We start from the raw sequence: 108,382 nt of genomic DNA, 5'->3' as shown, positions 1-108,382 counted from the left end.
TCGCCGCGCAGATGGCGCGGCTCTTGGCGCGCGGGGAAAGGAACGGCTGAGATGGCATTTCACGAGATCAGGTTCCCGGCGAACCTGTCCTTCGGCTCGGTCGGCGGGCCGGAGCGGCGCACGGAAATCGTCGCGCTGACCAACGGGCACGAGGAGCGGCGCACGCCCTGGGCGCATTCGCGGCGGCGCTATGACGCCGGGCTGGGCCTGCGCTCGCTGGACGACGTGGCGGCGCTGATCGCCTTTTTCGAGGCGCGGGCCGGGCAGATGCACGGGTTCCGCTGGAAGGACTGGGCGGATTGCAAGTCCTGCGCGCCAAGCGGGACGGTGAGCTTTCAGGACCAGGAGATCGGCATGGGCGACGGGGTGCGGCGCGAGTTTGCGCTGCGCAAGGCCTATGCCTCGGGTCCGGGGCGCTATTGGCGGCCGGTGGCCAAGCCGGTCGAGGGCACGGTGCTGGCCGGGGTGGGCCAGGTGGAACTGCGCGCCGGCGTGGATTTCGCCGTCGATTGGGCGACGGGCGTGATCCGTTTCGCCGCGCCGCCCGAGCCGGGGGCCCTGGTCACGGCCGGGTTCGAGTTCGACGTGCCGGTGCGCTTCGACACCGACCGGATCGCGGTCTCGGTCGCGTCCTTCCAGGCGGGCGACCTGCCGCAGGTGCCGGTGGTGGAGGTGCGGCTATGAGCGAGACGATCGCGCGGGCCTGGGCGGTCGAGCGCCGCGACGGGCTGGTGCTGGGATTTACCGATCACGATGGGGCGCTGGATTTTGACGGCATCGCCTTTCGCCCCGACAGCGGGCTGAGCGCGCGGGCGCTGGTGCAGGGCCTCGGCCTGTCGGTGGACAATAGCGAGGCGGTGGGGGCGCTGTCGGACAGCGCCATCACCGAGCGCGACCTGATGGCCGGGCGCTGGGACGGCGCCGAGGTGCGGCTGTGGGAGGTGGACTGGTCCGATACCGCGAACCGGCGGTTGCTTTTCCGCGGCCATCTGGGCGAGGTGCTGCGCAGCGGCGCGGCGTTCCGCGCCGAGCTGCGCGGGCTGTCGGAGCCCCTGGGCCGGGCGCAGGGGCGGGTCTATCACCCGCGCTGCTCGGCCGTGCTGGGGGACGGGCAGTGCCGGTTCGACCTGTCCCGGCCGGGCTATGCGGCCGAGGGGGTGGTCGAGGCCGAGGCCGAGGGCCGGCTGGCGCTGTCGGGCGTCGACGGCCATGACGCGGGCTGGTTCGAGCATGGGCAGCTTGTGGTGCTGTCGGGCGAGGCTTTGGGCCTGTCGGCGCGGGTCAAGGCGGATGCCGCCCTGCCGGGCGGGGGCCGCGAGGTCGAGCTTTGGACCGCGCTGGGCATCCGGCCCGCCGCGGGCGACCGGGTGCGGCTGGAGGCGGGCTGCGACAAGCGGGCCGAGACCTGCCGGATGAAGTTCCTGAACTACCTGAACTTTCGCGGCTTTCCGCATCTGCCGCCCGAGGACTGGCTGATCGCGCCCAAGGTGAACCGATGAGCGCGGTCGTTCAGGCGGCGCGGGGCTGGATCGGCACGCCCTATGTGCATCAGGGCTCGGCCAAGGGGGCGGGGACGGATTGCCTGGGGCTGGTGCGCGGGGTGTGGCGCGAATTGTGCGGCGCCGAGCCCGAGGCCATGCCGGCCTATACGCCCGACTGGGGCGAGGTCGGCGGGGCGGAGCTGCTGCTGGGCGGGGCGGGGCGGCTGCTGCTGCCTGCGCCCGACGAGCGGCCGGGCGATGTGCTGGTCTTTCGCATGCGGGCCGGGGCGCCGGCCAAGCATATGGGAATAGCGGCGGAAATCGGCGCGCGGGCCAGCTTCGTGCATGCCTATGACCGGCATGGCGTGGTGGAAAGCCCGCTGTCGGCGCCGTGGCGGGCGCGGATCGCCGGGCGGTTCCGGTTTCCGCCGCATTGAGGGAAAGGAAGGGGCGCAATGGCGACGATTCTGCTGGCGGCGGCGGGGGCCTCGCTGGGGGCGGGCTTTGGCGGCACGGTTCTGGGGCTTTCGGGCGCCGTCATCGGCCGGGCGGTGGGCGCGAGCCTGGGCCGGGTGATCGACCAGCGCCTGCTGGGTGGCGGCTCGAAGGCGGTCGAAACCGGCCGCGTGGACCGGATGCGCATCCAGACCGCGGGCGAGGGCACGCCGATCGCGCGGGTCTGGGGTCAGATGCGGGTGCCGGGCCATGCGATCTGGGCCGGCCCGCTGGTCGAGACCCGGCGCAGCCAGGGCGGCGGCAAGGGCTCGGGCCCGCGGGTGACGCAGATCGGCTATCGGCTGAGCCTGGCCCTGGCGCTGTGCGAGGGGCCGATCCTGGGCGTGGGCCGCATCTGGGCCGATGGCGAGGAGGTCTCGGCCGACGAACTGAACATGCGGGTCTATCCGGGCTGCGAGGAGCAGCTGCCTGACCCGGCCATCGCCGCCGAGGAGGGCGAGGCGGCGCCGGCCTATCGCGGCTTGGCCTATGTGGTGCTGGAGGATCTGGCGCTGGAGAAATGGGGCAACCGGGTGCCGCAGCTGTCCTTCGAGGTCACGCGGGCGGCCAGGCAGGGCGGGGGCCTTGCGCGCGAGGTGCAGGCGGTGGCGATGATCCCCGGCACCGGGGAATATGCGCTGGCGACCACGCCGGTCAGCTATGACATCGGCCTGGGCGAGATGCGGGTCGCCAATCGCAACAGCGCGCTGGGGGCGACGGATTTCCTGGCCTCGATGGCGACATTGGGGCGGGAATTGCCCAATGTCGGCTCGGTCTCGCTGGTGGTGTCCTGGTTCGGCGACGATCTGCGGGTCGGCGAATGCCGGCTGCGGCCCAAGGTCGAGGATCTGTCGCGCGATGGGCGGGGGATGGCCTGGCGCGCCGGCGGCATCGGGCGCGGCGAGGCGCAGGCGGTGGCGCGGGTCGATGGCCGGCCGATCTATGGCGGCACGCCGGCCGACGGCGCGGTGATCGAGGCGCTGCGGGCGATCGCGGAAAGCGGGCGCAAGGCGGTGTTCTATCCCTTCATCCTGATGGAGCAGCTGGCGGGGAACGGCCGGCCCGATCCCTGGAGCGGGGCCGCGGACCAGCCGGTCATGCCCTGGCGCGGGCGCATCACCACCAGCGTCGCGCCGGGACGCGAGGGCAGTCCCGTGGGCACCGCCGCGGCCGCGGCCGAGGTGGCGCGGTTCTTCGGCGCGGCCGAGGCGGGGGATTTCACCCGCAACGGTTCGGTGATCCGCTATCGCGGGCCGGAGGAGTGGTCCTATCGCCGGTTCATCCTGCATTACGCGCATCTTTGCGCCGCCGCGGGGGGCATCGACGCCTTTCTGATCGGCTCCGAGATGGTCGGGCTGACCACGATCATGGCGGCGGGGCATTCGTTCCCGGCCGTGCAGCAGTTGCGGCGGCTGGCGGCGGATGTGCGCGGGATTCTGGGCGAGGGGGTCAGGATCGGCTATGCCGCCGACTGGTCGGAATATTTCGGCCATCACCCCGGGGGTGGCGACGTGCATTTCCACCTGGACCCGCTTTGGGCGGACGAGAACATCGACTTTGTCGGCATCGACAATTACATGCCGCTGTCGGATTGGCGCGAGGGTGAGGATCATCTGGACGCGCATTGGCGGCGCATCGACGATCCGGCCTATCTGCTGGGCAATGTCGCCGGCGGCGAGGGTTACGACTGGTATTACGCCAGCGATGCCGACCGGCTGGCGCAGCGGCGCACCCCCATCCATGACGGCGCGCATCACGAGCATTGGATCTGGCGCTACAAGGACATCCGCGGCTGGTGGCAGAACGCGCATCACGACCGCATCGGCGGCGTGCGGCAGGCGCAGCCCTCGGCCTGGGTGCCGGGCCTGAAGCCGATATGGTTCACCGAGATGGGCTGCGCGGCGCTGGACAAGGGCACCAACCAGCCCAACAAGTTCCTGGACGCGATGAGTTCCGAGTCGATGCTGCCCTGGTTTTCGGACGGGCGGCGGGACGACCTGGTCCAGGCGGCCTATGTGCGGGCGATGACCGGGTTCTGGTCGGACCCGGCGAACAATCCGCCGCGCGGGGCATTCGGCAGGACCGGGGCGGGGCGGATGGTGGATATGGCGCGCGCGCATGTCTGGTGCTGGGATGCGCGGCCCTATCCGGCCTTTCCGGCGCGGACCGACCTGTGGTCGGACGGCCCGGCCTGGGAGCGCGGGCATTGGCTCAACGGCCGGGCCGGCGCGGTGCCGCTGGCCGATGTGGTGGCCGAAATCTGCCGCGATGCCGGGGTGCGGGCCTTCGACGCCGAGGGGCTGCGCGGGCTGGTGCGCGGCTATGCGCTGTCGGGCGCCGAGAGCGGGCGCGCGGCCTTGCAGCCCCTGATGCTGGCGCATGGTGTCGACGCGGTCGAGCGCGACGGCGTCCTGCGCTTCGTCATGCGGGGCGCGCGGGTCGATGCGGAACTGGGGCCCGGCGACATGGCGCTGGCCGAGGAGGTCGAGGCGCCCGAGGTCTCGCGCGCCGCCGATGCCGAGATGGTGGGCCGCATCCGGCTGACCCATGTCGAGGCGGGCGGCGATTATGCCGCGCGCACGGCCGAGACGATGATGCCGGGGGCCGAGTTCCTGGCGGTCTCGGACAGCGAGCTGGCCATGGCGCTGACGCGGGCCGAGGGGCGGGCGCTGGCGGAACGCTGGCTGTCCGAGGCGGCGGTGGCGCGGGACGCGGTGCGGTTCGCGCTGCCGCCTTCGCTGGGGCATCTGGGGCCGGGGGACGTGGTGCGGCTGGCCGAGCCGGGCACGCAGGCGAAACGCTGGCGCATCGACCGCATCGAGCGGGCGGGCGCGATCACGGTGGATGCGGTGCGGGTCGAGCCGGGGGTCTATCGCCCGGCCCGCCTGGTCGAGGAGGGGGCGGTGCTGCGCCCCTTCGTGCCGCCGATCCCGGTTTGGCCGGTGTTTCTGGACCTGCCGCTGTTGCGCGGCGACGAGGCGGCGCATGCGCCGCATCTGGCGGTGACGGCGACGCCCTGGCCGGGGGCAGCCGCCGCCTGGGTCTCGACCGAGGAGGCGGGGGGCTATGCGCTGAACGCGACGCTGGCCGAGCCTTCGGTCATGGGGGTGACGGAAGGGCCGCTGTCGGCGGCGCGGCCGGGGGTCTGGGATCGCGGGCCGGCGCTGCGGCTGCGGGTCAAGGGCGGCAACCTGCGCTCGGCCAGCGCCGAGGCGCTGCTGGCGGGGGCGAACCTGCTGGCGATCGGCGACGGATCGGCCGAGGGCTGGGAATTGCTGCAATTCGCCGAGGCGCGGCTGGTCTCGGCCGGGCTCTGGGAGATCTCGACGCGGCTGCGCGGGCAGGCGGGGACGGATGCCTTCATGCCGGAGGTGTGGCCGGCCGGCAGCGTGGTGGTGCTGCTGGACGGGGCGGCGGCGCAGGTCGACCTGCCGCCCTCGGCCCGCAACCAGCTGCGGCATTGGCGCATCGGGCCGGCCTCGCGCAGCCCGGACGATGCCAGCTATCGCCATATCGCCGCGGCGTTCCGCGGCGCCGGCCTGCGGCCGCTGTCGCCCTGCCACCTGGAGGTCCGCGGCCGGGTCGTGACCTGGATCCGGCGCACGCGGGTGCAGGGCGACGGCTGGGACGGGCCGGACGTGCCGCTGGGCGAGGCGCAGGAGCGTTACGCCGCCCGGCTGGTCCGGGACGGGCAGGTGCTGGCCGAGGCCGTGCTGGCCGAGCCGCGCTGGGCAGTGCCGGACGGCGCCTGGTCCCAGGCCGCCTCGGGTGGCGGCTTTGCCGTCGAGGTCGCCCAGCTTTCCGACACGTTCGGGGCCGGGCCCTATGCAAGGAGGATGATCCATGTCTGAGAACACGACCGCGAATTGCGCCCTGCCGCTGCTGATGCCGGCGCAGGCGCAGAAACATGTCACGGTGAACGAGGCGCTGATGCGGCTGGACGGGCAGGTCGATCTGGTGCTGCAAAGCCTGACCCGCATCACCCCGCCCGAGACGGTGGTGGACGGGCTGTGCTGGGCCGTGCCGCAGGGCGCCGTCAACGCCTGGGAGGGGCAGGGCGGCAAGATCGCCATCGGCGCGAATGGCGGCTGGGTCTTTGTCGAGCCGGGTTTCGGCCGGCGCGCGCTGGTCGCCGATCAGGGGGTGGTGGCGATCCATGGCGGCGGGGCCTGGGTGCCCGGCGCCATCACCCTGGGCCAGCACGGATCGGGCCTGCTGGCACGGCAGCTGCACGAGGATGTGACGCTGGGCGCGGGCGACTGGGCCGAGACGGCGATGGCGGTGCCGCCCGGCGCGCTGGTCATCGGCGCCACCGCGCGGGTGCTGGAGGCGATCACCGGCAGCGCGAGTTCGTGGTCCTTGGGCACGGCGGGCAGTTCGGATAGCCTGACGCGATTCGGTCACGGGCTGGGCAAGGCGCAGGGCTCCTGGGCGCGCGGGCTGGCTTCGCCGCCCGTGGTGTTCTGGGAGCCCGCGCCCCTGCGGCTGACGGCCGCGGGCGGGCAGTTCGCCGGCGGCAAGGTGCGCGTCGTGCTGCATTGGTGGGAATTGCGGCTGCCGGACTGAGCGGACTTTTCGCGCCCGCCGGTTTCCGCTAGACTCGGCGGGTGAAACTGACGGGCGCCCGTATGAACTTGCAGAAAGACATGATCGAGCCGCTGTCCGATGCGCGCGATGCCCCGCGCGATTCAGTCTGGGGCCGCATCCAGCGCGAGGCGCGGATCGCCGTGCGCGACGAACCCCTGCTGGGCGCGCTGATCCATGCCGGGCTGCTGCATCACGCCACGTTCGAGGCGGCGCTGGCCTATCGCTTTTCGCTGAAGCTGGCCTCGCGCGAGATGAGCGAGCAGATCCTGCGCGAGATCGCCGACGATGCCTTTGCCCGCGCGCCGGAACTGTCGGCGGCGGCGCAGGCCGACCTGCTGGCGGTCTATGAGCGCGACCCGGCGACGCATCGGCTGATGCAGCCGATCCTGTTCTTCAAGGGCTACCAGGCGCTGCAGGCCTATCGCATCGGGCATTGGCTGTGGCAGCAGGGCCGGCGCGACATGGCCTATTTCGTGCAGATGCGCTGCTCGGAAGTGTTCGGCGTCGATATTCACCCGGCGGCGAAGATCGGCACGGGCGTGATGATCGACCATGCCCATTCCATCGTCATCGGCGAGACGGCGGTGGTCGGCAACGACGTGTCGATGCTGCATTCGGTAACGCTGGGCGGCACCGGCAAGGAGGATGGCGACCGCCATCCCAAGATCGGCAACGGCGTGATGATCGGCGCCGGCGCCAAGGTGCTGGGCAATATTCGCGTGGGCCATCATTCGCGCATCGCCGCCGGCTCGGTGGTGCTGGCCGAGGTGCCGCCCTGCAAGACCGTGGCCGGGGTGCCGGCGCGGATCGTGGGCGATGCCGGCTGCTCGGACCCGTCGAACACCATGAACCAGCTTCTGGGTCACGAAGACCTGTTCTAGAGCCAGTCCGCGTTGCCGCTGCCGGTCAGTTCGGCCAGCGTGAGGTTTTCGCGCGCGAGCCGTTCGTCGAGGTCGCGTGCGATCCGGGCGGCGAGCGAGAAGCCCTGGTAGACCAGCGCGGAATAGATCTGCACGGCCGAGGCGCCGGCGCGCAGCTTTTGCCAGGCCTGCTCGGCCGAGCCGATGCCGCCGACGCCGATCAGCGGCACGCGGCCGCCGGTCTCGCGCCAGAGCCGGGCGAGGATGCGGGTCGAGCGGTCGAAAAGCGGCGCACCGGAAAGGCCGCCGGCCTCATTGGCCTGCGGCGAGGCGAGGCCGTCGCGCGAAAGCGTGGTGTTGGTGGCGATGATCGCATCGACCGGGGCGGCCAGCGCCACGGCGGCGATATCGGCCAGCGCGGCATCGTCGAGGTCGGGAGCGATCTTGATGAACACCGGCGGGCGGTTCGGCAGCGCGTCGCGCGCTGCCAGCACGCCTTGCAGCAGGGCTGACAGCGCCTCGGGCCCCTGGAGGTCGCGCAGCTTTTCGGTATTGGGCGAGGAGACGTTGACGGTCAGGAAATCGGCGTGCAGGCCGGCGATGCGCACCACCTGCGCGAAATCGGCGCTGCGGTCGGCGCTGTCCTTGTTGGCGCCGATGTTCAGCCCGACCGGGATACCTGCCGGGCGCTGCGCCAGCCGGTCGGCGATGGCCTGTGCGCCCTGGTTGTTGAAGCCGAAGCGGTTGATGATGGCGCGGTCCGGGGTCAGGCGGAACAGGCGCGGCTTGGGGTTGCCGGGCTGCGGGCGCGGGGTGGCGGCGCCGATCTCGACGAAGCCGAAGCCCGCGCGCATCAATGCGGGCAGGGCGCGGGCGTTCTTGTCGTAGCCGGCCGCCAGCCCCACTGGGTTCGGCAGCTCGAGCCCGGCGATGCGGGTGCGCAGCCGGTCCGAGGTGACGGGTTTGCCCGGCAGCGGCACCAGCCCGAGCCGCAGGGCGAGGATCGAGAGATCATGCGCGCGTTCCGGGTCCAGGCGATGCAGTGCGGCAAGGCCCAGCCGCTCGATGGGGGTCATGCGAGATCTCCGATGTCGTGGCCGGCGGGGCCGAGGGGCAGGGGGCGGCTCCAGAGCACGTCGCCCATGCGCAATTCGCGGTAGAGATGCGGAAAGAGATCGCCGCCGCGCGAGGGCTCCCAGCGCAGCTCGGGCAGGGCGTCGCCGTCCAGCGCCAGCAGGTGCAGCCCGTCCTCGGCCGCGAAATGGCGCGCGAGCGTGCCGGGCAGCTGCGCGGCGGTGGAGAGGTGGACATAGCCGTCCGCCAGGTCCACCGGCGCGCCGGCGCTGCGGCCCTGCCGTTGGAATGCCTGGAACTCGGCGGCGCGGAAGATCTTGTAAACCAGCATGGCGGGTTCATGCGTCGCGTGATGCGCTCCGTCAAGCGGCATCGCGTCGCCCCTGCAGCTTCGTCGATTGACGCCGCGGCCGGCATCCCGCAATCTGCCGTTCATTCGGACATTCGGGGTGAGAGGGATCGAGATGAAACGCTGGCTCATGGTTTCGGCGGCGATCGTCGCGCTGTCTTCTGGCGCGGCGCAGGCGGATTACACGCTGCATGTGCTGCATATCAACGATTTCCATAGCCGGATCGAGCCGATCAACGCCTATGACAGCACCTGCGACGCCGAGACCGAGGCGAAGGGCGAATGCTTCGGCGGCGTGGCGCGCCTGGCGACCAAGATCCGCGAGCTGCGCGACGGGCTGAAGGCCGAGGGCCAGAACGTCATCGTGCTGGATGCGGGCGACCAGTACCAGGGCAGCCTTTTCTATACGACCTACAAGGGCAAGGACACGGTCGAGTTCATGAACGCCATCGGCTTCGACGCCATGGCGGTCGGCAATCACGAATTCGACGACGGGCCGCAGGGCCTGCAAATCCTGGCCGAGGGCGCCAAGTTTCCGGTCGTCTCGGGCAACCTGGACCTGTCGCAATCGCCCGAGTTGAAGGACAAGGTCGGCGACGTTCTGGTGCTGGATGTCGGCGGGGAGCAGGTGGGCATCGTCTCGGCCCTGGCGATGGACACGCCCGAGACCGCCGCGCCCGGCGATAAGGTCATCTTCCTGGACGACATGGACAGCCTGAAGGCCGATGTCCAGGAATTGACCGAGCAGGGCGTGAACAAGATCATCGCCCTGACCCATTCCGGCTACAGGCGCGATCAGGAATTCGCGGCCGAGGTGGCCGGGATAGACGCGGTCATCGGCGGCCACAGCCATACGCTGCTGGGACAGTTCGAGGGTGCCGCCGGACCCTATCCGACCATGGTCAAGGGCGCGGACGGCACCGAGGTTCCGGTGGCGACCGCCTATGCCTATGGCAAATACCTGGGCCATCTGGTCCTGACCTGGGACGACGAGGGCAAGCTGGTCAAGGCCGAGGGGCAGCCGATCCTGCTGGACGGCTCGGTCGCGCCGGACGAGAAGCTGGCCGCGCGGGTCAAGGAGATGGCGGCGCCCATCGAGCAGCTCAAGCAGAAGCGCGTGGCCGAGATCGCGGCGCCGATCGACGGCAGCCGGGAATCGTGCCGGGCGCGGGAATGCGAGATGGGCAGCCTGGTGGCCGATGCCATGCTGGCGCGCGTCAAGGACCAGGGCATCACCATCGCGATCCAGAACGGCGGCGGCCTGCGCGCCTCGATCCCGGCGGGGGTGGTGACGATGGGCGACGTGCTGTCGGTGCTGCCGTTCCAGAACACGCTTTCCACCTTCCAGCTGAAGGGCGCGGACGTCATCGCGGCGCTGGAAAACGGCGCCAGCCAGATCGAGGAGGGCGCCGGGCGCTTCGCCCAGGTCGCGGGGCTGAAATACACGCTGGACCCCGAAGCCCCGGCCGGCAGCCGGATCAGCGAGGTGCTGGTGCGCGACGGCTCGGACTGGGTGCCCATCGACCGCGAGGCCGTCTATGGCGTGGTGTCGCAGAACTACATGCGCGCGGGCGGCGACGGCTATCGGGTCTTTGCCGAGAATGCGATGAACGCCTATGATTTCGGCCCGGACCTGGCGGATGTGCTGGCCGAATACCTGGCGCGGCAGGGGCCTGGCTTCGTGCCGAAGCTGGACGGCCGCATCACCGTGAAATGAGAGGCGCAAGGGCCGGGCATCTGCCCGGCCCTTTTTGCGTTCCAGGGCTGCGCGGCGCGGGCGTCAGGGGGGGGCATCTCCGTCCGTCAACGGCAGGGCTTCGCGCAGGAAGCGTTCGAAATCGTCCAGGTCCACCGGCTCGAACTGGCCGAAACCCTGCATCCAGACCGAGGCGTTGCGCAGCCCGTCGGGTTCCAGCTTGCACCAGATGATGCGGCCGCGCCGTTCCTGCCGGATCAGCCCGGCCGCCGCCAGCACCGCGAGATGCTTGGAGATCGCGGCCAGGCTCATCTCGAAGGGCGCCGCCACATCCGTCACCGCCATGTCGTCCTCGAGCAGCATGGCAAGGATCGCCCGCCGCGTCGGATCGGCGAGGGCGGAGAAAATGGCGTCGAGGCTGGGCTGCTGTGCGGGCATCGGCTTTGCTTAACTTGCCGGTTGAATATGGAGCGGATGCCCACCGGATCGCAAGGCCGGGTTTCCGCCATCGGCGTCTTTTGCAGAACCGTTGTTTTTCAATTGGTTGCGATTTCCGGTGCCTTGCTTGACTCGGGGGGCGCGAGTCCCTATCACCGCGCCAACCGATAACGGGGGTGTGAGCCGTGGCCGAGGACGACCATGATGCCGCGCGATCCCGAGACGCGGAGCGGCTGCGCGCGCTGGAGGCCCGGCTGGGCAAGAAGGCGGCGGGCAAGTCCCCCTCGCGCGGGGAAGAGCATTTCAGCCAGGCCAACATGGCCTGGCGCATGGTGACCGAGCTGGTGGCGGGATTGGCCCTGGGCTTCGGGATCGGATACGGGCTGGACTATCTGACCGGCCTGCGACCGGTCTTTATGGTGGTCTTCGTGCTGCTGGGACTGGCGGCCGGCATCAGGACCATGATGCGGACCGCGAACGAGATAGGCAAGACACCGGGGCGTCCCGGCGACGACAAGGGTGAATGACGATGGCAGAAGAAGAAGCAGGTGGTCTGGTTTTCCATCCGATGGACCAGTTCGTCGTCAAACCGCTGTTTGGCGAAGGGCCGGTGAACTGGTACACGCCGACCAATGCGACGCTGTGGATGGCGCTGGCGGCGCTGGCCATCACCGCGCTTCTGGTCTTTGGCACCCGCGGCCGGGCCATCGTGCCGAACCGCGTCCAGTCCATCGCCGAACTGCTTTACGGCATGGTCCACAAGATGGTCGAGGACGTGACCGGCAAGGACGGGCTGAAATACTTTCCCTATGTGATGACGCTGTTCTGCTTCATCCTGTTCGCGAACTTCCTGGGCCTGCTGCCGAAAAGCTTTTCGCCGACCTCGCATATCGCCGTGACGGCGGTGCTGGCCGTGCTGGTCTTTGCCGGCGTGACCGTGCTGGGCTTCGTCAAGAACGGCGCGCATTTCCTGGGCCTGTTCTGGGTCAGCTCGGCGCCGCTGGCGCTGCGCCCGGTGCTGGCGGTGATCGAGCTGATCTCGTATTTCGTGCGCCCGGTCAGCCATTCGATCCGACTTGCCGGCAACATCATGGCGGGGCACGCGGTGATCAAGGTCTTTGCCGCCTTCGCCGCCGTTGCCGCGATCGCCCCGGTCTCGGTCGTCGCCATCACCGCCATGTATGGGCTGGAGGTGCTGGTGTGCCTGATCCAGGCCTATGTCTTCACCATCCTGACCTGCGTCTATCTGAAGGACGCGCTGCATCCGGCGCACTGAGCCGGGCAGCCAAGGTCTGAAAACGAAAACCCTTTCCAAAGCCTCAAGGAGCATGAACATGGAAAATCTGGGTCAACTGGGACAGTATCTCGGCGCCGGTCTGGCTTGCGTCGGCATGGCGGGCGCCGCCATGGGGGTGGGCAATGTCGCCGGCAACTATCTGGCGGGTGCGCTGCGCAACCCGTCGGCCGCTGCCTCGCAGACCGCCACGCTGTTCATCGGCATGGCCTTCGCGGAAGCCCTGGGCATCTTCTCGTTCCTGGTCGCGCTGCTGCTGCTGTTCGCAGTCTGATCCTTTTGCCATCCTTGCGGTTGGGTGGGGGCATGATGCGCCCACCCGATTGTGAAACGACCGGCATGGGGTAGGATATGTTCAGCCTGTTGCAACAGACCGCGCCCGTCGTGGTCGAAGACTCTGAAACGGTGGTCATCACCGAATCCGCCGAAGCGGCGGGTCATGGCGCCGATGCGGCCCATGCCGTAGCCGGCGCGGCGGATGCAGCCCATGGCGCGGCTGGCCATGCCGCCAGCGCCCCCGGCATGCCGCAACTGGATTTCACCACCTTCGGCAACCAGATCTTCTGGCTGCTGGTCATCCTGGCGGTGATCTACTGGGTTCTGTCGCGGATCGCGCTGCCGCGCATCGGCGGCGTCATCTCGGACCGCCAGGGCGCCATCACCGGCGATCTGATGGCCGCCGAGGAATTCAAGCAGAAGGCCAAGGAAGCCGAAGCCGCCTATGACAAGGCGCTGGCCGATGCCCGCGCCGAGGCCGGCAAGATCGTGGCCGCCAACAAGGCCGAGATCCAGAAGGAACTGGACGCCGCCATCGCCCATGCCGATGCGGAAATCGCCGCGCGCGCGGCGGAATCCGAAAAGCGCATCGGCGAGATCCGCGCCTCGGCCATCGAGGATGCGCGCAATGTCGCCCGCGAGGTGACTGCGGCGCTGGTGGAGAATTTCGGCGGCAAGGTCGATCAGGCTCTGGTCGATGCGGCGGTCGACCAGCGACTGAAGGGGGCGCTGCAATGAAACGTCTGAGCGTTCTCTTTGCCCTGATGGCGAGCCCTGCGCTTGCCGCTTCGGGCCCGTTCTTCTCGCTGCGCAACACCGACTTCATCGTCACGCTGGCCTTCCTGCTGTTCGTCGGCATCCTGGTCTATTTCCGCGTGCCGCAGATCGTCGGCGGGTTGCTGGACAAGCGGGCCGAAGGCATCCGCAATGATCTGGCCGAGGCCCGTCGCCTGCGCGAGGAAGCGCAGGAGATCTATGCCAGCTACGAGCGCCGCCAGCGCGAGGTGAAGGGCCAGGCGGACGAGATCGTCGCCAATGCCAAGCGCGAGGCGGTTTCGGAAGCCGAGAAGGCCAAGAAGGCGCTGCAACTGTCGATCGAGCGCCGCCTGAAGGCCGCCGAGGAGCAGATCGCCAGCGCCGAGGCCGAGGCCGTGCGCGCCGTGCGCGACCGCGCCATCCAGACGGCGATCGGCGCCGCGACCGAGATCCTGGGCAAGCAGGCCAGCCCGGCCGAGCGCAGCGCCGGCATCGACAAGGCGATCGAGGAAGTAGGCCGGCGGCTGAACTGAGGCTGTGGATCGCCCAAGAGGGATGCGGCCACGCATCTTCATGGGACAAGGACCGGACCCCCGAGGCGGAGACGCTTCGGGGGTTTTTCCGTTTTCGCCCGTCCGGGATGCGGACGGAAAGGGCGCAAAAGCAGAGGGCCGGCCGCCTTTCGGCAGCCGGCCCGCGCCTGGCATCCCTGCTGCGATCAGCGGGTCGGAACGATCAGGATTTCCACGCGGCGGTTCTGCGCCCGGCCCGCGGCGGTGTTGTTCGAGGCGACCGGCTGGGTCGCGCCGCGGCCCAGGGTGGTGAGGCGCGATTGCGACACGCCGCCGGCGGCCAGGATGCCCGCAACCGAACGCGCCCGGCGTTCGGACAGATCCTGGTTGTAGGCGGCCGAGCCGGTGCTGTCGGTATGGCCGACGATCTGGATACGGCTGTTCGGATATTGGTTGAGGTTGCGGGCGATGGTGTAGAGATCGTTCTGCCCCTGCGCCCCCACCGCCGCGGAATCGGTGGCGAACAGCGTGGTTTCCGGCATCACCACCGACAGGTGGGTGCCGTGGTTCACGATCTGGATGTTCGGGTTGTTCAGCGATTGCTGCAACGCGCGCTGCTGCTGGTCCAGGATCGAGCCGCCGACGGCGCCCGCCGTGGCGCCGATGATCGCGCCCTTGACGGCGTTCGAGCGGCTTTCGCCGGCACCGATCAGGCCGCCCACCACCGCGCCGGCAATGGCACCCTGCTGGGTCCGGCTGGTCTGCTGGGGCTGGCCGTAGGGATCGGTCGGCGCGCAGGCGCTGATGGCGATCACGCCCGCCGAGGCGAGAAGCAGCGAAATACGGGTCTTCATTCTTTTACCTTTCTTTTCAGGGCGATCCGACGCCGCCTGTCCTTGCGACGCGGCCGGCCCCTGGCTTGCCGGGACCGGCGGCTGATGCCCAAACGCGGTCACATTGGCATGGGTTCCGGACCAACTCCACAGGAATAGACGGGAAATCGCCGCGCGCGGCTCACAAAGCGGCGATGGCGGGGGGTGCGATGCTCGCGCCTTCGCGCGCGAGCAGGGCGCGCTTGACCGCCTCGCCCCAATGATAGCCGCCGATGCGGCCGTTGGTGCGGATCACGCGATGGCAGGGGATCGCCCAGGAGACCGGGTTCTGCCCGACCGCCGTGCCCACCGCACGCAGGGCGTTGGGGCGGCCGATGCGCTCGGCCAGCATGGCATAGCTGATGACCTGGCCCGGCGGCACCTGGGCCAGGGCCCGCCAGACCTGCATCTGGAACGCGGTGCCCGTCAGGCGCACGGCAATCTCGCCCTCGCCGGCCAGCAGCGCCTGGACGGCCGGTGCCAGCGCCTCGGGCGCCTCGACCAGCCGGGCGCCGGGGAAGCGGGCGATGAGATCGGCCTCGACCCGGTCCTCGGGGATGGGGCCGGCAAAGCCCAGGCCCCAGAGCGCGCCGCCCGCCCCCAACGCGACCACGGTGCCGAGCGGCGTCGGAAAGCGCCCGCGACAAAGCACCGCGCCGGCATTCTGGTCCGGCTGGGTGGTGAGCGTAACCCGCAGACCCGGCTGGGGCTGGGCAAGGGAGAAAAGCGTTCCTGTCATGCCTGACTCGCTACTGTCGCCGGGGCAGACTAGCGCAACCGCGCCCCGAATCCATGCGCGAATGCTTGCGCATGGCACCGTGGCAGGGCATCTGGGGCGCATGGCACGCAGCACCCTTTCCCGCCTTCCGCCCGCCTTGCCCTATGCCGCCCAGGTCGCGATCTTTTCGCGCCTGCGCGAGGCCAATCCGCATCCCGTGACCGAACTGCAATATGTGAACGCCTTCACCCTGCTGGTGGCGGTGGCGCTGTCGGCGCAGGCGACCGATGTCGGGGTGAACAAGGCGACGAAATCGCTGTTCCAGCGCGTGACCACGCCGCAACAGATGCTGGAACTGGGCGTCGAGGCGCTGACCGAGGAGATCAAGACCATCGGGCTTTACCGCCAGAAAGCGAAGAATGTCATCGCCCTGTCGCGCCGGCTGGTCGAGGAATATGGCGGCGAGGTGCCGCAATCGCGCGCGGCGCTGATGACCCTGCCCGGCGTCGGGCGCAAGACCGCCAATGTGGTGCTGAACAGCGTGTTCAACTTTCCGGCCCAGGCGGTGGACACGCATATCTTCCGGGTCGGCAACCGCACCCGCATCGCGCCGGGCCGCGATGTCGAGGAGGTCGAGCGTGCCATCGAGGACAACGTCCCCGTCCCCTTCCAGCAGAACGCGCATCACTGGCTGATCCTGCACGGCCGCTATATCTGCCAGGCCCGGCGGCCGCGCTGCCGGATCTGCCCCATCGAAGATCTCTGCCCCTACGAGGAGAAGACCGAATGACCACCCCCTATGTGATCGGGATCGGCAATGCCGTGATGGACGTGATCGCGCCGACCTCGGACGCCACGCTGACGCGGCTGGAGGTGGAAAAGGGCATCATGCAGCTGATCGACCGCGAGCGGTCCGAGTTCCTGATGGCGGCGCAATCGGCCGACCCGCAGGCGGGCAAGGCGCGGCTGGTGCCGGGCGGCTCGGTTGCCAATACGCTGGCGGGGCTGGGGATGCTGGGGCTGCGCACCGCCTTCATCGGCAAGGTGGCGGGCGATCCCCTGGGGCTGAGCTATGCCGAGCAGACCGAGGCGCAGGGCACGGTCTTCGTCAACCCGCCGGTGGCGGGGGAGGTGGCGCCGACCTCGCGCTCGATCATCTTCGTGACGCCGGACGGCGAGCGGTCGATGAACACCTATCTGGGCATCTCGGCCGAGCTGGGGGCCGATGACGTGAACCCCGCGACCTTCAGCGGCGCCGGCTGGCTGTTCCTGGAAGGCTATCTGTTCGATAAGGATGCCGGCAAGGCGGCCTTCCTCAAGGCGGCCGAGGCCTGCCACAAGGCGGGCGGACAGGCGGGGATCGCGCTGTCGGACCCGTTCTGCGTCGACCGCCACCGCGCCGATTTCCGCCGGCTGGTGGCCGGGCCGATGGATTACGTCATCGGCAATGTCCACGAATGGCAATCGCTCTATCAGGTCGAGGATCTGGAGGAGGCGCTGCGCCTGGCCACGGGTGATTGCGGCACGGTGATCTGCACCCGCTCGGGCGAGGATGCGATCCTGATCCGCGGGGCCGAACGGGTGAGCGCGCCGGTGCATCGCGTGGTGCCGGTGGATGCGACCGGGGCGGGCGACCAGTTCGCGGCCGGGCTGATCTACGGCCTGGCCGTGGGCGCCGACCTGGCGGCGGCGGGGCGCATGGGCTGCATCGCGGCGGCCGAGGTCATCGGCCATGTCGGCGCCCGGCCCGAAAGCGACCTGCGCGTGGCGTTCCGGGCCGAAGGGCTGATCTGATCGCGCCTTGGGGCGCGGTTGCCGGGGTATTTGGGGAACAGAGAAGCGCCGGAGGGACAGCCCTTCGGCGCTTTTCGAGTATTTGGGAAACGGTGAGCCGCCCTGGTCGCGCCTTTTCTGCCGAGGTTTCGGCATTGGCCCGGCAGCGGCTTTCTCCGTTCTGAAAATACCCCGGCAACCGGGCGGACAAGGCCAGGCCGGCCCTGTCCGCCGCGAGATTTCAGGCAGCCTGCTTGCCGGCGCCGAAGCGGCCGTAGAAGCTTTCGCCCTTGGCGGCCATGTCCCTGAGCAGCTGCGGGGCGGCGAAGCGGCGGCCGGATTTTTCCGCCAGGCTGTCGGCGATCTCGACCGCGCGCGGGGCGCCCAGCATGTCGAGCCAGCCGAAGGGGCCGCCCGACCAGGGCGCGAAGCCCCAGCCGAGGATGGCCCCGACATCGCCTTCGCGGATGTCCTCGAGCACGCCTTCCTCGAGCGCCCGGACCGCTTCCAGTGATTGCGCGAACATCAGCCGGTGCTGGATCTCGGTCAATTCGGGCTGGGTCTCGGCTTCCGGCCATTCGGTCGCAAGGCCAGACCAGAAGCCCTGGCGCTTGGCCCCCTCGTCATAGTCGTAGAAACCGGCCTTGGTCTTGCGGCCCAGCCGGCCCTGGTCGGCGAGCTTGAAGATCACCGCATCCACCGCCCCGTCCGGATAGGCGTCGCCCATGGCCGCCTTCGTCGCCTTGGCGATCTTGACGCCGAGGTCGATCGAGGTCTCGTCCACCAGTTGCAGCGGTCCCAGCGGCATGCCCATCATCTTGGCGGCGTTCTCGATCAGCACCGGGCTGACCCCTTCGGCCACCATGCGGATGCCCTCGTTGATATAGGGGATGATGCAGCGGTTGGCGTAGAAGAAGCGCGCGTCGTTGACCACGATGGGGGTCTTGCGGATCTGGCGCACGAAATCCAGCGCCTTGGCCACCGCGCGCGGGCCGGTCTCGCGGCCCTTGATGATCTCGACCAGCAGCATCTTGTCCACGGGGCTGAAGAAATGGATGCCGATGAACTGGTCGGGCCGGGCGCTGGCCTTGGCCAGTTCGGTGATCGGCAGGGTCGAGGTGTTGGTGGCGAAGATCGCGTCCTGCGGGATCGCCGCCTCGGCCCGTTTCGTAACCTCGGCCTTGACGGCGGGATCTTCGAAGACCGCCTCGACCACCAGGTCGCAGCCTTGCAGGGCGGCGTAATCGGCGGTGGGCGTGATGCGGGAAAGCACTTCGGCCTTCTTCTCCTCGGTGGATTTGCGGCGGCTGATCGCCTTGTCGAGCAGGCCCGTGGAATAGGACTTGCCGCGCTCGGCCGCCTCTTGCGTCGAATCGATCAGCACCACCTCGATCCCGGCCATGGCCGAGACATAGGCGATGCCGGCGCCCATCATGCCGGCGCCGAGGATCCCGACTTTCCTCACGCTTTGATCGGGGGCTTCGGGGCGGTTCGCGCCCTTCTCCAGCGCCTCCTTGTTGATGAACAGGCTGCGGATCATCGCGGTCGAGCTGGGGTTCATCAGCACATTGGTAAACCAGCGCGCCTCGATCTTCAGCGCCGTGTCGAAGGGCACCATGGCGCCCTCGTAGACGGCGCTCAGCAGCGCCTTCGCCGCCGGATAGACGCCCAGCGTCTTGCCGTGCACCATGGCGCTGGCGCCGACGAAGGTCATGAAGCCGGCCGGGTGATAGGGCTCTCCGCCCGGCATCTTGTAGCCCTTGGCGTCCCAGGGCTTGACCAGGTCGGCGTCGCTGGCCTTCAGCACCCATTCGCGGGCCGCGGCGACCGGATCGGCCACCACCTCGTCGATCAGCCCGGCGGACTTGGCCCTGGCCGGGTCGTTGAGCTTGCCCTCCAGCAGGAAGGGCGCGGCGCCCATGGCGCCCAGTTTGCGCACCAGCCGGGTGGTGCCGCCGGCGCCGGGAAAGATGCCGACCATGATCTCGGGCAGGCCGATCTTGGCCTTGGGGTTCTCGGCGGCAAAGATGCGATGCGTGGCCAGCGGCAGTTCCAGCCCGATCCCCAGCGCGGTGCCGGGCAGGGCGGCCGCGACGGGCTTGCCGCCCTTCTTGGTCTTGGGGTCCATCCCCGCCAACTCGATCTTGCGCAGCAGGTGATGCAGCGTCATCACGCCGTCGAATACCGCCTGTGCGCCGCCCTGCTTCATGCCGGCGATGACGTTCAGGTCCATGCCGGCGGCGAAATCCTTCTTGCCGCTGGTGATGACCACGCCCTTCACGGCCGCGTCGGCCAGCGCATCGTCGATCAGCGCGTTCAGTTCGGCGGCGCCGTCCAGCGACAGCACGTTCATCGACTTGCCGGGCACGTCCCAGGTGATGATCGCGACGCCGTCGGCGCCCTTATCCATGGTGAAATCGGTCATCTTCCCCTCCCTCAGACGCGCTCGATGATGGTGGCCGCGCCCATGCCGGACGCGATGCAGAGCGTGGCAAGGCCCACGGTCTTGTCCTGCCGCTCCAACTCGTCGAGCAGCGTGCCGATGATGATGGCGCCGGTGGCGCCCAGCGGGTGGCCCAGGGCGATGGCGCCGCCATTGACGTTGACCACGCCGGGATCGACCTGGAAGGCCTGCATGAAGCGCAGCACGACCGAGGCGAAGGCCTCGTTCACCTCGAAGAGGTCGATGTCGCTGATCGCCATTCCCGAATCGCGCAGGATCTTTTCCGTCACCGGCACCGGGCCGGTCAGCATGATCGTCGGATCGGTGCCGATCTTGGCGGTGGCGCGGATGCGGGCGCGGGGCTTCAGCCCGTGGGCCTTGCCGAATTCCGCATTGCCGATCAGCACCGCGGCGGCGCCGTCGACGATGCCCGAGCTGTTGCCGGCATGGTGGATATGCTCGATATGGTCCAGATGCGGGTATTTCAGCATCGCCACCTTGTCGAAGCCGGGCATGGTCTCGCCCATCTCCTTGAAGCTGGCCTTCAGCTTGGCCAGATCCTCCAGCGTGGTGCCGGGCCGCATGTATTCGTCGTGGTCGAGGATGGTCAGCCCGTTCTGGTCCCTGACCGGCACGATGGACCTGGCGAAGCGACCCTCCTCCCAGGCGATGGCGGCGCGGCGCTGGCTCTCGACGGCCAGGGCATCGGCCTCCTCGCGGGAAAAGCCGTATTCGGTGGCGATGATGTCGGCGCTGATGCCCTGCGGCACGAAATAGGTCTTGAAGGTCAGGCTGGGATCGACCGCGATGGCGGCGCCGTCGCTGCCCATGGCGACGCGGCCCATCATCTCGACGCCCCCGGCGATATAGGCCTGGCCGGCGCCGCCCCGGACCTGGTTCGCGGCCAGGTTCACCGCCTCCATGCCCGAGGCGCAGAAGCGGTTGATGGCAAGGCCGGGGATCGACTCGTCCAGGTCGGATTCCAGCACCGCCGAGCGGGCAAGGCAGCCGCCCTGCTCCTTGACCTGGGTGACATTGCCCCAGATCACGTCCTCGACGGCATGGCCCTCGAGCCCGTTGCGCTCCTTGACGGCGTTCAGCAGCCGGGCGGAAAGCGCGACCGAGGTGACTTCGTGCAGGCTGCCGTCGGGACGGCCCTTGCCGCGCGGGGTGCGGGCGGCGTCATAGATATAGGCTTCGGTCATGCGTCCTCCTTCGCGGCCCGGTCCGCGGGATTGCCGGGCATCAGGTCATAGGGATGTTTCCAGCCGGGCAGCGCCGCGATACGCGTCAGCCAGGCGTCGATATGCGGCCATTCGGCGCGGGTGAAGCCGAAGGGCTCAGGGTAATAGAGATAGCTGCAACAGGACAGGTCGGCGATGCTGGGCGTCTCGCCCGCCAGCCAGGCGCGGCCGGCCAGGTGCCCGTCCAGCACCTTCAGCGCCGCCCTGCAGCGCCCCTGCAGCCAGGCGATGGCCTCGGCCGGGCGCTTCTCGGGCGGCAGGAAGTTCATCAGGAAGCGCAGCGCGCCGAATTGCGCCGAGCCCTTGTGGTTGTCCCAGAACAGCCAGCGCAGGATCTCGCTCCGGTCGCCCTCCATGAAGCGCCCGGTCCTCTCGGCCAGATGCATCAGGATCACGCCGGACTGGGTCAGCGTCAGGTCGTCCTCGACGAAGACCGGCGCCTCGGCCATCTCATTGAGCAGGCGATACTCTGCACCGCGCATGGCGCCGCCGAAGAAATCCACGAAGACCGGCTGCCAGGGATACCCGGTCAGCTGCATCATCAGCGCCACCTTGTAGGAATGGCCGGATTCCCCGAAGCAGTGAAGCTGGGCGGTCATGCTGTTTCCTTTCCTTCCGGCCTGGCGCCGGGCTTTCCGGTCGCATGGGTATTTGTGAAACGGTGAAGCGATTAACCTTTTCTCAATATTTCTGACCTAGGCTCGAGGGGCGGTACAGGCTGGGGAGCCGATGACCGCAAACGGTGAAAGCGCTCCGGACGACCCTGGCATTTTCGGAAAGCCCGGTCATCCGGGGCGCAGCATCGCCCTTTCACCGTTTTCCAAATACCCATGCGACCGTGCCACCCGGCGCCCCCCTCTCCCGTTTCAGAACCGATCCGCCGCCAGCGCCATCACCGGCGCGGCGCCCGAGCGGATGCGCGCCAGATGCGTCGCGGTCATCGGCAGCTGCCGCGCCATGTAATAGCGGCCTGTCGCCAGCTTGGTCTCGTGGAAGGCGGGATCCTCGGTGCCGGCCGCCAGCGCCGCCCTGGAAGCGGCGGCCATGCGCGTCCACATCAGCCCCAGCGCGACATGGCCGAACAGGTGCATGAAGTCGTAGGAGCCGGCCAGCGCCCCGTTCGGGTTCTTCATGCCCTGCTCCATGAAGAACATCGCCGCCGATTGCAGATCCTTCGAGGCCGCCTTCAGGGGATCGAGGAAATCGGCCTTCAGCGCCGCATCGCCCTCATGCGCCTTGATCTCGGACTTGACCAGCTCGAAGAAGGCCATGATCGGCCTGCCGCCCTCGGCCGCGAGCTTGCGGCCGACCAGGTCCAGCGCCTGCACGCCGTTCGCGCCCTCGTAGATCATGGCGATGCGGGCGTCGCGGACGAATTGCGACATGCCCTGCTCCTCGATATAGCCGTGGCCGCCGAAGACCTGCTGGGCCTGCACCGCCGTCTCGAAGCCCCTGTCGGTCAAAAAGCCCTTGATCACCGGCGTCAGCAGCGAGACGAGGTCGTGCGCCTGCTTGTCCCCGGCCAGCACGGCGCGGTCGATCAGATGCGCACCCCAGAAGGCCAACGCGCGGGCGCCCTCGAGGAAGCTTTTCTGGTCCATCAGGTTGCGGCGGATGTCGGGATGCACGATCAGCGGGTCGGCCGGTCCCGAGGGGTTTTCCTCGCCGGTCACGGCGCGGCCTTGCAGGCGCTCGCGGGCATAGGCCACTGCGTTCTGATAGGCGGCCTCGGCCACTGAATAGCCTTGCAGGCCGACGCCGATCCGGGCCTCGTTCATCATGGTGAACATGGCGCGCATGCCCTTGTGCAGATCTCCCAAGAGCCAGCCCTTGGCGCCATCGTAGTTCATTACGCAGGTGGCATTGCCGTGGATGCCCATCTTTTCCTCGAGATTGCCGACCGAGAGCGCGTTGCGCTCGCCCAGCGAGCCGTCCTCGTTGACCAGGAACTTCGGCACGATGAAGAGCGAGATGCCCTTGGTGCCCTCGCCGCCGCCCGGCGCCTTGGCCAGCACCAGGTGGATCACGTTCTGCGCCATGTCGTGGTCGCCGGCCGAGATGAAGATCTTCTGGCCGGTGATCCGGTAGCTGCCATCCTCCTGCGGCTCGGCCCTGGTGCGCAGCAGGCCCAGGTCGGTGCCGGCATGGGGTTCGGTCAGGTTCATGGTGCCGGTCCATTCGCAGCTGACCATCCGGGGCAGGTAGGTGGCCTTCTGCTGCTCGGTGCCATGGGCGTGGATGGCGGAATAGGCGCCGTGGGTCAGGCCCTGATACATGGTGAAGGCCATGTTCGAGGCCGAGAACATCTCGCCCGCCGCCAGGCCGATCACATAGGGCATGCCCTGGCCGCCGTATTCCGGGTCGCAGTCGAGCGCGGTCCAGCCGCCCTCGCGCATCTGCTCGAAGGCCTCGGCAAAGCCCTTGGGCGTGTGGACGACGCCGTTTTCCAGCCTGCAGCCCTCGCGGTCGCCGACGGGGTTCAGCGGCGCCAGCACCTCGGATGCGAGCTTGCCGGCCGCTTCCAGCACGGCCTGGGTGAAGTCGCGGTCAAGTTCGCCATAGCCCGGCAGATCTTGCTTCGAGATCTCGAGCACGTCATGCAGGACGAATTGCATGTCGCGGATGGGGGCGGAATAGGTGGTCATCGGTCCTCCCAGGGGATTTGCCGTCAGGCGTCGGATTTCAGGGCTTGCAGCGCAGTCTCGCCCTCGGCGATCTGCTGGCGCAGCTCGGCGATGGCCTCGCCCAGTTCGCGGTGCTGCCGCTCCATGTCGGCAAGCCGGTCGCGGGCGGTGGCGAGCGTGGCTTCGGTCTGGGTGATGTTGCGCTCGGCGGGGTCGTAAAGCTCCAGCAATTGCCGGATCTGTTCCAGAGAAAAGCCGAAACGCTTGCCGCGCAGGATCAGGGTCAGCCGGGCGCGGTCCGGGCGGCCGTAAAGCCGATGCTGGCCGCGGCGCTGCGGAAACAGCAATTCGCGGGCTTCGTAGAATCGCAGCGTGCGCGGCGTGACGTCGAAGGCGTCGCACATCTGGCGGATGGTCAACAGCTCGTCGCCCATGGCCGATCCTCTCCCCTTGGCCCATTCACTTGCCGGGAATATAGGGCGAGTTGACGTGCGCGTAAGGGGGGACGTGGCGTCAGCGCCGGGCTCAGCCCTTATTCGCCGTCCCGGAGCCGTTCTGGCCCATGCCGTCGAGGATCGCGATGGTCTCGTTGCGCAGCGCCAGCAATTCGGTCATCGAGGCTTCGAGTTCGTCGCGCTGCTGGCGCAGCACCTCGAGCTGGCGGTCGGCCAGCTCGATCCAGACCCGATACTGTTCCTGCGTGCCCTTTTCGCCATAGATCAGCAGCCATTGCCGGATGTCCTCCAGCGAGAAGCCGAAGCGGCGGCCGCGCAGGATCAGCTTCATCCGGGCGATCTCGCGCGGACCGTAGAAGCGCGAGCGGCCTTCCTTGCGGGGGCTCAGAAGCTCGATATATTCGTAATAGCGCAGCGTTCGGGGCGTCACGTCGAACCGTGCGCACATTTCCTTGAAGCCAATGTATTCGCTATCGGACATCGGATGAACTCTATGCTGCGGTTGCGGCGCAGCCTAGCGCGGGGGCGGATCAAACTCAACCATTGGTAGGGTGGGCTTGCCTGCGGGTCGCGGGCTGTTACCATTGCCGCCTGCAAGCCAAGCAAGAGGCCAGGGGCATGAGCGAAGCGTCGCCAGAGGACGAGCTTGAACAACGCCGGCGCATCGCGCGCCAGTTCATCGAGGTGATCCCCCATGCGCGGGCGCTTGGCATGCGGCTGGACCAGCTTTCCGCCGAGGGGGCCGAGATCTCGTTGCCCTGGCGCGAGGATCTGGTGGGCGACCCGCGCAGCGGGGTGATCCATGGCGGGGTGATCTCGGCGCTGATGGACACGTGCAGCGGCGCGGCGGTGATGGCGCATCCGGCCGGGGCGCGCTCGACCGCGACCATCGACCTGCGCATCGACTACATGCGCGCGGCGACCCCCGGCCAGACCATCCGGGCCCGGGCGAGCTGCTATCACATCACCCGCTCGGTCGCCTTCGTGCGCGCCTGGGCGATGGATGACGACGAATCCCGGCCCGTGGCCTCGGCCACCGGCGCCTTTACCGTCGAGAGGTGACATGGCCGGACGCAACGAACCCCTGGATGCCATCAAGTCGCGGCGCAACAACACGCTGAACGCGCTGGTCTCCAGCGTGCCCTATATCCGCTGGCTGGGCATCGGCTTCGACCGCCGCGGCGACGAGCTGACCGCGGTGCTGCCCTTCGACGAAAAGCTGATCGGCAATCCGATGCTGCCGGCGATCCATGGCGGGGTGACGGCCGCCTTCCTTGAGGTCACGGCCATCGTCGAGCTGACCTGGACCGCGATCTGGGAGGACATGGAGCAGGGCCGCATCGCCCCCGATGCCGCCGTGCCCGAAAGCCTGCCGCGGCTGCCCAAGACCATCGACTTCACCGTGGATTACCTGCGCTCGGGCCTGCCGCGCGACGCCTATGCGCGGGCGCGGGTGGTGCGGTCCGGGCGGCGCTATGCCAGCGTGCATGTCGAGGCCTGGCAGGACCAGCGCCAGAAGCTGTTCGCGCAGGCGACCGGGCATTTCCTGATGCCGCAGAATGGTTGAGGCGCTGCCCGGCCCGTCCGGGACGCGCGCGGCGGCCGAAATATCGAACCGCCGCGTCCTGGCCATCGCCCTGCCGGTGGTGCTGTCGAACGCGACGATCCCGATCCTGGGCGCGGTGGATACCGGCGTCATCGGCCAGCTGGGCGAGGCCGCGCCCATCGGCGCGGTGGGTCTGGGCGCGGTGATCCTGGCTTCGGTCTACTGGATCTTCGGCTTCCTGCGCATGGGCACCTCGGGGCTGGTGGCGCAGGCGCATGGCGCGGGGGACGAGGGCGAATCGGGCGCGCATCTGCTGCGGGCGCTAGGGATCGGGCTGACGGCGGGGCTGGTCTTCATCCTGTTGCAGGGGCTGCTTTTCGCCGCGGCCTTCCGGCTGGCGCCGGCCTCGGCCGAGGTCGAGACGCTGGCCCGGCAATACCTGGGGCTGCGCATCTGGGGGGCGCCGGCGGCCATCTCGCTTTATGCCATCACCGGCTGGCTGATCGCCATCGAGCGGACCCGTTCCGTGCTGGCGCTGCAACTGCTGATGAACGGGCTGAACATATTCTTGGACCTGTGGTTCGTGCTGGGGCTGGGCTGGGGCATCCGCGGCGTCGCGGGCGCGACGCTGATCGCGGAATGGTCCGGGCTGGCTTTGGGGCTGTGGTTCGCGCGCCATGCGCTGCATGCGGCAATTCAGCGCGCCGGGCTGCTGGCGCGCGAGCGGATCGAGGAACTGGCGCGGGTGAACGGCGACATCCTGATCCGCTCGGTGCTGCTGCAAGGTTCGTTCACCACCTTCATGTTCCTGGCGGCGGGGCAGGGCGACGTGACCCTGGCCGCCAATCAGGTGCTGCTGCAATTCCTGTCCATCGTCGCCTATGGGCTGGACGGTTTCGCCTTTGCCGCCGAATCGCTGGTCGGGCAGGCGGTGGGGGCGCGGCGGCCCGACCGGCTGCGGCGGGCGGCGGCGCTCAGTTCGGCCTGGGGCGTCGCGGGGGCCGGGCTGCTTTCGGCCGCCTTCCTGCTGGGCGGGCCGGCCATCATCGACCTGCTGACCACGGCGCCCGAGGTGCGCGCCCAGGCGCGGGAATTCCTGCCCTGGCTGATCGCGGCGCCGCTGATCGGCATCGCCTCGTGGATGCTGGACGGCATCTTCATCGGTGCCACCCGCACGCGCGAGATGCGCGACGCCATGCTGGTCGCGGTCGGGATCTATGCGGTGCTGGTGGCGGTGCTGCCGCCGGTTTTCGGCAACCACGGGCTGTGGGCGGCGCTGATGGCCCTGAACGCGCTGCGCGGCCTGACCATGTGGCGGCTTTATCCCAGGGTCGCGGCGGCCGCGGGCTGAGATGCGAAACGCCCCGGAATCCGGGGCGTCGGCATGTTGGGAAGGCTCAAAGCTCGCTGATGATCTGCTCGCGCGCGGTGACGCGCAACTCGGCCATCTTGGCGCGGATGGTTTCCTCGTCGGCCTGGCCGGCCAGGTCGGCCACCAGCTTGCGGAACACGTCCTCGTCGCCCGGCTCGTCGAAATCCGAGGTGACGACGGTCAGCGCATAGGCGCGGGCATCGTCGCCCGTCTTGCCCAGCAGGCCGGCCGCCCATTCGCCCAGCAGGCGGTTGCGCCGCGCCTCGGCCTTGAAGTTCAGTTCCGCATCATGGGCGAATTTCGCCTCATGCGCGCGCTCGCGGTCGTCAAAAGTGGTCATGGCGGCCTCCGGCTTGGGATTATCCCGTGGATATTGCGCAGGATATGCCCATGCGGGCGCGCCATCGCAAGCCCGTATTGCCCATGACCCCGTTTCTGGCCTATAGCCGCATAAAGATTGTCACCTTGCGGACGGGAGACGCGCAGCATGGCACCAAGGCGCAAGAAAATCTACGAAGGCAAGGCGAAGATCCTTTACGAAGGCACCGAGCCCGGCACGCTCATCCAGTATTTCAAGGATGACGCCACCGCCTTCAACGCCCAGAAGAAGGCCACGGTCGAGGGCAAGGGCGTGCTGAACAACCGCCTGTCCGAATTCTTCATGACCGGGCTGACCAATATCGGCGTGCCGAACCACTTCATCCGCCGCATCAACATGCGCGAGCAGCTGGTGCGCCAGGTCGAGATCATCCCGCTGGAGGTGATCGTGCGCAATTTCGCCGCGGGCTCGATCTCGAAGCGCCTGGGCATGGAGGAGGGCACGCCGCTGCCGCGCCCGATCGTCGAATACAGCTTCAAGAACGACGAGCTGGGCGACCCTTTCGTGTCCGAGGAATACATCATCGCCTTCGGCTGGGCCAGCCAGCAGGACCTGGACGACATCGTGTCGCTGGCGTTGCGGGTGAACGATTTCCTGTCGGGCGTGTTCTTCGGCGTCGGCATCAAGCTGATCGACTTCAAGATCGAGGTCGGCCGGATCTGGGACGGCGACTTCATGCGCCTGGTGGTCGCCGATGAGATCAGCCCGGATTCGTGCCGGCTCTGGGACGTCAAGACCGGGCAGAAGCTGGACAAGGACGTGTTCCGCCGCGACCTGGGCAGCCTGACCGATGCCTATACCGAGGTGGCGCGCCGGCTGGGCCTGATGCCCGCCAACACCACCTCGCTGACCAAACCCACCCTGATCAACTGAGAGGCCCGCAGATGAAAGCCCGTGTCACCATCATGCTGAAGGATGGCGTTCTGGACCCCCAGGGCGAGGCGATCCGGCACGCGCTCGGCGGGCTGGGCTTTGCCGGCGTCTCGGGCGTGCGCCAGGGCAAGGTGATCGAGCTGGACCTGGCGGCATCCGATGCCGAGGCGGCGAAGGCCGAGGTGGCGCGCATGTGCGAGGGCCTGCTGGCCAATACCGTGATCGAGAAATACGCGGTCGAGATCGTCTGATCCGCCGGATGATCCGCCGGGCCGGGGGCTTCGCGCCCCCGGACCCCCGTGGGGTATTTGGAAAACGGAGAAGGCCGGCCGGGCGGGGAGGGCGGGTCCGGTGATCGACAAGCTTTCCATGTTCATGGCCCTGGCGCGCGAGAAGCATTTCGGCCGCGCCGCCGAATCGCTGGGCATCACCCAGCCGACGCTGTCATCCGCCATCCGGGCGCTGGAGGAGCAGCTGGGCGTGCAGCTGGTGCGGCGCGGCTCGCGTTTTCAGGGGCTGACGCCCGAGGGCGAGCGCGTGCTGGGCTGGGCGCGGCGCATCGTCGCCGATGCCCGCGCCATGCAGGCCGAGATGCAGGCCAGCCGCAAGGGCGTGTCGGGGCGGCTGCGCATCGGCGTGATCCCCACCGCCATGCCGCGCATCGCCGAGCTGACCGGGCCCTTCCTGCGCCGCCATCCCAATGCCGGGGTCTCGATCCTGTCGCGCAGCTCGGACGAGATCCGCGACCAGATCGAGGCGCTGGAGCTGGATGCCGGCGTGACCTATCTGGACAGCGAGCCGCTGGGCCGGGTGCAGAGCCTGCCGCTGTATCGCGAGACCTATTGCCTGATCGACCGCGGCGCCTTGGCCGGGCCCGCGGATTGGGCCGAGACCGCCACCCGGCCGCTATGCCTGCTGACGCCGGACATGCAGAACCGCCGCATCGTCACCCGCCACCTGGTCGAGGCCGGGGCGGATGCGCTGCCGCGGGTCGAATCGACCTCGATGCTGGCGATCCTGTCGCATGTGGCGACCGGCGAATGGGCTGCCATCCTGCCGCGGGCGCTGGCGCGCGGCCTGCCTCTGCCCGAGGGGGTGCGGGCGCGCGACCTGACCGGCGACGGGCATATGGTCGGGCTGGTCGTCGCCCGGCGCGAGCCGCATCCGCCGCTGGTCGAGGCGCTGATCCGCATCGTTTCTTCGATTGATAGTTTCAATCAATAAACGATATATCACGATTGTATCGTCTATCACCGGTCTCTAGTCTGGACAAAACAGCAAAGCCCGGATCACCCAGCCATGACCTTGCCAGCGACCGACGCTGATTTCCTTTTGCGCCTTGACGACATCATCGCCGCCCACAAGGGCCGCGAGGGGCCGCTTCTGCCCATCCTGCACGACATCCAGGAGGAATGGGGCCATATCCCCGAAGCGGCGCAGCCGGTGCTGGCCGAGGCCCTGGGCATGACCCGCGCCGAGGTTCATGGCGTCGTCAGCTTCTATCACGACTTCCGCGACCATCCGCATGGCCGGCATGTGCTGCGGCTGTGCCGGGCCGAGGCCTGCCAGTCGATGGGGGCCGAGGCCCTGGCCGATGAGGTGCGCGCCGCGCTGGGAATCGACTGGCACGAGACCACGCCGGACGGGCGGCTGACGCTGGAGCCGGTGTTCTGCCTGGGGCTTTGCGCCTGCGCGCCCTCGGCGCAGATGGGCGACAGGCTGCTGGGCCGGGCGAATCTGGCCAAGGTGCAGAAACTGCTGGCGGAGGCGGGCGCATGAGGGTCTGGGTTCCCCTGGATGCCGCCGCCCGCGCCCTGGGCGCCGACGCGGTGGCCGAGGCGCTGGGGCGCGAGTTCACAGTCACCCGCAACGGCACCCGCGGCATGATCTGGCTGGAGCCGCTGGTCGAGGTCGAGCGCGACGGCGTGCGCCACGGCTATGGGCCGGTGGCGCCCGAGGACGCGGCCTCGGTCGCCGAGGCGATCCGCACCGGCGGCGAGCATCCGCTGGCGCTGGGGCCGGTCGAGGAATTGCCCTGGATGAAGGCGCAGACCCGGCTGACATTCGCCCGCGTCGGCGTGATCGACCCGCTGTCGGTCGCGGAATACGAGGCGCATGGTGGGCTGGCCGGCTTGCGCCGCGCCATCGGCATCGGGCCGGAGCGGATCGTCGAGGAGGTCACCGAATCGGGCTTGCGCGGCCGCGGCGGCGCCGGTTTCCCGACCGGGATCAAGTGGAAGACCGTGGCCGGCGCCAAGGCGGCGCGGAAATACATCGTCTGCAATGCCGACGAGGGCGATTCGGGCAGCTTTGCCGACCGCATGCTGATGGAGGGCGATCCGCTGGTGCTGATCGAGGGCATGGCCATCGCCGGCATCGCCACGGGCGCGGTGCAGGGCTATGTCTATATCCGCAGCGAATATCCCGACGCCATCCGGCTGATGGAGGCCGCCATCGGCAAGGCCCGGCAGGCCGGCATCCTGGGCCAGTCGGTGCTGGGATCAGACCATGCCTATGACATGGAGGTGCGGGTCGGCGCCGGCGCCTATGTCTGCGGCGAGGAAACCAGCCTGCTCAACAGCCTGGAGGGCAAGCGCGGCGTGGTCCGCGCCAAGCCGCCGATCCCGGCGCTGGAGGGCTTCCTGGGCCGGCCGACGGTGGTCAACAACGTGATCTCGCTGGCCTCGGTGCCCTGGATCCTGACCCATGGCGGGGCGGAATACGCCAAGCTGGGCATCGGGCGGTCCAAGGGCACGATCCCGATCCAGATCGCCGGCAACGTGAAATATGGCGGGCTGTTCGAGGCCGCCTTCGGCATGAGCCTGCGCCAGATCATCGAGGAGATCGGCGGCGGTACCGCCTCGGGCCGGCCGGTCAAGGCGGCGCAGGTGGGCGGGCCGCTTGGTTCCTATATCCCGCATTGGGATTTCGACGTGCCCTTCGGCTACGAGGAACTGGCGACGAAAGAGGGCCTCTTGGGCCATGCCGGCATCACCGTCTTCGACGACAGTGCCGACATGCTGAAGCTGGCGCGCTTCGCCATGGAGTTCTGCGCCGTGGAAAGCTGCGGCAAATGCACGCCCTGCCGCATCGGCTCGATCCGGGGGGTCGAGACCATCGACCGCATCGCCCAGGGCGACGAGACAGGGATCCCGATCCTGACCGATCTGTGCAACACGATGAAATGGGGCTCGCTTTGCGCGCTGGGGGGCTTTGCGCCCTTCCCGGTCATGTCGGCGCTGACCCATTTCCCCGAGGATTTCAGCGGGCGCCGCGAGCCCCGCAAGGAGGCCGCCGAATGAAGGATTTCATCATTCCCGATCGCGACATGGGCACGCCCGCGGTCAAGTCCGACGTCACCGTGAACCTGCTGGTGGACGGCATCCCGGTCAGCGTCCCGGCCGGGACATCGGTGATGCGGGCCGCGGCCGTGGCCGGGATCTCGGTGCCCAAGCTCTGCGCCACCGATCATCTGGAGGCCTTCGGCTCCTGCCGGCTTTGCGTGGTGCAGATCGAGGGGATGCGCGGCCTGCCGGCTTCCTGCACGACCCCGGTGGCCGAGGGCATGGTGGTCCATACCCAGACCGACGAGGTCGCCCAGGTCCGCAAGGGGGTAATGGAGCTTTACATCTCGGATCACCCGCTCGATTGCCTGACCTGCGCCGCCAATGGCGACTGCGAATTGCAGGACATGGCCGGGGCCGTCGGGCTGCGCGAGGTGCGCTATGAGCCGGGCGCGAACCATTTCGCCCGCCGCGACGCCGAGGGGCCGAACCCGGAATACCGACCCAAGGACCAGTCGAACCCCTATTTCACCTTCGACCCGGCGAAATGCATTGTCTGCTCGCGCTGCGTGCGCGCCTGCGAGGAGGTACAGGGCACCTTCGCGCTGACCATCGAAGGGCGGGGCTTCGACAGCCGCGTCTCGGCCGGGATGGCGTCGGACGATTTCCTGTCCTCGGACTGCGTCAGCTGCGGCGCCTGCGTGCAGGTCTGCCCGACCGCGACGCTGATCGAGAACAGCGTCATCCAGATCGGCACGCCCGAGCATATCGTCAAGACGACCTGCGCCTATTGCGGCGTCGGCTGCTCTTTCGACGCGCATATGCGCGGCGAGGAGGTGGTGCGCATGGTGCCCAGCAAGGACGGCAAGGCCAACCACGGCCACAGCTGCGTCAAGGGCCGCTTCGCCTGGGGCTATGCCACGCATCGCGAGCGCCAGACCCAGCCGATGGTGCGCGAGCGGATCACCGATCCCTGGCGCGTGGTCAGCTGGGACGAGGCGCTGGACTTCGCCGCCACCCGCCTGCGCCGGGCACAGGCGGATTTCGGGCGCGATTCCATCGGCGTCATCACCTCGTCGCGCTGCACCAACGAGGAAACCTACCTGGTGCAGAAGCTGGCCCGCGCCGTCTTTCACAACAACAACACCGACACCTGTGCCCGCGTCTGCCATTCGCCGACCGGCTACGGGCTGAAGACCACCTTCGGCACCTCGGCGGGCACGCATGACTTCGATTCGGTTGACGATACCGATCTGGCGCTGATCATCGGCGCCAACCCGACCGACGGCCATCCGGTCTTTGCCTCGCGGTTGCGCAAGCGGCTGCGCGAGGGGGCCGGGCTGATCGTCCTCGACCCGCGCCAGATCGACCTGCTCAAGTCCCCGCATATGGGCGAAGGGCTGCACCTGCCCCTGCGGCCCGGCACCAATGTCGCCGTGCTGACCGCCATGGCGCGCGTGATCGTGGCCGAGAAGCTTTATGACGAGGCCTTCATCCGCGAACGCTGCGACTGGGACGAGTTCCTGGCCTATGCCGAGTTCCTGATGGACCCGCGCCATGCGCCCGAGGAGGTCGAGAAACTGTCCAAGGTGCCGGCCGAAATGATCCGCAAGGCCGCCCGCGCCTATGCGGCGGCGCCGCGCGCCAGCATCTATTACGGGCTGGGCGTGACCGAGCATTCGCAGGGCTCGACCACGGTGATGGCGATCGCCAACCTGGCGATGCTGACCGGCAATATCGGCAAGCCCGGCACCGGCGTAAATCCGCTGCGCGGCCAGAACAACGTGCAGGGCTCCTGCGACATGGGCAGCTTTCCGCATGAATATCCGGGCTATCGCCATGTCTCGGATCCCGAGACGCGGGCGATCTACGAACGCGCCTGGGGGGTGGAGCTGTCGCCCGAGCCGGGCCTGCGCATCCCCAACATGTTCGACGAGGCGCTGGCCGGCCGCTTCAAGGGACTTTACTGTCAGGGCGAGGACATCGTGCAATCCGACCCCGACACGCGCCATGTCACCTCGGCGCTGTCGGCAATGGATATCGTCATCGTGCAGGATCTGTTCCTGAACGAGACCGCGAACTATGCGCATGTCTTCCTGCCCGGCTCCAGCTTCCTGGAAAAGAACGGCACCTTCACCAATGCCGAGCGGCGCATCAACATGGTCCGCCGCGCCATGACGCCCAAGAACGGCTATGAGGATTGGGAGGTCACGCAGCTGCTGGCCAACCGCATGGGCGCGGCCTGGTCCTATACCCACCCGCGCGAGATCATGGCCGAGATCGCGCTGACCACGCCCAGCTTCGCCGGCGTCAGCTACGATCTGCTGGACCGCGAGGGCTCGGTGCAATGGCCCTGCAACGACAAGGCGCCGCTGGGCACGCCGGTCATGCATATCGACGGCTTCGTGCGCGGCCGGGGCAAGTTCGTCCATACCGAATATGTCGCGACCGAGGAACGCACCGGGGCGCGCTTCCCGCTGTTGCTGACCACCGGGCGGATCCTGTCGCAATACAATGTCGGCGCCCAGACCCGGCGGACCGAGAACGTCGTCTGGCACCCCGAGGACATCCTGGAGATCCATCCCTCGGATGCCGAGAATCGCGGCGTGCGCCAGGGCGACTGGGTGCGGCTGGCCTCGCGCTCGGGCGAGACGACGCTGAGGGCGCATATCACCGAGCGGGTGGCGCCGGGCGTGGTCTATACCACCTTCCATCACCCGACGACTCAGGCCAATGTGGTGACGACGGACAATTCCGACTGGGCCACCAACTGTCCCGAGTTCAAGGTGACGGCCGTGCAGGTCAGCCCCTCGAACGGTCCGTCGGATTGGCAAGAGGAGTATCGCCATCATTCCGACCTCGCCCGCCGCATCTTGCCCACCGCTGCCGAGTGACGGCATGCGCGACGTGAAGGCCGGCGTGCTGCGCTGGGACGGCGATGGGGATGGGCCGGGCGGCTGGCGCCCGGTCGAACCGCCCCCCGCGCCGCAGGAATGCCCGGTGGCCATCGTCATCGACGGCATGAGCCAGGCGGTGCTGATGGCGACGCCGCATGACCTGCGCGATTTCGCCCTGGGCTTTGCCCTGACCGAGGGGCTGATCGCTGCGCCAGAGGATGTCGAGGGTTTCGAGGAGGCCGAGGTTTCCGCCGGCGGCTTCCCGGCGCGCGAGGCGCGGCTGTGGCTGCGCCCCGGCCTTGCCGCCCGGCTGGCCGAACGGCGGCGCAGCATGATCGGCCCGGTCGGTTGCGGGCTTTGCGGCGTGGACAGCATCGAGGCGGCGCTGCCCCGGATCGTGCCGGTCGCCTCGGACTGGGCCATGGCGCCCGAGGACGTTGCCCGCGCCATGGCCGCGCTGACCCAGGGCCAGGTCTTGCGGCATCGGACCCCGGCCATTCACGGTGCCGCCTTTTGGGACGGCGCCCGCGCCGTGACCCGCGAAGATGTCGGCCGCCACAATGCGCTGGACAAGCTGGCGGGCGCGCTGGCGCAGGCCGGGCGGTCGGCGGGGCAGGGCGCCGTGGTCATGTCCTCGCGCCTGTCCGTCGACCTGGTGCAAAAGGCCGCCCGCATCGGCGCGCCGATCCTGATCGGCGCCAGCGCGCCGACGGCCCTGGCGCTAGCCTGGGCCGAGCGCGCCGGCATCACCCTGATCGCGCGTGCGCGCCACGCAAGCTTCGATCTTTACACCCATCCCCGGCGCATCGCCGGAAGCTGAGGCGACATGTCCCACGACCATTCCAAACTGATCCGCATGGCCACGCAGATGGCGCAATTCTTCAGCAGCCAGCCCGACCGGCCGGCGCCCGAGGCGGTGGCCGCGCATATCAACGATTCCTGGTCGCCGCGGATGCGGCAGGATTTCGTGGAGCTGATCCGCGCCGGGGCCGAGGCCGATCCCGTCGTGCGCGAGGCGGCGGAGTTCGTCCGCCTGCCTACCGGCTGATTTTGCCCCTGCCACCCCGTCTGGCGCCGTGCTAGCGTGGCGGCATGGCACAGCTACCTTCCCGGCAAGAGATTCTCGACTGGGTGTCCGCCCATCCGGACGCCACCGCCAAGCGCGACATCGCGAAAGCCTTCGGCATCAAGGGTGCCGAACGCATCGAGCTGAAGCGGCTTCTGAAGGAGCTGGAGGCCGAGGGCCTGCTGGAACGCCGCCGCCGCCACTATCACGATGCCGAGCGGCTGCCGCCGGTCACCGTGCTGCAATTGCTGCCGCCCGACCGGGACGGCGACATCTTCGCCAAACCCTTGGAATGGCAGGGCGAAGGGCCGGTACCGCGGATTCTCTACGCGGCGCTGAAATCCGATCCCGCCGTGGCGCCGGGCGAGCGCATCCTGGCCCGGCTGATCGAGATCCGGGGCGAGGATCACGACTATCAGGCCCGGCTGATCCGCCGCATCGGCACGGTGCAGCACCGCGTGGTCGGCATCTTCCGCGCCGCGACCGGCGGGTCCGAGGCGGGCGGCCGCATCCTGCCCATCGACAAGGGCCAGGACAAGGAATGGCAGGTGCGCCCCGGCGACGCGCATGGCGCGAAAAGCGGCGAACTGGTCGAGGCCGAACAGGTCGGCCCGCGCGGCCGCATCGGCCTGCCGCTGGCGCGGATCGTCGAGCGGCTGGGCGACCCCTCGGCGCCCAGGGCGGTCAGCCTGATCGCCATCCACCAGCACGGCATCCCCGACGATTTCCCCGACGAGGTGATCGCCGAGGCCGATGCCGCCCGCCCCGCGACGATGAAGAACCGCGAGGATCTGCGCCACCTGCCCTTCATCACCATCGATCCCTCGGATGCGCGCGACCGCGACGATGCCGTCGCCGCCGAGACGCATGAGGACGGCGGCGCGACGATCTGGGTCGCCATCGCCGATGTGGCGCATTACGTCCGCCCCGGCTCGGCCCTGGACCGAGAGGCGAAGAACCGCGGCAATTCCACCTATTTCCCCGACCGGGTGGTGCCGATGCTGCCCGACATCCTGTCGAGCGACCTGTGCTCGCTGCATCAGGGCGTGGACCGGCCGGTGATCGCGGTCAGGATGCGGCTGGACGCGCAGGGCAACAAGACCGGCCACAGCTTCCACCGCGGCATGATCCGCTCGGCCGCGAGCCTGGCCTATGAACAGGCACAGGCGGCGGCGGACGGCAACCCGGACGAGCAGACGGCGCCGCTGCTCGACGCCGTGATCCACCCGCTCTGGCACGCCTACGGGTTGCTCAAGGCCGCGCGCCAGCGCCGCCAGCCGCTGGAACTGGACCTGCCCGAGCGCCGCATCGAACTGACCCCCGACGGGCGGGTGAAATCGGTGAATTTCCGCGAACGCCACGACGCGCACCGGCTGATCGAGGAATTCATGGTCCTGGCCAATGTCGCCGCCGCCGAGGAGCTGGAACGGCTGCGCCGGCCGCTGCTCTATCGCGTGCACGAGGAGCCGACGGTGGAAAAGCTCGACGCGCTGCGCGAGGTGGCCGAAGCCTCGGGCTTCACCCTGGCCAGGGGCCAGGTCTTGCAGACCCGGCACCTGAACCGGCTGCTGGAACAGGCCGAGGGCTCGGAATTCGACGAACTGATCAACATGACGGCGCTGCGCTCGATGCAGCAGGCCTATTACAACCCCGAGAATTTCGGCCATTTCGGGCTGGCCCTGCGCTCCTATGCGCATTTCACCTCGCCGATCCGGCGCTATTCCGACCTGATCGTGCACCGGGCGCTGGTCATGGGCCATAAGTGGGGCGATGATGGGCTGTCGGCGCAGGATATCGAGATGCTCTCGGAAACCGCGCAGCATATCTCGGAGACCGAGCGGCGCTCGATGGCGGCCGAGCGCGACACCACCGACCGCTATCTCGCCGCCTATCTGGCCGACCGGGTGGGGGCCGAGTTCGCCGGCCGCATCAGTGGCGTGCAGAAATTCGGCGCCTTCGTGCGGCTGGACGAGACCGGGGCCGACGGGCTTTTGCCGATCCGCGAGATCGGCCGGGAATATTTCCATTACGACCCGGATGCGCAGGTGCTGATGGGTTCGGAAACCGGACTCGAGATCGGCATCGGCCAGCGCGTGACCGTGCGGCTGACCGAGGCGGTGCCGCTGACGGGCGGGCTGATGCTGGAACTGCTGGAAGTCGAGGGCCGGCCGCTGCCGCAAGGCTCGGGCGGCAGGCGCGGCAAGGGGCCGATGCGCAAGCGCGCCACCCAGGCACGGCTGGCCGAGATCAAGCGCGCCCAGAAACGCCGGCGGGCGCGGCATCAGCGTTGAAGAAGGGGGCCTTGCCCCCGCGCGTTCCGCGCTCCCCCAGGGTATTTGGAAAACGGAGAAAGCCGCGAGGGGTGCAGGGCTTCTTTCTTGCCTAAATATCCTGCGGGGGAGTCGGCCGCAGGCCGGCGGGGGCGCAAAGCCCCCTTAGGCGGTGCCGAAAGCGAAAAGGGCGGCCCCATTGGACCGCCCCTCGCATCATCCCTCCGTCAGCCTTCAGCCAATGGCGGCAGCGCGGACGTCGTCGTCGATCTTGTCGGCATATTGCGCAAAATTGTCGCTGAACATGCCGACCAGCTTGCGGGCCTGGGCGTCATAGGCGGCGCCTTCTGCCCAGGTCTGGCGCGGGTCGAGCAGCTTGTCCTCGACGCCGGGAACCGAGACCGGAACCTCGAAGCCGAAATTCGGATCCTTGCGGAACTGGGCGTTGTTCAGCGAACCGTCCAGCGCCGCGGTCAAGAGCGCGCGGGTCGCCTTGATCGGCATGCGTTTGCCGGTGCCGAAGGCGCCGCCGGTCCAGCCGGTGTTGACCAGCCAGCAGGCCGCGCCCGTCTTGGCGATCTTTTCCTGCAGCAGCTTGCCATAGACTTCCGGGCGGCGCGGCATGAAGGGGGCGCCGAAGCAGGTCGAGAAGGTGGGCGTCGGCTCGGTCACGCCGACCTCGGTGCCGGGCGTCTTGGAGGTGAAGCCCGACAGGAAGTGATACATGGCCTGCGCCGGGGTCAGCCGCGCGATCGGCGGCAGCACGCCATAGGCGTCGCAGGTCAGCATGATGACGTTCTTCGGCTGGCCGCCCAGCGAGGTCGCGGACGCGTTCGAGATCTGCTCCAGCGGATAGGCGCAGCGCATGTTGTCGGTCAGCGAGTTGTCCTCGAAGTCCAGCTCCAGCGTGTCGGGGTCGTAGACCATGTTCTCGATCACGGTGCCGAACTTGAAGCAGGTGGCGTAGATCTCCGGCTCGGCCTCGGCCGAGAGATTGATGGTCTTGGCGTAGCAGCCGCCCTCGAAATTGAAGATGCCGTGGTCGGACCAGCCATGCTCGTCATCGCCGATCAGCACACGCGAGGGATCGGCCGAGAGCGTGGTCTTGCCGGTGCCCGACAGGCCGAAGAAGATCGCCGAATCGTCCGGGTTGCCGATGGCGTGGTTGGCCGAGCAATGCATGGGCATGACGCCCTTTTCCGGCAGGATGTAGTTCAGCAGCGTGAAGACCGATTTCTTGTTCTCGCCGGCATAGGCGGTGTTGCCGATCAGGATCAGCTTCTTTTCGAAATTGAGCGCGATCACCGTCTCCGAGCGGCAGCCGTGCTTGGCCGGGTCGGCCTTGAAGGACGGGCAGTTGATGATGGTGAAATCGGGCACGAAGCCGGCCAGTTCGGCTGCCTCGGGGCGGCGCAGCAGGTGGCGGATGAACAGCCCGTGCCAGGCCAGTTCGGTCACGACCCGGACGTCGAGGCGCAGGGCAGGATCCGCGCCGCCGTAGAGGTCTTGCACGAAATAGTCCTTGCCCTTCATGTGCTCCAGCATGTCGGCATGGAGCCGGTCGAAGGCTTCGGGCTCCATCGGGCGGTTGTTTTCCCACCAGATGCTGTCTTCCACCGAGGCCGTGCGCACCACATGCTTGTCCTTGGGCGAGCGGCCGGTATGCGCCCCGGTCGAGACCAGGAAGGTGCCGCCCAGACCCAGCTTGCCCTCGCCGCGCTGGATCGCCGCCTCGACCAGCGCCGGTTCGAGCAGGTTGTAGTGGACATTGCCGAGCCCCGTGATCCCCTGGTCTTCGAGACGGCAATTCGGATTGACGCGCGGTTCGGTCATGACACCTTTGCTCCTGCTGATAGTCCGGGCCGGCAGCGGCCGTTGCGCGTCCTATAACACGGCATTTCCCAGGCGAAAGCGCACATATGGACAGGGTTAGCGCAATCACACACGGTTAGCGCAATCATTTGGCGGATCGTGGCCTTGGCTTCAGGAAAACGCCACAAAGGCTCCTGATCCGGGGCCGGGCTCCGGGACGATTCGCGTCAAAAGGGGGAGAGCGCCATGATCCTGCATGCAAGCTGCATCGCCCATCGGGAACGGGGCCTGCTGATCCTGGGCCCTTCGGGCGCGGGCAAGTCCACGCTGGCGCTGCAGATGATGGCGCTTGGCGCCGTGCTGGTGGCGGATGACCGCACCGTGCTGCGCCGCGAGGGGGTGCGGATCCTCGCCGATGCGCCCGATTCGATCCGCGGCCGGATCGAGGCGCGGGGCGTCGGCATCCTGCATGCCTGGGCGCATGGGCCGGTGGAGGTGGCGCTGGCGGTCGATCTGGCGCGCCCCGAGCCCGACCGGCTGCCGCCCGACCGGCGGCTTGACCTAATGGGCAGGTCCGTGCCCCTTGTCCTTGGGGCCGGCCGCGTTCATCTTGCATCGATACTGTTGCAATATCTTGTCGCCGGCCGGGCGGATACGGATTTGCACGAAAGCTAGGATCGGACCATGCCGGAGGCGGCAAGCGCCATGGAGAGCCAGGAAGAACGCGCCCAGCGGCTGGTGCTGATCACCGGCCCGTCCGGGGCCGGGCGTTCGACGGCGATCAACGTGCTGGAGGATCTGGGCTACGAGGCGATCGACAACCTGCCCCTGTCGCTGATCCCGCGGCTGCTGGACGGGCCGGCGCGGCCGATGCCGCTGGCCTTGGGGTTGGACGTGCGCAACCGCGACTTCTCGGTCGCCAACCTGATCGAGCTGATCGACCGGCTGACCCGGCTGCCCGAATACGCACCCGAGGTGCTGTTCCTGGACTGCACGACCGAGCAGCTCTTGCGGCGGTTCAACGAAACCCGGCGCCGTCATCCGCTGCGCGCCGAAGGCTCGCCGCTCGACGCCATCATCGCCGAGCGCGACATGCTGGCCCCGATCCGCGCCCGCGCCGACGTGCTGGTCGATACGTCGGACCTGTCGCCGCATGACCTGAAGGCGGAACTGGCGCGCTGGTTCGACACCGAGTCGGGGCGGCGGCTGACCGTCTCGGTGCAGTCCTTTTCCTACAAGCGCGGCGTGCCGCGCGGGGTGGACATGATGTTCGATTGCCGCTTTCTGACCAATCCGCATTGGCGGCCGGACCTGCGGCCGCTGGACGGGCGCGATTCGCCGGTTCAGCATTATGTGATGGCCGATTCGCGATTCGACGAGTTCTTCCGCCGGGTGCAGGATCTTGTGCTTTTCACCCTGCCTGCCCATCTGGATGAAGGGAAGGCGCACCTGGCGATCGGCTTCGGCTGTACCGGGGGGCGACACCGTTCTGTCACAATGGCGGAAAAAATGGCAGATGCGCTTGCGAAAGCAGGCTGGCAAGTGTCAATTAGACATCGGGAACTTGAACGCCGTGAAAAGGCGCCGGCACCTGGGGATGATGGCCATATGCGGGCCTCTCGCACAGCTTTGGCGCAAGGTTGAACGGCTGGTGCGTGGTGGGGCGAATTGATCGGGATTGTCATCGTGGCGCATGGCGGGCTGGCCAGGGAATATCTCTCGGCCGTCGAGCATGTGGTGGGACCGCAGACCGGGATCAAGGCCGTGGCGATCGAGGAAAACCATGACCGGGGCGAGAAGCAGGCCGAAATCTGCGCCGCCGCGGATGCGGTGGATGCGGGCGACGGCGTGGTGGTGGTCACGGATCTGTTCGGGGGCTCGCCCTCGAACCTGTCGCTGCTGGCCTGCGCGACGCGGAACCGCTCGATCCTTTACGGGGCGAACCTGCCGATGCTGGTGAAACTGGCCAAATCGCGCAAATTGTCGGTGGCCGATGCGGTGACGCTGGCCAAGGATGCGGGACGCAAGTACATCAACAGCTATGATGTCCTGCCTGCCGATGTGCTTCCCATTCCCAAACGTGCCGCTTCATGAATGACATGACCAACGGGGCCGTCACCCGCGAATTGGCGATCATCAACGAAAAGGGCCTGCATGCGCGGGCCAGCGCCAAGTTCGTCGAGACGGTCGAACGTTTCGACGCCCAGGCCACCGTCGAAAAGGACGGCATCAGCGTCTCGGGCGATTCGATCATGGGCCTGCTGATGCTGGCCGCGCCGCGCGGCAGCGCGATTCGCGTCACCACCCGCGGGGCCGAGGCGCGGGAGCTGGCCGATGCGCTGACTGCCCTGGTCGAGGATTACTTCGGCGAAGGCATGTAAGGGCCGGACATGGCCCGCACCTCCTATCACCATGGCAACCTGCGCCAGGCCCTTGTCGAGGCCACGGTGCAGCTGATCGAGGAAAAGGGCCCGCAGGCCTTTACCCTGGCCGAGGCCGCGCGGCTGGCCGGGGTCAGCGCCGCCGCGCCCTATCGCCATTTCGCCGGGCGCGAGGATTTGCTGGAGGAGGTCGCACGCCAGGGTTTCGAGGAATTTGCCGACCGGCTGGAGGCCGCCTTCGACCAGGGCCGCCCGCGCCCGCTGACCGCCTTCCTGCGCATGGGCCAGGAATACCTGGCCTTTGCCGCCCAGCGGCGCGGCTTCTACATGGCCATGTTCGAATCGGGCCTGTCGATCGCCGGCAATGCCGGGCTGTCGCAGGCCTCGGAACGGGCGCGCGGCATCCTGGTGCGCGGGGCCGAGGCGCTGTTCGCGCAATTGCCCGACGGGCGCCGCCCGCCGCCGGGCATGGTCGCCGACCATGTCTGGGCGCTGAGCCATGGCGTGGTCGAGTTGTTCGGCCGCGGCAAGCCCGGCTCGCGCTCGCCCATCTCGGCCGCCGACATGCTGGAAAGTGGGGCCCTGATCTATCTGCGCGGGCTGGGCGTGATCCCCGACTGAATTTTTTCCATGAAAATTTTCGACGCTTCCCTTGAAGCCGGCCGGCCCTGCTCCATCTATGTAAATGTGATTAACATTCACATCGGAAAGGGACCGCAATGAACACTGACATCGCCCCGCGCCCCTCCGTCCTGGACCGGATCGGTGCCGTGCTGGCCGGCATCCGGGACTGGCTGGACGAACGCGGAAAGGGCGCCTGGATCGCCGCCATGATCCTGGCCTTCATCGCCTGCTGGCCCTTGGGCCTTGCCATCCTGGGTTACATGATCTGGAGCAAACGCATGTTTTCCTGCCGCCACCGCCATCATCATCACCGCCACGGCCACAGCCATGGCCGCGGATATGCGGCGCCGACCGGCAATACCGCCTTCGACGCCTATCGCGAGGAAACGCTGAAGCGGCTGGAGGACGAGCATCGCGAGTTCCTCGACTTCCTGCAAAAGCTGCGCGAGGCCAAGGACAAGGCCGAGTTCGACCAGTTCATGCAAAGCCGCAAGGAACCGGATCAGCCGCAGGCTGCAAGGATCGAGCCGCAGGCGTGATGCGAAAAGGGCCGGGGATCACCCGGCCCTGCTTCAATAGGAATATTCGGCATAGATCCGGTTCAGGTCGCCCGCCCATTCGCCGTGGTATTTCCCCAGCAGCTCGTCGGCCGGCACCCTGCCGGTCTCGACGCTTTCCTTCAGCGTGTTCAGGAAATGCGTCTCGTCCGGGACCAGCCCGCCCGAGCCGGTCCGCGCCCGCGCCTTGAGCCCGGCCTCGGAAATCGCCAGCACCTCGCGTGCCAGATCGCGCATCTTCATGCCGTCCACCTCGGCATCCAGCGCCCGCAGGCCCGCGCCCTGCCGCCAGGATTCGCGCGTCTCGGCGTCCCAGCCCTTGACCAGATCCCAAGCCGCATCCAGCGCCGAGGCGTCGTATAGCAGCCCGACCCACAGCGCCGGCAGGGCGCAGAGCCGTCGCCAGGGGCCGCCGTCGGCGCCGCGCATCTCGATGAATTTCTTGACCCGCGCCTCGGGGAAAACCGTGGTCAGGTGGTCGGCCCAATCCGACAGCGTCGGGATCTCGCCCGGCAGCGCCGGCAGGCGGCCGGCCAGGAAATCGCGGAAGCTCTGCCCCAGCGCGTCGATGTATTTGCCGTCGCGATAGACGAAATACATCGGCACATCGAGCACGTAATCGACCCAAGCCTTGTAGCCGAACCCGTCCTCGAAGGCAAAGGGCAGCATGCCGGTCCGCGCGGCGTCGAGGTTCTGCCAGATATGCGCGCGCCAGCTTTTCCAGCCGTTCGGCTTGCCGTCGAGGAAGGGCGAATTGGCGAAAAGCGCATTCGCCACCGGCTGCAGCGCCAGCGCCACGCGCAGCTTCTGCACCATGTCGGCTTCCGAGGCGAAGTCCAGGTTCACCTGCACCGTGCAGGTGCGATACATCATCTGCGTGCCCAGCGTGCCGACCCGGCCCATGTAATCGGTCATCAGCCGGTAGCGCCCCTTGGGCATCATCGGCATCTGCTCCTGTGTCCAGACCGGCGCGGCGCCCAGGCCGATGAAGCCTGCACCCAGATCGTCGGCGACGGCCCTGACCTCGGCCAGGTGCTGGTTCACCTCGTCGCAGGTCTGGTGGATGGTCTCCAGCGGCGCGCCGGACAGTTCCAGTTGTCCGCCCGGCTCCAGGCTGACATTGGCGCCGTCGCGTTCCAGCCCGATGATATGGCCGGCCTCCAGCACCGGGGTCCAGCCGAAGCGGGCCTGCAATCCCTCCAGCATGGCCTTGACCGAGGGTTGGCCGGGCGCGGCCTCGTAGGGCAGGGGCATCAGGTCGGCATGGCGATAGCCGAATTTCTCGTGCTCGGTGCCGATCCGCCAGCTTTCCCGCGGCTTTTCGCCCGAGGCGATGTATTCGACCAGTTGTTCGGGACGCTCGATCGGGCCGCCGCCCTGTTGGGGAATGGACATCGGTGGCCTTTCGTTTGCCTTTGCCCGTCACAGGTGGCAAGGCGGGCGGCTCAAGTCAAGCGGGCGCGGACCGGCCTCGTCCAAACGGTCTGGATCGTCGGCGCATCCGGCGCCAAGGCCGAGGCGAGGCGCCCCATCTCGATCCCCGGCAGCGTGGCGAAGGCGCCGGCCAGCCGCTCGGCCCCCGCCGCATCGACCGGGATCAGCAGCGCCTGGCCGTCGCCGCTTTTCAGCCGCCAGTGCCGGCGGCCGTTCAGTCGCATCAGCCGGATCTCGGCCAGCTCGCGCAGCGCGATCTCGCCGCCCAGCAGCCGGTTGGGCGACAGGTAGCGGATCGCGCCCTCGTCCAGCTCGACCATGCCGGGGCCGAGCGTGTCGTGGCGGAAGCGCATCCGCCGCCGTGCGTCCAGCGCCCAAAGCGCCGAGGCCGCGGCAATGACCGCGCCGATGGGCCACAGGATCCAGCCACCCAGCGAAAACACCCACAGCCCGAACCCGGTCGCGGCCAGCGCGGCGCCGGTTTCGGCCCAGGGGCGCAGCTTTTCGGCCAGTTCCGGGCGGATCATCAAAGCTCCAGCGCCATGTCCCGGTGCGGGATGCCGGCATCGTCGTATTCGGGGCCGTAGGCGGCAAAGCCCAGCCTTTCGTAAAAGCCGATGGCATGGGTCTGGGCGCCCAGCTTGGCGCGGGTGACGCCGGGCATGGCGCGCAATTCCTCAAGCGCCGCGCGGATCAGCGCCGCGCCGACCCCGGTGCCCCGCGCGGATTGCAGCACCGCGACGCGGCCGATCTTGCCGGTCGCGCCCTGGACCAGGATGCGGGCGGTGCCCAGGGCCCGGCCGCTGTCATCCCGCGCCAGCAGGTGGATCGCCTCGCCGTCGCGGCCGTCCCATTCCTCGGCCTCGGGGACGTTCTGCTCGACGATGAAAACTGCGCGGCGGATGGCGCGGCAGGTGTCGAGGTCGGTGGTCTTCTCGATCATGCGAAGTAACGCTCCAGGATGCGGCGATAGATCCGGGCGAGCTGGCGGACCTGATCGGCCGGCACGCGCTCGTCCACCTGATGCATGAAATGCCCCACCAGCCCGAATTCAAGCACCGGGCAATGATCCTTGACGAAACGCGCATCCGAAGTACCGCCCGAGGTGGACAGCACCGGGGTCAGTCCCGTCTCCTCGCGCACCACGCCGGCGACCAGGTCGACGAAGGGGCCGGGCCGGGTCAGGAAGCTTTCGCCCGACACGTCGGTCGAGATGGCGAAATCCACCTTGGTATCGGCCGAGATCGCCGCCGCGCGGGCGCGGATCATCCGGTCGAGGCTCTCCGAGCTATGGGCGTCGTTGAAGCGGATGTTGATCACCGCCCGCGCCTGTTCCGGGATCACGTTCGAGGCCGGGTTGCCGCAATCCACCGTCGTCACCTGCAGGCCCGAGGGGTCGAAATGCTCGGTCCCCTCGTCCAGCGGCGCCTCGGTCAACTCGTAGAGCAGCCGCAGCAGCGCATGCAGCGGGTTGCGGGCGCGATGCGGATAGGCGGCATGGCCCTGGATGCCATGCGCCTCGATCTGCAGGGTCATCGAGCCGCGGCGGCCGATCTTGATCATCTCGCCCATGCGGTCGGGATTCGAGGGCTCGCCGACGATGCAGACATCCATCCGCTCGCCATTGGCTGCCATCCAGTCGAGCAGTGCGCGGGTGCCGTGCTTGCCCGGCCCCTCCTCGTCGCCGGTGATGGCCAGGATCACCGCGCCGTCCGGCGGCGGCGTCTCGGTCACGAAGCCAATGGCGGCTGCGGCGAAGGCCGCTACGCCGGATTTCATGTCGGTGGCGCCGCGGCCCCAGATCCAGCCCTCGGCCTCGTGCCCGGAAAAGGGCGGATGCGTCCAGCTGACCGGATCGCCGGGCGGCACCACGTCGGTATGGCCGTTGAAGCCGAAGGTCCGTGCGCCCTTTGCCCCCCAGCGCGCGAACAGGTTCGGCACCCCCTCGCGGTCGACGCGGTGGCATTCGAAGCCCGCCGCGCCCAGCAGATCGGCCAGCAGCACCAGCGCGCCGCCCTCGTCGGGCGTGACCGAGGCGCAGCGGATCAGCCGGGCGGTCAGTTGGGCGGGATCGGGGATCGTGGTCATGGCGGGCCTTTCGCTTTTGGCTTTCTGGTTACACCGCCGGGCCTGCAAGCTCCAGCGCACGGCGCAGCAGGTTGGCGCCGGTCAGCGCCAGCAGGATCAGCGTCCAGCGCCGGAACCGCGCCGCGTCCAGCCGGTCATGCGCCAGATAGCCCAGCCCCATGCCGACCAGCGCCGGGACGACAAGGATCGCCGAAAACGGCAGGGTCCGGGCGTTCAGCAGCCCCGATTGCAGATGCGAAAGCGTCAGCACCGCCGCGCCGATGAAGAACACCACCCCCTGCACCCGCATCTGCTCCGCCTTGGGCACGTGCAGCGACAAGAGCAGCACCAGCAGCGGCGGCCCCCAGATGCCGGAAATGCCGCCGATCAGCCCGCCGGTCACGCCGGTCGCGATCTCCATGCGGCGGCGGTGATGCACCGGCAGGACCAGGCTGCGCCCCAGGATCTGCCACAGCGCGAAACCCGTGATCGGCAAGCCGATCAGCGCATACATCAGCCATTGCGGCACCCGTGTCGCGAAAAAGGCGCTGACCGGGATGAACAGCACCACCATGCCGACATGCCAGCGCCAGTCCCGCGTCGCCTGCCAGGCCGGGCGCCAGCCGCCGCGCAGGGCCTGGCGGATGTTCGTCACCAGCACCGGCAGGATCACCGCGGCGACCGCCTGCTGCGCGGGCAGAAAGGACCCCAGCGCCGCCAGCATGATCATCGGCATGGCAAAGCCGATGGCGCCCTTCACGAAGCCGGAAAACAGCGTGATCGTGATGGCGGTCCAGAAATGAAAGGGATCGAGGCCGAACATGGCCGCAGGTTGCTGCGCCGAGCCGCCCGCCGCAAGGGCCGTTCGCGCGCAATGAGCGAGACATTTTAGTTCGCATTGTGCCAATATTGCGCATGATAGTTGCGCTGCGGTTGCGAAGCCGTTAGTCATGCTGCAACGCCGCAAAGGAGTCTGCCATGAAGGACATGCCCGCGATGCCAGCCGATACGCCTTCCGCCCTGCTTGCGCTTGCAGGCGAGGCCCTGCCGGAACTCGAATCCCTGCAATCCCGCGCGACCGAGGCCTTGCGCACGCTGGTCGCGCCCTCGGGCAAGCCGCAGCCGGCGCTTCTGGAACAGCACCAGCACGCCGCCCATGCGCTGTCCTGGCTGGCGACCTATGTCGAATCGATTCGCCAACTGACCGGCTGGGCCGGGCGGCTGGCCGAAGCGGGCAAGCTGGGCCGGATCGAGGCGCTGATCCTGCAGATCGGCCTGGGCGAATACCTGAGCCAGATCGCCGGCGGCATCCCGATGAGCCAGACCGAGTTCGCGCGACTCTCGGACCTGGGCCTGGACTGGCAGCCCGGCCAGGCGGCGGCCCAGCTGATGCGCGGCAACACCGCCCCGGCGCGGGCCGAACTGGCGCGGCTGATGCAGGACAACCAGGGCCGCGCCACCTTTGGCGCCACCGGGCTCGACGAGGATCTGGAGATGATCCGCGACCAGTTCCGCCGCTATGCCGAGGAACGGGTGATCCCCAACGCTCATGAATGGCACCTGAAAGACCAGTTGATCCCGATGGAGATCATCGAGGAACTGGCCGAGCTGGGCGTCTTTGGCCTGACCATCCCCGAAGAATTCGGGGGCTTGGGCCTCTCGAAGGCGTCGATGGTGGTCGTGACCGAGGAGCTGTCGCGCGGCTATATCGGCGTGGGCTCGCTGGGCACGCGCAGCGAGATCGCGGCCGAGCTGATTCTGTGCGGCGGCACCGAGGAGCAGAAGACGAAATGGCTGCCGAAGCTCGCCTCGGGCGAGATCCTGTCGACGGCGGTCTTTACCGAGCCGAATACCGGCAGCGACCTGGGCAGCCTGCGCACGCGGGCGGTCAGGGACGGCGAGGATTGGGTCGTCACCGGCAACAAGACCTGGATCACCCATGCGCAGCGCACCCATGTCATGACGCTGCTGGCGCGCACCGATCCCGAGACGACGGATTGGCGCGGGCTGTCGATGTTCCTGGCCGAGAAGATCCCCGGCACCGACGACGATCCCTTCCCGACCCCCGGCATGACCGGCGGCGAGATCGAGGTCTTGGGCTATCGCGGCATGAAGGAATACGAGCTCGGCTTCGACGGTTTCCGGGTGAAGGCCGAGAATCTGCTGGGCGGCGAGCCGGGGCGCGGTTTCAAGCAGTTGATGGAGACCTTTGAATCGGCGCGCATCCAGACCGCCGCCCGTGCCGTGGGCGTGGCGCAATCGGCGGCCGAGATCGGCATGCGCTATGCCATCGACCGCAAGCAGTTTGGCAAGTCGCTGATTGAATTCCCGCGCGTCGCCGACAAGCTGGCGATGATGGCGGTCGAGATCATGATCGCCCGGCAGCTGACCTATTTCAGCGCCTGGGAAAAGGACCACGGCCGGCGCTGCGACCTCGAGGCCGGGATGGCCAAGCTGCTCGGCGCCCGCGTTGCCTGGGCGGCGGCGGACAATGCCTTGCAGATCCACGGCGGCAACGGCTTTGCGCTGGAATACGCCATCAGCCGCGTTCTGTGCGATGCACGCATCCTCAACATCTTCGAGGGCGCGGCCGAGATCCAGGCCCAGGTTATTGCACGCAGGCTACTGGACTAGGATGAAATTCCGGCCCCTGCTGGACAGCGGGGGCGGTTCGGGCATTATGGCAGCAACGCGACATAACGGAGCTGCCCATGACCCGCATCCCGATGATTTCCGTGGCCTTCGCCGCCACGCTCGGCCTTGCTGCCTGCGAGCCCGCCACGCCCGACGTGCCGGGCTCGACCATTCCGACCGGCCCCTATGTGCTGGTCGGCATCGGTTCCGACACCGTGCCGCAGCGCAATGTCGGCATGACCATCGAGGCGGATGGCTCGATCTCGGGGCAGGCGCCCTGCAACCATTACTCAGCCAAGCAGAACGCCGAGCCGCCGGCCTTTTCGCTGGGGCCGCTGACCACGACGGAAATGGCCTGCAGCGGGCTGGCCGGCCGGCTTGAGACGCGCTATTTCCAGGCGCTGTCGGCGGCCGATGGCATCACCTTCGAGGGCGGCGTGCTGACCATCAAGGGGCCGACCTACCTGACCTATGAGCCGGGCTATCGCAAGGAATGATCCCCAAGCCGGAAGGAGGCAAATCATGCGGAAACTGATGCTGGCGCTGTCCCTGGGATTGGCCGCCTGTGGTGCGGAACCGGACGCCGCCGCGCAGATCCCCGGCGAATATACGTTGATCGCGGTGGAGGGTGTCGAGGTTTCGGGCACGCCCACCCTGCGCATCGCCGAGGACGGCGCGGTCTCGGGGCAGGGGCCCTGCAACCTGTTCACCGGCCGCAACAACGCGACATTGCCGGCGCTGGACCTGGGCGCGTTGGCCACGACGCGCCGCGCCTGCCTGCAAGAAGGCGGCGAACATGCGTTCTTCCAGGCGCTCGGCGCGGTGCGCGAGGCCAGGCGCGAGGGCGAGGAACTGGTGATGACCGGCCCGGACGTCACGATCCGCTGGCGGGCCGCGGCGCAGTAAGCCGGGCGACCAGCCGGGCGCGTGCGGGCGGCAGGGGCTTGCCCGCATGGCTCTCGGCCAGCCGCGCTTGCAGGAAATGCCCGGTCAGGGCCAGCGCGTCCTCGATCCCGCCATTGCCGCGCCCGCCCAGCATGGCGGGCAGCGGCAAGAGCCGCGGTGCCCAATCCCCTGCCGCCTGGGCCGAAACCGCCCGGCCCGAGCGCGGGCTGACATAGGCCAGCCCCTCGCGCGATCCCGTCACCGCGCAGCGGGTCAGGTCCAGCCCGAAGCCCAGCTCGTCCAGAAGCCGCATCTCCCAGCGCAGATAGGCCTCGGCCCAGTCCCCGCCCGCGTCCATCAGGTCCAGGAGCGCCTCGGTCGCGGCGGCCAGGCGGGGATGGGGGTCGCGCTCGGGCAGGGCAAAGGTCAGAAGCGCGGTGACGGCGTTCACCCCGGCCAGCGCATCGGCCCCGGCCAGCAGGCCGGGCCGCGCCCGCGCCGGCTCGACGGCAAAGGTGCCCAGCTGATCCTCCAGCCGCGCCCGCCAGCGCAGGCTGACCCGGTTGCCCGGCTGCAGCATGGCGGCCCGCCTGGCGCTGGCCCCGCCCGGCACCAACCCGCGCAGCAACCCCGCCTCTTGTGTCAGCACGGTCAGGATCGCGGCGCTTTCGCCGTGCCTTTGCCGCGCCATCACGCTGGCCTCGCCGCTCCATTCCATCGCGCCGCCTTTCCTTTCGCGCCACCCTGCCGCAATCTGGGGGCAACGGACAAGGAGGCAGGCATGTTGAAACCGTGGATCGAGGCGCAGGCGCGGCTGGTCGAGGTGGCGGCGGGGCGGGCGCCCGCCGATCTGGTCATCCGGGGCGGGCAATGGGTCAATGTCCACAGCCGCGAGGTGATCCCCGGCATCGACGTGGCCGTGGCGGACGGCCGGGTGGCCTATGTCGGGCCGGATGCCGGGCCGTCCGTGGGGCCCGACACGCAGGTGATCGAGGCCGAGGGCCGCTACATGGTTCCCGGCCTGATCGACGCGCATATGCATGTCGAATCGGGGATGCTGACGCCCGCGGGCTTTGCCGCCGCAGTGATCCCGCATGGCACCACGACCATCTTCCACGACCCGCACGAGATCGCCAATGTGCTGGGCCTCGAAGGCGTGCGGCTGATGCGCGACGAATCGCTGCTCCAGCCGATCAGCATGTTCACGCAGATGCCCAGCTGCGCGCCCTCGGCGCCCGGTCTGGAAACCACCGGCCAGCCGATCACCGAGGGCGAGGTGGCGCAGGCCATGGGCTGGGAGGGCATCGTCGGCCTGGGCGAGATGATGAACTTTCCCGGCGTTGCCGCCGGCGACCGGCAGATGCTGGCCGAGATCGCCGCCACCCGCGCCGCCGGCAAGACGGTGGGTGGGCATTACGCCAGCCCCGACCTGGGCCGGCCCTTCCACGCCTATGTCGCCGGCGGCGCCAATGACGACCACGAGACCACGACCGAGGCGCAGGGCATCGCCCGCGTGCGCCAGGGCATGGGCTGCATGATGCGGCTGGGCTCGGCCTGGTATGACGTGGAAAGCCAGATCACCGCGATCACCGAAAAGGGGCTCGACCCGCGCTTCTTCATCCTGTGTACCGATGACAGCCATTCCGGCACGCTGGTCCATGACGGGCACATGAATCGGGTGGTGCGCCATGCCATCGACTGCGGCTGCGACCCGCTGGTGGCGATCCAGATGGCGACGATCAACGCGGCGCAGCATTTCGGGCTGGAGCGCGAGCTGGGCAGCATCACGCCGGGGCGGCGGGCGGACGTGATCCTGGCCTCGGACCTGCGCAGCCTGCCCATCGAGGCGGTGATCGCGCAGGGGCGGCTGGTCGCCGAAGGCGGCAAGCTGCTGGTCGATTGCCCGCGCATCGCCTGGCCCGATGAGGCGCGCAATTCGGTGCATCTGGGGCGCAGCCTTGCCGGGGCGGATTTCGCCCTGCGCGCCATGGGCGACAGCGCGCGGGTGCGGGTGATCGGCGTGGTCGAGAACCAGGCCCCGACCCGCGCGCTGACCGCCGATCTGCCGATCCGCGACGGCGTGATCGAGGCCGAGGGCGAGACCTGCCATATCGCGCTGGTCGAACGCCACCGGGCGACGGGCGGCGTGGTGAACGGCTTCGTCTCGGGCTTCGGCTATCGGGGCCGGATGGCGGTGGCCTCGACCGTGGCGCATGACAGCCATCACATGATCGTCGTCGGCACGGATCGCGACAGCATGGCGGCGGCGGCGAACCATCTGGGCCGGATCGGCGGCGGCGTCACCGTGTTCCGCGACGGTGCAGAACTGGCGACCGTGGCGCTGCCCATCGCCGGGCTGATGTCCGACCGCCCGGCCGAGGAGGTGGCCGAGGCCGCGCAGGGGATCGTCAGGGCGATGCAGGATTGCGGCTGCCGGCTCAACAACGCCTATATGCAGCATTCGCTGCTGGCGCTGGTGGTGATCCCCGAACTGCGCATCTCGGATCTGGGCATCGTCGACGTGACCCGGTTCGAACTGGTCGATCTGCTGGTCTAGCCGTCCGCCGCCAGGGCCGAGCGACCCGGGCTCCGGCCCGGAATCGCCGGCCCGCCCCGGTCCTGCACGGCGGCGCGGCGCCGGGCGCAGGATCGCCCCGTTTCCTTCGCGTCAGTCGCCGTCGTCGGGCACTTCGTCGTCATCGCCGAAACGGGCGTCGTCGTCATATTCGTCCTCGCCCTCGCCGACATATTTCGAGGACAGCTTGATCGAGTGATTGTCGTGGATCGGGTCCATGACGATGTCCGCGGGAATCTCGCCCGCCAGCCATTCGCGGATCTCGTCCTTGGTCTCGTCGACCTCCTGGCCGGTCACCTCGGCGATATAGGCGATGAAGGCGCGCTGGTCGCCGTCGATCTCCTCGAGGTCGCTTTCATCGGCCGCAGGCCATTTCTCGACGATGGCCTCGAAGAAGGCGGGCCAGTTGTCGCGGACGTGAACCCATTTCATCAGTAGCCTCCTCCGCCCAGGCCGCCCTGCACCAGGCGCGAGGCGCCGGTGATGTCCTCGCCCACGCCGGCCACGGTATTGCACGCGGCGAGCGCAAGGACGGCCAGGATGGCTGCGATCCGACTGAATTTCATTTTCTTTCCTCCTGCCACCAGGTTTCTGGCATGAAGCCGGGCCAGTCACCGTAAAGCGGCGTGTTTTCAGGATAATCCAGGTCGGCACGATGGGCCAAGCGGGAAATCCGTGAATAGCTGACCGGGATGACATAGCGTCCGGCGGTTAAGATTCGGTCAAGGGCCCTGACCGCTGCGACGAAATCCTCATGCGTGCGGGCATGACCCATCTCGGCGATCATCGTCTCGGCGGCGGGGCTGTCCATGCCCATCCAGTTGCGGCTGCCCGGCTTGGCCACGCCCTCGCGGCCCCAGTAGAGCCGCTGCTCGTTGCCGGGCGACAGCGACAGCCCGCGTTCATACCAGGTCATGTCGAACTGGTAATTGTTCGTCCGCTCGACATATTGCGCGGCATCGAGCTGCGTCACCGTGGGCCGGATGCCCAGGTTGCGCAGCGATTGCACGAAGATGTCGACGATCTGCCGCATCTCGGCGCTGGTGCGCATGGCGCTGCCGGACTGGTTCAGCAGGATCTCGAAGCTGAAGGGGCGGCCTTCCGCATCGCGCAGCTCGCCCTCCTGCACGGTCCAGCCGGCCTCGCCCAGCAGGTCCAGCGCGGCGCGGATGCCCTTGCGGTCGATGGCGCGCTCGCCGCCCTCGGGCAGGGCATAGCCCTCGATGGTGCCGGGCGGCAGCTGGTCGGCAAAGGGCGCCAGCAGTTCGGCCTCGCGCCCGGTGGCGGGGCCGGGCTGCATCGCCAGGTCGGAATTGGCGAAATAGCTGGTGATCCGCGGATCCTTGCCGCCGGTCAGCGTCATGTTGATGAAGCGATAGTTGAAGGCCTCGATCATCGCCTGCCGCACCCGCCAGTCGGCGAACAGCGGGTTGCGGGTGTTCATCACCAGCCCCATGATCCCCGAGGGGCGGCCATGCGCGATCTCGGATTTCACCATCCGGCCTTCGCGCATGGCGGGAAAGTCGAAATTGCGTTCCCAGCGTGCGGCGACCAGTTCGCGCCAGACGTCGATCTCGCCGGCCTTGAACGCCTCGAACATGGCCGAGGCATCGCCGAAATAGTCATAGCGGATCACGTCGAAATTATGCAGCCCGCGGCTGACCGCCAGGTCGCGGCCCCAATAGTCCGGGTTGCGGCGGAAGGTGATGGCGCGGCCCGGATCGACCTTGTCGATGACATAGGGGCCCGAGCCGATGGGCACCATCAGGCTGGACCGGCCGAAATCGCGCCCCTGCCATTGCGCCTTCTTCAGGATCGGCCGCATGCCCATCAGCATGGAAAGCTCGCGGTCGGCGGCGTTGAAGGTGAAGCGGACCGAGCGCGGGCCGGTCTGTTCCATGGTCTCGACCTTGGACCAGACGGCGGTATAGCGCGGATGCCCCTTGGTCCCCAGCACCTCATAGGACCACATCACGTCCTCGATGGTCACGGGCGTGCCGTCCGAGAAGCGCGCCTCGGGGCGCAGGGTGAATTCGACCCATGTCCGGTCGGCATCGGTCTCGACGCTTTCGGCCAGCAGGCCGTAGAGCGTGAAGGGCTCGTCGATCGAGCGCATCATCAGCGACTCGGCCACCAGACCCGGCTGGGTGAAGATCGGCCAGACCGGGTTGCCCATCAGGATCCAGGGGTTGAGCGAATCGAAGGTGCCCGTCTCGGCCAGGCGAATCGTGCCGCCCTTGGGCGCTTGCGGGTTGGCATAGGGCAGGTGGGTGAAGCCCGCCGGCAGCGCAGGTTCTCCATACATTGCAATGGCATGCCGGGGCTCGGCAAGGCTTGCCAGCGGCATGGATGCAACACACAGGCACAGGGCGATTCGCCGCCAGATCGCGGATTCGTTAGCAAACTTGAAGAATCGCATGCTCGATGGCCCTGTTTTCCGGGTCGTTGGTCCTGCCTCGGCGCAGATTAACCGTCCGTTCACCTTGAAGCAAACTTACGCCTTGGACTCATGGGGCGAAAAGCGTATAGATAAGGCACTGCTCGATAGGTTTCTTGCCTGTATGAAACCTGCCTCATGACTTGCGCCCGCCTCGTGCGGGCGCTTTTTTCTTGGGGATTCCGCGATCACGCCGCGGCTTTCGGGGCGCGTTTCTGGCGGATGAATCAGGCGCGCAAAAATGTGATCGAAAGCGCCCTTTGCCGGCTGGTTGCGGGCGGCCCCGCGCCTTGCCGGACCACCGGTCTCCGACCTTGTGCGGTGCGGGCTTTTTCCCCATGCTGCGGCGGCAACAGCAACGCAGGCGTGGAGGCAGCGATGTTCCAGAAATTCCTTGGCGGCAAGACGGCGGTGGTGACGGGCTCGAACTCCGGGATCGGGCTTGGCATCGCGCATGAGCTGGCGCGGGCCGGGGCGGATCTGGTGCTGAACAGCTTTACCGACGCGCCCGAGGATCACGCCCTGGCCGAAAGCCTGGCCGCCGAGCATGGCGTCAAGGTCCGTTACATCCAGGCCGACATGTCCAAGGGCGCCGAGTGCCGTGCCCTGATCGAAAGGGCCGGCGCCTGCGACATCCTGGTGAACAACGCCGGCATCCAGCATGTCGCGCCGATCCCGGATTTCCCGGCCGAGAAATGGGACGCGATCATCGCCATCAACCTGAGTTCCGCCTTCCACACCACGGCAGCGGCGCTGCCGCTGATGCGCCAGGCCGGCTGGGGTCGGGTGGTCAACATCGCCTCGGCGCACGGGCTGACGGCCAGCGAATACAAATCGGCCTATGTCGCCGCCAAGCACGGCATCGTCGGCCTGACCAAGGTGACGGCGCTGGAGACCGCGAAGGAGCCGATCACCTGCAACGCCATCTGCCCCGGCTATGTGCTGACGCCCATCGTGGAAAAGCAGATCCCCGACCAGATGAAGACCCACAACCTGAGCCGCGAGGACGTGATCGCCAAGGTCATGCTGCATCGCCAGCCTTCGGGGCAATTCGCCACGGTCGAGCAGATGGGCGGCACCGCGGTCTTCCTGTGCTCGCCGGCGGCGGATCAGATCACCGGGACGACGATCTCCGTCGATGGGGGGTGGACGGCGCTTTGACGGGCCGCTGCTTTAGTCATGGCTCGGCGCGGGTTCTGGAGCAGGATTCACCGTTAGCACAGCGATGCGGGGGTGATGATGCCTGGCGCTGTTCGGCTACATCGACCTTGAGGACCGGATCCCGCCGCGTCATCCGCTGCGCAAGATCCGGCAGGTGGTCAACCAAGCGCCGGCCAGCCTTGGCGCTGAATTCGACCGGCTCTACATCGACTTTGGTCGCCCCTCGATCGCGCCGGAGTGCTTGATCCGCGCCAGCCTTCTCCAGATCCCGTTCTCGGTCCGGTCCGAGCGGTAGCTGATGGAGCAGATGCAGTATGACCGGCTGTTTCGCTGGTTCGTCGGGCCCGGCATTGAAGAAGCCGTATGGGTTCCGACGGTCTTTGCCAAGAACCGCGACCGTCTGCTGAACACCGCGAGGTTGCGCCGCCCTTGTGCGCGCATGGGCTACCAGTTCATGACATTCCCGTCCTGCCGGCTGCGGATCATGGGCGCGACCAGGCCCATCGACTTTCGCAAGGGGAGGAAGGGTGTTTGGCTGTGCCGGTGTCATCGATGCTGCGCAGGGATCCATTCACGGGCAGGGTGTTCGTGTCCCGGGCCCGCCGGTCGGACAGGCTGAAACTGTTTTACTGGGACGGCACGAGTCCGTTGATGGCCTGCACCCGGCTGGAGGATGCGCGTTTCACCGCACGGTGCGATCGTCTCATCCAGCATTGCAACATCATCGAAACCGGCAACGGCGGCTGGCGCATCAAACCCCGAGCCTGACGCCCTCGAAACGCAGGTCCGCGTCGGCTATGCGAGCTGGAAAGCTACGCTGCCATGGGCCTGTTCACCATATCGCCAGAGCCCCTTTCGGACGCCGATTGGCAGCCAGACCTCGGACACGGCATGCCGAAACAGTTTTCTGGCAGTCTTGCCGACAAGAAATCGGCGGCAGAACCGGCAACGGCCCTGATTCTCCTTCCGCGGATTAGCCGAAAGCCTGGCCCCGCTGCCATGCGGACGGTGCGGGTGGCCCGAAGCTTTGGCGCGGCTCAACGGTTATGAAACGTGGGTCTTCGTTTTTCGGCAAAGGCGTTCATTCCTTCGCGGCGATCATCAAGTGCGAAGGTCGCGTAAAGCAGCCGGCGCTCGACATAGAGGCCCTCTTGCAGGTGGGTTTCGTAAGCCTTGTTCACGGCCTCCTTGGCCAGTTGCAGCACCGGGCGCGATAGGGTTGCCAGACGGGCGGCGATTGCAAGCGCCTCCTTGATCTCCGTGCCGGCGGGGACGACGCGGCTGACAAGGCCCATGGTCAGGGCTTCGGCAGCGTCGATTGCGCGGCCGGTCAGGATCATGTCCATGGCGGCGGCTTTGCCGACCTGCCGGGTCAGCCGCTGCGTGCCTCCGGCGCCGGGAATGATGCCGATGCCGGTCTCCGGCAGCGCGAACCGGGCGGTCTCGGACGCGATGATGATGTCGCACATCAGTGCAATCTCACAACCGCCGCCAATCGCATGGCCGGAAACGGCCGCGATGACCGGCTTGCGCACCCGGCTGATGCCCTCCCAGGTCGCGGTGATCAGCTGTTCCTCGTAGACCTCGGCGAAGGTCTTGTCCTTGATTTCCTTGATGTCCGCGCCGGCGGCAAAGGCGCGCTCGCATCCGGTGACGACGATTGCGCCAATGTCGGGATCCGCGTCGAATGCGGCTGCGGCCTGCGACAGTTCCGCTGTCAGCTGCCGGTTCAATGCGTTCAGCGCCTCGGGGCGGTGCAACGTGATGATGCCGACGGCGTCTTGGGCCGAGACAAGGATGTTTTCATAGGTCATGACTGCCTCACGCGATGTGAACAAGGATCTTGCCCATGCGGGCGGGGTCTTCGAGGTGGTCGAAGGCCGCCGACATCTCGGCCAACGGAAAGGCGCGGTCGATCAGCGGAACGAAACCTCCTGCCTCCCAGGCGCGGATCAGCCGGCGGAACTCCTCCAACGAGCCCATGGTCGAGCCGTGGACCGACAGCTGCCGCACGAAAAGCCGCTGGATGTCGGCCGACGGATGCGCCCCCGTTGTGGCCCCGCAGGTCACCAGATGGCCGCCGCGCGCCAGGCTGCGCAGCGAGGCGGCCCAGGTTCTTTCGCCGACATTGTCGATGACCAGATCGGCGCCTTCGCCACCCGTCAGGCGCAACACCGCCTTCGGCACATCCTGGCCGCGGTAGTCGATGGCCTCGATCCCGAGATTGCGGAAATGCGCCAGCTTATCGTCGCCGGTGGTGGTGACGATCACCTGCGCGCCCGCCATGCGCGCCAGTTGCATCGCCGCATATGCGACGCCGCCGCCCGCGCCTTGCACCAGAACGGTCCGGCCGGGCGCAGCCGGCATCTGGCCGAAGACCATGCGCCAGGCGGTAAGATAGGCCACGCCCAGCACCGCCGCCTGGTCCATGTCGGCATGAGGCGACAGCCTGACCAGCGACCGTGCCGGCAGGACCACCTGTTCGGCGAAGGTGCCGTGGCGATGCTCGCCCAGGATGCGGGCGGAATGGCAAAGCGGCTGGTCCCCGGCAAGGCAGGGCCGACAGGCGCCGCAGAACTCGTAGGGATAGAGGATGACCCGGTCCCCCGACGCCAGCCCGGAATCGCCCGGCGCCTCGATCACCTCGCCCACGCCATCCACGCCCATGATCAGCGGAAGGTCGTGGGTGATGCCGGCACCATTGTCGCGCATGTAGAGATCGACCCGATTGACCGAGGCCGCGACCATGCGCACCCGCGCCCAGCCTTGCGGACAATCCGGGGCCGGCAGGTCGTCCAGGCTGACCCCGTCGAGACCCCGCTTATGCAGAACGATAGCTTTCATGCAGATTCCTCCCTCTCTGGCGGAAAGGTAAATGCATTGTCATAATATGGCAATAGGTTGCATATGGCGCCACAAACTTTGACAGCTAATGCTTATAAATTCTGGCTTGATGGATGTTCTCCATGAGATTATATATAAATATATTGTCATAAATGCGGAGGATGAGATGGCGATGGATCCCGATACGCTCGCGCAGCTTTGCGCGACCTTGCGCCGCTTCGTGGACGAGCAGCTGATCCCGGCCGAGGCCGAGGTTGCCGAAACCGACGCCATTCCCGAGCGGATCGTTGCCGGCATGCGTGAGCTGGGCCTGTTCGGGCTGACCGCACCCGAGGAATACGGCGGGCTGGGCCTGACCATGGAGGAGGAGGTCATGGCCATCTTCGAGCTCGGCCGCGCCGCGCCGGCCTTCCGCTCGATGTTCGCGACCAATGTCGGCATCGGCATGCAGGGCATCGCCATTGACGGCACGCCCGAGCAGAAGGCGAAATACCTGCCGCGGCTGGCCTCGGGCGAGTTGATCGGCTCGTTCGCGCTGACCGAGCCGGATGTCGGCTCGGACGCCGGTTCGGTCAAGGCGACGGCCCGGAGGGACGGCGACTTCTATGTGCTGAACGGCACCAAGCGTTTCATCACCAACGCCCCCCACGCCGGGCTGTTCACCGTCATGGCGCGCACCGATCCCGGGCAGAAGGGCGCTGCCGGCGTCTCGGCCTTTGCGGTCGAGCGTGACACGCCCGGCCTGTCCCTGGGCAAGCCGGAAAAGAAGATGGGCCAGCAGGGCGCCCATGTCTGCGACGTGATCCTGGACGATTGCCGCGTGCCGGTCTCGGCGTTGATCGGCGGGGTCGAGGGGCAGGGGTTCAAGACGGCGATGAAGGTGCTGGACAAGGGGCGGCTGCATATCGCGGCGGCCTGTGTCGGCCTGGCCGAGCGGATCATCGACGACATGCTGGACTATGCCGTCGCGCGCCGGCAGTTCGGCCGGCCGCTGGCGGATTTCCAGCTGCTGCAGGCGATGTTCGCCGATTCCCGCGCCGATGCCTATGCGGCACGCTGCATGGTGCTGGACGCGGCGCGCAAGCGCGACGATGGCCGGGATGTCGGGGTCGAGGCCTCCTGCGCCAAGATGTTCGCCTCGGAGGCGGTGGGCCGGATCGCCGACCGCAACGTGCAGGTGCATGGCGGCAATGGCTATATCCGCGAATACCGGGCCGAGCAGCTCTATCGTGACGCGCGGCTGTTCCGCATCTACGAGGGCACGACGCAGATCCAGCAGATCATCATCGCCAAGGCGATGGCGGCAGAGGCGCGGGCGCGGGCCGGTCTCTAGCGTGGCCGGGGCGGCGGGCTATTCCGCCGCCTTCCTGTCCGGCCCGGCCTCCGTGTCGATATCCTTGAAATTGCGCAGCATCTTGTCGAGGTAATGGATCATGTGGATCCGATCCTCGGTCGAGAAGCCGCGCAGCGCCTTGTCGTAGTAATCCGAGATCACCGGCCGCATGTCCTCGTCCCACAGGCTGCGGCCCTTGTCGGTCAGGCGGATCAGGCGCGAGCGGTTGTCGTTTTGGTCCACCGCGCGCTCGATGTAATCCATCGCCTCCAGCCGCGTCAGCACACCGGTCAGGTTCTGCCGGCTGACCAGCAGGAAGGCCGCCAGATCGCCCACCGGGACGCCGTTCTCGAAGGCGGGGCGGGTCAGCGCCCCCAGCACCGCCCATTGCTGCGTGGTGACGTGGTGCTCGTCCAGCGCCCGGGTGCCGGTCTTGTGCAACATGTTGGCGCATTGGTAGAGGCGGAAAAAGAGCCGATTGCTCAGCCCCGATCCCAGATTCCCGATTTTCCTGCCACTTTTCGCCATGCCGCCAATCTGGCCGCAGTCGGGGCCAAGGTCAAGCCGTGCCGATGCGGTAAAATAAAGTAAATATATTGACATAAATTTGCGACTGCTGCAGGATGCTGCCAGGGAGGCCGTCCAGGGATTCGGACAAGGCAATTCAACAGAAATATCGCAAGAAAATGCGATTTCTCTGGCCGAGACCCTGTGGCCTGAAGTCAGGAAGGAGATCGCTTTGCGTGGCCTGAAAGGGAAAGTAGTTGTCGTAACTGGCGGCGGTGGTGGCATCGGTTCGGCCACCTGCCTGCGCTTCGCCGAGGAGGGGGCCCGGGTCGTCGTGGCCGATGTCGGTGCCGAGGCGGCCGGTCAGGTCGTCGAAGCGATCCGCGCGGTTGGAGGCGAGGCTACTGCGATGGTGGTGAACCTGATCGATTACGATGCCTCCGCCGCCGCTGTCGCCCGGGTCGAGGCCGAGTTCGGCCCCATCGATGTGCTGGTGAACAATGCAGGTTGGGATCTGTTTACGCCGTTCCTGAAATCCGGCCCGGATTTTTGGAACAAGATCATCGATATCAACCTGCGCACGGTGCTGAACATCACCAAGCCGGTGCTGGAATCGATGGTTGCTCGCGGTGCCGGCGGACGCATCGTGTCGATCGGATCGGACGCCGGCCGGGGCGGTTCGTCGGGGGAATCCGTCTATGGCGCCTGCAAGGCGGGGGTCATCGCCTTCATGAAGACCCTGGCGCGCGAACATTCCCGCCACGGCATCACCTTCAACACCGTCTGTCCGGGCGTGACCGAAACCGGGATGCTGGAAAACTTCATGGAAGCGGCCGGCGACAAGGAAAAGCTGCGCGTGGCATTTGCCAAGGCTGTCCCGCTGGGGCGGCTGGGCAAGCCCGAAGATCTGCCAGGCGCGATCCTGTTTCTGTCCAGCGACGACGCGGCCTTCATCACCGGTCAGGTGATCTCGGTCTCGGGCGGCCTGACCATGCACGGATGAAAGGGAAAGCCATGACCTATGAAGACATCATCTATGAGGTGAAGGACGGCGTCGCCACCATCACCATCAACCGCCCCGACAGGATGAACGCCTTTCGCGGCCAGACCTGCGAGGAACTGATCCACGCCTTCAACAAGGCCGGCTGGGACAAGTCCATCGGGGTTATCGTGCTGACCGGCGCCGGGGAGCGGGCTTTCTGCACCGGCGGCGATCAATCCGCCCATGAGGGGCAGTATGACGGGCGCGGCACCATCGGCCTGCCGATGGAGGATCTGCATTCCATCATCCGCGACGTGCCCAAGCCGGTGATCGCCAAGGTGCGCGGCTTTGCCGTGGGCGGCGGCAACGTGCTGTGCACGATCTGCGATTTCACCATCGCGGCGGAAAGCGCGCAGTTCGGCCAGGTCGGACCCAAGGTCGGCTCGGTCGATCCCGGTTTCGGCACCGCCTTCCTGGCCCGCGTGGTGGGCGAGAAGAAGGCGCGCGAGATCTGGTACATGTGTCGTCGCTACAAGGCGGCCGAGGCTCTGGCGATGGGCCTGGTGAACACGGTTGTCCCCGATGACCAGCTGGACGCCGAGGTGGACCGCTGGTGCGCCGAGATCATGGAGAAATCGCCCACCGCCATCGCCATCGCCAAGCGCAGCTTCAACATCGACACCGAGCATCAGCGCGGCATTGCAGGGCTCGGGATGTATGCGCTCAGCCTCTACTACGACACCGAAGAAAGCAAGGAAGGCGGCATTGCGTTCAAGGAGAAGCGCAAGCCAGATTTCCGAAAATTCTCAAGATAAATAAATGGTTATCAAGCAACTTGGGGAGGAGTTCATGCTTGAGAAGAACAAGAAAACCGTTGTCGCTGCGGTGCTGGCAGCCCTGGCCACATCTGCCGGGGCGCAGGACGGGCCGGTCAAGGTCGGCTTTGCCGCCGACCTTACCGGGGCCTGCGCTGCCCTGTCCGAGGACGGGCTGAACGGCGCGAAGATCGCCGCCGAGGAGATCAACGCGGCTGGCGGCATCCTGGGCCGTCCGGTCGAACTGATTGTGCGCGACACCCAGACCAAGCCCGACGAGGGCGCCAAGGTCGCGCGCGACCTGATCACCAAGGACAGGATCGACGTGTTGACCGGTGTCTGTTCTTCAGCGGTGATGCTGGCGGAAAGCGCGGTCTCGGCCGAGTTGAAAGTGCCGTTCTATGCCGCCATCGGCTCGACCCAGCGGGCCAATATCGAACTCTACCAGCCTTATTTCTGGCAGGTGCAGGCCAATGCCACGATGGAGGCCTATGCTGCGGCCGAATATGTGGCGAAGAAGCCCGAATGGAAGAAGATCTCGGCGCTTGGTTCCGACTACGAATGGGGCCATACCTCGGTCGCGGCCTTCACCGAGCGACTGAAGGAGCTGCGCCCCGATATCGCCTTTGCCGATCCGATCTATGCCAAGGTCGGCGAGACCGCGATGGCGCCCTATATCACCGCCACGCTGGCGCAGCAGCCCGATGCGGTCTTCGCCCCGCTGTTCGGTCCCTCGCTGGGCGCGACGCTGAAGCAGGGGCAGGGGTTCGGCTTTTTCCAGAAGACCAATCTCGTGACGCTGATGACGGTGGACACGTTGCAATCGCAAGGCGCCTCGATGCCCGCCGACAACGTCTATGGCATCGCCCGCGCACCGTTCTTTGCGCTGGAACAGTCGCCAGAGGTAACCGCCTTCATCGAGACCTATCGCGCCGCCTATGGCGAATATCCGACCGACTGGGCGATCAATGCCTATGACGGGCTGCATTTCTATGCCGCCGTGGCCGAAAAGGCCGGCACCGTCGAAGCCGATGCGATCATCGCCGCGCTGCCGCAGGTCAGCTTCGACGGGCTGCGCGAAAAGGGCCTGACTATCCGCGCGCTGGACGGCCAGATGAACGCGCCGGTCTATGTCGGCAAGGCGGCCAAGGTCGAGGGCTACGATTTCCCGATCCTGACCGAGGTGGAAAAGTTCGAGGGCGCGCCGCTGATGCCTGCCGAGGATCTGATCCTCCAGGCCCGTGGAGCTGCCAGGTAGGCCACTCTGCGAACCCGTCCCGGCGGGATGATCCGCCGGGACCAGCCAGAGGAAATCCAGATGGTTCTGATCCAGCTCGTCAATGGGCTCATGGAAGGCATGACGCTTTTCCTGATCGCCTCGGGCCTGACGCTGATCTTCGGCGTCACCCGCATCATCAACTTCGCCCATGGCTCTTTCTACATGCTGGGCGCGTTCCTGACCTATGAGCTGGTGCCGTTGATCGCGCCGGGCACGCTCTGGGGGTTTTTCGTCGCCGTGGCGGCTTCGGCGGCGGCCGTCTCGGCCCTGGGCGTCTTGTTCGAGACGACTGTGCTGCGCCGCATCTACGGCAAGGATGGTATCCTGCAGCTGATCGTCACCGTGGCGCTGGTGCTGATCATCCGCGACCTGGTGCGCATGACCTGGGGCGCGAACAGCGTCTCGGTGCAGATGCCCGATGCGCTGATGGGGGCGCTGGTGGTGGGCGACACCTATTTCCCGCTGTTCCCCATCGCGATCTTTGCCGCCGGGCTCATCGTGGTGCTGGCGATGATCTGGGTGATCTACTTCACCCGGGCGGGCATCCTTCTGCGCGCCGGCACCGATGACCGCGGCATGGTCGCGCTTCTGGGCGTGAACGAGAAGCTGATCTTCACCGCGGTCTTTGCCGCCGGGGCGTTTCTTGCCGGTCTGGCCGGGGGGCTGAGCGCGCCCTATGGCGAGGTGAATTACCTGCTCGACACCACCATCATCGTCTCGGCCTTCATCGTCTGCGTGATCGGGGGGCTGGGCAACCTGTACGGCGCTTTGGCCGGTGCGTTGGTGGTCGGCGTCACCAAGGCGATCGGGGTGATGTATTTCCCCCGCCTGTCGATGGTCCTGATCTTCCTGATCATGGCCGCCGTTCTCATCGCCCGCTCGATGGGCCGTCAGGGAGGCCCGGCACGATGACCGCGCAGGATCTGAAAACCCTCTGGGCCAGGGTGGCCCGTGCCACCGTCAGCTGGCAATTCGTGGTCCCGGCGCTGGCCGCGGTCCTGGCGATCAACTGGATGGCGTCGACCTCGACCTCGACCATGATGACCGAGATCATGATCATGGCGCTGTTCGCCTCGTCGCTGAACCTGCTGATGAGCTTCGGCCACATGGTCAGCTTCGGCCATGCCGCCTATTTCGGCCTTGGCGCCTATGGCTTCACCCTGGCCGTTGTGCGGGGCGGGGTGCCGCCGGAACTGGCGCTGGCTATCGGCCCGCTGGCCGCGGCACTTGGCGGGCTGGTCTTCGGCGCGCTCTGCGTGCGGCTGACGCAGATCTATTTCGCGATGCTGACGCTGGCCTGCGCGCAGATCACCTATACCGTGCTGTTCCAGTGGTATGACTTCACCGGCGGCGATACCGGCATCACCGGTTTCATGATCCCGCGCTTTGGCCTTTCCGAAAAGGGCTATGCGACGGCGGTGCTGGCGGTGGTCACGCTCTGCCTGCTGGCGCTGTGGGGGATCGTGAAATCCCCGCTCGGCCTGTCGATCCGCGCCGTGGGGCAGGATCGCTACCGGGCCGAGGCGCTTGGCCTGGGTGCGCGGCGGGTGCAGCTGGTGGCCTTCGTCATCGCCGCCTTTTTCGCCGGGGTCGCGGGCACGCTTTATTCGGTGCTGCATGGCGCGGCCTTCCCCGACTATGCCGGTCTGGGCATCACGCTGGACGGGCTGATCATGGTCGTCATCGGCGGCTTGAACAGCTTTGCCGGCGGTATCTGGGGCGGCATCATCTACGAATTGCTGGCCACCTTCGTCTCGAAGGTGATCCACGAATGGGAACTGGTGCTGGGCCTGATCCTGCTGGCGATCTGCCTGGTGGCCCCGGCCGGCTTCGCCGGTGTCTCGGCCCGGCTGCGGGCGATGCTCGGGGGGATCCGCTGATGCAGCCGATCCTCTCCGCCCGCCACATCCGCAAGGCCTATGGTGCCTTCATCGCGCTGAAGGACATCTCCTTCGACATCCCCAGGGGTGAACGCCACGCCCTGATCGGCCCGAACGGGGCGGGGAAATCCACCTTCATCGCCTGCATCGCCGGGCAACTGCCGGGGGTGGAGGGCGAGATGATCTTCAAGGGCGAGAACATCCTGGCGCTGCCGCCGGCGCGGCTGGCCAAAAGGGGGATCGGCCGCACTTTCCAGATCAGCCGCGCCTTTCTGCACATGTCGGTGCTGGAAAACATGATGGCGGCTTACGTCATCGCTTCGGGCAAATGGGCCTCGCTCTCGGGCCGGGTCTATGCCGAAAAGATCGACCGTGCCCACGCCATGCTGGAAACCGTGGGCCTGGCCGAACGGTCGCGGGATACGGTCGCGGACTTGAGCCTCGGCGACCGCAAGCGGCTGGAATTCGGCATGGCGCTGGCCGCTGACCCGGACCTGCTGCTGCTGGACGAGCCCACCGCCGGCATGTCGATCAAGGAACGCCACTTCCTGATGGAGATGGTGGCCGAACGGGTCGATGCCACCGGCAAGACGCTGATCTTCGTCGAACACGACATCGACGTGGTGATGAAGATCGCCCGGCGCGTCACCGTCATGGTGCGCGGCGCGATCCTGGCCCAGGGCAGCCCCGAGGACATCAAGGCCAATGACGAGGTGCAGGCCGTCTATCTGGGAGGGGGGCACTGATGATGCTGCGCATTTCAGACCTGCACGCCGCCTATGGCAAGGCCGAGGTTCTGCACGGGATCGACCTGGAGGTCGCGCCTGGCGAGGTGGTCTGCCTGATCGGGCGGAACGGGGTCGGCAAATCCTCGACGATGAAGTCCATCGTCCGTGACCAGATTGCCGTGACGGGGGGCGAGATCGTCTTCGACGGTGCCCCGCTGGCCGGGATGCGCCCGCATGAGGTGATCCGCCGCGGCGTGGGCTATGTGCCCGAGGACCGGCGCGTCTTCGCCTCGCTTTCGGTACTGGAAAACCTGAACGTGCCGCGGCCGGTCGCCGCCGCCGCCGGCCGCCGCCGCTGGACGGTGGACGAGGTGTTCCGCCTGTTCCCGCAATTGCACGACTATCGTCACCGCAAGGCAGGGGTGATGAGCGGGGGCGAGCAGCAGATGCTGTCCATCGCCCGGTCGCTGCTGACCTGCCCGAAGCTTCTGCTGCTCGACGAGCCGCATGAGGGGCTGGCGCCCAAGATCGCCGAGGAGGTGGTCGACGCCATCGTCGCGCTGAAACGCGAGGGGGTGTCGATGATCGTGTCCGAACAGGCGCTGAACACGATCCGTCGCTGCGCCGACCGGGTCTATGTCATCGACCGGGGCATGATGGTCTGGAACGGCAGCGTGGACGGCTTCTATGCCGACCCGGAAATCACCCGCAAATATCTGATGGTTCAATGAGGCAGCCCATGTATCCCACCATCTTCGACACCGAGGAACTGAACGCACTGCGCGACCTCGCCCGCAAGTTCGCCGCCGAGAAACTGGCCCCCGGCTATCAGGCGCGTGAGAAGGCGGGCGGCTTCGGCCCCGATCTTCTGCGCGAGATGGGCGGCCTTGGCCTGATCGCGCCGGAACTGCCCGAGGAATTCGGCGGCCTCGGCTCCGGCGCCATCTATTCCGGCGTCATCATCGAGGAAATCGCCCGGGGCGATTTCAACATGGGCTATGTCAACATCCTCGCCTCGCTGAACGGGCAGATCCTCGCGAATTTCGCCAATCCCGAGATCAAGCGCGAATGGTTGCCCAAATTGATCGGGGGCGAGTTGATCGTCGCCATCGCCCTGACCGAGCCGCGTGGTGGTTCGGATGCCGCGAACCTGGGCTTGCGGATGGAACGCGACGGCGACCATTATGTGATCAACGGCGAAAAGACCTCGATCTCCTGCGCCGATCAGGCGAAAGGCGCGGTGGTCTTTGCCCGCACCGGCAGGCCCGAGGACAGGGCGCGCGGCATTTCCGCCGTCTTCGTGCCGATGGACACGCCCGGCATTTCCACCACCCGCTTCACCGACCTGGGCCAGCACGCCATCGGCCGCGGCTCGATCTTCTTCGACAACGTGCGCGTGCCCGCCGATCACCTGCTGGGAGAGGAGGGCAAGGGCTTCGTCCAGGTCATGCAGGGCTTCGACTTCTCGCGTTCGCTGATCGGGCTGCAATGCCTGGGCACCGCGCGGCAATCGCTGGACGAGACCTGGGACTATATCGGCGGGCGCAGGGCTTTCGACAAACCGCTGGCCGCCTTCCAAGGCATCACCCACCAGCTTGCCGATTTCGACACCAAGGTCGAGGCGGCGCGGTTGCTGTCGCTGAACGCGCTGTGGCTCAAGGACAACGGTCTGCCGCATGTGGCGGAGGCTGCGATGGCGAAATGGTGGCCGCCGCTGCTGGCCTACGAGGCGATCCATGCCTGCCTGCTGATCCATGGCCATGCCGCCTATTCCAACGAATTGCCGTTCGAGCAGCGGCTGCGCGACGTGCTGGGCCTGCAGATCGGCGACGGCACCGCGCACATCATGAAGAACATCATCGCCCGCGAGCGGGCCGGCAAGGCCGTCACCGGCTGAGCCGGGAGAAAAAGGGGAGGAAGAACCCATGAAATTCGATGCCGTCCTGATCGAACCGCGCCGCGCCCGGATGGAGGCCGAGGGTCTATGGCCCGGCAAGACGCTGCTCGACTATTTCGAGGATTGTCTGCGCGAAAAGCCGCAGGCGGTGGCGCTGACCAGCATCGTGACAGCGACCGGCGACCGCCGCGACCTGACCTGGACCGAGCTTGACGCGCTGTCCTGGCGCGTGGCGGCGGGGCTGCGCAGGCTCGGCCTTGGCCGCGACGACGTGCTGGCCTGCCAGCTTTCCAACAGCTGGGAGCTCGTCGCGCTCTACATCGGCTGCCGCAAGCTGGGCGTGGTCTTCAATCCGGTGATGCCGATCTTTCGCGAACACGAGCTGCTGTTCATGCTGAAGCATGGCGAGGCCAAGGCCTTTGTGGTGCCGAAACTGTTTCGCGGCTTCGACCACGAGACCATGGCCGAGAGCATGCGCCCCGATCTGCCCGACCTGCGCCATGTCATCGTTGCCGGCGGCGATGGACCGAACAGCTTCGATGCGCTGTTGCTGGATCCGGCGCTGGAGGTGGGCGCGGATCTGCGCGCCGTCTCGGCTCGTGACCGGGGCGATGCGAACGACGTTTGCCAGCTGATCTACACCTCGGGCACCACGGGCGAGCCGAAGGGCGTGATGCATACGGCCAACACGATGTATTCCAACCTGGTGGCCTATGCCGACCGGCTGCATCTGGACGCGGATGACACCGTGCTGATGTTCTCGCCGATGGCGCACCAGACCGGCTTCATGTATGGGTTCCTGATGCCGGTGATGCTGTGCGCCCGCATGATCCTGATGGACAGCTGGGACAAGGATCTTGCCGCACGGCTGATCCAGGACGAGCGGGTCAGCTTCACCATGGCCTCGACCCCTTTCCTGATGGACCTGACCTCGGCGGTCGAGGAAGGTGCCACCGATCCTTCCTCGCTGCGCATCTTCCTTTGCGCCGGCACCGCGATCCCCGGACCCCTGGTCGAACGGGCGCAGCGGATATTGGACGCCAAGGTCATTTCGGCCTGGGGCATGACCGAGAACGGCGCCGTCACGGTGGTCGCGCCCGAGGATCCTGACGAGCGTTCGGTCCAGACCGACGGCTTTGCCCTGCCGGGGATGGAGCTGCAGATCCGCGACCCCGACGGCATGCCGCTGGGCCCGGGGCAGGAGGGAGAACTGTTCGTGCGCGGCTGTTCGAACTTCGCCGGTTATCTCAAGCGTCCGCAATGGAACGCTACCGATGCCGAGGGCTGGTTCGATACCGGCGACATCGCGCGCATGGATGAGCAGGGCTATATCCGGATCTGCGGCCGTTCCAAGGACGTGATCATCAGGGGCGCCGAGAATATTCCGGTCGTCGAGGTCGAGGCGCTGCTTTACAAGCATCCGGCCGTGCAGCAGGTCGCCATCGTTGCCTATCCGGACGAAAGGCTGGGCGAGCGTGCTTGCGCCTTCATCGTGCCGAAGCCCGGCCAAAGCATCGACCTCCCGGCGATGGTGAACTTCCTGTCCGGCCTTCATCTGGCCAAGCAGTATTTCCCCGAGCGGCTGGAAATTCGCGACCGCCTGCCTTCGACCGCATCGGGCAAGATCCAGAAATTTGCGCTGCGCAACGAACTGCGGGCCGAATACGAGGCCATGAAGAAATGACCCGTATCGCGGGACCGCGTGTCGTGCTGACAGGGGCAGGCGGCCCGATGGGTCGCGCCGTCGCCCGGCGGCTGTTGCAGGACGGGGCAGAGGCTCTGGCCCTGACCGACATCTCGGGCACACGGCTGGCGGAAACCGTGGCGCTTCTGGGCACCGAATATCCTGCCGCGCGCATTGTTTCGTTGCGTTGCGACATTACCGCCGCAGCTGAGGCCGAGGCGTTCTGCGCCCTGGCGCAGGAAGGCTTCGGCGGCGCCGATGTGCTGGTCAATACCGTGGGCGGCATCCGCTCGCCCCGGCTCTACACTCCGTTCCTGGAAATGGACGAGGCGCAGTTCCGCTCGACCTTCGAGCTGAACCTGATGGGCAATTTCCACCTGATCCGGGCCTTCGCGCCGGGGATGGTTGAGCGCAGGTTCGGCCGGATCGTCAACTTCGCGACGGTGGTGTTCGGCGGCGAGGCGGGGCAGGTGGATTACGCAGCCGCCAAGGCCGCCATCGCCTCGCTGACACGCAGCCTTGCGGCCGAACTGGCCCCCGCCGTGACCGTCAACGCCGTCGCGCCGGGGCTGACCCGCACCTCGGTCACGCAGAACATGCCCGAGGCCGAGGCGGCGCGGCTGACCGCGCTGGCCTTCAATCGCCGCATGGCCGAACCCGAGGAAATCGCCGAAGCGGTGGCCTTCTTCGCCTCGGACGCGGCCCGCTTTGTCACCGGCGAAATCATGGCCGTCTCCGGCGGCATCCACCCGCATCTCTGAAAGGCAGACATGAGCGACGCGGTTCACCTTTCCCTTGCCGACGATATCGCACTGATCACCATCGACAACCCGCCGGTGAACGTCGCCTCGCGCGCGGTGCGCGCGGGGCTGATGATGGCGCTGGACCGGGCGGAAGCCGCCGGCGTCGCGCGCGTGGTGCTGACCGGCGCGGGAAAAACCTTTGTCGCCGGGGCGGATGCGAAAGAGTTCTCGGCCCCGCCGCGGCCACCGCATCTGCCCGATATCGCAAACCGGATCGAGAGCTTCCCGGTGCCGGTCGTGGCCGCGATCAACGGCGCGGCACTGGGTGGCGGGCTGGAACTGGCGCTGGCCTGCGCCGCGCGGGTGGCGGCGCCCCGCGCGACCCTGGGCCTGCCCGAGGTGACGCTGGGCGTGGTCCCCGGCGCAGGCGGCACGCAGCGGTTGCCGCGGCTGGTCGGGCTGGAGCAGGCGCTGTCGCTGATCCCCGAGGGCCGGGTGATCGGTGCGGCCGAGGCGCTGCGGATCGGCCTCGTCGATGCCATGACCGACGATCCTGTGGCCGCGGCGCGGATATTGGCCCTGCCGGATCGTCCCGCGACCGGCGCGCGGCCCGCGCCCGCCTGCGATCCCGTCGCCATCGAGGCTGCCCGAAAGCAGGCCGCCCGGCGCAGCCCGCAGCAGATCGCCCCGCAAAGGGCCATCGACCTGATCGAAGCTGCCGTGCGCCTGTCCTTGGCCGAGGGGCTGGCGCTGGAACGCCAGAACTTTCTGGATCTGAAGACCGGCGATCAGGCCGCTGCCTTGCGCTATGTCTTCTTTGCCGAACGCGCCGCAATGGGGCAGGGCAAGGCCCAGGGGGCGGATGTCCGTTCGGCCGTGGTTGTGGGCGGCGGCACGATGGGCGCGGGCATTGCCTATGCCCTGGCCGGTATTGGCGTCACCGTCACGCTGGTTGAGACCGACGCCGCCGCTGTGGAACGCGCCCGTGCCAATATCGCGCGGTTGTTCGACGATGCGGTCAAGCGTGGCAAGGCCAGTGCGGAACGGGCCGCTTCGGACATGGAGCGGCTGTTCACCTTCCGCGCCGGTTATGACGATCTGCCCCCGGTGGACATTGCCATCGAGGCCGTGTTCGAGGATCTGTCGATCAAACGGCAGGTTTTTGCCGCGCTGGATGCGGCCCTGCCGGAAACCGCGATCCTGGCAACCAATACCTCGTATCTGGACCCTGACCGGATCACCGAGGGGCTGCGCAATCCCACGCGCTTCCTCGGCCTGCATTTCTTCAGCCCGGCGCATGTGATGAAGCTGGTCGAGGTGATCCGGGCGCGGGACACCGGGCCGGAAACCCTTGTCACCGCCCTGCGGCTCGCGGCGCGGCTGAGGAAGATTCCGGTGCTGGCCGGGGTCTGCGACGGCTTCATCGGCAACCGCATCCTGACCCGTTATCGCCAGTGCTGCGACGTGATGCTGATCGAGGGCGCGCTGCCGGCGCAGATCGACGCAGCGATGCGCGGCTTCGGCCTGGCGATGGGGCCTTACGAGGTGCAGGACCTGTCGGGGCTGGACATCGCCTATGCCAACCGCAAGCGGCTGGGCTGGAAGACCATGCCGGGCTTTCGCTACATCCCCATCGCCGACCGCATCGTCGAGGAGACCGGCCGCCTGGGCCGCAAGACCGGCGCCGGCTGGTATGACCATACGGGCGGCAAGGCCGTATCCTCGGCGCTGATCGACGGGATCGTGGTGGAGGAAAGCGCGCGGGCGGGGATTGTACGGCGTCGATTCACCGACGCGGAGATCGTGGCCCGTGCGACTGCCGCGATGGTCGAGGAGGGCTTCCGTATCCTTGGCGAACGGATTGCTGAACGCGCGGCCGACATCGACCTCGTGATGATCCACGGCTACGGCTTTCCGCGCTGGCGCGGCGGGCCGATGCATTGGGCGGGCCGCGTCGGCCTGTCTGAAATCCTGCGGCGGATCGAAGGTTATGCCGCCGAAGACCCACTGTCCTGGAGCGTTCCCGACCTGCTGGCCCGCGCCGCGGCCGAAGGCAAGACCCCCGAAGAATTGTGAGGATCCGATGACCGACGCTTTCATCTGCGATTATATCCGCACGCCGATCGGCCGCTATGGCGGGGCGCTGGCCCCGCTGCGCACCGACGATCTGGCCGCGCTGCCGCTGGCGGCGCTTCTGGCGCGCAATCCGGGCCTCGACCCGGCGGCGGTGGAGGAGGTCTGGCTGGGCTGCGCCAACCAGGCCGGCGAGGACAATCGCAACGTCGCGCGCATGGCGCTATTGCTGGCGGGCCTGCCGGAAACCGTGCCGGGGGTGACGGTGAACCGCCTCTGCGGCTCGGGGCTCGAGGCCGTCGCGGCTGCCGCCCGCGCGATCCAGTCGGGCGACATGGATCTGGCCATCGCCGGGGGCGTCGAAAGCATGACCCGCGCGCCTTTCGTGCTGCCCAAGGCGCCGGGTGCCTGGAGCCGCGCGCACGAAATCCATGACACCACCATCGGATGGCGCTTCGTCAATCCGCGGATGCAGGCGCAATACGGCACCGACTCCATGCCCGAGACTGCGCAGAACCTGGCCGACGATCACGCGATCAGCCGCGAGGATCAGGACGCCTTCGCCCTGCGCTCGCAGCAGAAAGCCGCTGCGGCGCAGGCGAGCGGCCGGCTGGCGCAGGAAATCCTGCCGGTGACCGTTGCGCTCGGGCGCGGCAAGACGGCCGAAGTGACTCAGGACGAACACCCCCGCGCCACCACGCTTGAGGATCTGACCCGCTTGAAGCCGATCACCCGGCCTGACGGGTCGGTCACTGCCGGCAACGCCAGCGGCGTGAACGATGGTGCGGCGGCGTTGATCGTGGCGTCGGAGGTGGCGGTGAAGCGCCACGGCCTGACGCCACGCGCGCGCGTCGTGGGTGGCGCCTCGGCCGGTGTCGCGCCACGCGTGATGGGCTACGGCCCGGTGCCTGCGGTGCGCAAGCTGCTGGAAAAGGCCGGGATCGGCATCGAGGCGGTGGCGCTGATCGAGCTGAACGAGGCCTTCGCAGCGCAGGCGCTGGCCGTTACCCGTAGCCTGGGCCTTGCGGACGACGACCCCCGCGTGAACCCCAATGGCGGCGCCATCGCGCTTGGCCATCCGCTGGGCATGTCGGGCGCCCGCATCGCCGGTTCCGCCGCCTTCGATCTGTCGCAGGGCACCGGCCGCCACGCCCTTGTCACGATGTGCATCGGCGTCGGCCAGGGCTCGGCACTGCTTCTCGAACGTGTTTGATTCCCGGAGGATTTCTGATGACCGATAGACCGAAACCCAGCCCGAAGGACGTCCCTGAACTGTCGCGTTTCGACTGGGAGGACGCCCTCCGGCTGGATGGGCAGCTGACGGAGGACGAGCGGGCGATCCGCGATGCCGCCCGGGTCTATGCGCAGGAAAAGCTGCAGCCGCGTGTGATCGAAGCTTTCGCGAAAGAGGAAACCGACCCCGAAATCTTCCGTGAAATGGGCGCGATGGGCCTGTTGGGCGTCACCATCCCCGAGGAATATGGCGGCATCGGCGCGAACTACGTCAGCTACGGCCTGATCGCGCGCGAGGTTGAGCGGGTCGATAGCGGCTATCGCAGCATGATGTCGGTGCAGGCCTCTCTGGTGATGTATCCGATCTATGCCTACGGATCCGAGGAACAGCGCCGCAAATATCTTCCCAAACTGGCTTCGGGCGAGTTCATCGGCTGCTTCGGCTTGACGGAGCCCGATGCGGGATCCGACCCCGCCGGGATGAAGACCACGGCGAAGAAGACCGCGGCTGGCTATGTTCTCAACGGCACGAAGATGTGGATCTCGAACAGCCCCATCGCCGATGTCTTCGTGGTCTGGGCTAGGTCCGAGGCGCATGGCGGCAAGATCCGCGGCTTTGTGCTGGACAAGGGAACCAGGGGCCTGTCGGCGCCCAAGATCGGCGGCAAGCTAAGCCTGCGCGCCTCGATCACCGGCGAGATCGTGATGGACGGTGTGGAGGTGGGCGAGGACGCGCTTCTGCCACATGTCGAGGGGCTGAAGGGTCCGTTCGGCTGCCTTAACCGCGCCCGCTACGGCATTTCCTGGGGGGTGCTGGGCGCAGCCGAGTTCTGTTTCCATGCCGCGCGACAATATGGCCTCGACCGCAAGCAGTTCGGCAAGCCCTTGGCGAACACGCAGATCTACCAACTCAAGCTGGCAAATATGCTGACCGAGATCAGCCTGGGCCTTCAGGCTTCCTTGCAGGTGGGGCGCCTGCTCGACGTTGCGAATGCCGCGCCCGAGATGATCTCCGTCGTCAAGCGCAACAACTGCGGCAAGGCGCTGGAGATCGCGCGGGTTGCCCGCGACATGCATGGCGGCAATGGGATTTCCGAGGAATTCCAGGTGATCCGGCACATGGTCAATCTGGAAACCGTCAACACCTACGAAGGCACCCATGACGTGCATGCCCTGATCCTGGGCCGCGCGATCACCGGGCTGCAGGCGTTCTATTGAGGAGCATCCGATGAAGATCCTCGTGCCAGTGAAGCGGGTGATCGACTACAACGTGAAGGCGCGGGTTCGCGCGGATGGCACGGGTGTCGATCTGGCGAATGTGAAGATGTCGATGAACCCGTTCGACGAGATCGCGGTGGAGGAGGCGATCCGTCTGAAGGAGGCCGGCCAGGCCGAGGAGATCATCGCCGTCAGCATCGGCGTGAAGCAGGCGGCCGAGACGCTGCGCACCGCGCTGGCGATGGGCGCCGACCGGGCCATTCTCGTCACCGCCGCCGATGACGTGCATCAGGACATCGAGCCCTTGGCGGTGGCGAAGATCCTGGCCAAGGTCGCCGAAGCCGAGGGCACCGAGCTGGTCATCGCCGGCAAGCAGGCCATCGACAACGACATGAACGCCACCGGCCAGATGCTGGCGGCGATCCTGGGCTGGGCGCAGGCCACCTTCGCCAGCAAGGTCGAGATCGAAGGGGCCAAGGCCAAGGTGACGCGCGAGGTCGACGGCGGCCTCCAGACCATCGCGGTGGCGCTGCCGGCGGTGGTCACCGCCGACCTGCGGCTGAACGAGCCGCGCTATGCGAGCCTGCCGAACATCATGAAGGCCAAGAAGAAGCCCTTGGAGGAAAAGACCGCCGGTGATTACGGCGTCGACGTCGCGCCGCGTCTCGAGGTGGTCTCGGTGCGCGAGCCCGAGGGCCGCAAGGCCGGCATCAAGGTCGGCTCGGTGGACGAGCTGCTGGGCAAGCTGAAAGAAGCGGGGGTGATCTGATGGCTGTTCTGCTGCTTGGGGAAGTGACGAACGGGGTGCTGAACCGCGATGCGACGGCGAAGGCGGTGAATGCCGTCAAGGCCTTGGGCGATGTCACGGTGCTCTGCGCCGGCGCGCAGGCCAAGGCGGCGGCCGCGGAGGCCGCGACGATCGCCGGCGTCGCCAGGGTGCTGGTGGCGGAAGCGCCGCTCTACGGCCACCGCCTGGCCGAGCCGACCGCGGCGCTGATCCTGGGCCTGGCCGGCGATTACGACCACATCGCCGCGCCGGCGACCACGGACGCCAAGAACGTGATGCCGCGGGTTGCGGCGCTTCTCGACGTGATGGTGCTGTCGGATGTCTCGGCCATCCTCGACGCGAACACGTTCGAGCGGCCGATCTATGCCGGCAACGCCATCCAGGTGGTGAAGTCGCGGGACGCGAAGAAGGTCTTCACCATCCGCACGGCGAGCTTCGACGCGGCGGGGATCGGCGGCAACGCCCCGGTCACCGAGGCCGCGCTGGCCGCCGATCCCGGCCTGTCCTCCTGGGTGGCCGACGAGGTGGCCGAGAGCGACCGTCCCGAGCTGACCTCGGCGAAACGCGTGGTCTCGGGCGGCCGCGGCCTCGGCTCGAAGGAGAGCTTCGCGATCATCGAAGAGCTGGCCGACAAGCTCGGCGCCGCGGTGGGCGCCTCCCGCGCGGCGGTGGACAGCGGCTATGCCCCGAACGACTGGCAGGTCGGCCAGACCGGCAAGGTGGTCGCCCCCGAGCTCTATGTCGCGGTGGGCATCTCGGGCGCGATCCAGCACCTGGCGGGGATGAAGGACAGCAAGGTGATCGTGGCGATCAACAAGGACGAGGAGGCGCCGATCTTCCAGATCGCCGATTACGGCCTGGTGGGCGACCTGTTCTCCGTGGTGCCCGAACTCACCGGCAAGCTCTGAGCGCTTTCACCGTTTCCGCAAATACCCCGGGGGGAGCGACCCCGCGGCCCCATCGAGGGGCCACGGGGCCGCGGGGGGCAGAGCCCCCGGACCCTGCGCACCGCAACCACCATCAGCCAGCCAAGGGGGCCGAGCCATGTCCGAAATTGAACGCGAGTCGATGGATTACGACGTGGTGATCGTCGGCGGCGGCCCGAGCGGGCTGTCGGCGGCGATCCGGCTCAAGCAGCTGAACCCCGCGCTTTCCGTGGTGCTGCTGGAGAAGGGCTCGGAGATCGGCGCGCATATCCTCTCGGGCGCGGTGCTCGACACTTCGGGCCTCGACCGGCTGATCCCGGACTGGAAGGACCGGGGTGCCCCGGTCAGCACCGAGGTGAAGGAGGACAACTTCTACATCCTCGGCCCGCATGGCCAGGTCCGGGTGCCGAACTGGCCGATGCCGCCGCTGATGTCGAACCACGGCAAATACATCGTCTCGATGGGCAATGTCTGCCGCTGGCTCGCCGCTGAGGCCGAGGCGCTGGAGGTCGAGATCTTCCCCGGCATGGCCTGCTCGCAACTGGTCTATGAGGGCGAGCGCGTCGTCGGCGTCGTCGCCGGCGAGATGGGCCTCAACGCCGACGGCACCCCCGGCCCGGCCTACGAGCCCGGCATGGAACTGCGCGGCAAATACGTGCTGATCTGCGAAGGCGTGCGCGGCAGCCTCGCCAAGGAACTCATCGCGAAATACGACCTCTCGGCCGGCCACGAGCCGCAGAAATTCGGCCTCGGGATGAAGGAGATCTGGGAGATCGAGCCCTCCAAGGCCAAGCCCGGCACGGTGACGCATACGATGGGCTGGCCCTTGGGCAAGAATGCCGGCGGCGGCAGCTTCATCTATCACCTTGAGGGCAACCAGGTGCTGGTCGGCTTCGTCGTGCACCTGAACTATGCCAACCCGTATCTCTATCCCTACATGGAGTTCCAGCGCTTCAAGCATCACCCGCTGGTCGCGGAGCTGCTCGAAGGCGGCAAGCGCGTCGCCTATGGCGCCCGCGCCATCTCCGAGGGCGGCTGGCAATCGATCCCGAAGCTGACCGTGCCGGGGGCGGCGCTCTTGGGCTGCTCGGCCGGGCTGGTGAACGTGCCGCGCATCAAGGGCAACCACAACGCCATGCTCTCGGGCATCGCCGCGGCCGAGGCAGCAGCCGCCGCCATCGCCGCCGGCCGCGCGGGCGACGAGCTGACCGATTACGAGGCCGACCTGCGTTCCGGCCCCATCGCCCGCGACCTGAAGCCGGTCCGCAACGTCAAGCCGCTCTGGTCGAAGCTCGGGCTCTGGGCCAGCCTGGCGCTGGGCGGCTTCGACATGTGGGTGGCGAACCTGACCGGCTGGAACCCGCTGGGCACCTGGAAGCACGGCAAGACCGATGCCGAGGCCACTGGCAAGGCGGCGGATTTCCAGCCGATCGACTATCCGAAGCCGGACGGCAAGCTGAGCTTCGACCGGCTGACCAATGTGGCGTTCTCCTTCACCAACCACGAGGAAAGCCAGCCCTGCCACCTGAAGCTGAAGGACGCCTCGATCCCGATTTCGGTGAACCTGCCGCTTTATGCCGAGCCGGCGACGCGCTACTGCCCGGCCGGGGTCTATGAGGTGCTGGAGGGCGAGGGCGGCCCGCGCTTCCAGATCAACTTCCAGAACTGCGTGCATTGCAAGACCTGCGACATCAAGGATCCCTCCCAGAACATCAACTGGACAACCCCACAGGGCGGAGACGGGCCGAACTACCCGAATATGTAGGACAAAAGCATGGCAGCGAATTTCATCTGGTCCCGCCGCGTTGGTTTCGGCGACTGCGACCCTGCGCGCATTGCCTATACCGGCAAGATCGCCGACTTCGCGCTCGAAGCGCTGGAGGCATTCTGGGACGATCTCCTGGATGGCGAAAGCTGGTACGAAATGAATGTCGATCACGGCTACGGGATGCCTTTCGTCAAGATGGATTACGCCTTTTCGCGCCCAATCACGCCGCGCGCGCCCTTGCTGTGCCATGTCGCGCCGACGCGGATCGGGACCACATCCGTCGCTATGCATGTGCGGGGCATCCAGCAGGAACTCCCGTGTTTCGAGGCCAGTTTCATTTCGGTCTTCGTGGCCCTGGAGAAACTGGTCAAGATTGAGATCCCTGTGCATATCCGTGCTGCCCTGAACCGGCGCTATCCCGAACTGGAGAGAATGAGCCCATGTCACAGGACATGACCCCCCTGATCCGGGGCCGCGGTTCAGCCCCGGATCTTGCCGGTTTCAGAACGCCAGTCTGCAGGCCCTGCGGATGGCGATCTGGACCGGCGATGGCGGCAAGGCCGAGGCGAACTCGGTCCTTGGCAGCCAGAGAGGGTTGAGCCGGGACGCGGGGTTTTGTCCTCCGGTGCGGTTGCGCGGCATGAACCAGGAACGGATGGCATAAACAGACCGTGCCCGCCGCGGCTGTCGCAAGCGGCTCGGGTGAGTCTCGGCCAAGGCACAGACATGTGCCGACAGGGGCCGCGGCGTCGCGTCTGGCGCACCATGAGGCTGCAACGCGCGGGCGATGGCGGCGTGCGCGCCCTTCCTGATCCGGGGGCGCCTGGGGTTCTGCCATGACAAGCCTTGCACAGCGGGCAGGCAGGTCGGACGACTTGGAGCTGATCCGGTAAGGCTCCCGGCCATGGTGTTTCTGCCGGGAAGCGGTTGACAGAAGATGGCCTGAATTATAAACGAACGACCGTATTGAAATTCTGGTGGCGAATATGGGACGCAAGCGCACGATCGACCGCGACGAGTTGATGGGCGCCATCGAACGGGTGGCGCGGCGTTCGGGCATTACCGGGCTCAGCATCGACGCCGTGGCCAAGGAGGCCGGGATCAGCAAGTCCAGCGTGGTCTATGATTGCGAAAGCAAGGCCGGGCTGCTGGCTGCCTTCATCCGCCACAAGATGGCCCAGCATCAGGCGCGCTTCGTCGAGATCCGCGCCCGGCGCGAGGGCGAGCCGAACGCCCGGCTGCGCGCGCTGATCGACGAATACCGCCGCGTGCCGACCGACGAGGAGCTGGACATGGCGCTGCTCATCAGCGCCAGCATGGGCGAACATGCCGAATGCCGCGAGATCATGCGCGAAAAGCTGGCCGGCGATGCCGAGACGGTGGCGGCCCAGGCGGCCGACCGGCGGCGGATGCTGATGGCGCTGCTGACGCTGCACGGCATGGCCTTCCTGGAATATTTCGGCTTCCACCGCTTCGACCAGGAGACCCGCGATGAGATCCTTGATGAATTGATGGCGGTCGCGGAAAGCGACCCCGGCGCAGCCGGAGACTGACCCCTCCCCGAACCATTCAGCCTTCCCAGGAAAGAACCATGACCATGAGACTGTCCCCCGGCCTCTGCGCCGGGCTTGTGCTTTGCTGCCTGACGGCGGCCGCCCCGGCGGCCGCGCAGCAATTGCCGCCGCCCCAGGTCAGCGTGCAGCTGATGACGCCCGAGGCGCTGCCGGTGGTGAACGAACTGCCCGGCCGCGTGGCTGCAACCCGCACCGCCGAGGTGCGGCCCCGCGTCGGCGGCATCGTCGTCGAGCGCGTCTTTGAGCAGGGCGGCAAGGTCGAAGCCGGCGACGTGCTCTATCGCATCGACCCCGCCCCCTATGATGTGCGCGTCGCCAGCGCCGAGGGCGCGCTGGCCCGGGCCGAGGCCACGGCGCTGAACGCCGCCGACCAGGAAAAGCGCGCCCGTGCCCTGCGCGAGCGCAAGGTGACGGCGGGGGTCGATCTGGACAATGCCGCCACCGCGCTGGCCCAGGCCCAGGCGGATGTCGCCATCGCCCGCGCCGCGCTGCAGGAGGCGCAGCTGAACCGTTCCTATACCGAGGTCACGGCGCCCATCGCCGGCGTGGTCGGCCGCGCCCTTGTGACCGAGGGCGCGCTGGTCAATGCCCAGACCGACATCATGGCGACCATCCAGCAGCTCGACCCGGTCTATGTGGATTTCACCCAGTCCTCCTCGGAACTGTTCGGGCTGCGCCGGGCGCTGGCGGCGGGACAACTGGCCATGATCTCGGCCGACGAGGCGGCGGTGCGGCTGATCTTCGACGACGGCAGCGAATATGCCCATCCCGGCAAGCTGCTGTTTTCCGAGGCGAGCGTCGACAGCTCGACCGGGCAGATCACCCTGCGCGCCGAGTTCCCGAACCCCGAGGGCGAGTTGCTGCCCGGCCTCTATGTCCGGGTGCGGATCGAGCAGGCCATGCGCGACAACGCCCTGACCGTGCCGCAGATGGCGGTGCAGCGCGACCAGTCGGGCCAGGCCTATGTCTATGCGCTGAAGGATGACGAGACGGTCGAGCGCCGCGACGTGACCCTGGGCCAGACCGCCGGCAACCGCTGGCTGGTGGAAAGCGGGCTGGAGCCGGGCGACCGGGTCGTGGTGGCGGGGGCGCAGAAGCTTTACCCCGATGCCAAGGTGGTGCCGCAGCCCGTGGACGCGGCCGCCCAGCCGGCGGTGCCGGCCGGCGCAGCCGCGGCGGCCGAAGCGCCCGCATCGGCCCCGATACAGGAGTAGGGCGATGGCACGGTTCTTCATTCACCGGCCGGTGCTGGCCTGGGTGATCTCGATCTTCATCGTCATTGCCGGGGTGCTGGCGCTGCCGATGATGCCCATCGCGCAATATCCGCAGGTGGCCTGGCCGCAGATCACCATCTCGACCGCCTATACCGGCGCTGCACCGGGCGAGATCAACCGCGCCGTTGCCCAGCCCATCGAGGACGAACTGAACGGCGTCGAGGGCCTGGCCTATTACGAATCGGTCTCGGATTCCTCGGGGGCCATGTCGATCACCGCCACCTTCGAGCCGGGCACCGACATTGCCCGCGCCCAGGTCGACGTGCAGAACGCCGTGGCCCGCGTCGAGCCGCTTTTGCCGCAAAGCGTGGTCGATCAGGGCGTGCTGATCGAAGAGGCGGGCACCGGCTTCCTGATGATGGTGGCGCTGACCTCGGATGACGGCACGATGGACGACATCGCGCTGGGCGATTACCTGAACCGCAACGTGGTGGGCGAGATCCGCCGCATCGAGGGCGTGGGCCGGGCGCAGGTCTTTGCCCCGGAACGGGCGCTGCGCATCTGGGTCGATCCGGCCAAGATGACCGGGCTGAACCTCAGCTCGGCCGAGATCGTCGCGGCGGTGCGGGCGCAGAACGCGCAGGTGGCGGCCGGCAAGGTCGGCGCCGACCCCAATCCCATCGGCCAGCAGCTGACCGCGACCGTGCTGATCAAGGGGCAGCTGGACGACGTGGACGAGTTCGGCAAGATCGTGCTGCGCGCCAATCCCGACGGCTCGACCGTGCTCTTGCGCGACGTGGCCCGGCTGGAGGTGGGCGCGGAAACCTACAGCTTCGCCTCGCGCATCGACGGCAAGCCGGCGGCGGCGCTGGGGATCCAGCTTTCGGCCACCGGCAACGCGCTGAACACCTCGGAAGCGGTGCACCAGAAGATGGAGGAGCTGTCGCGGTTCTTCCCCGACGGCGTCAGCTATACCATCCCCTATGACACCACCCCCTTCGTCGAGGCATCCATCGAGAAGGTGCTGCACACGCTGGTCGAGGCGGTGGCGCTGGTCTTCGTGGTGATGTTCCTGTTCCTGCAGAATTTCCGCTATACCATCATCCCGACCATCGTCGTGCCCATTGCGCTGATGGGGACGGTGGCGGTCATGCTGGCGGCGGGATTCTCGATCAACGTGCTGACCATGTTCGCCATGGTGCTGGCCATCGGCATCCTGGTCGATGACGCCATCGTGGTGATCGAGAACGTCGAGCGCATCATGGCGACCGAAGGGCTGCCGCCGCGCGAGGCGACGGAAAAGGCCATGGGCCAGATCTCGGGCGCCATCATCGGCATCACGCTGGTCCTGGCGGCGGTCTTCGTGCCGATGGCGTTCTTTCCCGGCTCGTCGGGCATCATCTATCGGCAATTCGCGCTGACCATGGTGGTGTCGATCCTGTTCTCGGCCTTCCTGGCGCTGACGCTGACCCCGGCGCTTTGCGCGAGTTTCCTGAAGCCGATCAGCGGCCATCACGAAAGGAAGGGCTTCTTCGGCTGGTTCAACCGCAATTTCGACCGGCTGACCGAGCGTTATACCCGCGCGGTCGGGCTGGTCACGCGGCGGCGGCTGGTGATGATGGGGTTCTATCTGGTGCTGGTCGCGGCCACGGCCATGGGCTTCCTGCGCCTGCCGACCAGTTTCCTGCCGAACGAGGATCAGGGCTTCATCATCGCCGACATCCAGACGCCCGCCACGGCCAGTTCCAACCGCACCGACGAGGTGCTGGCCACCGCGACGCAGATGTTCCAGGGCAACGAGGCGGTCGAGAATACCGTCGCGATCCGCGGCTTCAGCTTTTCGGGGCAGGGGCCCAATGCCGGGCTGATGTTCGTCACCTTCAAGGACTGGGCCGAGCGCGAGCAATCGGCGCAGGATATCGCCAATGCCGCGAACATGCAGATGTTCGGCTACCAGGACGCGCAGGCCTTCGCGCTGTCGCCGCCGCCGATCCCCGGCTTCGGCGCCACCGGCGGCTTCAGCTTCCGCCTGCAGGACCGCGGCGGGCAGGGGCAGGAGGCGCTGCTGGCCGCCGCCCAGCAGATCATCGCCAAGGCGCAGGAAAACGGCATCGCCACCGGGCTGCGCATCGAGGGGTTGCCCTCGGCCGCGCAGGTCTTCGTCACCATCGACCGCGAAAAGGCCAATGCCTTCGGCGTGACCTTCGCCGACATCTCGGCGACGATCTCGCAATACCTGGGTTCGGCCTATATCAACGACTTCCCCAATGCCGGGAAGATGCAGCGCGTGGTCATGCAGGCCGAGGACGACTCGCGCATGCAGGCCGAAGACATCCTGAAGCTGACCGTGCGCAATGCGGGTGGCGGCATGGTGCCGTTTTCCTCCTTTGCCAGCGTGACATGGGAGCAGGGGCCATCGCAGGTCGTGGGCTATAACGGCTATCCCGCGATCCGCATCGCCGGCGCGGCCGGGCTAGGCTACAGTTCCGGTGCCGCCATGGCCGAGATGGAGCGGCTGGCGGCGGAACTGCCGCAGGGCTTCGGCTATGAATGGACCGGGCAGTCGCTGGAGGAGATCCAGGCCGGGTCGCAGGCGACGCTGCTTTACGCGATGAGCATCCTCTTCGTCTTCCTGCTGCTTTCGGGGCTTTACGAAAGCTGGTCGATCCCGCTGTCCGTGATGCTGGTGGTGCCGCTGGGCGTGCTGGGCTGCGTCGTCGCGGTCATGCTGCGCGACATGCCCAACGACATCTATTTCAAGGTCGGCCTGATCGCGATCATCGGGCTATCGGCCAAGAACGCCATCCTGATCGTGGAATTTGCCAAGGATCTGCGCCAGCAGGGGCAAAGCCTGATCGACGCGGCGGTGACGGCGGCCAAGCTGCGCTTCCGGCCGATCCTGATGACCTCGCTTGCCTTCACGCTGGGCGTGGTGCCCTTGGCCATCGCCACCGGCCCCTCGGCGGCCAGCCAGAACGCCATCGGCACCGGGGTCATCGGCGGCATGGTTGCGGCCACGGTGCTGGCGGTGTTCTTCGTGCCGGTGTTCTTCGTCTTCGTGCTGGGCCTGTTCAGCCGGGCGACCGGCGGCCGCAAGCCCGCGCCGATCCGCGGCGATACGGCCGCTTGAGTCGCGTCGCAGCCCATGGCAGGGGCGGTGGATAACCGTCCCTGCCGTTCCTTTCGCGCCCGGAATCCGGGCCACCCAACAGAGAGTTTCGGATGACCCAGACCTTGCCTTTCTCCCGCCGCGGCCTCTTGGGCGGGCTCGTCTCCAGCCTTGCGCTGGCCGCCTGCAACCCGGTCCGCTATGCCGCGCCCCGTGCCGAACTGGCGGCCGAGTTCGCCGCCAATTCCCCGGCCCGTCGTGCCGCGGCGAATGCCTGGTGGGCGGCCTTCCGCGACAAGCGGCTGGACGCGCTGATCGCCGCCGGGCTCAAGCGCAACCTGGACGTGCAGACCGCCGTCGCCACCATCCGCGAGGCCCAGGCCAATGCCCGGCTGGTCGGGGCCAGCGACCTGCCGCAGGTCGATGCGCAGGGCTCGGCCGCGCGCAGCCGCGATGAGCGCGGCGTCTTCGAAAGCGACTCGGCCACGCTGGGCGTGTCCTGGCTGGTCGACCTGTTCGGCTCGACCCGCGCGGCGCGGCAGGGCGCCTCGGCCCGGCTGGACGCGGCCTATCTTTCGGCCGAGGTGGCGCGGCTGACCGTGGCCAGCGCCATCGCCTCGGCTTATGTCGATGCGCGCTATTACCAGGAGGCGCTGGCGCTGACCCGGCAAAGCCTGGAAAGCCGGCGCCGCACGCTGGAGATGACCCGCACCCAGGACGCCTTCGGCAGCGTCTCGCGGCTGGAGGTGTTGCAGGCCGAGCAATTGGTGGCGCAGGCCGAGGCGGCGCTGCCCGGCCTGGAGGTCGGTTTCGACCAGTCGGTGAACCGGCTGGCCACGCTGACGGCCGGGCGCAGCGCCGATCTGGCGGCCGAGCTGCGCCGGGGCGGCGGCCAGCCGCGCGCCCGCTACAGCGCCAGCGTCGGCGTGCCGGCCGATGTGGTGCGCGTGCGCCCCGACGTGCGCATGGCCGAGCGCAACCTGGCCGCCGCCGCCGCCGATGTCGGCGAGGCACGGGCGGCCTTCTATCCGCGGCTGACGCTGTCGGGTTCGATCACGCCGACCAATGGCAAAAGCTGGAGCTTCGGGCCGCAGATCTCGCTGCCGCTGTTCTCGGGCGGGGCGAACCAGGCCCGGCTTTCGGCCGCCGAGGCACGGGCCGAGCAGGCGCGGCTGGCCTGGCAGGCCGCGGTGCTGGGCGCGGTCGAGGAGGTCGAGAACGCCCTGGCCGGCTATAACCGCGACGCGCGCGCCGTCGCCGCGCAATCGCGGCTGGTCGAGAACGCGCGCGAGACGGTGAACCTGACCCGCAGCTCCTATGAGCTGGGCGAGGCGGATTTCTTCCCGGTGCTGGATGCCGAGCGCAGCCTGCTGTCGGCCCGCCAGGAACTGGCCGCCGCCATCCGCCAGCAGGCGCTGAATTTCGTGGCGCTGAGCGCGGCCGCGGCCGGCGGGGTCGGCCTGCCGGCGGCCTGAGGCCATGCGTCCCGTTGGCCAGGCCAGGATCGGTCGCGGCGCCCGCGGCAAGCGGGTGCCGATGCCGTTCTGCCGCGGCGGACGGAAGCTTGCTTACGCAGTTGCTTAAGATGCCCTAACATTCAGGGCATGGTGCGCGAACTCAACCTGTCCTCGATGGTCCATTTCGAAGCGGTCGCCCGGCTGGGCGGGGTCATGCGCGCGGCCGAGGAGTTGCAGATATCGGCCTCGGCGGTCAGCCAGCAGATCAAGCTGCTGGAGCAGAACCTGGGCGTGAAGCTGTTTCACCGCGAAAGGCGCCATCTGCGGCTGACCATCGACGGCGAGCGCCTGTTCCAGACCGCCACGCAGGCCTTCCAGTCCATCCGCGAGGTGCGGGCCGCCATCGTCCGGCAGCGGGAAACCCACAATCTTTCGATCCGGGTCAGCCCGTCCTTCGGCGTGCGCTGGCTGGCGCCCCGGCTTGCCGATTTCTGCAAGCGGCACCCGGAATGGGATGTCCGCGTCGATGCGACGCCCAATTTCACCGAATTCGACACCGAGGTCGTCGATATGGACCTGCGCTATGGCGAGGGCGACTGGGAAGGGCTGCATACCGCCTGCATCGTGCATGATTTCGTCTTTCCCATGTGCGCGCCCGCCTATCTGGAGGAATTGCGCCAACGCTCGGACGACCCGCGCGAACAATTGCGCCATGCAAGGCTGATCGACAGCGTCAAGGCCTATTACCGCTGGGATTACTGGCTGCCGCGCCACGGCGTGCAGGGCGCCTCGATGTCCTATCCCTGCCGCTTCGACCGCTCCAGCATGTCGGTGCAGATGGCCATGGACGGCGGCGGGGTGATCCTCGACAGCATGACCCTGGCCTTCGAGGAATTGCGGCGCGGCGATCTGGTGCCCTTCTCGACCGCGTTCGAGGTGATCGAGTTTCCGGGATACTGGATCGTCTGCCCGCATCGCCATGTGGGGCGCCGGGCGGTGCGGCTGTTCTCGGACTGGGTCAAGGACAGGGGCCGCCAGCATATGCGCGAGGCGCGGGCCTGGCTGGAGGAACGCGGGCACCGGACCCGCTTCGAGCGCCGGGCGGCCTTCGTCACGTCCGAGGAGCGATGAGGGAATGCCGGGCGATGACGCCCGGCATTCCCGGTTTCCGGCCGCTCAGTAGATCGTCAGGGCCGGGATGAAGGTAAAGGCCAGCAGCAGTATCAGGGCCACCAGATAGAAGGGCAGCAGCGCCCTGGTGGTCTGGCCGATCCCCGTCCGCGCAATGGCCATCGAGATGAACAGCGTCGTCCCGACCGGCGGCGTGTAAAGCCCTATCGACAGGTTGATCACCATCATCAGCCCCAGCTGCACCGGATCGAGCCCGATCGTGTTGCCGATGGTCACGAACAGCGGCGCCAGCAGCAGCACCGCGGCGGGCAGGTCCAGGAACATGCCGACGACCAGCATCACCAGGTTCAGCGCGATCAGCACCATCCAGGGCTGCGTCAGTTGGGCCGAGACGAAGCCGGCCAGGTTCTGCGGCACCTGCTCGGCGGTCAGGATCCACTGGATCGTGCCCGAGGCCATGATGATCAGCATCACTGCGCCGGTCATCATGCCGGTATCGACCAGGGCATTCCAGATCAGCCGGGGCGTCACGTCGCGATAGAAGAAGATGCCGATCAGCAGCGCATAGGCGACGGCCATGACGCTGACCTCGGTGGGCGTGGCGATGCCGAAGCGCAGGGTGCCGATGATGAAGATCGGCATCAGAAGCGCCGGCAGGGCGAAGACGATCTGGCTTCTGAAGGCGCGGAGCCCGCCGGGCAGCGGCGCGGCGGGCAGGCCCCGACGCTTGGCGATATACCAGACCATGCCCATCATCCCGCAAGCCAGCAGCAGGCCCGGCAGGATGCCGGCGACGAACAGGTCCACGATCGAGACATTCGCCACCAGCCCGTAGAGGATCAGCGGGATCGAGGGCGGGATCAGCACCGAGATGGTCGAGGACGAGGCGTTGATGGCCGCCGCGAAAGGCGCGGGATAGCCGTCGCGCACCTGCACCGGGATCAGCGCATTGCCCATGGCCGAGGCATCGGCCACCGCCGAGCCCGAGACGCCGCCGAACATCACCGAGCCGAGGATGCTGACCTGCCCCAGCCCGCCGCGATAGCGCCCGACGATCAGCCGCGCGATATTGACCAGGTATTCGCCGAACTTGCCGTGCATCATCAGCGAGCCGGCAAGGATGAAATAGGGGATCGCCAGCATGGGAAACGCCTGCGTCGGCGCGTAAAGGCGCTGCGCGATCACCGCCAGCGGCTTGCCGTCCGCCAGCAGTGCCAGCGCGGTGCCGCCCAGCATGGCATGGGCCACCGGCACGGACAGCGCCATCAGGCCGAAGAATGCGATCACGAGAATCGGGGTCATTCCGGGCCCTCCTCAGCTCAGGCTAGAAGCGGTTTCGACATAGCGCAGCGTCCGCCCCATCAGCGCGGCGATCAGGTCGCAGGCGCAGATCACGGCGATGCCGCCGAAGCCGTAGACGAGGCTGGCATAGCCCCAAAGCTGGCTGATCCCGCCCAGGGCGCTGAGACGCTGGTATTGCGCTGCGCGGATGATCGGGAACGCGGACCAGACCACGAAGACCGAGATCAGCAGCGTCAGCACCGAAACGAGGATGAACAGCACCCTGCGGCCGCTGTCGGACAGCAGGTCCGGCAGGATGGTGATGGCGATGTTGCGGCTGTGGACGGTGGCGATCACCACCCCGCCCGCGATCATCCAGGGCAGCAGGATGGCATGGATTTCATAGGCCCAATCCAGCCCCTGGCCATAGACATAGCGCAGGACAACATTGGCCATCAGCCCCACGAAAAGCACGATCAGGGTCGCGACGCAGACCAGCCGCCCCGACATGTCCAGTGCCGCGACGATGCCGCGCAGGACGGGGGGCGCCGGGCGTCCCTCCTTTCCGGCGGTGTCGGGATGAAGCGCGCCGGTCATTTTGCGGACTCGGCGATGATCGCATCGACCAGTTCCGGGAAGCGGGCGCGATATTCGTCATAGACCCCCGCCGTCGCGTCGATGAAAGCCTGACGATCTTCGAGTTCGGTGACGATGGCGCCCTCGGCCTCCAGCTTCTGGCGGACCTCCACCTCCTGCTCTTCGGCAGTCTGCCTCTGGAACGCCGTCGCCTCGTCGGCGGAGGTCTGGACGCAATCCTGATCCTCGGGCGACAGCGACGCCCACCAGGCCATGCTGGCCAGCAGCGGCGAGGTCTCGTATTTATGGCCGGTCAGCGAGATATGTCTGGTGATCTCGTGCAGCTTGGACGAATAGATGTTCGTCAGCGGGTTCTCCTGCGCCTCGAAGACCCCCGATTGCAGCGCGGTCGGCAGTTCCGCGAAGGTCAGCGGCGCCGGGTTCGCGCCAAGCGCCTTGAAGATCGCGATGGTCATGTCGTCGGGCGGCGTGCGGATCTTGACGCCCTTGAGGTCGGCCGGCGTGGTGATCGACCGGGACAGGTGGCTGACATGGCGGATGCCGTTGTCCCAGAAGCCCAGCAGCTTCAGCCCGGCATTCTGCGCCCTTTCGTCGATCTGCGCCCTGATCTCGCCGTCGATCGCCTTCCAGGCGCTGGGCGCATCGGCGAACAGGAAGGGCAGGCCGATCACGTTCAACTCGGGCACGATCTGCGCCGTGGCGCCCTGGCTGTTGGCGGTGATCTGGATCACATTGGCCGAGGTCGAGGTCAGCGCCTCGACATCGTCGCCCATCGTCGCGGCGCCCGCCACGTTGACGGTGATGCGGCCCTGGGTGCAGGCCGACAGCTTTTCGGCGAAGAACTCGGCCGCCAGCGAGCGCGGATTGCCCGGCGGCTGCGCATGGGCCAGGATGATGGTGTCGGCGGCGGCGGCACCGGCAAAGACGGTGCTGGACAGGATTGCCCCAAGGATGGTGCAGTTCATGGTGGTTCCTCCCAATGAGCAGATGATGGGCCTGCCGCCCCCTCGCGGCAGGCCGGTCCTTCAGTGGATGAGCGAGCCGCCGTTCACGTCGACCTCGGTTCCGGTGCAATAGGACGCCAGATCCGAGGCCAGAAACAGGCAGCAGCCCGCGACATCGCGCGCCTCGCCGGCGCGGCCCATCGGGATGCCGGCAAGGATGCCGTCCATCATCTCGGGCGTCAGCTTGCCGGCGGTGATGTCGGTGGCGATGAAGCCGGGGCAGACCGCGTTCACGCGGATGTTCTGCGGCGCCAGTTCGCGCGCCATGGCCTTGGTCAGGCCCAGCACGCCGGCCTTGGCCGCCGAGTAATGCGGCCCGCCGAAGATGCCGCCGCCACGCTGCGCCGAGACCGAGGACAGGTTGACGATGCTGCCCGCCTTCCGTTCGCGCATGGCGGGAATGACCGCCTGGCTCATGTAGAGCGTGCCGCGCAGGTTCACGTCCAGAACCGCGTCATAGTTTCCGGGCGCGATATCCATCACCTTCAGCGGCTGCGTGATGCCGGCATTGTTGACCAGCACGTCGATGCGGCCCCAGCGTTGCAGCAACGCGTCCGCCGCGCGTCTGCAGGCGTCGAGGTCGGTCACGTCGCAGGCCAGCCCGACATGGCCTTCGCCCAGATCCGCTGCAGCCGCCCTGGCCTGATCGGCATCGAGGTCCAGAATGGCGACGGTGGCGCCATGTTCGGCAAAGAGTTGTGCCGTGGCCTTGCCCAGGCCGCGTGGCGAAGCCGCGCCCGTCACCACCGCGAATTTTCCTTCCAGCAGGCCCATGGCCTTCTCCTCCTGATTGATTCCGTGATTGAGTGACAGGCAGGCTTACAGCCAGCCCTTGATGCGTTCGGCGATCTTGCCGACCGTCAGGCCGTACATCTCGTGCAGGGTCGGCAGGGCGCCGGCCTCCAGGAACTGGTCCGGCAGGCCGATCATGCGGAAGGCCGGCGTGACGCCATTGCGCAGCAACGTGGTGGCGACGGCCTCGCCCAGGCCGCCGACGACGGTGTGGTTCTCGGCCGTGACCACCAGCCGCCCGCCCTTGCGGGCCTCGACCAGGATCGTCTCGGTATCCAGCGGCTTGATCGTCGGCACATGCAGCACCGCCGCATCGACCCCATCGCGGGCCAGCGCCTCGGCGGCATCCAGCGCGCGCATGGTCATGAACCCGGTCGAGACGATCAGCACGTCCTTGCCTTCGCGGATCACCTGCGCCTTGCCCAACTGGAACCTGTAGTCCGGCTTGTGGCGGGTCAGCACCGAGGGCACCTTGCCGCGCGGCAGCCGGCTGTAGACCGGGCCGTCATGGGCGGCGATCTGCGGCACCATGCCGATGATGTCGTCGGCGTCGCAGGGATCGATGACGGTCATGTTCGGCAACCCGCGGAAGATCGCCAGATCCTCGGTCGCCTGGTGGCTGGGGCCGTAGCCGGTGGTCAGGCCCGGCAGGGCGCAGACGATCTTGACCGGCAGGTTCTCCTCGGCGATGGCCATGGCGATGAAGTCATAGGCGCGGCGGCTGGCAAAGACCGCATAGGTCGTCGCAAAGGGGTTGAAGCCCTCGCGCGCCAACCCGGCGGCGGCCGACATCAGCAGCTGCTCGGCCATGCCCATCTGGTAGAAACGGTCGGGCATCGCCTGCGCGAAGATGTGCAGGTCGGTATATTTGGCCAGGTCGGCGGACAGGCCGACGATCCTGTCGTCCCGCTTCGCCGCCTCGACCAGCGCATGGCCGAAGGGTGCCGCCACGGTGTCATAGCCCTCGGCCGCCAGCGAGGCGATCATCGCCGTGGTCGCCACGCGCGGCCCCTCGGGCAGCTTGCGCGGTTCGTATTTGCGCTTCATGGATGCCAGCGTCATTGCGGTTTCCCCTCTTCCAGAACGGCCAGGGCCTTGGCCCATTCATCGGCTTCGACGCGAACGAAATGCGTGATCTCGCGCTTCTCCAGGAAATCGACGCCCTTGCACATTGTGGTGTCGAAGATGATCACGCGGGGGCCGGGGTGGTCGGTGGACCGCGCCGCATCGAAGGCGGCGACCACGGCATCCAGATCGTTGCCGTCGACCCGTTGCGCGTGCCAGCCGAAGGTTTCCCATTTGGCACGCTCGTCGCCCTGGGCCAGCGCGGCGGTCGATTTTCCGTCGGCCTGCTGGTCGTTGAAATCGACAAGGCAGATCAGGTTGTCCAGCCTATGCTGGACGCCGGACATCACCGCCTCCCAGGTCGATCCCTCGCCCAGCTCGCCATCCGACATCAGGTTGTAGACGAAGGCCGAACTGTTCTTGCGCTTCAGCCCCATCGCCATGCCGACGGCGATGCCGAGGCCATGGCCCAGGGAACCGCCGGTGATCTCCATCCCCGGCGTATAGGAGGCCATGCCCGACATCGGCATGCGGGAATCGTCCATGCCGTAGGTTTCAAGCTCTTCCTCGGGCAGGATGCCGGCTTCCATCAGCACGGCGTAAAGCGCGATGGCGTAATGCCCGATCGACAGCAGGAAGCGGTCGCGGCCTTCCCATTCCGGATCCTTCGGATCGTATTTCAACGCGTGGAAATAGGATGCGGCCAGCACATCGGCCACGCCGAGCGCCTGGCCGATATAGCCCTGTCTCTGCACCTCGCCCATCAGCAGGGCCTTGCGACGAATATTCCATGCCCGCAGCGCCAACGAAACGTTGGACGCCGCAGAAGCGCGGCTGGCAACTGTCATGAGTTCCTCCCATCGGCTCGTGCCGTGGAAGAAACCTAGCAATGCGCCCTATCCCGAGTCTTGTATGGATTATTGATAGATTGTTAAGCTGTACTTAAGGTATCCCGCTTGGCTTTGGGCTTTCACTTCCCGCCCGGCGTGCCGTCGAACTTCTTCTCCAGCTTTTTCCAGACCTCGATATAGTCCTTCTGCATCGGGGCCTCGCGGGCGGCGAATTCGGTCAGGTGCTGGGGAAAGCGGGTCTCGAACATGAAGGACATGGTGTCGTCCAGCTTCTCGGGCTTCAGTTCCGCGTTGGAGGCCCCCTCGAAGGCGTCGCGATCCGGGCCGTGCGGCAGCATGCAATTGTGCAGGCTGATGCCGCCCGGCGCGAAGCCCTGCGGCTTGGCGTCATAGATGCCGTGGATATTGCCCATCAGCTCGGACATGATGTTCTTGTGATACCAGGGCGGGCGGAAGCTGTGTTCGGCCACCTGCCAGCGTTCCCGGAACAGCACGAAGTCGATATTCGCCGTCCCCTCCTGCCCCGAGGGCGCGGTCAGCACGGTGAAGATCGACGGGTCGGGATGGTCGAACAGCACCGCACCCACCGGCGCATAGGTCCGCAGGTCGTATTTGCAGGGGCAGTAATTGCCGTGCCAGGCCACCACGTCCAGCGGGCTGTGGTCGATCCAGGTCTCGTGGAACCGGCCGCACCACTTGATGACCGCATGGCGGCTGCTGGCGCATCTGGCCCATTGCGGCGCGGTCAGCGTGCGCGCATCCATGCCCGTGTGCACCTGGACAAGTCGGTACTCAGCCGCGTCGCGGCTGCAAGAGGCGGGATGGGTGCGCAAATCGGGAAACGCGGCCGACCGCCGCCCGGTCGTGCTGGAGCTGGCGCCCGAGGGCCGGGCGCTGATGGCGCGGCTCGGGCGCATCGCCCAGGCCTTCCGGGCCAAGCTGTTGGCCGGACTGGGGCCGGAGGCCGGCGTCCTGGACCGGCTCCTGTCGCGGCTGGCCGGCACGGAAACCGGCACGCCCTAGCCTGTAGCGCCAAGGCCCGGAACGCCCCGCAGGGACGGCCTGGCGCGGGGCGCTTGCCGGTCAATAGGGCGCGGGTGCCGCTTCCGGCGGTGCATAGGGGGCGGGCGCGGCCCCATAGGGGGCCGGTTGCCCCATCTGCACCTGGCTGTTGGCCGCCTGTTCGCTCAGCAACTGCCCCGCGGTCTGCATGTCGCGCCCCGCGCCCTGCATCGTTTCGCAACCCGCGACTGCCATTCCGGCCAGGCAAAGGCCGACCGTGATCATCCGACGCATCCTTGTTCCTTTCTTCTTTCCTGCTCGTTGCCGGCAAAGCCTAGCTTGCTCGACAGGCCGCTCAAGCCGGAGCCGGGCCTGCCGGCGACCGATCGGCAAGGAATGTCTTGAAATCGGCGACCCCGCCGGCGGATCCCGGCCGATTTCGTCCCGTGCAGGGGATGGCCGCTTTGCCGCGGCGGTCGCGGCACCGTGACAACTTGACGCAAGTCATATCGGGCGCGGCGCGACCGGGGCAGAAGGAAGACGGTCAAGAGGGGAAAATCCATGGTTCCAGATATGCGCAAGACCATGCTGCTGATGCGCCGCAAGGCCCTTCTTGCCGATCTTGCCTGCATCGGGGATGCGCTGCGGGTTGCCCCGGCCCCCGATTCGCGCAGGGCGGGCGGCGCGCAAGAGAATATCTTGCAGGCGCTCGGCAAGGTTCAGCGCATCGAGGTGGCGCGTATCGAGGCAGCCCTGCGCCGCATGGAAAGCGGCGATTACGGGATTTGCACCGGCTGCGGAACCACCATTGCGCCGGCGCGGCTGGACCTGCTGCCTGACACGCCGGTTTGCGGGGATTGCGCCAGCGCCGCCTGAGGCGGTTCACATGCCCGCCTGGGCTTCCTGGCTTTCCCGGCTGATCGCCTGCCCGGCGCTTTGCAGGTCGCGCCCGGCGCCCTGCACCGTCTGGCAGGCGGCCAGGGCCAGCAGCGCAAGCAGGGGCGAAACGTGAATAATTTTACGCATATTCAATCTCCTGCGGGTTTTCCCTTGGGATCAACGCCTGCCCTTGGCCGCGGTTCCCCGCCCATTAAGGGTTTCTTAACCGGTGGCCGCTAGACAGGTGCCATGCGTGTGATTCTGCTTCTTGTGCTGTTCCTTTCCGCCTGTGCCTCGCCCGCACCGCAGTTTTTCGGTGCCCAGCGGCATGACATCACGCTGGAGGGCATCCGCTTTGCCGTCTTCCACGACGCCAGCCAGGCAGAGGTGATCCGCCTGGGATATCTTGGCCGGGATGCGCGGGCGGCGGTGCCGGAGCTGATGGTGATCGCCGCCGAGCGGACGACCGGATGCCAGGCGGTTCCGAACAGCCTGCGCAGCCGCATCCCCGGCGATACCGGCGAGGCGCGGCTGTCGCTGCGCTGTCCCGGCGGCTGAGATTCGCGCGGCGGCCGGTCAGTCCAGGAATGCCGCCACCGCCTCGGCGACCTCGGCCGGGCGGTCCGCATGCAGCCAATGCCCCGCGCCGGGAATGAGGCGGATCTCGGCCTGGGGGAAATATTCGCGGATCGCCTCGAGCTGCGGCGCGCGGCAGTAATCCGAATCTTCGCCCGCCAGGAACAGCGCGGGACCGGTGAAACCGCCCCTGGGCGCCACCGGCCAGCCGACCAGTTGGGGCATCTGGTCCCGCAGCGCCGGCAGGTTGAACTTCCAGCGCGGCGGATCGGCCTTCAAGTCCAGCGATTGCAGCAGAAATGCCCGCACGCCCGGATCGGCGACATGCCGGGCCAACCGCGCATCGGCCTCGGAGCGCAGGCGAAGCCCGGCAAGGTCCACCGCCTCCATGGCGTCGATCAGCCCGCTCTGGCTGTGGCCATAGGCGAAGGGGGCGATGTCCATGACGACAAGGCGGCGCACCAGGTCGGGCTGCGTCAGCGCCAGCATCATCGCGGCCTTGCCGCCCATCGAATGCCCCAGCACATCCGCCCGCCCGCCCTGCGCCGCGATCACCTGGGCCAGGTCGCCGGCCAGCGCGGCATAGCCATGGTCGGGGTCGTGGAAACTGTCGCCATGGTTGCGCATGTCGACCGAGATCACCCGCCGGCTTTCGCCCAGGCGTCGCGCAAGACCGCCGAGATTGCGCCCCGATCCGAACAGCCCATGCGCCAGCAGCACCGGCGGCCGATCCGAATCCATTCCAGTCATGGTCATGTTCAGCATCATGCGCGCACCCTAGCGGCACTGGCGAAGCGGCGCCAGAGGCGCTAGCCTTGGCGAAAACGGGATGGGGGCGATGGGCATCGAAAGCATCCGGCCGATGGCGGACGAGGTGGCCAGCCTGATGGCGGCGCGGTTCGGCGGTCTCAGGCGCGGCCAGCAGGCCGATCTGGAAAGCATGCTGCGCAAGCGCGGCGCCGCGCTGCCGCGGCGGCTGCGGCGCGAGGCGCGCATCCTGGCCGAGGCCGATCGCAAGGCCGGCCAGCCCAAGCTGGCGCGCCAGGTGGATTTCGCGCGGCTGGAGCATGCGCATAAGGCGCTGACGGCCTATCTGCGGCCGCTGGGCCAGGGGATGCGGCTGCGGGGCGGGGCGGCCAGCATCGCGGCAAGCGTGCTGTTCGGCCTGTTGCTGCTGGGTGCCGTCGCCATTTGGATCATGATGCGGCGCGGGCTGATCTGAAGGCCGCCACAGGGATGCGCCGTGCGGGAGCCAGCTGTTGCCGGCATTCCGGAAAAGCGCGGCTGCCGGCTCCGTCGTGATATGGGCCCGGCATCGCAGCAGCCTCCATACCCGCGCCGGGCCGACGGGTTGCTTGGCGGCTGGAGCGGCGCAGCGGTCAAGCGCGCCGGAAGCGACCCCAGGCAGGGAATGCGGCCATCATGGAGCCGCACCAGCGACGGCCGGGGGCGCCGGAATATCCAGCGCCGGAATATCGGCGCCGCGGGTCATGCGATGCGGCCTTGCTCCGACCTGCACCTGTTCCCCGCGACAAGCCCGGAGCAGAGCCGCAACGGCTGGTCCCGTGCGCATCAAGACCCCGCCCGCAACGTCGGGCAGGGCGCTGGGCGGGGCGGGTCCGGGTGAACCCGCCCCGCGCCGGGATCACATGCCGTTATAAAGCGGGAAACGGGCGCAAAGCGCCTCGACCTCGGCCTTGACGCGGGCCTCCACCTCGGCATTGCCTTCCTCGCCATTGGCGGCCAGGCCGTCGACGACCTCGACGATCCAGCGGGCGATCTGGCGGAACTCCTCTTCCTTGAAGCCGCGGGTGGTGCCGGCGGGTGCGCCGAGCCGGATGCCCGAGGTCACGAAGGGCTTTTCCGGGTCAAAGGGCACGCCGTTCTTGTTGCAGGTGATATGGGCGCGACCCAGCGCCGCCTCGGTCGCCTTGCCGGTCACGCCTTTCGGGCGCAGGTCGGCCAGGCACAGGTGGTTGTCGGTGCCGCCCGAGACGATGTCGATGCCGCCCTTCATCAGCTCGTCCGCCATGGCGCGGGCATTGGCGACGACCTGCGCGGCATAGTCCTTGAACTCGGGGCGCAGCGCCTCGCCGAAGGCCACGGCCTTGGCGGCGATGACATGCATCAGCGGGCCGCCCTGCAGGCCGGGGAACACCGCCGAGTTGATCTTCTTGGCGATCTCGGCATCGTTGGTCAGCACCATGCCGCCGCGCGGGCCGCGCAGCGATTTATGCGTGGTGGTGGTCACGACATGGGCATGCGGCAGCGGCGAGGGATGCTGGCCGCCGGCCACCAGGCCCGCGATATGGGCCATGTCGACCATCAGCCAGGCCCCGACCTCGTCGGCGATCTTGCGGAACTCGGCCCAGTCCCAGACGCGCGAATAGGCGGTGCCGCCGGCCAGGATCAGCTTGGGCTTGTGTTCATGCGCCGACTTGCGGATCTCGTCCATGTCCAGCAGCTGGTCCTGCTGGCGCACGCCGTAGCTGACGACGTTGAACCACTTGCCCGACATGTTGACCGGCGAGCCATGCGTCAGGTGCCCGCCCGAATTGAGGTCCAGCCCCATGAAGGTGTCGCCCGGCTGCAACAGCGCCAGGAACACCGCCTGGTTCATCTGGCTGCCCGAGTTCGGCTGGACGTTGGCATAGGCGCAATCGAACAGTTCCTTGGCGCGTTCGATCGCCAGGGTCTCGACGATGTCGACATATTGGCAGCCGCCGTAATAGCGCTTGCCCGGATAGCCCTCGGCATATTTGTTGGTCAGCACCGAGCCCTGCGCTTCCAGCACGGCCTTGGAGACGATGTTTTCCGAGGCGATGAGCTCGATCTCGTCGCGCTGGCGGCCGAGTTCCTTGCGGATGGCGCCGAAGATGTCGGGGTCGCGGCTGTCCAGCGTCTCGGTGAAGAATCCGGTATCGGTCATCTGGTCCTCATGCAAAAAGCGGCTCGCCGGCCTTCTAGCGCCTTTCGCCGCGCCCCGCTAGGACGGATGCGACGCCTTGATGGTAGATATCCCATGCGTCGCCGGGACTTGCTTCCGCCCGGCGGCTGGCCATGATGGCCGCATGAAGATGCATTTCATCGCCTCCAGTACCGAAACCGCCGTGACCGCGGCCGAGACGCTGTCGGCGCGCTACGGCCATGTGCCGATCCGCGAGGCCGAGGTGATCGTGGCGCTGGGCGGCGACGGGCTGATGCTGTCGGTCATGCACCAGAACCGCGGCCTGCCGGTCTATGGCATGAACCGGGGCACGGTGGGCTTTCTGATGAATGCCTATTGCGAGGACGATCTGCCCGGCCGCATCCGCGCCGCCGAGGAAACCGTGGTCAACCCCTTGGCCATGACCGCCGGCACCACCGACGGGCACGAGCATTGCGCGCTGGCGATCAACGAGGTCAGCATGCTGCGCGCCGGCCCGCAGGCGGCGCGGCTGCGCATCAGCGTGAACGGCCGGGTGCGCATGGAGGAGCTGATCTGCGACGGCGCGCTGCTCTCCACCCCCGCCGGCTCGACCGCCTACAATTATTCGGCGAACGGGCCGATCCTGCCGCTCGGTTCGGATGTGCTGGCGCTGACCGCCATCGCGCCCTTCCGGCCGCGGCGCTGGCGCGGCGCCATCCTGCCCAAGTCGGCGACGGTGCGCATCGACGTGCTCGACCCCGACAAGCGCCCGGTGATGGCCGATGCCGATTCGCGCGGCGTCGACTCGGTGCTCTGGGTCGAGATCCGTTCCGAGAACACCATCCGGCACCGGCTGCTTTTCGATCCCGGCCACGGGCTCGAGGAACGGCTGATCCGCGAACAATTCGTCTGAGGCCGGATTCCGTTTGAGCCGCGATTCCATTTGAGACTGCGCGCGCCGCGCGCTAAAGCGCGGGGCATGATGAACCGTCCCGATCTTCCGCCCGAAATCGCCCGCCGCCGCACCTTTGCGATCATCTCGCACCCGGACGCGGGCAAGACCACGCTGACCGAGAAGTTCCTGCTGTTCGGCGGCGCGATCCAGATGGCCGGCCAGGTCCGCGCCAAGGGCGAGGCGCGGCGCACCCGCTCGGACTTCATGAAGATGGAGCAGGACCGGGGGATCTCGGTTTCCGCCTCGGCCATGAGCTTCGATTTCGGGCCCTATCGCTTCAACCTGGTGGACACGCCCGGCCACAGCGATTTCTCCGAGGATACCTATCGCACGCTGACGGCGGTGGACGCCGCGATCATGGTCATCGACGGCGCCAAGGGCGTCGAAAGCCAGACCCGCAAGCTGTTCGAGGTCTGCCGGCTGCGCGACCTGCCGATCCTGACCTTCTGCAACAAGATGGACCGCGAAAGCCGCGACACCTTCGAGATCATCGACGAGATCCAGGAAAACCTGGCCATCGACGTGGCGCCGGTCAGCTGGCCCATCGGCATGGGCCGCGACTTCATCGGCGCCTATGATCTCTTGCACGACCGGCTGGAGATCATGGACCGCGCCGACCGCAACAAGGTGGCCGAGTCGATCCAGATTTCCGGCCTGGACGACCCGAAGCTGGCCGATCACGTCCCCGCCGAACTGCTGGAGAAGCTGCGCGAAGAGCTGGAGATGGCGCGCGAACTCTTGCCCGCCTTCGACCGCAAGTCCTTTCTGGAAGGGCACATGACGCCGATCTGGTTCGGCTCGGCCATTAACAGCTTCGGCGTCAAGGAGCTGATGACCGGCATCGGCGAGTTCGGCCCGCAGCCGCAGCCGCAGAACGCCGCCGAGCGCCAGATCGCGCCCGAGGAAAAGCCGGTGACCGGCTTCGTCTTCAAGGTGCAGGCCAACATGGATCCCAAGCATCGCGACCGTGTGGCCTTCGTCCGCCTGGCCTCGGGGCATTTCGAGCGGGGGATGAAGCTTCTGCACGTGCGCTCGAAAAAGCCGATGGCGGTATCGAACCCGGTGCTGTTCCTGGCCGCCGATCGCGAACTGGCCGAGGAGGCCTGGGCCGGCGACATCATCGGCATCCCCAACCACGGCCAGTTGCGCATCGGCGATGCGCTGACCGAGGGCGAGGCGCTGCGCTTCACCGGCATCCCGAGCTTTGCGCCGGAACTGCTGCAGACCGTGCGCGCGGGCGATCCGATGAAAGCCAAGCATCTGGAAAAGGCGCTGATGCAATTCGCCGAGGAGGGCGCGGCCAAGGTGTTCAAGCCGATGATCGGCTCGGGCTTCATCGTCGGCGTGGTGGGCGCGCTGCAATTCGAGGTGCTGGCGAGCCGGATCGAGCTGGAATACGGCCTGCCGGTGCGCTTCGAATCCTCGCAATTCACCAGCGCCCGCTGGGTGTCCGGGCCCAAGGATAAGGTCGAGACCTTTGCCAATGCCAACAAGGGCCACATGGCGCAGGACCACGACGGCGACCTGGTTTACCTGACCCGCCTGCAATGGGACATCGACCGCGTCGGGCGCGACCACCCCGAATTGAAGCTGACGGCGACGAAGGAAATGATGGTGTAAGCCTTTATCGCCAAAGATTGGTGACGGTCCAGAAAGAGCCCTGGCCTTCTCGATAGGCATCTTGTCGAGTTCCGGCACTTACGTCGCAGCTTGCATGTCGCGCCAACCCGCTATTATGTCTGCTTTGTTTAATCAGTGAGGTCGTTTCATGTATCGCAATCGCTTGCTTGCCGCCTTTACGCTGACCCTGATGCTGGCGGCTTGCGGTGAAGCCCCCAGCGTTGCGCCGCCGTCGGCGGCTGCAAGGCTCGACACCAGGATCATGAGCCTTGCCGCCCAACGCTTCGATCAGTTCTGCATCGCTAGCATTGGCGGCAAGCCGGATGGGGTGGACCTCGCCAATGTCTATTACAAGGCGAGCCCGATTCCACCGCTCGGCGCGCTCAAGGTCAGCCTGGACCGGAATGCCGAGGACATCGGCGTACAATTCGACACGCGCCGCAATGGCTGCATGGTCACGTCGTCGCAAGGTAAGGCGCCGAACGGTAAGGCCGAGCTGAGGGCGCTTGCCGAGGCTTACGCTGCCCGGAACGGCGGCACGGTCCAGGCGCATTCCGATTCGGTAATCACCGTCAAGACGCCCGCGCGTTCGGCAAGGTTCCAGTTCTGGGATGCCAGGGACGGCCTGTCCTTTCTGGTCGAATCGTAAGGCGGCTCCGGGCGCAGGCCCGCGGCATGCCGGTGGAGCCAATGACCGCGACCATGCGGCGCACAGCCGCGCCGCATGGCATGGCCGACCTTACCCCACCGTCACGTCCATCGTCACCTCGGCATTCAGCACCCTGCTGACCGGGCAGCCCTTTTCGGCCTTGCGGGCGCATTCTTCGATCACCGCCCTGTCGCCGTCGCCCCAGATCCGGGTGTTCAGATGCGCTGTCTTGATGGCGAAGCCGTCGCCCTCCTTGGCCAGCCCGATCTCGGAGGTCGTCTCGATCCGCACATTGCCGATCCCCGCCTCTTGCAGGATCGCCGACAGAGCCATGCTGAAACAGGCCGCATGGGCCGCGCCGATCAGTTCCTCGGGGTTGGTGCCGGGCAGGCCCTCGAAGCGGGTGTTGAAGCCATAGGGCTGGCTGCTCAGCGCCCCGGACTTGGTGGACAGCACCCCCTTGCCGTCCTTGAGCCCGCCTTCCCATTTCGCCGAACCGGAATTCACGATCATCGCCGTTCTCCTTTTCTGCCGTGACCTGCTGGCCGAACGCGCGATCCCTTGCGCGGGTTCAATCGCAAGCCCGCCGCCCGACGAAGGACGGGAACAGAAAGCGCCGGCCGGCGCGCAGCCGGCCGGACAGGCCCCGCGCTCAGCCCAGCAGGCGCTGCGCCTCCTGGATGGCGAAGCGGTCGGTCATGCCGGCGACGTAATCCAAGACCACCCGCGCGCGCCCGGTCTCGTCCCCGGCGGCCTCGGCGGCCTCGAACCAGTTCTGCGGCATTTTCGACGGATCGGCCAGGAACAGCGGGAACAGCCCGTTCAGCATCTCGGTCACGCGCCGGCGCTCGACCACCACCGAGGGGGCGCGATACATGCGCTGGAACAGGAACAGCTTGATCGCCTTGAGATTCTGGTAAAGCGGCTTGGAAAAGCGGATGATCGGCCCCTCCATGCCGCGAATGTCGTCGACGCCTTGCGGTTGCAGGCCGGCCAGGCGGTTCTGCGCGACCGCGATCACATCCTCGACCATCACGCCGAAGACGCGGCGCAGCGCCTCGTGTCGGCGCCGCATCGGTTCCAGTCCGGGATGCAGCGCATCGACCTCGGCAAAGGCCTCGCCGACCACCGGCAGCTGTGCCAGATCCGCCTCGGTGAACAGCCCCGCGCGCAGACCGTCATGCAGGTCGTGGTGGTTGTAGGCCACGTCGTCGGCCACCGCGGCCACCTGCGCCTCGGCGCTGGCATTGGTATGCAGCTCCAGATCCCATTCTGCATTCACCTCGGCCAGCGCATAGGGCAGCTCGCCCGTCACCGGCCCGTTGTGCTTGGCGATGCCCTCCAGGCTTTCCCAGGTCAGGTTCAGCCCGTCGAAATCGGCATAATGCCGTTCCAGCCGGGTCACGATGCGCAGCGCCTGGGCATTGTGGTCGAAGCCGCCATAGGGCGCCATCAGCGCCGCCAGCGCATCTTCGCCGGTATGGCCGAAGGGCGGGTGGCCCAGGTCATGCGCCAGCGCCACAGTCTCGGCCAGGTCGGTGTTCAGCCCCAGCGCGCCGGCGATGGTGCGGGCGACCTGCGCCACCTCGATCGTATGGGTCAGGCGGGTGCGGTAGTAATCCCCCTCGTGCTCGACAAAGACCTGGGTCTTGTGCTTCAGCCGACGGAAGGCGCTGGAATGGATGATGCGGTCGCGGTCGCGCTGCCAGGGGCTGCGAAAGGTGGACATGCGCTCGGGCCAGCGGCGGCCGCGGCTGTCTTCGGGCTGGCAGGCATAGGGTGCCATCATCTTGTCGCTTCCTTGCGGGGCTTCGCGGCGAACCCTATATTCCATGCCGGACGACGGAAACGGGAACGCCCCATGAACACAGGTCTGAACCTGCCCCCCAGGGTCACCGAACGCGCGTTTGCGCGCCTGGCCGAAATCAACGAGGGCGGCCCTGCCCGGCCCCTGCGGGTCGCGGTCGCGGGCGGCGGCTGCTCGGGGTTCCAGTATGACATCCGCCTGGACGAGGCGGCCGAGGACGACCTGGTGCTCAGCGGTGCCGGCCAGCGCGTCGTGGTTGATCCGGTCTCGCTGCCTTTCCTGGCCGGCGCCACCATCGATTTCGCCGACGAGCTGATCGGCGCCCGCTTCACCATCGACAACCCCAATGCCAGCTCGTCCTGCGGCTGCGGCACCTCGTTTTCGATCTGACCGCGGGTTTTCGATCCGGTCTGGCGCGGGCGCGCAGGGCCGGCTAGTCTCGCGCGCATGAAGATCGCGACATTCAACATCAACGGCGTCCGCGCCCGTATCGAGACCCTGACCGGCTGGCTCGCCGACGCCCAGCCCGATGTCGTGGTCCTGCAAGAGATCAAGACCCAGGACGAGGGCTTCCCGCGCGAACCCATCGCCGACTTGGGCTACAATATCGAAACCCACGGGCAAAAGGGCTTCAACGGCGTCGCCATCCTGTCCAAGCTGCCGCTGGAGGATGTCAGCCGCGGCCTGCCGGGCGACGAGACGGACGAGCAGACCCGCTATATCGAGGCGACTGTGGTCGGCCATCGCGCGCTGCGCATCGCCGGGCTCTATTTGCCGAACGGCAACCCGCAGCCGGGGCCGAAATTCGACTACAAGCTGGCCTGGATGGAGCGGCTGCGCGCGCGGGGCAAGGCGCTGCTGGCGACCGAGATGCCGGCGGTGATGCTGGGCGATTACAACGTCATCCCCGAACCCCGCGACGCCGCTTTCCCGGAAAAATGGCTGGACGATGCGCTGTTCCAGCCCGAAAGCCGCGCCGCGTTGCGCCGCATCCTCTTTGACGGCTGGGCCGATGCGGTGCGTCTGCGCCATCCGGGCAGCACGCGCGGTCCCTTCACCTTCTGGGACTACCAGGCGGGCGCCTGGCAAAGGGACAACGGCATCCGCATCGACCATGTGCTGCTGTCGCCGCAAGCCGCCGACCTGCTGATCGACGTCGGCATCGACCGCGACGAACGCGCCAAGGACAAGCCCAGCGACCATGTCCCGGTCTGGATCGATCTCGACGCCTGATGCGCTTCACCGTTTGACAAATACCCAAAAGAACCTCGGCGACCCCTCGGCGGCCGGGACGGAGAGCCCGTTCTCGCGCCTGGCTGTCCATCGCGCCGGGGCAGCCGGGCCGGCAGATTGAGGGCCGTCCGCATGGGGTCCGGCCCCTCACATGCCGTCCCCGATCAGCAGCGACATGTCGCCCTCGCGCGCGACCGCAAGGGTCTGTGCCCGGCCGCGCAGCGCCTCGAACAGCTCCGGCCCGGTCCCGGTCAGCCAGGCTTGCGCATCGAGAGCGCAGATCTCGTCGTAAAGTGCTGCGCGGCGGTCGGCATCCAGATGCGCCGCGACTTCGTCCAGCAGCAGCACCGGGCTTTCACCCTCCAGCGCGCGGGCATTGGCCAGGATCAGCGACAGCAGCAGCGCCTTTTGCTCGCCGGTCGAGGATAGCGCGGCGGGCATGGCCTGCGGCCCCCAATGCGCGCCCAGATCGGCGCGATGCGGGCCGTTCAGCGTGCGGCCGGCCGCCATGTCGCGGTTGCGCCCCTCGGCCAGGCGGGCGGCGATGCTCGGTGCGTCGGGGTCGTCGGCCGCGCCTTCGCCCGGCAGCAGGGCCAGGCTGGCCGAGGGAAAGGTGGTCCCGGCCCCATCCTGCGCCGCCATGATCCGGGCGATGGCCTCCAGCCGGTTGCGCGTCAGCGCCGCGCCCGCCTCGGCCATCTGCGTCTCCAGCGCGCGATACCAGCCGGCGTCGCGCACCTCGTCGCGCAGCAGCCGGTTGCGCTCGCGCATGGCCTTGTCATAGGCCAGCGCATCCTCGGCATGGCCCGGCGCGAAGCTGAGCGTGATCCGGTCCAGGAAACGCCGCCGCTGTTCGGGCGCATCGGTCCACAGCCGGTCCATGGCGGGGGTCAGCCAGATCACCCGCATCAGCCGGCCAAGCGCCAGCTGGGTCGCGGGCTTGTCGTCGATCACCACCTCGCGCGGCTGGCCGGGCAGGGCGCGGGTCGCGACCTCCTGTTCGCCGATCCGGGCGCGGATCTGCCAGCCGACATCCGGCCCCTTGCGGGCCTGGTCGCCGGGCGCGGCGCCGCGCATGCCCCGCCCGGGCGAGAGCATCGAGATGGCTTCCAGGATATTGGTCTTGCCCGCCCCGTTCGGGCCATGGATGGCGACGGGGCGGCGGTCGGCCTCGATCTCCAGCCTGGCCCAGCTGCGGAACTGGGTCAGGTGCAGCCGGGTCAGCGTCACACGCGCATCGGCATGACGACATAGACCGCGCTGGTGTCGCCGCCCTCGCGGATCAGCGCCGCGTCGCCCGAGCCGTTGAACAGGAACACCGCGTTCTCGCGCTCGATCTGGCTGGCGATCTCGTGCAGGTATTTGGCGTTGAAGCCGATCTCCAGCGGCTCGTCGGCATAGGCGACCGGCAGTTCCTCGTCCGCCGCGCCGGCGTCGGGGGCATTCACCGACAGCACCAGCCGGTCCTCGTCCAGGGACAGCTTGACGGCGCGCGAACGTTCGCTGCTGACGGTGGCCACCCGGTCCACCGCCTTGGCGAAATCGCCGGCATCGACTTCCAGCTTGCGCGCGTTGCCTGCGGGGATCACGCGGGAATAATCCGGGAAGGTGCCGTCGATCACCTTCGAGGTCAGCGTGATGGTGGGCGTGGCGAAGCGCACCTTGGTCTCGCTGACCGAGACGGCGATCTCGGCCTCGTCGTCGTCCAGCAGCTTGCGCAGCTCGGCCACGGTCTTGCGCGGCACGATCACCCCCGGCATGTCCTCGGCGCCCATGGGCAGCGGCGCGTCGATCCGGGCCAGCCGGTGGCCGTCGGTCGCGACGCAGCGCAGGCTGGGCCCGTCCTCGGCCTGCGCGACATGCATGTAGACGCCGTTCAGGTAATAGCGGGTCTCCTCGTTCGAGATGGCGAATTTCGACTTGTCGAACAGCCGGCGCAGAACCGCCGCGGGGGCCGAGAAATTCGCGCTGTATTCCGACGAGGACATGACCGGGAAATCCTCGCGCGGCAGCGTCGCCAGGCTGAAGTTCGACCGTCCCGCCTGCACCGAAAGCCGTCCCGAGGCGGCATCCAGGCTAAGCTGCACCAGCGCGCCGTCCGGCAGCTTGCGGGCGATGTCGTTGAGCATCCCGGCCGAGACGGTGGTGGCGCCGGGCCGCTCGACCTGCGCCGCGGCGCGGTCCACGATCTCGGTATCCAGGTCGGTGGCGCGGAAGCTGACGCCTTCGGGCGTGGCTTCGATCAGCACATTGGCCAGGATCGGAATGGTGTTGCGGCGTTCGACGACGGACTGGGCCTGGGAAACGGCCTTCACCAGATCGGCACGTTCGATCGAAAATTTCATGGTCAACCCTTATGTCGTTCTGGCCTCTCCCGCACCCGGCGACGCGGGGCGCCAATGTGGCACAATCCCGCGCAAGGTCAAGCGGATGCGTTCACGCCTCCAGCAGGCGGCGCAGCAGGTCGATATCCTCGGCCAGGCTGCGGTCGGCGCTGCGCAGCTCCTCGATCTTCTTCACGCCATGCATGATGGTGGTATGGTCGCGCCCGCCGAAGCGGCGCCCGATCTCGGGCAGGCTGCGCGAGGTCATCTGCTTGGACAGGTACATGGCGATCTGCCGCGGCCGGGCAACGGTGCGCACCCGCTTGGGCCCGATCATGTCGGCCAGGCGGATGTTGTAATGCTCGGCAACCTTGCGCTGGATCTCCTCGATCGAGACCTTGCGGTCGTTGGCGCGCAGAATGTCGGCCAGGCATTCCTGGGTCATGTCCAGCGTGATCTCGCGCCCCATCAGGCTGGCAAAGGCGAAAAGCCGCTGCAGCGCGCCCTCCAGTACCCGGACGTTCGAGGTGATGCGATGGGCCAGGAATTCCAGCACGCCCGGCGCGATCTGCAAGCCGGGATACTGGGCGCGGAAACTGTCGGTCTTGCTTTGCAGGATGCCCAGGCGCAGCTCGTAATCGGTCGGGTGCAGATCCACGACCAGGCCGCATTGCAGGCGCGACTTGATGCGCTCCTCCATGTCCTTGATCTCGCCCGGCGCGCGGTCGGCCGAGATGACGATCTGCTTGCCCTGGTCCACCAGGGTGTTGAAGGTGTGGAAGAATTCCTCCTGCGTGGAATCCTTGCCGGCGATGAACTGCACGTCGTCGACCATCAGCACCGAAACGGTGCGGAACAGTTCCTTGAAATCCATCACCGTGCGGTCGCGCAGCGCCTGGACAAAGCGATACATGAACTGCTCGGCCGACAGGTAAAGCACCCGCGCCTCGGGCTGGCGGATCTGGATCTCGCGGGCGATGGCATGCATCAGGTGGGTCTTGCCCAGGCCGACGCCGCCGTAAAGGAAAAGCGGGTTGAAGGTGACGGGACCGCCCTCGGCCACGCGGCGGGCGGCGGCATGGGCCAGCTCGTTGGGCTTGCCGACGACGAAGTTCTCGAAGGTGAAGCGGCTGTCGAGCGGCGCGGCCAGCTCCTCCTCGCCGGCGGGACGGGGGGCGGGGCGCTTGACGGCGGGGGCCGCAACCTGGCGGGCGGTCTGGCTGCGGGTCTCGAAGCTCAGGCGCTGCACGGGGCCGCCCATGCGGTCCAGAACCTTCAGGATGTCGTCGCTGTAATGGCGCGAGACCCAGTCGGACAGGAAACGGGTCGGGCAGGCGATGGTGGCGGTGCCGTCCTCGACGCCGGTCAGGCGCAGGGGCTCGATCCAGGTCGAGAAACTGTCGGCTCCGACGATCTTCTGAAGTTCTTCACGCGCCTGCCCCCAAAGTCTGTCCAT

At 67.6% G+C, this 108,382-nt stretch carries 111 protein-coding genes and 2 pseudogenes (1 of these 113 cut by a window edge); 72 read left to right on the top strand and 41 right to left on the bottom strand.

Annotated elements, in window-relative coordinates:
* The 7 genes from ACNKFW_RS11440 to cysE all read left to right on the top strand — a co-directional run.
* Window positions 1-50, top strand: the 3' portion of a protein-coding gene (locus ACNKFW_RS11440; protein WP_024843683.1) for a phage tail tape measure protein. Its footprint begins 616 nt before the window's first position; 50 of the gene's 666 nt are visible here — the last part of the coding sequence; its start codon lies off the left edge, out of view; the stop codon is at window positions 48-50.
* Window position 51: 1 nt separating this feature from the next.
* Entirely contained in the window at window positions 52-684 is a 633-nt protein-coding gene (locus tag ACNKFW_RS11435; protein WP_147428635.1) for a DUF2460 domain-containing protein, read from the top strand.
* Window positions 681-1,499 carry a DUF2163 domain-containing protein gene (locus tag ACNKFW_RS11430; protein ID WP_333483913.1) on the top strand — a complete coding sequence of 273 codons (819 nt, stop codon included), beginning with the start codon at window positions 681-683 and terminating at the stop codon, window positions 1,497-1,499. Before ACNKFW_RS11435 ends, ACNKFW_RS11430 begins: the two co-directional genes overlap by 4 nt.
* Window positions 1,496-1,918: an NlpC/P60 family protein gene (locus tag ACNKFW_RS11425; RefSeq protein WP_024843680.1), complete on the top strand. Its 423-nt coding sequence runs from the start codon at window positions 1,496-1,498 to the stop codon at window positions 1,916-1,918. Before ACNKFW_RS11430 ends, ACNKFW_RS11425 begins: the two co-directional genes overlap by 4 nt.
* An 18-nt stretch (window positions 1,919-1,936) precedes the next feature.
* A complete protein-coding gene (locus tag ACNKFW_RS11420; protein ID WP_147428639.1) occupies window positions 1,937-5,827 on the top strand; it encodes a baseplate multidomain protein megatron in 3,891 nt (1,296 codons plus the stop codon).
* A complete protein-coding gene (locus ACNKFW_RS11415) occupies window positions 5,820-6,542 on the top strand; it encodes a DUF2793 domain-containing protein (protein ID WP_147428641.1) in 723 nt (240 codons plus the stop codon). Before ACNKFW_RS11420 ends, ACNKFW_RS11415 begins: the two co-directional genes overlap by 8 nt.
* Window positions 6,543-6,604: 62 nt before the next feature.
* On the top strand, window positions 6,605-7,444 hold the full coding sequence (gene cysE, locus ACNKFW_RS11410) for a serine O-acetyltransferase (RefSeq protein WP_036747268.1): 840 nt from the start codon (window positions 6,605-6,607) through the stop codon (window positions 7,442-7,444).
* Here the strand turns inward: cysE and ACNKFW_RS11405 are convergent.
* Together ACNKFW_RS11405 and ACNKFW_RS11400 are read right to left on the bottom strand one after the other, a co-directional pair.
* Entirely contained in the window at window positions 7,441-8,499 is a 1,059-nt protein-coding gene (locus ACNKFW_RS11405) for a quinone-dependent dihydroorotate dehydrogenase (protein ID WP_147428643.1), read from the bottom strand. The genes cysE and ACNKFW_RS11405 overlap by 4 nt on opposite strands.
* On the bottom strand, window positions 8,496-8,870 hold the full coding sequence (locus ACNKFW_RS11400; RefSeq protein WP_147428645.1) for a DUF952 domain-containing protein: 375 nt from the start codon (window positions 8,868-8,870) through the stop codon (window positions 8,496-8,498). Before ACNKFW_RS11400 ends, ACNKFW_RS11405 begins: the two co-directional genes overlap by 4 nt.
* A 91-nt stretch (window positions 8,871-8,961) precedes the next feature.
* Between ACNKFW_RS11400 and ACNKFW_RS11395 the strand changes: the two genes are divergently transcribed.
* A complete protein-coding gene (locus ACNKFW_RS11395; RefSeq protein ID WP_028709964.1) occupies window positions 8,962-10,563 on the top strand; it encodes a bifunctional metallophosphatase/5'-nucleotidase in 1,602 nt (533 codons plus the stop codon).
* A 63-nt stretch (window positions 10,564-10,626) separates the two neighbouring features.
* Here the strand turns inward: ACNKFW_RS11395 and ACNKFW_RS11390 are convergent, their stop codons facing one another.
* Window positions 10,627-10,980 (bottom strand): ArsR/SmtB family transcription factor, encoded by a 354-nt coding sequence (locus ACNKFW_RS11390; RefSeq protein ID WP_024843673.1) that lies wholly within the window; start codon window positions 10,978-10,980, stop codon window positions 10,627-10,629.
* A gap of 185 nt (window positions 10,981-11,165) precedes the next feature.
* Between ACNKFW_RS11390 and ACNKFW_RS11385 the strand changes: the two genes are divergently transcribed.
* The 5 genes from ACNKFW_RS11385 (at window position 11,166) to ACNKFW_RS11365 (ending at window position 13,839) form a co-directional block, all read left to right on the top strand.
* A complete protein-coding gene (locus ACNKFW_RS11385) occupies window positions 11,166-11,507 on the top strand; it encodes an AtpZ/AtpI family protein (RefSeq protein WP_024843672.1) in 342 nt (113 codons plus the stop codon).
* Window positions 11,508-11,509: 2 nt separating this feature from the next.
* Window positions 11,510-12,256, top strand: coding sequence for a F0F1 ATP synthase subunit A (locus tag ACNKFW_RS11380; RefSeq protein WP_024843671.1), 747 nt, complete (start codon window positions 11,510-11,512; stop codon window positions 12,254-12,256).
* Window positions 12,257-12,314: 58 nt separating this feature from the next.
* Window positions 12,315-12,548: a F0F1 ATP synthase subunit C gene (locus tag ACNKFW_RS11375; protein WP_010394077.1), complete on the top strand. Its 234-nt coding sequence runs from the start codon at window positions 12,315-12,317 to the stop codon at window positions 12,546-12,548.
* Between the two features lie 77 nt (window positions 12,549-12,625).
* Entirely contained in the window at window positions 12,626-13,288 is a 663-nt protein-coding gene (locus ACNKFW_RS11370; RefSeq protein WP_024843670.1) for a F0F1 ATP synthase subunit B', read from the top strand.
* Window positions 13,285-13,839, top strand: a complete 555-nt coding sequence (locus ACNKFW_RS11365; RefSeq protein WP_024843669.1) for a F0F1 ATP synthase subunit B — start codon at window positions 13,285-13,287, stop codon at window positions 13,837-13,839. Before ACNKFW_RS11370 ends, ACNKFW_RS11365 begins: the two co-directional genes overlap by 4 nt.
* Before the next feature lie 185 nt (window positions 13,840-14,024).
* Here the strand turns inward: ACNKFW_RS11365 and ACNKFW_RS11360 are convergent, their stop codons facing one another.
* The gene (locus ACNKFW_RS11360; protein ID WP_024843668.1) at window positions 14,025-14,672 is read right to left on the bottom strand and encodes an OmpA family protein; all 648 of its coding nucleotides are present in this window, start codon (window positions 14,670-14,672) and stop codon (window positions 14,025-14,027) included.
* Between the two features lie 160 nt (window positions 14,673-14,832).
* On the bottom strand, window positions 14,833-15,429 hold the full coding sequence (locus ACNKFW_RS11355) for a methylated-DNA--[protein]-cysteine S-methyltransferase (RefSeq protein WP_147428648.1): 597 nt from the start codon (window positions 15,427-15,429) through the stop codon (window positions 14,833-14,835).
* A 100-nt stretch (window positions 15,430-15,529) separates the two neighbouring features.
* Between ACNKFW_RS11355 and nth the strand changes: the two genes are divergently transcribed.
* Both nth and ACNKFW_RS11345 read left to right on the top strand, forming a co-directional pair.
* Window positions 15,530-16,198, top strand: a complete 669-nt coding sequence (nth, locus tag ACNKFW_RS11350) for an endonuclease III (RefSeq protein ID WP_051419489.1) — start codon at window positions 15,530-15,532, stop codon at window positions 16,196-16,198.
* The gene (locus ACNKFW_RS11345; protein WP_147428650.1) at window positions 16,195-17,202 is read left to right on the top strand and encodes an adenosine kinase; all 1,008 of its coding nucleotides are present in this window, start codon (window positions 16,195-16,197) and stop codon (window positions 17,200-17,202) included. The genes nth and ACNKFW_RS11345 overlap by 4 nt, the downstream gene beginning before the upstream one ends.
* Window positions 17,203-17,422: 220 nt before the next feature.
* On the opposite strand, the gene ACNKFW_RS11340 is transcribed toward ACNKFW_RS11345, so the two are convergent.
* The 6 genes from ACNKFW_RS11340 to ACNKFW_RS11315 form a co-directional block, all read right to left on the bottom strand.
* Entirely contained in the window at window positions 17,423-19,606 is a 2,184-nt protein-coding gene (locus ACNKFW_RS11340) for a 3-hydroxyacyl-CoA dehydrogenase NAD-binding domain-containing protein (RefSeq protein WP_147428652.1), read from the bottom strand.
* 11 nt (window positions 19,607-19,617) lie between these two features.
* A complete protein-coding gene (locus ACNKFW_RS11335; protein ID WP_147428654.1) occupies window positions 19,618-20,829 on the bottom strand; it encodes an acetyl-CoA C-acetyltransferase in 1,212 nt (403 codons plus the stop codon).
* Entirely contained in the window at window positions 20,826-21,467 is a 642-nt protein-coding gene (locus ACNKFW_RS11330) for a glutathione S-transferase family protein (protein ID WP_024843662.1), read from the bottom strand. The genes ACNKFW_RS11335 and ACNKFW_RS11330 overlap by 4 nt, the downstream gene beginning before the upstream one ends.
* 267 nt (window positions 21,468-21,734) lie before the next feature.
* Window positions 21,735-23,513 (bottom strand): acyl-CoA dehydrogenase C-terminal domain-containing protein, encoded by a 1,779-nt coding sequence (locus ACNKFW_RS11325; RefSeq protein ID WP_024843661.1) that lies wholly within the window; start codon window positions 23,511-23,513, stop codon window positions 21,735-21,737.
* Window positions 23,514-23,536: 23 nt separating this feature from the next.
* On the bottom strand, window positions 23,537-23,926 hold the full coding sequence (locus ACNKFW_RS11320) for a MerR family transcriptional regulator (protein ID WP_024843660.1): 390 nt from the start codon (window positions 23,924-23,926) through the stop codon (window positions 23,537-23,539).
* Between the two features lie 91 nt (window positions 23,927-24,017).
* Window positions 24,018-24,428, bottom strand: a complete 411-nt coding sequence (locus ACNKFW_RS11315) for a MerR family transcriptional regulator (protein WP_024843659.1) — start codon at window positions 24,426-24,428, stop codon at window positions 24,018-24,020.
* 137 nt (window positions 24,429-24,565) lie between these two features.
* On the opposite strand from ACNKFW_RS11315, the gene ACNKFW_RS11310 reads away from it, so the two are divergent.
* The 3 genes from ACNKFW_RS11310 to ACNKFW_RS11300 are packed head-to-tail and all read left to right on the top strand — an operon-like array spanning window position 24,566 to window position 26,844.
* A complete protein-coding gene (locus ACNKFW_RS11310; RefSeq protein ID WP_024843658.1) occupies window positions 24,566-25,009 on the top strand; it encodes a PaaI family thioesterase in 444 nt (147 codons plus the stop codon).
* Window position 25,010: 1 nt separating this feature from the next.
* Window positions 25,011-25,514 carry a PaaI family thioesterase gene (locus tag ACNKFW_RS11305; protein WP_024843657.1) on the top strand — a complete coding sequence of 168 codons (504 nt, stop codon included), beginning with the start codon at window positions 25,011-25,013 and terminating at the stop codon, window positions 25,512-25,514.
* A complete protein-coding gene (locus ACNKFW_RS11300; RefSeq protein ID WP_024843656.1) occupies window positions 25,507-26,844 on the top strand; it encodes an MATE family efflux transporter in 1,338 nt (445 codons plus the stop codon). The genes ACNKFW_RS11305 and ACNKFW_RS11300 overlap by 8 nt, the downstream gene beginning before the upstream one ends.
* A gap of 46 nt (window positions 26,845-26,890) precedes the next feature.
* On the opposite strand, the gene ACNKFW_RS11295 is transcribed toward ACNKFW_RS11300, so the two are convergent.
* Window positions 26,891-27,205 carry a DUF1476 domain-containing protein gene (locus tag ACNKFW_RS11295; RefSeq protein ID WP_024843655.1) on the bottom strand — a complete coding sequence of 105 codons (315 nt, stop codon included), beginning with the start codon at window positions 27,203-27,205 and terminating at the stop codon, window positions 26,891-26,893.
* 147 nt (window positions 27,206-27,352) lie between these two features.
* Here ACNKFW_RS11295 and purC point away from each other — a divergent pair, with 147 nt between their 5' ends.
* From purC to rnr, 9 genes are all read left to right on the top strand, one after another.
* A complete protein-coding gene (gene purC / locus ACNKFW_RS11290; RefSeq protein WP_024843654.1) occupies window positions 27,353-28,117 on the top strand; it encodes a phosphoribosylaminoimidazolesuccinocarboxamide synthase in 765 nt (254 codons plus the stop codon).
* A gap of 11 nt (window positions 28,118-28,128) precedes the next feature.
* Window positions 28,129-28,368 carry a phosphoribosylformylglycinamidine synthase subunit PurS gene (purS, locus tag ACNKFW_RS11285; RefSeq protein WP_024843653.1) on the top strand — a complete coding sequence of 80 codons (240 nt, stop codon included), beginning with the start codon at window positions 28,129-28,131 and terminating at the stop codon, window positions 28,366-28,368.
* 100 nt (window positions 28,369-28,468) lie between these two features.
* A complete protein-coding gene (locus ACNKFW_RS11280; RefSeq protein WP_024843652.1) occupies window positions 28,469-29,341 on the top strand; it encodes a LysR family transcriptional regulator in 873 nt (290 codons plus the stop codon).
* 75 nt (window positions 29,342-29,416) lie between these two features.
* Window positions 29,417-29,896: a formate dehydrogenase subunit gamma gene (locus ACNKFW_RS11275; RefSeq protein WP_147428658.1), complete on the top strand. Its 480-nt coding sequence runs from the start codon at window positions 29,417-29,419 to the stop codon at window positions 29,894-29,896.
* Window positions 29,893-31,419 (top strand): NADH-ubiquinone oxidoreductase-F iron-sulfur binding region domain-containing protein, encoded by a 1,527-nt coding sequence (locus ACNKFW_RS11270; protein ID WP_147428660.1) that lies wholly within the window; start codon window positions 29,893-29,895, stop codon window positions 31,417-31,419. The genes ACNKFW_RS11275 and ACNKFW_RS11270 overlap by 4 nt, the downstream gene beginning before the upstream one ends.
* Window positions 31,416-34,295: a formate dehydrogenase subunit alpha gene (fdhF, locus tag ACNKFW_RS11265; protein WP_147428662.1), complete on the top strand. Its 2,880-nt coding sequence runs from the start codon at window positions 31,416-31,418 to the stop codon at window positions 34,293-34,295. Before ACNKFW_RS11270 ends, fdhF begins: the two co-directional genes overlap by 4 nt.
* 4 nt (window positions 34,296-34,299) lie before the next feature.
* Complete coding sequence (gene fdhD / locus ACNKFW_RS11260) at window positions 34,300-35,118, top strand: formate dehydrogenase accessory sulfurtransferase FdhD (protein ID WP_024843648.1); 819 nt, start codon at window positions 34,300-34,302, stop codon at window positions 35,116-35,118.
* Window positions 35,119-35,124: 6 nt separating this feature from the next.
* Window positions 35,125-35,346, top strand: a complete 222-nt coding sequence (locus tag ACNKFW_RS11255) for a formate dehydrogenase subunit delta (protein ID WP_024843647.1) — start codon at window positions 35,125-35,127, stop codon at window positions 35,344-35,346.
* Window positions 35,347-35,390: 44 nt separating this feature from the next.
* A complete protein-coding gene (gene rnr / locus ACNKFW_RS11250; protein WP_147428664.1) occupies window positions 35,391-37,655 on the top strand; it encodes a ribonuclease R in 2,265 nt (754 codons plus the stop codon).
* 213 nt (window positions 37,656-37,868) lie between these two features.
* On the opposite strand, the gene ACNKFW_RS11245 is transcribed toward rnr, so the two are convergent.
* Window positions 37,869-39,467, bottom strand: coding sequence for a phosphoenolpyruvate carboxykinase (locus ACNKFW_RS11245; protein WP_024843645.1), 1,599 nt, complete (start codon window positions 39,465-39,467; stop codon window positions 37,869-37,871).
* Window positions 39,468-39,692: 225 nt separating this feature from the next.
* On the opposite strand from ACNKFW_RS11245, the gene ACNKFW_RS11240 reads away from it, so the two are divergent.
* The 6 genes from ACNKFW_RS11240 to ACNKFW_RS11215 all read left to right on the top strand — a co-directional run bounded on the left by ACNKFW_RS11240 (window position 39,693) and on the right by ACNKFW_RS11215 (window position 42,990).
* A complete protein-coding gene (locus tag ACNKFW_RS11240; RefSeq protein WP_147428666.1) occupies window positions 39,693-40,121 on the top strand; it encodes an HPr kinase/phosphorylase in 429 nt (142 codons plus the stop codon).
* Window positions 40,122-40,130: 9 nt separating this feature from the next.
* A complete protein-coding gene (gene rapZ, locus ACNKFW_RS11235; protein WP_147428668.1) occupies window positions 40,131-41,090 on the top strand; it encodes an RNase adapter RapZ in 960 nt (319 codons plus the stop codon).
* A gap of 24 nt (window positions 41,091-41,114) precedes the next feature.
* Window positions 41,115-41,540 carry a PTS sugar transporter subunit IIA gene (locus ACNKFW_RS11230; RefSeq protein WP_024843642.1) on the top strand — a complete coding sequence of 142 codons (426 nt, stop codon included), beginning with the start codon at window positions 41,115-41,117 and terminating at the stop codon, window positions 41,538-41,540.
* Entirely contained in the window at window positions 41,537-41,827 is a 291-nt protein-coding gene (locus ACNKFW_RS11225) for an HPr family phosphocarrier protein (protein ID WP_024843641.1), read from the top strand. Before ACNKFW_RS11230 ends, ACNKFW_RS11225 begins: the two co-directional genes overlap by 4 nt.
* 9 nt (window positions 41,828-41,836) lie before the next feature.
* A complete protein-coding gene (locus ACNKFW_RS11220; protein WP_024843640.1) occupies window positions 41,837-42,448 on the top strand; it encodes a TetR/AcrR family transcriptional regulator in 612 nt (203 codons plus the stop codon).
* A gap of 98 nt (window positions 42,449-42,546) precedes the next feature.
* A complete protein-coding gene (locus ACNKFW_RS11215) occupies window positions 42,547-42,990 on the top strand; it encodes a DUF2852 domain-containing protein (RefSeq protein ID WP_024843639.1) in 444 nt (147 codons plus the stop codon).
* Between the two features lie 33 nt (window positions 42,991-43,023).
* On the opposite strand, the gene ACNKFW_RS11210 is transcribed toward ACNKFW_RS11215, so the two are convergent.
* From ACNKFW_RS11210 to ACNKFW_RS11190, 5 genes are read right to left on the bottom strand one after another with little or no spacing between them, the layout of a single operon-like run.
* Window positions 43,024-44,403, bottom strand: coding sequence for a glutamate--cysteine ligase (locus tag ACNKFW_RS11210; RefSeq protein WP_024843638.1), 1,380 nt, complete (start codon window positions 44,401-44,403; stop codon window positions 43,024-43,026).
* Between the two features lie 50 nt (window positions 44,404-44,453).
* Window positions 44,454-44,969, bottom strand: coding sequence for a hypothetical protein (locus ACNKFW_RS11205; RefSeq protein WP_028709970.1), 516 nt, complete (start codon window positions 44,967-44,969; stop codon window positions 44,454-44,456).
* Entirely contained in the window at window positions 44,969-45,385 is a 417-nt protein-coding gene (locus ACNKFW_RS11200; protein ID WP_147428670.1) for a GNAT family N-acetyltransferase, read from the bottom strand. The genes ACNKFW_RS11205 and ACNKFW_RS11200 overlap by 1 nt, the downstream gene beginning before the upstream one ends.
* Complete coding sequence (gene dapE, locus ACNKFW_RS11195) at window positions 45,382-46,530, bottom strand: succinyl-diaminopimelate desuccinylase (protein WP_147428672.1); 1,149 nt, start codon at window positions 46,528-46,530, stop codon at window positions 45,382-45,384. The genes ACNKFW_RS11200 and dapE overlap by 4 nt, the downstream gene beginning before the upstream one ends.
* A gap of 28 nt (window positions 46,531-46,558) precedes the next feature.
* Window positions 46,559-47,332 (bottom strand): sulfite exporter TauE/SafE family protein, encoded by a 774-nt coding sequence (locus ACNKFW_RS11190; protein ID WP_333483878.1) that lies wholly within the window; start codon window positions 47,330-47,332, stop codon window positions 46,559-46,561.
* 155 nt (window positions 47,333-47,487) lie between these two features.
* Here ACNKFW_RS11190 and ACNKFW_RS11185 point away from each other — a divergent pair, with 155 nt between their 5' ends.
* The 3 genes from ACNKFW_RS11185 to ACNKFW_RS11175 all read left to right on the top strand — a co-directional run bounded on the left by ACNKFW_RS11185 (window position 47,488) and on the right by ACNKFW_RS11175 (window position 50,049).
* Entirely contained in the window at window positions 47,488-49,143 is a 1,656-nt protein-coding gene (locus tag ACNKFW_RS11185; protein WP_147428674.1) for an acyl-CoA dehydrogenase family protein, read from the top strand.
* Window positions 49,144-49,220: 77 nt separating this feature from the next.
* The gene (locus ACNKFW_RS11180; RefSeq protein ID WP_147428676.1) at window positions 49,221-49,640 is read left to right on the top strand and encodes an META domain-containing protein; all 420 of its coding nucleotides are present in this window, start codon (window positions 49,221-49,223) and stop codon (window positions 49,638-49,640) included.
* A gap of 25 nt (window positions 49,641-49,665) precedes the next feature.
* Window positions 49,666-50,049 (top strand): META domain-containing protein, encoded by a 384-nt coding sequence (locus tag ACNKFW_RS11175; RefSeq protein WP_024845460.1) that lies wholly within the window; start codon window positions 49,666-49,668, stop codon window positions 50,047-50,049.
* Here the strand turns inward: ACNKFW_RS11175 and recO are convergent.
* Entirely contained in the window at window positions 50,018-50,746 is a 729-nt protein-coding gene (gene recO, locus ACNKFW_RS11170) for a DNA repair protein RecO (protein WP_024845461.1), read from the bottom strand. The genes ACNKFW_RS11175 and recO overlap by 32 nt on opposite strands.
* A 63-nt stretch (window positions 50,747-50,809) precedes the next feature.
* Here recO and ade point away from each other — a divergent pair, with 63 nt between their 5' ends.
* Entirely contained in the window at window positions 50,810-52,585 is a 1,776-nt protein-coding gene (ade, locus tag ACNKFW_RS11165) for an adenine deaminase (RefSeq protein WP_024845462.1), read from the top strand.
* A 111-nt stretch (window positions 52,586-52,696) separates the two neighbouring features.
* Here ade and ACNKFW_RS11160 read toward each other — a convergent pair whose 3' ends face one another.
* From ACNKFW_RS11160 to ACNKFW_RS11150, 3 genes are read right to left on the bottom strand one after another with little or no spacing between them, the layout of a single operon-like run.
* The gene (locus ACNKFW_RS11160; protein WP_147428678.1) at window positions 52,697-53,035 is read right to left on the bottom strand and encodes a hypothetical protein; all 339 of its coding nucleotides are present in this window, start codon (window positions 53,033-53,035) and stop codon (window positions 52,697-52,699) included.
* Complete coding sequence (locus tag ACNKFW_RS11155; protein WP_256233525.1) at window positions 53,035-53,169, bottom strand: hypothetical protein; 135 nt, start codon at window positions 53,167-53,169, stop codon at window positions 53,035-53,037. The genes ACNKFW_RS11160 and ACNKFW_RS11155 overlap by 1 nt, the downstream gene beginning before the upstream one ends.
* On the bottom strand, window positions 53,166-55,022 hold the full coding sequence (locus ACNKFW_RS11150) for an extracellular solute-binding protein (RefSeq protein WP_147428679.1): 1,857 nt from the start codon (window positions 55,020-55,022) through the stop codon (window positions 53,166-53,168). Before ACNKFW_RS11150 ends, ACNKFW_RS11155 begins: the two co-directional genes overlap by 4 nt.
* Window positions 55,023-55,418: 396 nt before the next feature.
* Between ACNKFW_RS11150 and ACNKFW_RS11145 the strand changes: the two genes are divergently transcribed.
* From ACNKFW_RS11145 to tnpB, 3 genes and pseudogenes are all read left to right on the top strand, one after another.
* Window positions 55,419-56,201 (top strand): 3-hydroxybutyrate dehydrogenase, encoded by a 783-nt coding sequence (locus tag ACNKFW_RS11145; RefSeq protein ID WP_024845465.1) that lies wholly within the window; start codon window positions 55,419-55,421, stop codon window positions 56,199-56,201.
* Between the two features lie 82 nt (window positions 56,202-56,283).
* A pseudogene (locus tag ACNKFW_RS11140) lies at window positions 56,284-56,628 on the top strand (transposase); the annotation flags it as partial.
* A gap of 110 nt (window positions 56,629-56,738) precedes the next feature.
* On the top strand, window positions 56,739-56,969 hold the full coding sequence (tnpB, locus tag ACNKFW_RS11135) for a transposase (RefSeq protein ID WP_231486886.1): 231 nt from the start codon (window positions 56,739-56,741) through the stop codon (window positions 56,967-56,969).
* Window positions 56,970-57,238: 269 nt separating this feature from the next.
* Here the strand turns inward: tnpB and ACNKFW_RS11130 are convergent, their stop codons facing one another.
* Entirely contained in the window at window positions 57,239-58,015 is a 777-nt protein-coding gene (locus ACNKFW_RS11130) for an enoyl-CoA hydratase-related protein (protein WP_028710828.1), read from the bottom strand.
* A 7-nt stretch (window positions 58,016-58,022) separates the two neighbouring features.
* Entirely contained in the window at window positions 58,023-59,045 is a 1,023-nt protein-coding gene (locus ACNKFW_RS11125; protein WP_147428681.1) for a zinc-binding dehydrogenase, read from the bottom strand.
* Window positions 59,046-59,211: 166 nt separating this feature from the next.
* On the opposite strand from ACNKFW_RS11125, the gene ACNKFW_RS11120 reads away from it, so the two are divergent.
* Entirely contained in the window at window positions 59,212-60,378 is a 1,167-nt protein-coding gene (locus ACNKFW_RS11120) for an acyl-CoA dehydrogenase family protein (protein WP_147428682.1), read from the top strand.
* Between the two features lie 18 nt (window positions 60,379-60,396).
* Here ACNKFW_RS11120 and ACNKFW_RS11115 read toward each other — a convergent pair whose 3' ends face one another.
* Complete coding sequence (locus ACNKFW_RS11115) at window positions 60,397-60,822, bottom strand: MarR family winged helix-turn-helix transcriptional regulator (protein WP_244314469.1); 426 nt, start codon at window positions 60,820-60,822, stop codon at window positions 60,397-60,399.
* A gap of 295 nt (window positions 60,823-61,117) precedes the next feature.
* Here ACNKFW_RS11115 and ACNKFW_RS11110 point away from each other — a divergent pair, with 295 nt between their 5' ends.
* The 22 genes from ACNKFW_RS11110 (at window position 61,118) to ACNKFW_RS11005 (ending at window position 87,383) form a co-directional block, all read left to right on the top strand.
* Entirely contained in the window at window positions 61,118-61,888 is a 771-nt protein-coding gene (locus tag ACNKFW_RS11110) for an SDR family NAD(P)-dependent oxidoreductase (protein WP_208852054.1), read from the top strand.
* Between the two features lie 11 nt (window positions 61,889-61,899).
* Window positions 61,900-62,682 (top strand): 2-ketocyclohexanecarboxyl-CoA hydrolase, encoded by a 783-nt coding sequence (gene badI / locus ACNKFW_RS11105; RefSeq protein WP_024845471.1) that lies wholly within the window; start codon window positions 61,900-61,902, stop codon window positions 62,680-62,682.
* Between the two features lie 34 nt (window positions 62,683-62,716).
* The gene (locus ACNKFW_RS11100) at window positions 62,717-63,940 is read left to right on the top strand and encodes an ABC transporter substrate-binding protein (RefSeq protein WP_167521707.1); all 1,224 of its coding nucleotides are present in this window, start codon (window positions 62,717-62,719) and stop codon (window positions 63,938-63,940) included.
* 60 nt (window positions 63,941-64,000) lie between these two features.
* Entirely contained in the window at window positions 64,001-64,873 is an 873-nt protein-coding gene (locus ACNKFW_RS11095; RefSeq protein WP_167521706.1) for a branched-chain amino acid ABC transporter permease, read from the top strand.
* A complete protein-coding gene (locus ACNKFW_RS11090; RefSeq protein WP_028710831.1) occupies window positions 64,870-65,841 on the top strand; it encodes a branched-chain amino acid ABC transporter permease in 972 nt (323 codons plus the stop codon). The genes ACNKFW_RS11095 and ACNKFW_RS11090 overlap by 4 nt, the downstream gene beginning before the upstream one ends.
* Window positions 65,841-66,587 carry an ABC transporter ATP-binding protein gene (locus tag ACNKFW_RS11085; RefSeq protein ID WP_024845473.1) on the top strand — a complete coding sequence of 249 codons (747 nt, stop codon included), beginning with the start codon at window positions 65,841-65,843 and terminating at the stop codon, window positions 66,585-66,587. Before ACNKFW_RS11090 ends, ACNKFW_RS11085 begins: the two co-directional genes overlap by 1 nt.
* On the top strand, window positions 66,587-67,300 hold the full coding sequence (locus ACNKFW_RS11080) for an ABC transporter ATP-binding protein (protein ID WP_024845474.1): 714 nt from the start codon (window positions 66,587-66,589) through the stop codon (window positions 67,298-67,300). The genes ACNKFW_RS11085 and ACNKFW_RS11080 overlap by 1 nt, the downstream gene beginning before the upstream one ends.
* 8 nt (window positions 67,301-67,308) lie before the next feature.
* The gene (aliB, locus tag ACNKFW_RS11075; protein WP_147428685.1) at window positions 67,309-68,466 is read left to right on the top strand and encodes a cyclohexanecarboxyl-CoA dehydrogenase; all 1,158 of its coding nucleotides are present in this window, start codon (window positions 67,309-67,311) and stop codon (window positions 68,464-68,466) included.
* Between the two features lie 28 nt (window positions 68,467-68,494).
* Window positions 68,495-70,150: a cyclohexanecarboxylate-CoA ligase gene (gene aliA / locus ACNKFW_RS11070; protein ID WP_418025182.1), complete on the top strand. Its 1,656-nt coding sequence runs from the start codon at window positions 68,495-68,497 to the stop codon at window positions 70,148-70,150.
* A gap of 47 nt (window positions 70,151-70,197) precedes the next feature.
* Window positions 70,198-70,911 carry an SDR family NAD(P)-dependent oxidoreductase gene (locus ACNKFW_RS11065; protein WP_024845477.1) on the top strand — a complete coding sequence of 238 codons (714 nt, stop codon included), beginning with the start codon at window positions 70,198-70,200 and terminating at the stop codon, window positions 70,909-70,911.
* A 9-nt stretch (window positions 70,912-70,920) separates the two neighbouring features.
* The gene (locus ACNKFW_RS11060) at window positions 70,921-72,969 is read left to right on the top strand and encodes a 3-hydroxyacyl-CoA dehydrogenase NAD-binding domain-containing protein (protein WP_147428686.1); all 2,049 of its coding nucleotides are present in this window, start codon (window positions 70,921-70,923) and stop codon (window positions 72,967-72,969) included.
* 7 nt (window positions 72,970-72,976) lie between these two features.
* Complete coding sequence (gene pcaF / locus ACNKFW_RS11055) at window positions 72,977-74,179, top strand: 3-oxoadipyl-CoA thiolase (RefSeq protein ID WP_024845479.1); 1,203 nt, start codon at window positions 72,977-72,979, stop codon at window positions 74,177-74,179.
* 17 nt (window positions 74,180-74,196) lie between these two features.
* A complete protein-coding gene (locus tag ACNKFW_RS11050) occupies window positions 74,197-75,417 on the top strand; it encodes an acyl-CoA dehydrogenase (RefSeq protein ID WP_024845480.1) in 1,221 nt (406 codons plus the stop codon).
* Between the two features lie 10 nt (window positions 75,418-75,427).
* Window positions 75,428-76,186 carry an electron transfer flavoprotein subunit beta/FixA family protein gene (locus ACNKFW_RS11045; protein WP_123130335.1) on the top strand — a complete coding sequence of 253 codons (759 nt, stop codon included), beginning with the start codon at window positions 75,428-75,430 and terminating at the stop codon, window positions 76,184-76,186.
* Window positions 76,186-77,112: an electron transfer flavoprotein subunit alpha/FixB family protein gene (locus ACNKFW_RS11040; RefSeq protein ID WP_418025179.1), complete on the top strand. Its 927-nt coding sequence runs from the start codon at window positions 76,186-76,188 to the stop codon at window positions 77,110-77,112. Before ACNKFW_RS11045 ends, ACNKFW_RS11040 begins: the two co-directional genes overlap by 1 nt.
* Window positions 77,113-77,248: 136 nt before the next feature.
* On the top strand, window positions 77,249-78,895 hold the full coding sequence (locus tag ACNKFW_RS11035) for an electron transfer flavoprotein-ubiquinone oxidoreductase (RefSeq protein ID WP_147428688.1): 1,647 nt from the start codon (window positions 77,249-77,251) through the stop codon (window positions 78,893-78,895).
* Window positions 78,896-78,904: 9 nt separating this feature from the next.
* A complete protein-coding gene (locus tag ACNKFW_RS11030; protein ID WP_024845904.1) occupies window positions 78,905-79,354 on the top strand; it encodes an acyl-CoA thioesterase in 450 nt (149 codons plus the stop codon).
* A 530-nt stretch (window positions 79,355-79,884) separates the two neighbouring features.
* Window positions 79,885-80,451: a TetR/AcrR family transcriptional regulator gene (locus ACNKFW_RS11025; protein ID WP_024845905.1), complete on the top strand. Its 567-nt coding sequence runs from the start codon at window positions 79,885-79,887 to the stop codon at window positions 80,449-80,451.
* Between the two features lie 38 nt (window positions 80,452-80,489).
* The gene (locus ACNKFW_RS11020) at window positions 80,490-81,686 is read left to right on the top strand and encodes an efflux RND transporter periplasmic adaptor subunit (RefSeq protein ID WP_024845906.1); all 1,197 of its coding nucleotides are present in this window, start codon (window positions 80,490-80,492) and stop codon (window positions 81,684-81,686) included.
* A 4-nt stretch (window positions 81,687-81,690) separates the two neighbouring features.
* Window positions 81,691-84,816: an efflux RND transporter permease subunit gene (locus ACNKFW_RS11015; protein WP_147428689.1), complete on the top strand. Its 3,126-nt coding sequence runs from the start codon at window positions 81,691-81,693 to the stop codon at window positions 84,814-84,816.
* A 92-nt stretch (window positions 84,817-84,908) separates the two neighbouring features.
* Entirely contained in the window at window positions 84,909-86,270 is a 1,362-nt protein-coding gene (locus ACNKFW_RS11010; RefSeq protein ID WP_024845908.1) for an efflux transporter outer membrane subunit, read from the top strand.
* A gap of 129 nt (window positions 86,271-86,399) precedes the next feature.
* On the top strand, window positions 86,400-87,383 hold the full coding sequence (locus ACNKFW_RS11005) for a LysR substrate-binding domain-containing protein (RefSeq protein WP_024845909.1): 984 nt from the start codon (window positions 86,400-86,402) through the stop codon (window positions 87,381-87,383).
* 45 nt (window positions 87,384-87,428) lie between these two features.
* On the opposite strand, the gene ACNKFW_RS11000 is transcribed toward ACNKFW_RS11005, so the two are convergent.
* The 7 genes and pseudogenes from ACNKFW_RS11000 to ACNKFW_RS10970 all read right to left on the bottom strand — a co-directional run.
* Window positions 87,429-88,685 (bottom strand): TRAP transporter large permease, encoded by a 1,257-nt coding sequence (locus ACNKFW_RS11000; protein ID WP_147428690.1) that lies wholly within the window; start codon window positions 88,683-88,685, stop codon window positions 87,429-87,431.
* A gap of 12 nt (window positions 88,686-88,697) precedes the next feature.
* On the bottom strand, window positions 88,698-89,261 hold the full coding sequence (locus ACNKFW_RS10995) for a TRAP transporter small permease (protein WP_024845911.1): 564 nt from the start codon (window positions 89,259-89,261) through the stop codon (window positions 88,698-88,700).
* Complete coding sequence (locus tag ACNKFW_RS10990) at window positions 89,258-90,226, bottom strand: TRAP transporter substrate-binding protein (RefSeq protein ID WP_024845912.1); 969 nt, start codon at window positions 90,224-90,226, stop codon at window positions 89,258-89,260. The genes ACNKFW_RS10995 and ACNKFW_RS10990 overlap by 4 nt, the downstream gene beginning before the upstream one ends.
* A 60-nt stretch (window positions 90,227-90,286) precedes the next feature.
* On the bottom strand, window positions 90,287-91,039 hold the full coding sequence (locus ACNKFW_RS10985; protein WP_147428691.1) for an SDR family NAD(P)-dependent oxidoreductase: 753 nt from the start codon (window positions 91,037-91,039) through the stop codon (window positions 90,287-90,289).
* 45 nt (window positions 91,040-91,084) lie between these two features.
* On the bottom strand, window positions 91,085-92,119 hold the full coding sequence (locus tag ACNKFW_RS10980; protein WP_147428692.1) for a transketolase family protein: 1,035 nt from the start codon (window positions 92,117-92,119) through the stop codon (window positions 91,085-91,087).
* Window positions 92,116-92,970, bottom strand: a complete 855-nt coding sequence (locus tag ACNKFW_RS10975; protein WP_147428693.1) for a transketolase — start codon at window positions 92,968-92,970, stop codon at window positions 92,116-92,118. Before ACNKFW_RS10975 ends, ACNKFW_RS10980 begins: the two co-directional genes overlap by 4 nt.
* Window positions 92,971-93,092: 122 nt before the next feature.
* Window positions 93,093-93,677, bottom strand: a pseudogene (locus tag ACNKFW_RS10970) (homogentisate 1,2-dioxygenase domain-containing protein); the annotation flags it as partial.
* 121 nt (window positions 93,678-93,798) lie between these two features.
* Between ACNKFW_RS10970 and ACNKFW_RS10965 the strand changes: the two are divergent.
* Window positions 93,799-93,996: a MarR family winged helix-turn-helix transcriptional regulator gene (locus ACNKFW_RS10965; RefSeq protein WP_208852036.1), complete on the top strand. Its 198-nt coding sequence runs from the start codon at window positions 93,799-93,801 to the stop codon at window positions 93,994-93,996.
* Window positions 93,997-94,056: 60 nt separating this feature from the next.
* Here ACNKFW_RS10965 and ACNKFW_RS10960 read toward each other — a convergent pair whose 3' ends face one another.
* On the bottom strand, window positions 94,057-94,269 hold the full coding sequence (locus tag ACNKFW_RS10960; protein WP_024843453.1) for an entericidin A/B family lipoprotein: 213 nt from the start codon (window positions 94,267-94,269) through the stop codon (window positions 94,057-94,059).
* 267 nt (window positions 94,270-94,536) lie between these two features.
* Between ACNKFW_RS10960 and ACNKFW_RS10955 the strand changes: the two genes are divergently transcribed.
* Window positions 94,537-94,851, top strand: a complete 315-nt coding sequence (locus ACNKFW_RS10955) for a TraR/DksA family transcriptional regulator (protein WP_024843454.1) — start codon at window positions 94,537-94,539, stop codon at window positions 94,849-94,851.
* A 6-nt stretch (window positions 94,852-94,857) separates the two neighbouring features.
* Here the strand turns inward: ACNKFW_RS10955 and ACNKFW_RS10950 are convergent, their stop codons facing one another.
* Window positions 94,858-95,001, bottom strand: coding sequence for an entericidin A/B family lipoprotein (locus tag ACNKFW_RS10950; RefSeq protein ID WP_024843455.1), 144 nt, complete (start codon window positions 94,999-95,001; stop codon window positions 94,858-94,860).
* Window positions 95,002-95,109: 108 nt separating this feature from the next.
* Here ACNKFW_RS10950 and ACNKFW_RS10945 point away from each other — a divergent pair, with 108 nt between their 5' ends.
* Window positions 95,110-95,412, top strand: a complete 303-nt coding sequence (locus ACNKFW_RS10945) for a hypothetical protein (RefSeq protein WP_374328306.1) — start codon at window positions 95,110-95,112, stop codon at window positions 95,410-95,412.
* Between the two features lie 18 nt (window positions 95,413-95,430).
* On the opposite strand, the gene ACNKFW_RS10940 is transcribed toward ACNKFW_RS10945, so the two are convergent.
* Window positions 95,431-96,195: an alpha/beta fold hydrolase gene (locus ACNKFW_RS10940; RefSeq protein WP_167521724.1), complete on the bottom strand. Its 765-nt coding sequence runs from the start codon at window positions 96,193-96,195 to the stop codon at window positions 95,431-95,433.
* Window positions 96,196-96,268: 73 nt separating this feature from the next.
* On the opposite strand from ACNKFW_RS10940, the gene ACNKFW_RS10935 reads away from it, so the two are divergent.
* The gene (locus ACNKFW_RS10935) at window positions 96,269-96,652 is read left to right on the top strand and encodes a hypothetical protein (RefSeq protein WP_024843458.1); all 384 of its coding nucleotides are present in this window, start codon (window positions 96,269-96,271) and stop codon (window positions 96,650-96,652) included.
* A gap of 423 nt (window positions 96,653-97,075) precedes the next feature.
* Here the strand turns inward: ACNKFW_RS10935 and glyA are convergent, their stop codons facing one another.
* Window positions 97,076-98,359 carry a serine hydroxymethyltransferase gene (gene glyA, locus ACNKFW_RS10930; RefSeq protein ID WP_024843459.1) on the bottom strand — a complete coding sequence of 428 codons (1,284 nt, stop codon included), beginning with the start codon at window positions 98,357-98,359 and terminating at the stop codon, window positions 97,076-97,078.
* 142 nt (window positions 98,360-98,501) lie between these two features.
* Between glyA and ACNKFW_RS10925 the strand changes: the two genes are divergently transcribed.
* From ACNKFW_RS10925 to ACNKFW_RS10915, 3 genes are all read left to right on the top strand, one after another.
* Window positions 98,502-99,251, top strand: a complete 750-nt coding sequence (locus ACNKFW_RS10925; RefSeq protein ID WP_024843460.1) for an NAD kinase — start codon at window positions 98,502-98,504, stop codon at window positions 99,249-99,251.
* A gap of 66 nt (window positions 99,252-99,317) precedes the next feature.
* Window positions 99,318-100,913, top strand: coding sequence for a peptide chain release factor 3 (locus tag ACNKFW_RS10920; RefSeq protein WP_147428695.1), 1,596 nt, complete (start codon window positions 99,318-99,320; stop codon window positions 100,911-100,913).
* A gap of 148 nt (window positions 100,914-101,061) precedes the next feature.
* Entirely contained in the window at window positions 101,062-101,562 is a 501-nt protein-coding gene (locus tag ACNKFW_RS10915; RefSeq protein WP_147428696.1) for a hypothetical protein, read from the top strand.
* Between the two features lie 90 nt (window positions 101,563-101,652).
* On the opposite strand, the gene ACNKFW_RS10910 is transcribed toward ACNKFW_RS10915, so the two are convergent.
* On the bottom strand, window positions 101,653-102,075 hold the full coding sequence (locus ACNKFW_RS10910) for an OsmC family protein (RefSeq protein ID WP_024843463.1): 423 nt from the start codon (window positions 102,073-102,075) through the stop codon (window positions 101,653-101,655).
* Window positions 102,076-102,214: 139 nt separating this feature from the next.
* Window positions 102,215-103,351 (bottom strand): deoxyguanosinetriphosphate triphosphohydrolase, encoded by a 1,137-nt coding sequence (locus ACNKFW_RS10905; RefSeq protein ID WP_024843464.1) that lies wholly within the window; start codon window positions 103,349-103,351, stop codon window positions 102,215-102,217.
* Window positions 103,352-103,423: 72 nt separating this feature from the next.
* Here ACNKFW_RS10905 and ACNKFW_RS10900 point away from each other — a divergent pair, with 72 nt between their 5' ends.
* Together ACNKFW_RS10900 and xth are read left to right on the top strand one after the other, a co-directional pair.
* Window positions 103,424-103,759: a HesB/IscA family protein gene (locus ACNKFW_RS10900; protein ID WP_177209337.1), complete on the top strand. Its 336-nt coding sequence runs from the start codon at window positions 103,424-103,426 to the stop codon at window positions 103,757-103,759.
* A 57-nt stretch (window positions 103,760-103,816) separates the two neighbouring features.
* Complete coding sequence (xth, locus tag ACNKFW_RS10895) at window positions 103,817-104,602, top strand: exodeoxyribonuclease III (RefSeq protein ID WP_418025170.1); 786 nt, start codon at window positions 103,817-103,819, stop codon at window positions 104,600-104,602.
* A 147-nt stretch (window positions 104,603-104,749) separates the two neighbouring features.
* Here xth and recF read toward each other — a convergent pair whose 3' ends face one another.
* From recF to dnaA, 3 genes are all read right to left on the bottom strand, one after another.
* Window positions 104,750-105,832 carry a DNA replication/repair protein RecF gene (gene recF, locus ACNKFW_RS10890; protein WP_147428698.1) on the bottom strand — a complete coding sequence of 361 codons (1,083 nt, stop codon included), beginning with the start codon at window positions 105,830-105,832 and terminating at the stop codon, window positions 104,750-104,752.
* Window positions 105,829-106,947: a DNA polymerase III subunit beta gene (gene dnaN, locus ACNKFW_RS10885; RefSeq protein WP_024843468.1), complete on the bottom strand. Its 1,119-nt coding sequence runs from the start codon at window positions 106,945-106,947 to the stop codon at window positions 105,829-105,831. Before dnaN ends, recF begins: the two co-directional genes overlap by 4 nt.
* Before the next feature lie 91 nt (window positions 106,948-107,038).
* On the bottom strand, window positions 107,039-108,382 hold the full coding sequence (gene dnaA / locus ACNKFW_RS10880; RefSeq protein ID WP_028710616.1) for a chromosomal replication initiator protein DnaA: 1,344 nt from the start codon (window positions 108,380-108,382) through the stop codon (window positions 107,039-107,041).

Origin of the sequence: Paracoccus sp. TD-10, assembly GCF_048270675.1 — a bacterium.
GTDB classification, from domain to species: domain Bacteria; phylum Pseudomonadota; class Alphaproteobacteria; order Rhodobacterales; family Rhodobacteraceae; genus Paracoccus; species Paracoccus pantotrophus.
The sequence above is the reverse complement of the archived record's forward strand: the minus strand, read 5'-3'. Positions and strand labels throughout refer to the sequence as shown.

Excerpts from the sequence above, each read along its gene's own strand:
- ACNKFW_RS11045 (WP_123130335.1), top strand. The coding sequence starts at position 75,428 with ATGAAGATCCTCGTGCCAGTGAAGCGGGTGATCGACTACAACGTGAAG.
- ACNKFW_RS10950 (WP_024843455.1), bottom strand. The coding sequence starts at position 95,001 with ATGCGTAAAATTATTCACGTTTCGCCCCTGCTTGCGCTGCTGGCCCTG.
- ACNKFW_RS11375 (WP_010394077.1), top strand. The coding sequence starts at position 12,315 with ATGGAAAATCTGGGTCAACTGGGACAGTATCTCGGCGCCGGTCTGGCT.
- ACNKFW_RS11020 (WP_024845906.1), top strand. The coding sequence starts at position 80,490 with ATGACCATGAGACTGTCCCCCGGCCTCTGCGCCGGGCTTGTGCTTTGC.
- ACNKFW_RS11365 (WP_024843669.1), top strand. The coding sequence starts at position 13,285 with ATGAAACGTCTGAGCGTTCTCTTTGCCCTGATGGCGAGCCCTGCGCTT.
- ACNKFW_RS11275 (WP_147428658.1), top strand. The coding sequence starts at position 29,417 with ATGACCTTGCCAGCGACCGACGCTGATTTCCTTTTGCGCCTTGACGAC.
- ACNKFW_RS11155 (WP_256233525.1), bottom strand. The coding sequence starts at position 53,169 with ATGAAATTCAGTCGGATCGCAGCCATCCTGGCCGTCCTTGCGCTCGCC.
- ACNKFW_RS11010 (WP_024845908.1), top strand. The coding sequence starts at position 84,909 with ATGACCCAGACCTTGCCTTTCTCCCGCCGCGGCCTCTTGGGCGGGCTC.
- ACNKFW_RS11420 (WP_147428639.1), top strand. The coding sequence starts at position 1,937 with ATGGCGACGATTCTGCTGGCGGCGGCGGGGGCCTCGCTGGGGGCGGGC.
- ACNKFW_RS11390 (WP_024843673.1), bottom strand. The coding sequence starts at position 10,980 with ATGCCCGCACAGCAGCCCAGCCTCGACGCCATTTTCTCCGCCCTCGCC.
- fdhD (WP_024843648.1), top strand. The coding sequence starts at position 34,300 with ATGCGCGACGTGAAGGCCGGCGTGCTGCGCTGGGACGGCGATGGGGAT.
- ACNKFW_RS11160 (WP_147428678.1), bottom strand. The coding sequence starts at position 53,035 with ATGAAATGGGTTCACGTCCGCGACAACTGGCCCGCCTTCTTCGAGGCC.
- ACNKFW_RS10905 (WP_024843464.1), bottom strand. The coding sequence starts at position 103,351 with ATGATGGCACCCTATGCCTGCCAGCCCGAAGACAGCCGCGGCCGCCGC.
- xth (WP_418025170.1), top strand. The coding sequence starts at position 103,817 with ATGAAGATCGCGACATTCAACATCAACGGCGTCCGCGCCCGTATCGAG.
- ACNKFW_RS11125 (WP_147428681.1), bottom strand. The coding sequence starts at position 59,045 with ATGAAAGCTATCGTTCTGCATAAGCGGGGTCTCGACGGGGTCAGCCTG.
- ACNKFW_RS11400 (WP_147428645.1), bottom strand. The coding sequence starts at position 8,870 with ATGCCGCTTGACGGAGCGCATCACGCGACGCATGAACCCGCCATGCTG.
- ACNKFW_RS11300 (WP_024843656.1), top strand. The coding sequence starts at position 25,507 with ATGGTTGAGGCGCTGCCCGGCCCGTCCGGGACGCGCGCGGCGGCCGAA.
- ACNKFW_RS11185 (WP_147428674.1), top strand. The coding sequence starts at position 47,488 with ATGAAGGACATGCCCGCGATGCCAGCCGATACGCCTTCCGCCCTGCTT.
- ACNKFW_RS11370 (WP_024843670.1), top strand. The coding sequence starts at position 12,626 with ATGTTCAGCCTGTTGCAACAGACCGCGCCCGTCGTGGTCGAAGACTCT.
- ACNKFW_RS11150 (WP_147428679.1), bottom strand. The coding sequence starts at position 55,022 with ATGCGATTCTTCAAGTTTGCTAACGAATCCGCGATCTGGCGGCGAATC.
- ACNKFW_RS11095 (WP_167521706.1), top strand. The coding sequence starts at position 64,001 with ATGGTTCTGATCCAGCTCGTCAATGGGCTCATGGAAGGCATGACGCTT.
- ACNKFW_RS11395 (WP_028709964.1), top strand. The coding sequence starts at position 8,962 with ATGAAACGCTGGCTCATGGTTTCGGCGGCGATCGTCGCGCTGTCTTCT.
- ACNKFW_RS10990 (WP_024845912.1), bottom strand. The coding sequence starts at position 90,226 with ATGAACTGCACCATCCTTGGGGCAATCCTGTCCAGCACCGTCTTTGCC.
- ACNKFW_RS11145 (WP_024845465.1), top strand. The coding sequence starts at position 55,419 with ATGTTCCAGAAATTCCTTGGCGGCAAGACGGCGGTGGTGACGGGCTCG.
- ade (WP_024845462.1), top strand. The coding sequence starts at position 50,810 with ATGTTGAAACCGTGGATCGAGGCGCAGGCGCGGCTGGTCGAGGTGGCG.
- ACNKFW_RS10955 (WP_024843454.1), top strand. The coding sequence starts at position 94,537 with ATGGTTCCAGATATGCGCAAGACCATGCTGCTGATGCGCCGCAAGGCC.
- ACNKFW_RS11050 (WP_024845480.1), top strand. The coding sequence starts at position 74,197 with ATGACCGATAGACCGAAACCCAGCCCGAAGGACGTCCCTGAACTGTCG.
- ACNKFW_RS10995 (WP_024845911.1), bottom strand. The coding sequence starts at position 89,261 with ATGACCGGCGCGCTTCATCCCGACACCGCCGGAAAGGAGGGACGCCCG.
- ACNKFW_RS10940 (WP_167521724.1), bottom strand. The coding sequence starts at position 96,195 with ATGCTGAACATGACCATGACTGGAATGGATTCGGATCGGCCGCCGGTG.
- badI (WP_024845471.1), top strand. The coding sequence starts at position 61,900 with ATGACCTATGAAGACATCATCTATGAGGTGAAGGACGGCGTCGCCACC.
- ACNKFW_RS11320 (WP_024843660.1), bottom strand. The coding sequence starts at position 23,926 with ATGGGCGACGAGCTGTTGACCATCCGCCAGATGTGCGACGCCTTCGAC.
- ACNKFW_RS11190 (WP_333483878.1), bottom strand. The coding sequence starts at position 47,332 with ATGTTCGGCCTCGATCCCTTTCATTTCTGGACCGCCATCACGATCACG.
- ACNKFW_RS11080 (WP_024845474.1), top strand. The coding sequence starts at position 66,587 with ATGATGCTGCGCATTTCAGACCTGCACGCCGCCTATGGCAAGGCCGAG.
- ACNKFW_RS11060 (WP_147428686.1), top strand. The coding sequence starts at position 70,921 with ATGAGCGACGCGGTTCACCTTTCCCTTGCCGACGATATCGCACTGATC.
- ACNKFW_RS11015 (WP_147428689.1), top strand. The coding sequence starts at position 81,691 with ATGGCACGGTTCTTCATTCACCGGCCGGTGCTGGCCTGGGTGATCTCG.
- dnaN (WP_024843468.1), bottom strand. The coding sequence starts at position 106,947 with ATGAAATTTTCGATCGAACGTGCCGATCTGGTGAAGGCCGTTTCCCAG.
- ACNKFW_RS11225 (WP_024843641.1), top strand. The coding sequence starts at position 41,537 with ATGAATGACATGACCAACGGGGCCGTCACCCGCGAATTGGCGATCATC.
- ACNKFW_RS10985 (WP_147428691.1), bottom strand. The coding sequence starts at position 91,039 with ATGGGCCTGCTGGAAGGAAAATTCGCGGTGGTGACGGGCGCGGCTTCG.
- ACNKFW_RS10925 (WP_024843460.1), top strand. The coding sequence starts at position 98,502 with ATGAAGATGCATTTCATCGCCTCCAGTACCGAAACCGCCGTGACCGCG.
- ACNKFW_RS11040 (WP_418025179.1), top strand. The coding sequence starts at position 76,186 with ATGGCTGTTCTGCTGCTTGGGGAAGTGACGAACGGGGTGCTGAACCGC.
- recO (WP_024845461.1), bottom strand. The coding sequence starts at position 50,746 with ATGGAATGGAGCGGCGAGGCCAGCGTGATGGCGCGGCAAAGGCACGGC.
- dapE (WP_147428672.1), bottom strand. The coding sequence starts at position 46,530 with ATGACCACGATCCCCGATCCCGCCCAACTGACCGCCCGGCTGATCCGC.
- ACNKFW_RS11310 (WP_024843658.1), top strand. The coding sequence starts at position 24,566 with ATGAGCGAAGCGTCGCCAGAGGACGAGCTTGAACAACGCCGGCGCATC.
- ACNKFW_RS11085 (WP_024845473.1), top strand. The coding sequence starts at position 65,841 with ATGCAGCCGATCCTCTCCGCCCGCCACATCCGCAAGGCCTATGGTGCC.
- ACNKFW_RS11090 (WP_028710831.1), top strand. The coding sequence starts at position 64,870 with ATGACCGCGCAGGATCTGAAAACCCTCTGGGCCAGGGTGGCCCGTGCC.
- ACNKFW_RS11005 (WP_024845909.1), top strand. The coding sequence starts at position 86,400 with ATGGTGCGCGAACTCAACCTGTCCTCGATGGTCCATTTCGAAGCGGTC.
- dnaA (WP_028710616.1), bottom strand. The coding sequence starts at position 108,382 with ATGGACAGACTTTGGGGGCAGGCGCGTGAAGAACTTCAGAAGATCGTC.
- ACNKFW_RS11200 (WP_147428670.1), bottom strand. The coding sequence starts at position 45,385 with ATGATCGAGAAGACCACCGACCTCGACACCTGCCGCGCCATCCGCCGC.
- ACNKFW_RS11305 (WP_024843657.1), top strand. The coding sequence starts at position 25,011 with ATGGCCGGACGCAACGAACCCCTGGATGCCATCAAGTCGCGGCGCAAC.
- ACNKFW_RS11255 (WP_024843647.1), top strand. The coding sequence starts at position 35,125 with ATGTCCCACGACCATTCCAAACTGATCCGCATGGCCACGCAGATGGCG.
- ACNKFW_RS11120 (WP_147428682.1), top strand. The coding sequence starts at position 59,212 with ATGGCGATGGATCCCGATACGCTCGCGCAGCTTTGCGCGACCTTGCGC.
- ACNKFW_RS11325 (WP_024843661.1), bottom strand. The coding sequence starts at position 23,513 with ATGACCACCTATTCCGCCCCCATCCGCGACATGCAATTCGTCCTGCAT.
- ACNKFW_RS11355 (WP_147428648.1), bottom strand. The coding sequence starts at position 15,429 with ATGACAGGAACGCTTTTCTCCCTTGCCCAGCCCCAGCCGGGTCTGCGG.
- ACNKFW_RS11215 (WP_024843639.1), top strand. The coding sequence starts at position 42,547 with ATGAACACTGACATCGCCCCGCGCCCCTCCGTCCTGGACCGGATCGGT.
- rapZ (WP_147428668.1), top strand. The coding sequence starts at position 40,131 with ATGCCGGAGGCGGCAAGCGCCATGGAGAGCCAGGAAGAACGCGCCCAG.
- ACNKFW_RS11180 (WP_147428676.1), top strand. The coding sequence starts at position 49,221 with ATGACCCGCATCCCGATGATTTCCGTGGCCTTCGCCGCCACGCTCGGC.
- ACNKFW_RS11175 (WP_024845460.1), top strand. The coding sequence starts at position 49,666 with ATGCGGAAACTGATGCTGGCGCTGTCCCTGGGATTGGCCGCCTGTGGT.
- ACNKFW_RS11345 (WP_147428650.1), top strand. The coding sequence starts at position 16,195 with ATGACCACCCCCTATGTGATCGGGATCGGCAATGCCGTGATGGACGTG.
- ACNKFW_RS11435 (WP_147428635.1), top strand. The coding sequence starts at position 52 with ATGGCATTTCACGAGATCAGGTTCCCGGCGAACCTGTCCTTCGGCTCG.
- ACNKFW_RS11270 (WP_147428660.1), top strand. The coding sequence starts at position 29,893 with ATGAGGGTCTGGGTTCCCCTGGATGCCGCCGCCCGCGCCCTGGGCGCC.
- rnr (WP_147428664.1), top strand. The coding sequence starts at position 35,391 with ATGGCACAGCTACCTTCCCGGCAAGAGATTCTCGACTGGGTGTCCGCC.
- ACNKFW_RS11330 (WP_024843662.1), bottom strand. The coding sequence starts at position 21,467 with ATGACCGCCCAGCTTCACTGCTTCGGGGAATCCGGCCATTCCTACAAG.
- ACNKFW_RS11130 (WP_028710828.1), bottom strand. The coding sequence starts at position 58,015 with ATGACCTATGAAAACATCCTTGTCTCGGCCCAAGACGCCGTCGGCATC.
- purS (WP_024843653.1), top strand. The coding sequence starts at position 28,129 with ATGAAAGCCCGTGTCACCATCATGCTGAAGGATGGCGTTCTGGACCCC.
- fdhF (WP_147428662.1), top strand. The coding sequence starts at position 31,416 with ATGAAGGATTTCATCATTCCCGATCGCGACATGGGCACGCCCGCGGTC.
- ACNKFW_RS11315 (WP_024843659.1), bottom strand. The coding sequence starts at position 24,428 with ATGTCCGATAGCGAATACATTGGCTTCAAGGAAATGTGCGCACGGTTC.
- ACNKFW_RS11115 (WP_244314469.1), bottom strand. The coding sequence starts at position 60,822 with ATGTTGCACAAGACCGGCACCCGGGCGCTGGACGAGCACCACGTCACC.
- ACNKFW_RS11205 (WP_028709970.1), bottom strand. The coding sequence starts at position 44,969 with ATGATCCGCCCGGAACTGGCCGAAAAGCTGCGCCCCTGGGCCGAAACC.
- pcaF (WP_024845479.1), top strand. The coding sequence starts at position 72,977 with ATGACCGACGCTTTCATCTGCGATTATATCCGCACGCCGATCGGCCGC.
- ACNKFW_RS11405 (WP_147428643.1), bottom strand. The coding sequence starts at position 8,499 with ATGACCCCCATCGAGCGGCTGGGCCTTGCCGCACTGCATCGCCTGGAC.
- ACNKFW_RS11100 (WP_167521707.1), top strand. The coding sequence starts at position 62,717 with ATGCTTGAGAAGAACAAGAAAACCGTTGTCGCTGCGGTGCTGGCAGCC.
- ACNKFW_RS11240 (WP_147428666.1), top strand. The coding sequence starts at position 39,693 with ATGATCCTGCATGCAAGCTGCATCGCCCATCGGGAACGGGGCCTGCTG.
- ACNKFW_RS11360 (WP_024843668.1), bottom strand. The coding sequence starts at position 14,672 with ATGAAGACCCGTATTTCGCTGCTTCTCGCCTCGGCGGGCGTGATCGCC.
- ACNKFW_RS11340 (WP_147428652.1), bottom strand. The coding sequence starts at position 19,606 with ATGACCGATTTCACCATGGATAAGGGCGCCGACGGCGTCGCGATCATC.
- nth (WP_051419489.1), top strand. The coding sequence starts at position 15,530 with ATGGCACGCAGCACCCTTTCCCGCCTTCCGCCCGCCTTGCCCTATGCC.
- ACNKFW_RS11295 (WP_024843655.1), bottom strand. The coding sequence starts at position 27,205 with ATGACCACTTTTGACGACCGCGAGCGCGCGCATGAGGCGAAATTCGCC.
- ACNKFW_RS11065 (WP_024845477.1), top strand. The coding sequence starts at position 70,198 with ATGGGTCGCGCCGTCGCCCGGCGGCTGTTGCAGGACGGGGCAGAGGCT.
- ACNKFW_RS11380 (WP_024843671.1), top strand. The coding sequence starts at position 11,510 with ATGGCAGAAGAAGAAGCAGGTGGTCTGGTTTTCCATCCGATGGACCAG.
- ACNKFW_RS10915 (WP_147428696.1), top strand. The coding sequence starts at position 101,062 with ATGTATCGCAATCGCTTGCTTGCCGCCTTTACGCTGACCCTGATGCTG.
- ACNKFW_RS10975 (WP_147428693.1), bottom strand. The coding sequence starts at position 92,970 with ATGACAGTTGCCAGCCGCGCTTCTGCGGCGTCCAACGTTTCGTTGGCG.
- ACNKFW_RS10980 (WP_147428692.1), bottom strand. The coding sequence starts at position 92,119 with ATGACGCTGGCATCCATGAAGCGCAAATACGAACCGCGCAAGCTGCCC.
- ACNKFW_RS11210 (WP_024843638.1), bottom strand. The coding sequence starts at position 44,403 with ATGTCCATTCCCCAACAGGGCGGCGGCCCGATCGAGCGTCCCGAACAA.
- glyA (WP_024843459.1), bottom strand. The coding sequence starts at position 98,359 with ATGACCGATACCGGATTCTTCACCGAGACGCTGGACAGCCGCGACCCC.
- ACNKFW_RS11000 (WP_147428690.1), bottom strand. The coding sequence starts at position 88,685 with ATGACCCCGATTCTCGTGATCGCATTCTTCGGCCTGATGGCGCTGTCC.
- aliA (WP_418025182.1), top strand. The coding sequence starts at position 68,495 with ATGAAATTCGATGCCGTCCTGATCGAACCGCGCCGCGCCCGGATGGAG.
- purC (WP_024843654.1), top strand. The coding sequence starts at position 27,353 with ATGGCACCAAGGCGCAAGAAAATCTACGAAGGCAAGGCGAAGATCCTT.
- ACNKFW_RS10900 (WP_177209337.1), top strand. The coding sequence starts at position 103,424 with ATGAACACAGGTCTGAACCTGCCCCCCAGGGTCACCGAACGCGCGTTT.
- ACNKFW_RS11415 (WP_147428641.1), top strand. The coding sequence starts at position 5,820 with ATGTCTGAGAACACGACCGCGAATTGCGCCCTGCCGCTGCTGATGCCG.
- ACNKFW_RS10910 (WP_024843463.1), bottom strand. The coding sequence starts at position 102,075 with ATGATCGTGAATTCCGGTTCGGCGAAATGGGAAGGCGGGCTCAAGGAC.
- aliB (WP_147428685.1), top strand. The coding sequence starts at position 67,309 with ATGTATCCCACCATCTTCGACACCGAGGAACTGAACGCACTGCGCGAC.
- ACNKFW_RS11030 (WP_024845904.1), top strand. The coding sequence starts at position 78,905 with ATGGCAGCGAATTTCATCTGGTCCCGCCGCGTTGGTTTCGGCGACTGC.
- ACNKFW_RS11425 (WP_024843680.1), top strand. The coding sequence starts at position 1,496 with ATGAGCGCGGTCGTTCAGGCGGCGCGGGGCTGGATCGGCACGCCCTAT.
- ACNKFW_RS11430 (WP_333483913.1), top strand. The coding sequence starts at position 681 with ATGAGCGAGACGATCGCGCGGGCCTGGGCGGTCGAGCGCCGCGACGGG.
- ACNKFW_RS11035 (WP_147428688.1), top strand. The coding sequence starts at position 77,249 with ATGTCCGAAATTGAACGCGAGTCGATGGATTACGACGTGGTGATCGTC.
- ACNKFW_RS10960 (WP_024843453.1), bottom strand. The coding sequence starts at position 94,269 with ATGCGTCGGATGATCACGGTCGGCCTTTGCCTGGCCGGAATGGCAGTC.
- cysE (WP_036747268.1), top strand. The coding sequence starts at position 6,605 with ATGAACTTGCAGAAAGACATGATCGAGCCGCTGTCCGATGCGCGCGAT.
- ACNKFW_RS11025 (WP_024845905.1), top strand. The coding sequence starts at position 79,885 with ATGGGACGCAAGCGCACGATCGACCGCGACGAGTTGATGGGCGCCATC.
- ACNKFW_RS11335 (WP_147428654.1), bottom strand. The coding sequence starts at position 20,829 with ATGACCGAAGCCTATATCTATGACGCCGCCCGCACCCCGCGCGGCAAG.
- ACNKFW_RS11220 (WP_024843640.1), top strand. The coding sequence starts at position 41,837 with ATGGCCCGCACCTCCTATCACCATGGCAACCTGCGCCAGGCCCTTGTC.
- ACNKFW_RS10920 (WP_147428695.1), top strand. The coding sequence starts at position 99,318 with ATGATGAACCGTCCCGATCTTCCGCCCGAAATCGCCCGCCGCCGCACC.
- ACNKFW_RS11245 (WP_024843645.1), bottom strand. The coding sequence starts at position 39,467 with ATGACCGAACCGCGCGTCAATCCGAATTGCCGTCTCGAAGACCAGGGG.
- ACNKFW_RS10935 (WP_024843458.1), top strand. The coding sequence starts at position 96,269 with ATGGGCATCGAAAGCATCCGGCCGATGGCGGACGAGGTGGCCAGCCTG.